General features: G+C 38.3%; 105 protein-coding genes, 4 tRNA genes and 4 pseudogenes (2 of these 113 only partly in view). 38 read left to right on the forward strand and 75 right to left on the reverse strand.

Annotation, left to right across the window (positions count from 1 at the left end; translation table 11 throughout):
* A protein-coding gene (gene amrB / locus JO40_RS02015; RefSeq protein ID WP_044977671.1) for an AmmeMemoRadiSam system protein B crosses the window boundary here: on the reverse strand, positions 1–473 show its 5' portion. 400 nt of this gene lie to the left of the window's left edge; the window shows 473 of its 873 coding nt (coding positions 1–473); the start codon lies at positions 471–473; the stop codon falls past the left edge of the window.
* A 37-nt stretch (positions 474–510) separates the two neighbouring features.
* Positions 511–3,270 carry a DUF3160 domain-containing protein gene (locus JO40_RS02020; RefSeq protein ID WP_044977673.1) on the reverse strand — a complete coding sequence of 920 codons (2,760 nt, stop codon included), beginning with the start codon at positions 3,268–3,270 and terminating at the stop codon, positions 511–513.
* Positions 3,271–3,417: 147 nt separating this feature from the next.
* Here JO40_RS02020 and JO40_RS02025 point away from each other — a divergent pair, with 147 nt between their 5' ends.
* Complete coding sequence (locus tag JO40_RS02025) at positions 3,418–4,479, forward strand: SAM-dependent methyltransferase (RefSeq protein ID WP_044977675.1); 1,062 nt, start codon at positions 3,418–3,420, stop codon at positions 4,477–4,479.
* A gap of 279 nt (positions 4,480–4,758) precedes the next feature.
* Here JO40_RS02025 and JO40_RS02030 read toward each other — a convergent pair.
* From JO40_RS02030 to lysS, 6 genes and pseudogenes are all read right to left on the reverse strand, one after another.
* Positions 4,759–6,184, reverse strand: a pseudogene (locus JO40_RS02030) (hypothetical protein).
* A 329-nt stretch (positions 6,185–6,513) separates the two neighbouring features.
* Positions 6,514–7,158: a hypothetical protein gene (locus tag JO40_RS02035; RefSeq protein WP_044977676.1), complete on the reverse strand. Its 645-nt coding sequence runs from the start codon at positions 7,156–7,158 to the stop codon at positions 6,514–6,516.
* A gap of 65 nt (positions 7,159–7,223) precedes the next feature.
* Positions 7,224–8,108: a YitT family protein gene (locus tag JO40_RS02040; protein WP_044977677.1), complete on the reverse strand. Its 885-nt coding sequence runs from the start codon at positions 8,106–8,108 to the stop codon at positions 7,224–7,226.
* 210 nt (positions 8,109–8,318) lie between these two features.
* Positions 8,319–9,014, reverse strand: coding sequence for a YgjP family zinc-dependent metalloprotease (locus tag JO40_RS02045; protein ID WP_044977678.1), 696 nt, complete (start codon positions 9,012–9,014; stop codon positions 8,319–8,321).
* A 19-nt stretch (positions 9,015–9,033) separates the two neighbouring features.
* Positions 9,034–10,104 (reverse strand): DUF2804 domain-containing protein, encoded by a 1,071-nt coding sequence (locus JO40_RS02050; protein WP_044979674.1) that lies wholly within the window; start codon positions 10,102–10,104, stop codon positions 9,034–9,036.
* Positions 10,105–10,151: 47 nt separating this feature from the next.
* Positions 10,152–11,739: pseudogene (gene lysS / locus JO40_RS02055) on the reverse strand (lysine--tRNA ligase).
* A 123-nt stretch (positions 11,740–11,862) separates the two neighbouring features.
* Here lysS and JO40_RS02060 point away from each other — a divergent pair.
* From JO40_RS02060 to JO40_RS02075, 4 genes are read left to right on the forward strand one after another with little or no spacing between them, the layout of a single operon-like run.
* Positions 11,863–12,792, forward strand: coding sequence for an Hsp33 family molecular chaperone HslO (locus JO40_RS02060; RefSeq protein ID WP_044979676.1), 930 nt, complete (start codon positions 11,863–11,865; stop codon positions 12,790–12,792).
* Complete coding sequence (locus tag JO40_RS02065) at positions 12,782–13,405, forward strand: precorrin-8X methylmutase (protein ID WP_044977679.1); 624 nt, start codon at positions 12,782–12,784, stop codon at positions 13,403–13,405. The genes JO40_RS02060 and JO40_RS02065 overlap by 11 nt, the downstream gene beginning before the upstream one ends.
* Before the next feature lie 24 nt (positions 13,406–13,429).
* Positions 13,430–14,056 (forward strand): class I SAM-dependent methyltransferase, encoded by a 627-nt coding sequence (locus tag JO40_RS02070; protein ID WP_044977680.1) that lies wholly within the window; start codon positions 13,430–13,432, stop codon positions 14,054–14,056.
* 2 nt (positions 14,057–14,058) lie between these two features.
* Positions 14,059–14,493: a GNAT family N-acetyltransferase gene (locus JO40_RS02075; RefSeq protein ID WP_044977681.1), complete on the forward strand. Its 435-nt coding sequence runs from the start codon at positions 14,059–14,061 to the stop codon at positions 14,491–14,493.
* A gap of 14 nt (positions 14,494–14,507) precedes the next feature.
* Here JO40_RS02075 and JO40_RS02080 read toward each other — a convergent pair whose 3' ends face one another.
* The gene (locus tag JO40_RS02080) at positions 14,508–15,287 is read right to left on the reverse strand and encodes a glycerophosphodiester phosphodiesterase (RefSeq protein ID WP_044977682.1); all 780 of its coding nucleotides are present in this window, start codon (positions 15,285–15,287) and stop codon (positions 14,508–14,510) included.
* A 101-nt stretch (positions 15,288–15,388) separates the two neighbouring features.
* On the opposite strand from JO40_RS02080, the gene JO40_RS02085 reads away from it, so the two are divergent.
* Entirely contained in the window at positions 15,389–16,714 is a 1,326-nt protein-coding gene (locus tag JO40_RS02085; RefSeq protein WP_044977683.1) for an MFS transporter, read from the forward strand.
* Positions 16,715–16,750: 36 nt separating this feature from the next.
* On the opposite strand, the gene JO40_RS02090 is transcribed toward JO40_RS02085, so the two are convergent.
* Positions 16,751–17,035, reverse strand: a complete 285-nt coding sequence (locus tag JO40_RS02090) for an acylphosphatase (RefSeq protein WP_044977684.1) — start codon at positions 17,033–17,035, stop codon at positions 16,751–16,753.
* Complete coding sequence (locus JO40_RS02095; RefSeq protein WP_044977685.1) at positions 17,028–17,837, reverse strand: PHP domain-containing protein; 810 nt, start codon at positions 17,835–17,837, stop codon at positions 17,028–17,030. The genes JO40_RS02090 and JO40_RS02095 overlap by 8 nt, the downstream gene beginning before the upstream one ends.
* Positions 17,838–17,968: 131 nt before the next feature.
* Between JO40_RS02095 and JO40_RS02100 the strand changes: the two genes are divergently transcribed.
* Both JO40_RS02100 and JO40_RS02105 read left to right on the forward strand, forming a co-directional pair.
* Complete coding sequence (locus tag JO40_RS02100; RefSeq protein ID WP_044977686.1) at positions 17,969–18,355, forward strand: YbgA family protein; 387 nt, start codon at positions 17,969–17,971, stop codon at positions 18,353–18,355.
* Position 18,356: 1 nt separating this feature from the next.
* Positions 18,357–18,719, forward strand: a complete 363-nt coding sequence (locus tag JO40_RS02105; protein WP_044977687.1) for a TIGR02328 family protein — start codon at positions 18,357–18,359, stop codon at positions 18,717–18,719.
* A 47-nt stretch (positions 18,720–18,766) separates the two neighbouring features.
* Here the strand turns inward: JO40_RS02105 and JO40_RS02110 are convergent, their stop codons facing one another.
* The 29 genes from JO40_RS02110 to tuf form a co-directional block, all read right to left on the reverse strand.
* Positions 18,767–18,982 (reverse strand): hypothetical protein, encoded by a 216-nt coding sequence (locus JO40_RS02110; protein WP_044977688.1) that lies wholly within the window; start codon positions 18,980–18,982, stop codon positions 18,767–18,769.
* A complete protein-coding gene (gene rplQ, locus JO40_RS02115; protein ID WP_044977689.1) occupies positions 18,966–19,505 on the reverse strand; it encodes a 50S ribosomal protein L17 in 540 nt (179 codons plus the stop codon). Before rplQ ends, JO40_RS02110 begins: the two co-directional genes overlap by 17 nt.
* Complete coding sequence (locus tag JO40_RS02120; RefSeq protein ID WP_044977690.1) at positions 19,495–20,550, reverse strand: DNA-directed RNA polymerase subunit alpha; 1,056 nt, start codon at positions 20,548–20,550, stop codon at positions 19,495–19,497. The genes rplQ and JO40_RS02120 overlap by 11 nt, the downstream gene beginning before the upstream one ends.
* A gap of 10 nt (positions 20,551–20,560) precedes the next feature.
* Positions 20,561–20,941 carry a 30S ribosomal protein S11 gene (gene rpsK / locus JO40_RS02125; protein WP_044977691.1) on the reverse strand — a complete coding sequence of 127 codons (381 nt, stop codon included), beginning with the start codon at positions 20,939–20,941 and terminating at the stop codon, positions 20,561–20,563.
* A gap of 23 nt (positions 20,942–20,964) precedes the next feature.
* Positions 20,965–21,330, reverse strand: a complete 366-nt coding sequence (rpsM, locus tag JO40_RS02130) for a 30S ribosomal protein S13 (protein WP_044977692.1) — start codon at positions 21,328–21,330, stop codon at positions 20,965–20,967.
* A gap of 16 nt (positions 21,331–21,346) precedes the next feature.
* Positions 21,347–21,460 (reverse strand): 50S ribosomal protein L36, encoded by a 114-nt coding sequence (gene rpmJ / locus JO40_RS13015; protein WP_002672206.1) that lies wholly within the window; start codon positions 21,458–21,460, stop codon positions 21,347–21,349.
* Between the two features lie 47 nt (positions 21,461–21,507).
* Positions 21,508–22,824, reverse strand: a complete 1,317-nt coding sequence (gene secY, locus JO40_RS02135; protein ID WP_044977693.1) for a preprotein translocase subunit SecY — start codon at positions 22,822–22,824, stop codon at positions 21,508–21,510.
* 12 nt (positions 22,825–22,836) lie between these two features.
* Positions 22,837–23,289 carry a 50S ribosomal protein L15 gene (gene rplO / locus JO40_RS02140; protein WP_044977694.1) on the reverse strand — a complete coding sequence of 151 codons (453 nt, stop codon included), beginning with the start codon at positions 23,287–23,289 and terminating at the stop codon, positions 22,837–22,839.
* Entirely contained in the window at positions 23,289–23,474 is a 186-nt protein-coding gene (rpmD, locus tag JO40_RS02145; RefSeq protein WP_044977695.1) for a 50S ribosomal protein L30, read from the reverse strand. The genes rplO and rpmD overlap by 1 nt, the downstream gene beginning before the upstream one ends.
* A gap of 5 nt (positions 23,475–23,479) precedes the next feature.
* Entirely contained in the window at positions 23,480–24,001 is a 522-nt protein-coding gene (gene rpsE, locus JO40_RS02150) for a 30S ribosomal protein S5 (RefSeq protein ID WP_044977696.1), read from the reverse strand.
* A gap of 8 nt (positions 24,002–24,009) precedes the next feature.
* On the reverse strand, positions 24,010–24,372 hold the full coding sequence (gene rplR / locus JO40_RS02155; protein ID WP_044977697.1) for a 50S ribosomal protein L18: 363 nt from the start codon (positions 24,370–24,372) through the stop codon (positions 24,010–24,012).
* A gap of 10 nt (positions 24,373–24,382) precedes the next feature.
* Positions 24,383–24,922: a 50S ribosomal protein L6 gene (rplF, locus tag JO40_RS02160; protein WP_044977698.1), complete on the reverse strand. Its 540-nt coding sequence runs from the start codon at positions 24,920–24,922 to the stop codon at positions 24,383–24,385.
* A gap of 10 nt (positions 24,923–24,932) precedes the next feature.
* The gene (gene rpsH, locus JO40_RS02165; protein WP_044977699.1) at positions 24,933–25,331 is read right to left on the reverse strand and encodes a 30S ribosomal protein S8; all 399 of its coding nucleotides are present in this window, start codon (positions 25,329–25,331) and stop codon (positions 24,933–24,935) included.
* 11 nt (positions 25,332–25,342) lie between these two features.
* Entirely contained in the window at positions 25,343–25,528 is a 186-nt protein-coding gene (locus JO40_RS13020) for a type Z 30S ribosomal protein S14 (RefSeq protein WP_002670020.1), read from the reverse strand.
* 11 nt (positions 25,529–25,539) lie between these two features.
* Positions 25,540–26,091 carry a 50S ribosomal protein L5 gene (gene rplE / locus JO40_RS02170; protein WP_044977700.1) on the reverse strand — a complete coding sequence of 184 codons (552 nt, stop codon included), beginning with the start codon at positions 26,089–26,091 and terminating at the stop codon, positions 25,540–25,542.
* Entirely contained in the window at positions 26,091–26,405 is a 315-nt protein-coding gene (gene rplX, locus JO40_RS02175; RefSeq protein WP_044977701.1) for a 50S ribosomal protein L24, read from the reverse strand. Before rplX ends, rplE begins: the two co-directional genes overlap by 1 nt.
* Before the next feature lie 9 nt (positions 26,406–26,414).
* The gene (rplN, locus tag JO40_RS02180; RefSeq protein ID WP_044977702.1) at positions 26,415–26,783 is read right to left on the reverse strand and encodes a 50S ribosomal protein L14; all 369 of its coding nucleotides are present in this window, start codon (positions 26,781–26,783) and stop codon (positions 26,415–26,417) included.
* An 18-nt stretch (positions 26,784–26,801) separates the two neighbouring features.
* The gene (gene rpsQ, locus JO40_RS02185) at positions 26,802–27,074 is read right to left on the reverse strand and encodes a 30S ribosomal protein S17 (protein WP_044977703.1); all 273 of its coding nucleotides are present in this window, start codon (positions 27,072–27,074) and stop codon (positions 26,802–26,804) included.
* 11 nt (positions 27,075–27,085) lie between these two features.
* Positions 27,086–27,295, reverse strand: coding sequence for a 50S ribosomal protein L29 (rpmC, locus tag JO40_RS02190; RefSeq protein WP_044977704.1), 210 nt, complete (start codon positions 27,293–27,295; stop codon positions 27,086–27,088).
* Positions 27,296–27,307: 12 nt separating this feature from the next.
* Positions 27,308–27,727, reverse strand: a complete 420-nt coding sequence (rplP, locus tag JO40_RS02195; protein ID WP_044977705.1) for a 50S ribosomal protein L16 — start codon at positions 27,725–27,727, stop codon at positions 27,308–27,310.
* Positions 27,728–27,729: 2 nt separating this feature from the next.
* Entirely contained in the window at positions 27,730–28,449 is a 720-nt protein-coding gene (rpsC, locus tag JO40_RS02200; RefSeq protein WP_044977706.1) for a 30S ribosomal protein S3, read from the reverse strand.
* Positions 28,450–28,451: 2 nt separating this feature from the next.
* Entirely contained in the window at positions 28,452–28,808 is a 357-nt protein-coding gene (rplV, locus tag JO40_RS02205; RefSeq protein ID WP_044977707.1) for a 50S ribosomal protein L22, read from the reverse strand.
* A gap of 10 nt (positions 28,809–28,818) precedes the next feature.
* Positions 28,819–29,097: a 30S ribosomal protein S19 gene (gene rpsS, locus JO40_RS02210; protein WP_044977708.1), complete on the reverse strand. Its 279-nt coding sequence runs from the start codon at positions 29,095–29,097 to the stop codon at positions 28,819–28,821.
* Positions 29,098–29,109: 12 nt separating this feature from the next.
* Positions 29,110–29,937, reverse strand: a complete 828-nt coding sequence (gene rplB / locus JO40_RS02215; protein ID WP_044977709.1) for a 50S ribosomal protein L2 — start codon at positions 29,935–29,937, stop codon at positions 29,110–29,112.
* A gap of 33 nt (positions 29,938–29,970) precedes the next feature.
* On the reverse strand, positions 29,971–30,255 hold the full coding sequence (locus JO40_RS02220; protein WP_002672216.1) for a 50S ribosomal protein L23: 285 nt from the start codon (positions 30,253–30,255) through the stop codon (positions 29,971–29,973).
* Between the two features lie 2 nt (positions 30,256–30,257).
* The gene (gene rplD, locus JO40_RS02225; RefSeq protein ID WP_044977710.1) at positions 30,258–30,893 is read right to left on the reverse strand and encodes a 50S ribosomal protein L4; all 636 of its coding nucleotides are present in this window, start codon (positions 30,891–30,893) and stop codon (positions 30,258–30,260) included.
* Positions 30,894–30,907: 14 nt separating this feature from the next.
* Positions 30,908–31,534, reverse strand: coding sequence for a 50S ribosomal protein L3 (gene rplC / locus JO40_RS02230; RefSeq protein WP_044977711.1), 627 nt, complete (start codon positions 31,532–31,534; stop codon positions 30,908–30,910).
* 58 nt (positions 31,535–31,592) lie between these two features.
* On the reverse strand, positions 31,593–31,901 hold the full coding sequence (rpsJ, locus tag JO40_RS02235; RefSeq protein WP_002669994.1) for a 30S ribosomal protein S10: 309 nt from the start codon (positions 31,899–31,901) through the stop codon (positions 31,593–31,595).
* Between the two features lie 63 nt (positions 31,902–31,964).
* Positions 31,965–33,152: an elongation factor Tu gene (gene tuf, locus JO40_RS02240; protein ID WP_044977712.1), complete on the reverse strand. Its 1,188-nt coding sequence runs from the start codon at positions 33,150–33,152 to the stop codon at positions 31,965–31,967.
* Positions 33,153–33,686: 534 nt separating this feature from the next.
* Here tuf and JO40_RS02245 point away from each other — a divergent pair.
* A tRNA-Leu gene (locus tag JO40_RS02245) sits at positions 33,687–33,769 on the forward strand.
* A gap of 37 nt (positions 33,770–33,806) precedes the next feature.
* Here JO40_RS02245 and JO40_RS02250 read toward each other — a convergent pair.
* Both JO40_RS02250 and recG read right to left on the reverse strand, forming a co-directional pair.
* Complete coding sequence (locus JO40_RS02250; RefSeq protein ID WP_044977713.1) at positions 33,807–34,826, reverse strand: endonuclease/exonuclease/phosphatase family protein; 1,020 nt, start codon at positions 34,824–34,826, stop codon at positions 33,807–33,809.
* 63 nt (positions 34,827–34,889) lie between these two features.
* Positions 34,890–36,920 carry an ATP-dependent DNA helicase RecG gene (recG, locus tag JO40_RS02255; RefSeq protein ID WP_044979677.1) on the reverse strand — a complete coding sequence of 677 codons (2,031 nt, stop codon included), beginning with the start codon at positions 36,918–36,920 and terminating at the stop codon, positions 34,890–34,892.
* Positions 36,921–37,116: 196 nt separating this feature from the next.
* On the opposite strand from recG, the gene JO40_RS14350 reads away from it, so the two are divergent.
* From JO40_RS14350 to JO40_RS15290, 3 genes and pseudogenes are all read left to right on the forward strand, one after another.
* On the forward strand, positions 37,117–39,789 hold the full coding sequence (locus tag JO40_RS14350) for an ATP-binding protein (protein WP_245608961.1): 2,673 nt from the start codon (positions 37,117–37,119) through the stop codon (positions 39,787–39,789).
* A gap of 22 nt (positions 39,790–39,811) precedes the next feature.
* Positions 39,812–42,436, forward strand: a complete 2,625-nt coding sequence (locus JO40_RS14355) for a GGDEF domain-containing protein (RefSeq protein WP_245608962.1) — start codon at positions 39,812–39,814, stop codon at positions 42,434–42,436.
* A 12-nt stretch (positions 42,437–42,448) separates the two neighbouring features.
* Positions 42,449–47,757 (forward strand): annotated as a pseudogene (locus JO40_RS15290) (tetratricopeptide repeat-containing diguanylate cyclase).
* 38 nt (positions 47,758–47,795) lie between these two features.
* Here JO40_RS15290 and JO40_RS02270 read toward each other — a convergent pair.
* Positions 47,796–47,867 (reverse strand) — tRNA-Pro (locus JO40_RS02270).
* Between the two features lie 55 nt (positions 47,868–47,922).
* Positions 47,923–47,997: transfer RNA gene (locus tag JO40_RS02275), tRNA-Asp, on the reverse strand.
* Positions 47,998–48,127: 130 nt separating this feature from the next.
* On the opposite strand from JO40_RS02275, the gene JO40_RS02280 reads away from it, so the two are divergent.
* Positions 48,128–49,579 (forward strand): C69 family dipeptidase, encoded by a 1,452-nt coding sequence (locus JO40_RS02280; protein ID WP_044977714.1) that lies wholly within the window; start codon positions 48,128–48,130, stop codon positions 49,577–49,579.
* Between the two features lie 51 nt (positions 49,580–49,630).
* Here JO40_RS02280 and JO40_RS02285 read toward each other — a convergent pair whose 3' ends face one another.
* The 7 genes from JO40_RS02285 to JO40_RS02315 form a co-directional block, all read right to left on the reverse strand.
* Complete coding sequence (locus JO40_RS02285; protein WP_044977715.1) at positions 49,631–51,967, reverse strand: methyl-accepting chemotaxis protein; 2,337 nt, start codon at positions 51,965–51,967, stop codon at positions 49,631–49,633.
* Positions 51,924–53,783 carry a DNA polymerase III subunit gamma/tau gene (gene dnaX / locus JO40_RS02290; RefSeq protein ID WP_044977716.1) on the reverse strand — a complete coding sequence of 620 codons (1,860 nt, stop codon included), beginning with the start codon at positions 53,781–53,783 and terminating at the stop codon, positions 51,924–51,926. The genes JO40_RS02285 and dnaX overlap by 44 nt, the downstream gene beginning before the upstream one ends.
* 71 nt (positions 53,784–53,854) lie before the next feature.
* Positions 53,855–54,592 carry an RluA family pseudouridine synthase gene (locus tag JO40_RS02295; RefSeq protein WP_044977717.1) on the reverse strand — a complete coding sequence of 246 codons (738 nt, stop codon included), beginning with the start codon at positions 54,590–54,592 and terminating at the stop codon, positions 53,855–53,857.
* A gap of 39 nt (positions 54,593–54,631) precedes the next feature.
* On the reverse strand, positions 54,632–55,234 hold the full coding sequence (locus JO40_RS02300) for a HutD family protein (protein WP_044977718.1): 603 nt from the start codon (positions 55,232–55,234) through the stop codon (positions 54,632–54,634).
* Positions 55,235–55,237: 3 nt separating this feature from the next.
* A complete protein-coding gene (gene yihA / locus JO40_RS02305; RefSeq protein WP_044977719.1) occupies positions 55,238–55,876 on the reverse strand; it encodes a ribosome biogenesis GTP-binding protein YihA/YsxC in 639 nt (212 codons plus the stop codon).
* Entirely contained in the window at positions 55,873–57,450 is a 1,578-nt protein-coding gene (locus JO40_RS02310) for a glucose-6-phosphate isomerase (protein ID WP_044979678.1), read from the reverse strand. The genes yihA and JO40_RS02310 overlap by 4 nt, the downstream gene beginning before the upstream one ends.
* 307 nt (positions 57,451–57,757) lie before the next feature.
* Positions 57,758–59,170 (reverse strand): aminopeptidase, encoded by a 1,413-nt coding sequence (locus tag JO40_RS02315; protein WP_044977720.1) that lies wholly within the window; start codon positions 59,168–59,170, stop codon positions 57,758–57,760.
* 191 nt (positions 59,171–59,361) lie between these two features.
* Between JO40_RS02315 and JO40_RS02320 the strand changes: the two genes are divergently transcribed.
* From JO40_RS02320 to JO40_RS02350, 7 genes are all read left to right on the forward strand, one after another.
* A complete protein-coding gene (locus tag JO40_RS02320) occupies positions 59,362–59,757 on the forward strand; it encodes a rhodanese-like domain-containing protein (protein ID WP_044977721.1) in 396 nt (131 codons plus the stop codon).
* Positions 59,758–59,855: 98 nt separating this feature from the next.
* Positions 59,856–60,494 (forward strand): DbpA RNA binding domain-containing protein, encoded by a 639-nt coding sequence (locus JO40_RS02325; protein ID WP_044977722.1) that lies wholly within the window; start codon positions 59,856–59,858, stop codon positions 60,492–60,494.
* 114 nt (positions 60,495–60,608) lie between these two features.
* A complete protein-coding gene (locus JO40_RS02330; RefSeq protein WP_084224556.1) occupies positions 60,609–62,507 on the forward strand; it encodes an MFS transporter in 1,899 nt (632 codons plus the stop codon).
* Positions 62,508–62,662: 155 nt separating this feature from the next.
* A complete protein-coding gene (locus JO40_RS02335) occupies positions 62,663–63,301 on the forward strand; it encodes a transposase (RefSeq protein ID WP_044977723.1) in 639 nt (212 codons plus the stop codon).
* 47 nt (positions 63,302–63,348) lie between these two features.
* Positions 63,349–66,045, forward strand: a complete 2,697-nt coding sequence (locus JO40_RS02340; protein ID WP_044977724.1) for an efflux RND transporter permease subunit — start codon at positions 63,349–63,351, stop codon at positions 66,043–66,045.
* Positions 66,038–66,823, forward strand: coding sequence for an outer membrane lipoprotein-sorting protein (locus JO40_RS02345; protein WP_044977725.1), 786 nt, complete (start codon positions 66,038–66,040; stop codon positions 66,821–66,823). The genes JO40_RS02340 and JO40_RS02345 overlap by 8 nt, the downstream gene beginning before the upstream one ends.
* Positions 66,824–66,849: 26 nt before the next feature.
* Positions 66,850–68,592: a DUF1302 family protein gene (locus tag JO40_RS02350; protein WP_044977726.1), complete on the forward strand. Its 1,743-nt coding sequence runs from the start codon at positions 66,850–66,852 to the stop codon at positions 68,590–68,592.
* Positions 68,593–68,688: 96 nt separating this feature from the next.
* On the opposite strand, the gene JO40_RS02355 is transcribed toward JO40_RS02350, so the two are convergent.
* From JO40_RS02355 to JO40_RS02365, 3 genes are read right to left on the reverse strand one after another with little or no spacing between them, the layout of a single operon-like run.
* On the reverse strand, positions 68,689–69,990 hold the full coding sequence (locus JO40_RS02355) for a 2-hydroxycarboxylate transporter family protein (RefSeq protein ID WP_044977727.1): 1,302 nt from the start codon (positions 69,988–69,990) through the stop codon (positions 68,689–68,691).
* Between the two features lie 15 nt (positions 69,991–70,005).
* Entirely contained in the window at positions 70,006–71,697 is a 1,692-nt protein-coding gene (locus JO40_RS02360) for a P83/100 family protein (protein WP_044977728.1), read from the reverse strand.
* Between the two features lie 20 nt (positions 71,698–71,717).
* The gene (locus JO40_RS02365) at positions 71,718–73,331 is read right to left on the reverse strand and encodes an outer membrane protein assembly factor BamB family protein (protein WP_044977729.1); all 1,614 of its coding nucleotides are present in this window, start codon (positions 73,329–73,331) and stop codon (positions 71,718–71,720) included.
* A 190-nt stretch (positions 73,332–73,521) separates the two neighbouring features.
* Between JO40_RS02365 and JO40_RS02370 the strand changes: the two genes are divergently transcribed.
* Positions 73,522–74,364 carry a CPBP family intramembrane glutamic endopeptidase gene (locus JO40_RS02370; RefSeq protein WP_044977730.1) on the forward strand — a complete coding sequence of 281 codons (843 nt, stop codon included), beginning with the start codon at positions 73,522–73,524 and terminating at the stop codon, positions 74,362–74,364.
* A 7-nt stretch (positions 74,365–74,371) separates the two neighbouring features.
* On the opposite strand, the gene JO40_RS02375 is transcribed toward JO40_RS02370, so the two are convergent.
* The gene (locus tag JO40_RS02375) at positions 74,372–75,145 is read right to left on the reverse strand and encodes a DUF1295 domain-containing protein (protein ID WP_044977731.1); all 774 of its coding nucleotides are present in this window, start codon (positions 75,143–75,145) and stop codon (positions 74,372–74,374) included.
* 154 nt (positions 75,146–75,299) lie between these two features.
* Between JO40_RS02375 and sufC the strand changes: the two genes are divergently transcribed.
* The 4 genes from sufC to JO40_RS02395 all read left to right on the forward strand — a co-directional run bounded on the left by sufC (position 75,300) and on the right by JO40_RS02395 (position 80,866).
* Positions 75,300–76,040 carry a Fe-S cluster assembly ATPase SufC gene (gene sufC, locus JO40_RS02380; RefSeq protein WP_044977732.1) on the forward strand — a complete coding sequence of 247 codons (741 nt, stop codon included), beginning with the start codon at positions 75,300–75,302 and terminating at the stop codon, positions 76,038–76,040.
* Entirely contained in the window at positions 76,037–77,503 is a 1,467-nt protein-coding gene (sufB, locus tag JO40_RS02385) for a Fe-S cluster assembly protein SufB (RefSeq protein ID WP_044977733.1), read from the forward strand. The genes sufC and sufB overlap by 4 nt, the downstream gene beginning before the upstream one ends.
* A 2-nt stretch (positions 77,504–77,505) precedes the next feature.
* Complete coding sequence (sufD, locus tag JO40_RS02390; protein ID WP_044977734.1) at positions 77,506–78,666, forward strand: Fe-S cluster assembly protein SufD; 1,161 nt, start codon at positions 77,506–77,508, stop codon at positions 78,664–78,666.
* Positions 78,667–78,793: 127 nt separating this feature from the next.
* Positions 78,794–80,866, forward strand: a complete 2,073-nt coding sequence (locus JO40_RS02395) for a sodium-translocating pyrophosphatase (protein WP_044977735.1) — start codon at positions 78,794–78,796, stop codon at positions 80,864–80,866.
* Positions 80,867–80,948: 82 nt separating this feature from the next.
* Here JO40_RS02395 and JO40_RS02400 read toward each other — a convergent pair whose 3' ends face one another.
* Together JO40_RS02400 and JO40_RS02405 are read right to left on the reverse strand one after the other, a co-directional pair.
* The gene (locus JO40_RS02400) at positions 80,949–81,983 is read right to left on the reverse strand and encodes a PTS sugar transporter subunit IIC (RefSeq protein WP_044977736.1); all 1,035 of its coding nucleotides are present in this window, start codon (positions 81,981–81,983) and stop codon (positions 80,949–80,951) included.
* A gap of 85 nt (positions 81,984–82,068) precedes the next feature.
* Positions 82,069–82,141, reverse strand: a tRNA-Ala gene (locus JO40_RS02405).
* 111 nt (positions 82,142–82,252) lie between these two features.
* Here JO40_RS02405 and JO40_RS02410 point away from each other — a divergent pair.
* Positions 82,253–82,762, forward strand: a complete 510-nt coding sequence (locus JO40_RS02410; RefSeq protein WP_044977737.1) for a hypothetical protein — start codon at positions 82,253–82,255, stop codon at positions 82,760–82,762.
* 139 nt (positions 82,763–82,901) lie between these two features.
* On the opposite strand, the gene JO40_RS02415 is transcribed toward JO40_RS02410, so the two are convergent.
* The gene (locus tag JO40_RS02415) at positions 82,902–84,020 is read right to left on the reverse strand and encodes a protein-glutamate methylesterase/protein-glutamine glutaminase (protein WP_044977738.1); all 1,119 of its coding nucleotides are present in this window, start codon (positions 84,018–84,020) and stop codon (positions 82,902–82,904) included.
* Positions 84,021–84,061: 41 nt separating this feature from the next.
* Entirely contained in the window at positions 84,062–84,877 is an 816-nt protein-coding gene (locus JO40_RS02420) for a CheR family methyltransferase (protein ID WP_044977739.1), read from the reverse strand.
* A gap of 128 nt (positions 84,878–85,005) precedes the next feature.
* On the opposite strand from JO40_RS02420, the gene JO40_RS02425 reads away from it, so the two are divergent.
* From JO40_RS02425 to JO40_RS02480, 12 genes are all read left to right on the forward strand, one after another.
* On the forward strand, positions 85,006–85,611 hold the full coding sequence (locus JO40_RS02425) for an LptA/OstA family protein (RefSeq protein ID WP_044977740.1): 606 nt from the start codon (positions 85,006–85,008) through the stop codon (positions 85,609–85,611).
* Positions 85,589–86,290, forward strand: coding sequence for an LPS ABC transporter substrate-binding protein LptA (locus JO40_RS02430; protein WP_044977741.1), 702 nt, complete (start codon positions 85,589–85,591; stop codon positions 86,288–86,290). The genes JO40_RS02425 and JO40_RS02430 overlap by 23 nt, the downstream gene beginning before the upstream one ends.
* A complete protein-coding gene (gene lptB / locus JO40_RS02435) occupies positions 86,283–87,020 on the forward strand; it encodes an LPS export ABC transporter ATP-binding protein (RefSeq protein ID WP_044977742.1) in 738 nt (245 codons plus the stop codon). The genes JO40_RS02430 and lptB overlap by 8 nt, the downstream gene beginning before the upstream one ends.
* An 11-nt stretch (positions 87,021–87,031) precedes the next feature.
* Positions 87,032–87,643 carry an aminoacyl-tRNA hydrolase gene (pth, locus tag JO40_RS02440; RefSeq protein ID WP_044977743.1) on the forward strand — a complete coding sequence of 204 codons (612 nt, stop codon included), beginning with the start codon at positions 87,032–87,034 and terminating at the stop codon, positions 87,641–87,643.
* A gap of 51 nt (positions 87,644–87,694) precedes the next feature.
* Entirely contained in the window at positions 87,695–88,390 is a 696-nt protein-coding gene (locus JO40_RS02445; RefSeq protein ID WP_044977744.1) for an early set domain-containing protein, read from the forward strand.
* 51 nt (positions 88,391–88,441) lie between these two features.
* A complete protein-coding gene (gene murA / locus JO40_RS02450) occupies positions 88,442–89,722 on the forward strand; it encodes a UDP-N-acetylglucosamine 1-carboxyvinyltransferase (protein WP_044977745.1) in 1,281 nt (426 codons plus the stop codon).
* 286 nt (positions 89,723–90,008) lie between these two features.
* Positions 90,009–92,243: a methyl-accepting chemotaxis protein gene (locus JO40_RS02455; RefSeq protein ID WP_044977746.1), complete on the forward strand. Its 2,235-nt coding sequence runs from the start codon at positions 90,009–90,011 to the stop codon at positions 92,241–92,243.
* An 81-nt stretch (positions 92,244–92,324) separates the two neighbouring features.
* Entirely contained in the window at positions 92,325–93,266 is a 942-nt protein-coding gene (locus tag JO40_RS02460) for an ABC transporter permease (RefSeq protein ID WP_044977747.1), read from the forward strand.
* 2 nt (positions 93,267–93,268) lie between these two features.
* Complete coding sequence (locus JO40_RS02465; RefSeq protein ID WP_044977748.1) at positions 93,269–94,234, forward strand: ABC transporter permease; 966 nt, start codon at positions 93,269–93,271, stop codon at positions 94,232–94,234.
* Positions 94,231–95,229, forward strand: coding sequence for an ABC transporter ATP-binding protein (locus JO40_RS02470; protein WP_044977749.1), 999 nt, complete (start codon positions 94,231–94,233; stop codon positions 95,227–95,229). Before JO40_RS02465 ends, JO40_RS02470 begins: the two co-directional genes overlap by 4 nt.
* Positions 95,222–96,184: an ABC transporter ATP-binding protein gene (locus JO40_RS02475; protein WP_044979680.1), complete on the forward strand. Its 963-nt coding sequence runs from the start codon at positions 95,222–95,224 to the stop codon at positions 96,182–96,184. The genes JO40_RS02470 and JO40_RS02475 overlap by 8 nt, the downstream gene beginning before the upstream one ends.
* A gap of 32 nt (positions 96,185–96,216) precedes the next feature.
* Positions 96,217–97,161, forward strand: coding sequence for a cation diffusion facilitator family transporter (locus JO40_RS02480; RefSeq protein ID WP_044977750.1), 945 nt, complete (start codon positions 96,217–96,219; stop codon positions 97,159–97,161).
* On the opposite strand, the gene JO40_RS02485 is transcribed toward JO40_RS02480, so the two are convergent.
* The 16 genes and pseudogenes from JO40_RS02485 to JO40_RS02560 form a co-directional block, all read right to left on the reverse strand.
* The gene (locus JO40_RS02485) at positions 97,158–97,955 is read right to left on the reverse strand and encodes a M15 family metallopeptidase (RefSeq protein ID WP_044977751.1); all 798 of its coding nucleotides are present in this window, start codon (positions 97,953–97,955) and stop codon (positions 97,158–97,160) included. The genes JO40_RS02480 and JO40_RS02485 overlap by 4 nt on opposite strands.
* Positions 97,956–97,979: 24 nt before the next feature.
* The gene (locus JO40_RS02490; protein WP_044977752.1) at positions 97,980–98,303 is read right to left on the reverse strand and encodes an STAS domain-containing protein; all 324 of its coding nucleotides are present in this window, start codon (positions 98,301–98,303) and stop codon (positions 97,980–97,982) included.
* A 10-nt stretch (positions 98,304–98,313) separates the two neighbouring features.
* The gene (locus JO40_RS02495; RefSeq protein ID WP_044977753.1) at positions 98,314–100,440 is read right to left on the reverse strand and encodes a PP2C family protein-serine/threonine phosphatase; all 2,127 of its coding nucleotides are present in this window, start codon (positions 100,438–100,440) and stop codon (positions 98,314–98,316) included.
* A gap of 3 nt (positions 100,441–100,443) precedes the next feature.
* Positions 100,444–101,895 carry a PP2C family protein-serine/threonine phosphatase gene (locus JO40_RS02500; protein ID WP_044977754.1) on the reverse strand — a complete coding sequence of 484 codons (1,452 nt, stop codon included), beginning with the start codon at positions 101,893–101,895 and terminating at the stop codon, positions 100,444–100,446.
* Positions 101,896–101,974: 79 nt separating this feature from the next.
* Positions 101,975–103,147, reverse strand: coding sequence for a molecular chaperone DnaJ (gene dnaJ / locus JO40_RS02505; RefSeq protein ID WP_044977755.1), 1,173 nt, complete (start codon positions 103,145–103,147; stop codon positions 101,975–101,977).
* Positions 103,148–103,206: 59 nt separating this feature from the next.
* Positions 103,207–105,150 (reverse strand): molecular chaperone DnaK, encoded by a 1,944-nt coding sequence (dnaK, locus tag JO40_RS02510; protein WP_044977756.1) that lies wholly within the window; start codon positions 105,148–105,150, stop codon positions 103,207–103,209.
* Positions 105,151–105,169: 19 nt separating this feature from the next.
* Positions 105,170–105,916 carry a nucleotide exchange factor GrpE gene (locus JO40_RS02515; RefSeq protein ID WP_044977757.1) on the reverse strand — a complete coding sequence of 249 codons (747 nt, stop codon included), beginning with the start codon at positions 105,914–105,916 and terminating at the stop codon, positions 105,170–105,172.
* Positions 105,917–106,029: 113 nt separating this feature from the next.
* A pseudogene (locus JO40_RS15295) lies at positions 106,030–106,236 on the reverse strand (hypothetical protein); the annotation flags it as partial.
* 204 nt (positions 106,237–106,440) lie between these two features.
* On the reverse strand, positions 106,441–107,553 hold the full coding sequence (locus JO40_RS02520; RefSeq protein WP_044977758.1) for a formylglycine-generating enzyme family protein: 1,113 nt from the start codon (positions 107,551–107,553) through the stop codon (positions 106,441–106,443).
* Between the two features lie 255 nt (positions 107,554–107,808).
* Positions 107,809–108,795, reverse strand: a complete 987-nt coding sequence (locus JO40_RS02530) for a formylglycine-generating enzyme family protein (protein ID WP_044977760.1) — start codon at positions 108,793–108,795, stop codon at positions 107,809–107,811.
* Between the two features lie 182 nt (positions 108,796–108,977).
* Entirely contained in the window at positions 108,978–110,099 is a 1,122-nt protein-coding gene (locus JO40_RS02535; RefSeq protein ID WP_049992332.1) for a formylglycine-generating enzyme family protein, read from the reverse strand.
* Between the two features lie 169 nt (positions 110,100–110,268).
* Entirely contained in the window at positions 110,269–110,979 is a 711-nt protein-coding gene (locus JO40_RS02540) for a DNA-binding domain-containing protein (protein ID WP_044977761.1), read from the reverse strand.
* 509 nt (positions 110,980–111,488) lie between these two features.
* Complete coding sequence (locus JO40_RS02545; protein WP_044977762.1) at positions 111,489–112,265, reverse strand: ABC transporter ATP-binding protein; 777 nt, start codon at positions 112,263–112,265, stop codon at positions 111,489–111,491.
* Positions 112,252–113,010: a precorrin-6A reductase gene (gene cobK, locus JO40_RS02550; protein ID WP_044977763.1), complete on the reverse strand. Its 759-nt coding sequence runs from the start codon at positions 113,008–113,010 to the stop codon at positions 112,252–112,254. Before cobK ends, JO40_RS02545 begins: the two co-directional genes overlap by 14 nt.
* A complete protein-coding gene (gene cobJ / locus JO40_RS02555; protein ID WP_044977764.1) occupies positions 113,007–113,729 on the reverse strand; it encodes a precorrin-3B C(17)-methyltransferase in 723 nt (240 codons plus the stop codon). The genes cobK and cobJ overlap by 4 nt, the downstream gene beginning before the upstream one ends.
* 26 nt (positions 113,730–113,755) lie before the next feature.
* Positions 113,756–115,343, reverse strand: partial view of an ATP-binding protein gene (locus tag JO40_RS02560; protein WP_044977765.1) — the 3' portion only. It continues 29 nt past the right edge of the window; only the last 1,588 of its 1,617 coding nucleotides appear in the window; its start codon lies beyond the right edge, outside the window — the gene reads right to left on this strand; the stop codon is at positions 113,756–113,758.

Below are 115,343 nucleotides of genomic sequence, written 5' to 3' on the forward strand. Positions count from 1 at the left end.
TAGTTTTTTATGTAGGGAATCAAGGTTGAAACACCGTGCTCGTAAACAAAGACGCTGTCATCAAAGGGCACATCAAAAAGGCGGGATAACTTTTCGGCCTTATCTTTTTCTGAATTAACAAGGCCATCATTAGTTTGCCATGATCCGCCTGTTAAAGAAAAATCATAAAGAGAAAGCCCCCAATGGGAGGGGCTTAAAATATAAAAAGTTTTTATCTTTCTTGCCTTGGCAAGTTCGGTAAACCAATCATTTATTAAGGCATCTGTTAGAAGATGGTGGCTCACCGTTCCGCCCCAAGGCCTTGCTCCCGTAGGCAAGGAAGACTCCTTGGGGATAAACCTCGTCACAGGAGGCCTTTCCCCATCGGAACTCCATGTTCTAAAAACTTTTTCAGAATCTTGAGTCCCGCCTTTTTTGCCGGTACAGGCTATTAAACAAAAACAAACAAAAAATATAGTGTTTATAAATTTCATATTATTTAAAATTCAAGTCCGGCAAAAAAAGTTTCTTTTAAAAAGAAATATTTTGAGCCCAAAAAGGCTTTAGCTCTTCCATGTCTTCATCAGCATAGACCCTTTCCTTCCATTGCTCGTTTGTCAGACGGTTAGAACTATCCTGCTCAAACTCGTAGTAGTTAAAACAATAACCGACAGCGATTCTCTTTCCGCCTTGAGCATCGTTTAATGGAACGTAGATTCTATACGGAATACCGACAGCCGTTTCAAGCACAAAGCCTTCTTCTCCGTTTGTAAACACATCAGCAACCAAGGCCATACGAAACTGCTCGGGATCGGCATGTGCATTTATTGAAGGCATAAGAATGCGGCCAAAGAATGCCGGTATCAAGGTTATCCATTTTAGATCTTTTTCAGGAACGGGCTTATCCGCAATTTCAAGTTTAACAATATCGGCAGCATGTAAGGCAGCATCTTTTAACATTTCAAGCTTTTGCAAATTCTTTTCATCTATAAGTTTATAGGGTCTTAATGCATTTATAAGAACATCCACAGAAGAAGCGGCATTTTCCCAAAATGCTAAGTTAGGCTCTATATAGTGAACCGGATCGGGAATCTTCTTTACCCTATAGGTAAGATCGGCACTAGGGCCGCCTCCAAGCTCTGCAAAAGACTGTTTTGTATATAAAATAGTATCATGCCTTAACTCTGCCCATGTTCCGTGAGCCGACAATAAAGACTTTACACTCCATGCAGGGCTTTCGGTAAAGTAAAAACCGGAACCTTGCTCAAAACGGGCTTGCAAGCCTATCTCGTTTAGGGTTTTACCGTAATATGTCTTTCCCAATATTTTATCGGGAGAAGAGACGGCTTCTTTTTCAATTGCATCAAGGATAGTCTTTAACTTAGGAAAATCAGCGTAATCTTTTTGCAGCAATAAGTCGGCAGAATTTGAGCCTAGTGCTTTCATAATATCCAACCCCTTAACATGTGCACGGCCATACAGTCTGGGAGAACTTACCAAGCTGTGAACATAAGAATCAAATATAAATCTCTGACCGAAAAGTCTCCAACCCATGGGAGGTTTTCTTTCTTCATCGGTACCTTTGGAAGCTGTGTAAAAAGCGGAAGAACCTGCTATGGCAGGAGGCCTTAGTTTTTCGTGAGCCGATTTCATAAATGCGAGCAAGTTGTTTTTGTCGCTTGCCCATTTTTCAAAGTCTTTTACATTATAGCTTTTCCAGATAGGCAAAACTTCTTTAAAAGATAGATCATCGGATAGGCCGATTAAATCGGTTATCGGATCAAAAAGGGCAGCCCACTTTTTATAAAGATCCTCATCATTTTTTACAAGCTCGGTAATTAAAAGAGCTATGGGTTCCATATTCAAAGTCAGGGAATAGGAATCGGAACCGGCCGTTCCGTCTTGTTCCAAAACCTCAGGCCCCTTATCGGCAATTAAAAAATGAGCATGTCCGAACCACATCATAGCCCTAAAATAAGCTGACAAGATGCCGTTTTTTGTGTAGTGACCTCTCGGCTTATATTGGGAATAATCTTCTTTTGTAGAAGCTCCGTCTTCAAATGTAAAAAGAGGAGAAGTTGCAAGGCCTTGGGCATTATCTATCAGCTCTATTTCTTCACTTACCGTTTTAGGGTATTTTGAAAGAACTTCATCTTTATCGGGTTCTTTATAAACAGTTTCAGTAGAGCCGTACTTATCTTTTTGAATTACAGATTCGGGAGCCAGCTCCAAGAGGGCACGGGCAACTTGGAAATAGATTTTAGCTTTTTCTAAGGTTTCAGATTTTGCCGCAGGAAAGCCTTTTTGATTTACATTACTTAAACCATCCTCAAAGGCCTTTACAAGCTCAAGAAGTCTAGGAACAAAAAACTTTTCTTCAATATTCTGTAAGGTTCTGTCAAAAAGAAGATGCTTTGTATGAGCCATCAAATCTGTGGTAATAAAAAGCGTAGTGCCGTCATTATGCATAAGGCTTGCATTATAATTATCTTCATATGATTCGTAATGATAACCATAATGATTTCTGTACAGGGCAATCATATCATCACCGGACATCATATGGAGGTAATATTCATCCGGTTTAACTTTTTCAAAGATCAACCTATCCCTCTCCAAAACAGCTTGGTGCTCCTTGCTTAAAAATTCATAACCGAATACCGAATAGAATTCTTTAGGAACACCGTTTGTTAAATAACGCATGGAAATCATTTGATTTTTTTTCAAATCATTATCCATACCTGTAAGATCAGCTCCAAAGACAAGCCCTTTTTCTCCCTTCCATGTTGTACGGTAAAAATAATTTTGATTTTCTTGGAACTTAAAAACACCGAAATCGAATTCATCTTCGGGATCGAAAGGAAGCCTTATCGGTTCTTGTTCAATGTTCAAAACCGTGCCGAACGGAATTGGAATTCCCTTAGGCAGTTTTGCTAAGTCTTCTTGAGATTTTAATTCTGCATTAGGATAGAATAAACAAAGATCGCTTCCGACCACTGCCGTCATACCTTCTTTCACTTCATTAAAAGGGAAATCTTTAAAAACAAGTTTATCGTTTAAATATTTTTGATGAGCAGAAGTTGCCTTAGACTTACTTTTAAATTCGGTATTCAATAGACTATTGTATGCTATTTTTTCAATATCTTTTTTTGAAGTCAGACCTTCTTCAGCTTTTGCAATATCCGATACTTCGGCGGCAGCCTCTGTTTCAGACACATTAGCATCTACCGATTCTTTTTTTTCTTTTGCATTGCAAGAAAAAAGCAATAAAACAGCCAAAGCCGGCACAAACATAAAAACATTCTTTTTAACTTAAACATTTTAAAATTCCTCCATAAAATAAATATTACATAATCGATTTTTACATAATAGCACAAATCTACCTAATTGACAAGCTAAAGGGAAAAAATGAAAATATTCTTTTTAAGAGAATATTAAATAATGCTGAATAAAAGTGCTCCCCGAATAAAAACGTTAAAAGGCAGGGCTTGGCTCACCGTTCCTCAGTTTGAAAATCATCTTCTTGATGAATTGGGAATTCCTCACACGGATATGCCTCTGGGGATTATCCAACTTCCAAAAGATGCATCCGTTTACGGCAATATTATCTACAGGGAAAATTTTCCGAAAGATATTTTTTGGAGCCGCCTTTGTATGGAGGAACCTTTTATAGCCGAGTTTTCAAGTATAAACGAGGCCGCCGATATTTTACGTTCAATCCAAAGAAACTGGGCATTTGTTCCCTTTAACTGTTTTAGGCGGGCGGAACTCATCGAAAAAAAACTTCCATTCATAAGCAAAAAAGAAAGGGCATTTCCCTATGACGTTCCGTCAGCCGAAATGGGAATCTGGACGCTTTTAAACGAAAATCAAATTTTTGCTTCGGCAAAGACTTCAAGCCCCTTCCCCCGCGGTGAAATTTTCTTTAAAGAAGATAAGATAAATCCGCCGAGCCGAGCCTACTTAAAAATGTGGGAAGCCTTAAGCCTCTTAAATTTTTACTTAAAAAAATATCAAGAAAAAAACGGCCTTGCTGAAAAACCCGAAGCTATGCCCGCAGTTTCTTCCGAAAAAAAGAATTCTCTGCCAGCAGCCGGTTCTATCTGCCTCGATGCCGGAGCCTGCCCGGGAGGCTGGAGCTGGGTGCTGGACAGCTTAGGCTGCAAGATTATCGCAATCGACAGAAGTCCCTTGAGACCCGATTTAATGGCAAAGAAAAATATAGAATTTATAAAACATGATGCCTTTACCTTAAAGCCGGAAGACATAGGAAAAATAGATTGGCTTTGCTCCGATGTAATTTGTTATCCTCCGAGGCTTTATGATTGGATTATAAAATGGATTGACTCGGGCCTTTGCGAAAAATTTATTTGCACAATAAAGATGCAGGGAGAACCCGATAACGAAACCGTTAAAAAGTTTGCAGCAATTCCAAACTCGAAGATTGTCCATCTTACGGCAAACAAGCACGAACTAACCTGGCTAAAAGCCCCGTTTATATAACGGTAAGTTGTTCGGCATCTAAACTTAGCAATTACCCATTTTTCACAGGAAGTGTGGTGGTTCTGTAAGTAAAACTCTACCACTTATATCACAACCGTCCATGGCGGGTAAAGGCCTAAAACTCGTGATTAAAAAATATACAAGGAGGTATATTTTTTAATCGAGCTTCAAGATAGTCTCGAATACTGTTTTGACGCACTGTCGAATTATGCTCCACGTCTGCCGTAGGTTAGCACTTCGGCCGGCGTAGGTTATAGCCTACGTCCGGCATAGATCAGGTTATCGCCACTCCCTATACCATTTGGCATCGGTGTTTTCGAATGTTAAAGTTCCCGAACGTGTGTCGAGTTTTGCAATGCGGTTTATGTTTGGGTATACAGTATAACCCTGGTACCCCTCTATCGAGCTGAATATTGCACCGTCGTCGGCGATATACAAGACGCCGTCTTCAAAGCCGATAATGCGCCGTGCCCCATAAAAACGGTCTTGAGGCTCACCCTCAAAACGATACACAGCAGTCCCACTGCCACCGGGATATTCTATATAGCTTTCTATACCGCCAAAGCCGTACCTGCCCGACTCGGTCATATGGCCGTCTTCGGTGTAGGTGTACTCAAGAACCCCGCCGTAAAAAATTTTGCTGCCTAAGCCGATGAGATACGGAGCGCCGATCGTAAAAACCATATACACTTTATTCCCGTACGCAAACATATCTTGGCATTGGCCGCTTTGGTGGGCAATGGCTGGATCACCTGTTATGGGTATAATATCTTTTAAAGGATCCGTTTGGTATATAGGACTTGGAATAACCCCTGAACCGTCAGCAATTAGTTTACGCATTCTAAGTCTCTTCACCACTCCATCAGTCTCATACGCGAACAAATACCCGTTATAGGCGGCAATAGCATGATACGAGCCGTCGCTGTCGGTAAGCAAAACTGCTTTTGGTGTATGGGGAGGAGCAGCATCATCTTTTATTTCGTAGATATTATGGCCTTCGGTAACGTACACCTTTCCCGTTTTTAAGTCGGTTGTAAGGCCTGTAACATCGACAGCAGGACTGATACTAGTAAGGTTGACCTGTTTATCAGTGCTGCCCTCGCTGGTATACCGCTGTATTTCAAAACCGTTGAAACCGTCGTGATATGCTGCATACAGCCGCCCCTTACCGTCCCTCGTACAAAAAAAACTATTACTGGGGGTGTTAGGACCCGGTTGTGTTATCTCAAGCGGAGTCCCGCTCATATTAAGTTTAAACGTGTATGGGTTGGTAGGGTCACTTTGTATTGCTGAAAAAAAGTACCGGCCGCATGGACGCTATTACCTTGTTCAGTTTGACGGCAGCCTCGTTATCGCCGCTTTCTACGGTTAGGCCGGTAAAGCCCGTCCACGTTGCCGACGGGGTTATAATAGAAACCTTTATGTGCACCGTTTCGCCGACCGGCAGGATTTGCGAAAAAACTTTCGGTTCGTCTTTTTCAAGTCGCTTTGTAATGGGCACGATAGAATTGCCTGTAATGTCGATTTGCATTGTGCTGTCCGAAAGGTTAGGAAGCCCGTTCGCCCCGATAGACCGCGCCGCACCATTTTCAAAGTCGAGTGTTAATACGCCGTATTCAGGGGCGGTAAGATTACAGGAAGTTTGCAGTATAAGCGCAGCGGTAAGCAGTGCTGCCGCAAACAGTAAAATAACATTTTTTTTCATAAGTTTCCTCCTCGTACCGTAAAAGGTATAACTGCCGGCTTTCCGTGCCGGTACATAAAGTTGAAAGCGAGCGGCGCCGTCTTAAGCCACAAGGTTCAACAACGATACTTATAGTATAAGGCAAAGTACCGATAAAATCAATAAGTTTATTCCCGGCGTTTTTGTAGGGGAAAAGAGATGCACTTGTCAGACGCAAGTTTGTTTTTTGTTTTTCAGTGTTCTAAAATTTTTAATACATGCCCCTCTCTCACATTTTTAGCAATGCTACACAGTAATCCGCATATTTTCTACAGGGCAAGACATTTGCAGGTGTATTCCAATCTTATTACTTACTTACCGAAAAAGCTGCGCTGCCCTGCTTTTACCCATCGGCCGGGACTTCGGGACAAGACCGGTGAAGCTATCTGATTGCATAACCAATCGGCAAAAACCTCATCTTCAAAACCTTCTAATTTTACCAAAAGCGTTTGCACACCGGGGAGCTCGGTCTTTCTTACGGCATCAACCGTTTCTTCTGCAATACGGGAAAAGGCGGCAGAGGCTGCCGAAATATTAGGATTACCGCAAGGAATATCCGCATCACGGTGAACAAAGATTAGCCGGCCTTGAGCTTTTTTAATATAGTAGTTCTTTAAAACAAGGGAAAGAGCTGCATTCGCAGAAACAAGATCGCTTATCGTCTTGTCTATAGAAAGGGCATCCGTCCCCGGATATATTTTGGAATAAGCAGGAGCATCAAAAATCAAAATTGATGTATCGGCCGCAATATTTATGTTTTTTAATTTAAGAGGAATAGCCTGAAGCGAAAAAAGAGATGAGCGGTTCCATTCTATTTCGGTAGTAACACCGCTTTCTTTATTATCTTCTTTATACTCCGAACTCAAACAAACCTTTAAGCCCTTATCTCTAAGTTTATTCGCAAGCTCTTGCGAAAACTTTAATCTATTATCCGTAATAAAAATTCCTGAATCCATAGCTTGAATATACCATAATTAACTATCTGCCGTCAATGACTGAATTCAATCCATAAAATAGCAGTTTACTTTATTTTTTGTTTAAAACCGAGACCGTAAACTTCCTGCATATCGCAGACCATAATAAAAGCCTTTTCGTCTATTTCGGTTATTATTTCTTTTGCTCTGACAAACTGGGCACGGCTTACGACACAGAGCAGCACAGGGCGATCCTGTCTTGAATACATGCCTTCTCCTTTGAGGAGGGTCACGCCTCTTTCCAGCTTGCTCATAAGAGCATCTCCGATTTCATCCGGCTTGGAACTTACAATAAAAAAGCCCTTAAAATAACCGAAGCCGTCAAGAATCATATCCGCTATCTTGGTGCAAAAGAAAAGAGCTATTAAAGAATACAGCGAAGTATTGGGGTTATTGTCTACAACGCCCGCAAAGATAACTATTACAAAATCGGCTATAGCCATTCCCTTTGCAATGCTTAATCCGGGAAAATGCTTGTTTACAATAGCACCGGCAAGGTCGGTTCCGCCTGTAGTGGCGCCGCGCTTAAATACAATCCCCAAGCCCAAACCTAAAAGAATTCCTCCGAAGGTCGCCTGTAAAAAAAGATCATCGGTAAACACAAAGTCTTGGGGCAAAATAGCCAGAACCCCCGACAGCACCAAAATAGACAAAAGGGTAAAAACAGCGGACTTTTTACCTAGAAGTTTTGCTCCAAAAATAAATAAAGGAACATTTATAATTAAATTCGATATGTAAACTCTTATACCTGTCAGTTTTTCGATTGCAACCGACAAGCCGCTGACACCGCCCGGTGCAATTGTTCCGGGTATAAGAAAAAACTGTAAAGCTGCGGCAGCTATTATACTTCCGACAGTAACCCAAAAAGTATCCAGCAACGCACCTATAACAAATTTTGTAGAAATATGTTTGGCAGGTAATATTTTATTCATAATATAATTCTCCAAATACGGAATTTTTATTACACATAATTGACACAAAACTTTCAATTAAAAAGGATAGTACATTATTTTTAAAAAAAAATCAACTGCACGAATGCCGGCTGGAAAGCAGGCTAGAAAGACGGCTTTCGATAAGCCGTCTATATTAAGCGGCTTAAAACTCCGATTCTAACGCAGGCGTATCAGACTAAACCTTACACCCTAATAATCGTCAGAATTTAATAGTTTAACTCTTTCTTTCCAATCGGGGAGGTATTTGGTCATATATCGCTTAAAACGGTCGTTGTGGAGCCTTTCCTTAAAATGAACAAGTTCGTGCACCAGCACCATTTCGGCACATTCGCAAGGAAGAGCTGCTAGTTTTGTGTTTAAGGTAACTATTCCCGTATAAGAATTGCAGGAACCCCATTTGCTTTTCATATCTCGGTATTTTATTTCAGAGGCGGATTCTTTTATCTTAGCTTCCCAAAAGGGCAAGATTTCTTCAACATAAAGCTCCAATTCTTTTTTATAAAGGCGGTTCAAAATTGAATGCCGCTTTTTAGGATCGGCTCCGGAAGGTTCTTTTAAATAGATAAAGTCATCATCGGCTGCAACGCTTGCATTTTTTTTAGCCCGTAGTATTTTAATTTTATATTCTGTACCCCATAAACTTACCGTTGATCCGTCCCTTAGAGAAGTTTTTAAATTCTTTTTAGCAATTTTTTCTTCAATACGGGTTTGATGTTTTTTTATCCACGCAATGTTTTCTTTTACAAAGTCCAAAGCCTTGATTTGAGAATAATTTTTTGGAACATGGATGCAGGGAACGGCCGTCTTAGGCGATATTGTAAGCCTCAGCTTCCGGCCCTTAGATTCTGTCCATTCAATTTCCGTTTCTTCTATTTTAATAAGCATTTTCCCAATCCTTAGAACATCAAATTCTGAGATTATATTTCTTTGTTATGCCAGGGAAGTTTTTTAGTCTTAACTCTTCTCCGTCAGCAGTCAGCAGGGTACCTTCAAAATGGCCGTAAACCGTATTGTATTCCGTCCTAAAAAGACCGGTATTTACCCTTTTGTAATTTTTTGAAATAGGATAGAACACAAGGTCTACCATACTTTCGGTGTCCTGTATTATCCATTTTCCCATTATACCGAAGGGGCGGGTTATTTTAACCGGAGGAAGAGGCGTACGCTTTCCGTCATATAGCATTATATTATCATTGTGTTTATTACTGTCCGGAGCAATAGAACTTGCAAGATAAAAGACCAACGGCTTGTCATCCAGTTTACCGAGTCCGTTTACGAGAGTGCGTTTTGAGCTAAAGCCTGTGTAAGACTTTCTAACATCAAAGACACCAACGGATGTTTCTTTTTTTAGCTGAATATCTTCGTTATAACCCAAACTTACCCAGCCCTTTACCGTTCCTGTCTGCATGTACATGGCCATACACCGCCGGCTTACGTAGTTGGGAATTACGCACGAAAAGTCCAAAGCTTCTTTATCCCGAATATCAAGATCCAGACGTCCCTCGCATGAAGGGCGGGAGTCATGGGCTGAAAAGTCGAAGTCGGCATGCAGCTTCCCGTGGGAAAGACGCGAAAAAATACGGGCATATCTATATGATTTACGGCAAGCCGTAACGCTATATTTTATGTGCATCGGAATATGAATAAAGCCGCCCGGCAAGTACTGCCGATAGGCATATTTTTGCTGAGTTTTACGAACCCAAAAAGTAGTTTCCATAAAGGAGAAAATATAGCACGAAAAAAAGATTATTTCTCCTATTACTTCGTCATCGCAAAATAGGAACCTCATTGTTCCCGAAATACGTCCGTTGGTAATTATTCTAGGAATGGGCAGATTACCGAAAACCCGATAAAGCCCTTTTATATCAAATTTTTTAAAGCAGCCTGAAAAAGTACCGAAATTCGGTTTTCCGTTTTGTACAGGTCTATCGGGAGCAGGCTCTATCTTGCGTGTGTACAAGTCATCATTAACCATGGGCATAATGTTAGCACAATTTTTAAAAAAATAAAAGCCTTTTTACCTTAATAATTTTTCAAAATACTTGCGAGTTTTTCTTTGCCGATGGTTTTCATAAAGCCTGCTAGACGAGGACCCTGATCCTTTGAAACAAGGGCTTGATAGACGGCAACAAACATTTGCTTGGGTTCTAAGCCGCATTCCTTTGCCGCATCGTAGAGGGCTGTCGAAAAAGTTTTTTTCATCCATCTCGTCCATTTTGGGTAAAAGGGAATCCCTTATCGTTTTAATAGCCTTTGTTTCTGCCTCGGAAAGTTCAGCCTTTGAGCCGTCAGCTCTTAAAACAAACTTAAACTCTTCGGGAGCACCCCCGTCCGTGATCCAGTTCCAAGCACATTCGGCACGGGATCTCAGCCTATCGGCTTGGGCAGGCTTTATATCGGGAAGCCCCTTTATTACGGCTTCAATATCGCCCGAATTTATCTGTAAAAGATTGCATAAATGCCTAAACGGAATTTGATAGGAAATACACTCAGGCATTCCGTCTATTTGAGAAAGCTCATAGATTCTATATTCTTTTTCGAAGGTCTCATCGTTTTTAGCCTTTTCGGTCTTCCAAGCAATGCGCTCGGTTTTATCATAGTCTTCGTAAATCTTAATTACATCAAGGTCAAAACTGATAACGAATTCGGTGTTTGGCCTTGTCCCCGCAAAAAGATAGCGGGCAACTTCGGGCTGGTAAACTTCAAGTACTTCGGCAAGGCTTACAACCTTTCCCTTAGAAGAAGCCATCTTTCCGGGCACTCCCTTTAAACCGATAAAATCATAGCGGAAACTTACAGGGGCAGGCCAGTTATAAATACGGTTAGAAACCAAGCTTGCCGTATCAAAGGAGCCGCCTTGCGAATGATGATCCTTTCCGGCCGGCTCAAAAACCGTTTTTTCAAAAGCCCAGCGCATGGGCCAGTCAACCCTCCACCCCAACTTTACGGATTTTGCCTTACGAAGATCCAAGGCTTCACAATGGCCGCATTCGCAAGAATATTTAAGCGTCCAGTCATTGTCCCATGATTCTATCTTCGTAGTGTCCTTATTACATGCCGTGCAAAAAACGGAGACCGGCCAGTATTCTTCGGTAATTTTATGCGACTCATCTCGATAAGTATTTAAAATGTCTTTAAGCTCTTCCCTGTTATCCAAGGCTTTTTTCATTCCTTCAGCATACATTCCCTTTTGATAGCGTTCAGCCTGATACAGATATTCAGGATAAATGCCGACTCGGGGCAAAACGGCTTCTACATCATGCTCGTGGTGGCGGGCATAGTTTTCATCCCTCTCAAAAGTATCGGGAACCATCGTAATCGGATAGCGGAGATATTTTTCCAAAACTTCGGGCTTGGGCATATTTGCAGGAACTTTTCGGAATACATCATAGTCATCCCAAGAATAGATAAAGCGTACATTTTTTCCGCGGGAGCGAAGGGCACGCACAACCAAATCGACGGAAATAATTTCGCGGAAATTTCCTACATGCACGGTTCCCGAAGGAGTTATACCTGAAGCACAGGTATAAACATCGAGGTCACCCCTCTCTCTTATTATTTTTTCGGCAGTCTGATCCGCCCAATGTAACAGTTTCTTTTCATTTGACATAATTTCTTCCTTAAAACGCTTAGATTCGCTTAGATTATAAAAAAATAAACAGGATATTTTATCCAAAAAAAGAGATGCTGTCAATCCTTGTATAAAGATGCAATCTTTGCTATAATCAGCCCTATGATAGATAAACCGATAACCGATCCCGTCTTAATCGAAAAATTTAAAACCATGCACCAAGACGGAATGACAATCTTTATGCTCGGCGATGGCCAAATACGCGGAGCTTTTTTTCATGGAACCCGCTTTGTAAATAAAATGAGGGTGCAGCATAATTTAGGTATTTTAGAAAGCCTTGCCCTCGGCCATGCCGCCCTTTGCGGAGCGCTCTTAATTCCAACAATGAAGGGAAGAGACAGAATAATATTCAGATGTGATACCCAAGGCCCCCTTGTAGGTTTTAGTATCGAGGCCTTTAGCGAAGGCTTTGTAAGGGGCTATCTATTGGAAGACCCCATAAGACCGGACATTCCTTTAGAAACATGGGATCTAAAGCCCCTTTTCGGGGAAGGGAAAATTTCGGTTATCCGCTTCCCTGAAGGAGCAAGGGAACCTCTAACCGGAATCGTCGAAATAAAGCACAAAAACATCGCCCTTGATCTATCGGAATATTTTTTACAATCCGAGCAGACGGTAACGGGTTTTAATACAGGCATCCAATTTGACAAAGAAGGAAGAATCATCGGAGCAGGCGGTATGTACATTCAGGTCATGCCGGGTGCCGAAGAATCCTTGATAGAAAAAGCAGAAAGAGCCTTTGCAGCTTGCCCCTCGATAGGCCGATGGTTTGCGGAAGGGGGAAACAGGGAGGATGTTATCTTCGGCCTTTTCCGTGACTGTAATCCTCAAGTTCTAATCGAAAGAAATATAGACTTTTATTGCCCCTGCTCAAAAGATAAATTCCGCGATAAACTTTTTACCTTACCTGAAAAGGAAATAAAGGATATGTATGAAAACGGCCCTGAACAAATAGAGCTTTATTGCCATAACTGCGGTTCAGTCTATAAATACCCCAAAAGCATCTTAAAGGAAAAAATAAATGTACATTAAAAAACCGATGGAAATAGAAAATAAGAGTATGGACATAATCGAAGAAAGTATGGCCGATGTTTCTTTTACGGAAGAAGAAAAAATTATAGCCAAAAGAATGATTCACACTACGGGAGATGTCGAATACCGGAAGATAATTATCTTTCAAAATAATTTTATAGGAACGGCTAAAAGGGCTCTTCAAAAGGGCATAACTATTTTTACCGATACCAAAATGGTGATGACCGGCATTAACAAGCCTGCCCTATCAAAAACCCAAAATAAACTTTTATGCCTGATTGATGATGATAGAGTTTTTAAGATGTCCAAGGAAAACGGAATTACGCGCTCTTCGGCTGCTGTCGACCTTGCAGTCCAAGATGGAGCTAAAGCCTTTGTCATAGGAAATGCCCCTACCGCTCTTTTCAGGCTTTTAGAGCTCTGCAAAGAAAAAAAACTTTCTCCTGAATTTATAATAGGAGTTCCCGTGGGCTTTGTAGGTGCAGCCGAATCAAAGGAAGCCCTTCGTTCAAGTTCTTTTCCCCAAATCTCTACCGTAGGCACTAAGGGCGGAAGCAATGTCGCCGCCTCCGTTATAAACGCTCTTCTTTATATGATGGTGGAAAGGGAATAAGATTCAATCTTAAAGAGGAACAAAATGCTGGACAGCAAAAGCTTTGACCTCTGGTCAGATAATTATGACAAACAAGTAGAAATATCAGATGAAGAAAACGTTTATCCCTTTGCCGGCTATAAAAAAGTTCTCGGAACGGTATACAAAAAGATTCGCAAGCAAAATCCTAAAGATATTTTGGACATAGGATTCGGCACAGCCATTTTAACAAAAAAACTTTATGACGACGGCTATAATATTTACGGAATAGATTTTTCAAATGAGATGATCAAAAAAGCAAAACAGAAAATGCCCAATGCCGAGCTTTTGCAATTTGATTTTACCGGCGGCCTTCCGAAGGAATTTGAGCAAAAACAATTCGATGTTATACTCAGCACCTATGCAATTCATCACATAGATGACGAAGCAAAAAAATTATATATTCTGAAGCTGTTAAAATCCTTAAAACCTAATGGTATTCTTATCTTCGGAGATGTTGCATTTAAAACAGAAGAAGATATGGAAGCTGCGAGAAAAAAAGACTATGGCGAATGGGATGATGAAGAATATTATTTAATTGCCGAAAGATTTAATTTATGGTTTCCTAATCTAAAAACGGATTTTATAAAAATATCTTATTGTTCCGGAGTGTTTACAATTTATAAGGAATAGAAATGCAGGACTGGATTAAATATCGAATACCAAAGAAACTTTTGGATAACAAAAATAAAAACATTAAAATCGAAGAATTTAATGAATCTAAACACAAAGATATTATTCCTCAAATATATGCCGATGCCTTTTGCGATAAGGCATGGGAAAGTGATTGGTATAAAATAGATCTTTTTAATCCCGCCTCTTGTTTTATTGCAAAATATAATGAAGAATATGCAGGTTTTATTATTTCTTTTATAAAAGAAAATTCGGCTTACATCAGTGTTATTGCGGTTCTAAAAAAATATCAAAAATGCGGAATCGGAATATCTCTTATAAATAGAGTTATAAACTATTTTAAAAATCAAGATTTGGAAATTTATCTTGATGTCGAATCAAAAAATAAAACGGCAATAAATTGGTACAACAAGCGCGGATTTATTCAAATTATTTAGTAAAAATGAGAATCTTAATCGTGGTTTAAATCCTGAGGGCGATTGGATATAATCCCCGTTACTCCTTTTTTGATAAGGCCCTCGGCTTTTTCTTTATCGTCAACAGTCCAACACCAAGATTCTTTATTTTTCTTTTTCGTAAAGCATTTATAAGAAGGCTTTAAAATATCAGGCCTACAAAATAAAAGCCCCCTACCCTTTTTTAAAAAAAAGAGATTATCGGGATGATTATCGTATATCAACGCCGTAGGAATATCCGAACATATCTTTGAAAAATATCTTATAGCAAAGGGATTAAAAGAAGAAACCAAAAACCTGTGAGGATTGTCGGGTAAAACTTTTAAAATATCCTTTAAAACCTGATAAGTTTTTTCTACAACGCCCTTATATTTTAGGTTATCTATTTTTATTTCTATATCGACATAGATATCGGAGCCTAGAAGTTTTAGGACATCATAAAGTAAAGGAATTTTTTCGCCTTCATATTCTTTTGAAAACCAAATACCGAAGTCATATTTTTGTAATTCTTCCCAAGATAAGTCTTCAACTTTTAGATCAGGAGCTTCAATAACCTTTCCGGTTTCATAAATTCTTCCTGTACGCTTAATTGAGGAATCATGAATAACCGCAAGTTCTCCGGTCTTGGTTAAATGCACATCCAGCTCCACTCCGGGAATTCCCAGTTCTACAGCTTTCTTAAATGAAGCAATTGTATTTTCAGGAGCTAAACTTGAAACTCCTCTATGACCAAAAAGAAGAGGTCTTTTTGCGTTAGGCAAAATTTCTTTACGCATATTTCGTTTCCTCATAAATTAAATAATCTTTATTTTTACTATAGCTATTATAGCAAATATAGTTTATACTGTTAAGGTATTAAATAAGCATGGGAGAAATTATGAAACAACAAGAAAGATTTAGAAAATACCTTCCGATAACTTTTTTAATCGGAGCAGGATTTTTTACGATGGGACTAATGGATCCATTGTATGACAGTTATGTAACGATTTTTTTAAGCCGTTATATTCCCTTTAAATGGCTTGTCGGAATATTGATGTCTCTCGATAATATTCTGGCAATATTACTAATACCCATCGTTTCGGCATGGTCGGACCGAACACGCACAAAAATAGGAAGACGAATGCCTTGGATCATAATTCTGCTTCCATTGTCTGCAATTACTTTTAGCTTTATTCCATATGCAGCAAAAAATTCTTTGGCGGCATTAATAATTGTTCTTGCCATGCTGAATTTATTTAAGCAATCGGTGCGGGGGCCGGTAATCGCTTTAATGCCGGACATTGTTCCCGCCGAGTTCCGCTCTCAAGGGAACGGAGTTATAAACACTATGGGAAATATTGCAGCAATAGTGGGAACCTTATTTTTAGCCCGTCTAATGGATGTAGATACTGTCCTTCCCATTATAGGGCATACAAAGGATGTTCTTTCATTTCCGGCAGCGGGTCTTTTGGTTATCCTTGCAACCCTAATGCTATTTTTCTTTGTAAAAGAAAAAAATGCTCCACCGCCCGATTCTTCTGAAAATGAAGAAGAAAAAGTGCCGTTTATACAGGCAATGAAAACCGTATTGGCAGGCAGAAAAATCGAAGACGAGGAAAAACCCGATAAGAGTGCCCTATTTGTTCTTGTTTCGCTTTTCTTATGGTTCCTAGGCTATCAAGGAATGTTACCTTATATCGCCGAGTACAGTATAAAACATTTCGGCGTATCGACAGGTCAGGGAGCCTTTGCAGCAGGAATGGTAGGTATAGCCTCAGCCTTATCAGCCATTCCGATGGGTTATGCAGCAAGCAAGTGGGGACGGAAAAGAATGATAAGAATCGCTTTAATTGTTGTAGCTGCCCTATGTTTAGCTCAATTTTTCTTAACTGAAATTGCGGGTGTCCTAGGTCTTGCCGGAGGACAAATCAAATACCTATTTTGGGGCTTAATGTTTGTGTTCGGTATTTTTTGGATTTGCATAATTGCAAACTCCTTCCCAATGCTTTGGCAGATGGCAGGCTTTTCACACATAGGCCTTTACACAGGTTTATATTATACCTTTTCTCAAGGAGCGGCAATACTAGCCCCCTTCCTTGCAGGTCTTATAATCGACTTTGCAGGGCACAGGGCTGTCTTTGTGTATTGTACATGTTTTTTCCTCCTCGCATGGCTTATGATGGGAAAGGTTACCCGCGGAGAAAAACACGATAAGGCAGAATAGATTTTTTAAGATGCTTTATAGACCGGTTTTTATTTACTACACTTCAATCCGGAAATCTGCATAACCTCTAACCCGCACTTCTTCCGAATTAAGACTTTCAACACGGGCATAAGGATGCTCGTGTTTGAGAGCATAAACGAATTCTCCTAGAGTTTCAGTATCGGCTTCGGCAAGGATTTCGACCGAGTAGTCAGGAAGGTTTCGAACCCTGCCCTTTACGTTGAGGCTCTTTGCAAGAGAACGGGTCCAATATCGAAAACCGACACCTTGAACCCTTCCCTTAACTATAATATGAAAGGCTCTTAAAGTCCCCTTATCCATTGATACTCCGGAAGCCTAGGGCTTCGGCAGTATCTTGAACCTTAATCCCCATACTCTCCGCAAAGGCCATTGCATTCCTGCATCCCAAAATAGTATGCTCAGGAAAATGAGCATCAGAATTACAGATAATCCTTGCCCCCATACCTGAAGCAAGTTCCCAAAATTGCCGAACAGGATAAATAAATTCATCGCGTCCGGCTCGTACAATTTTCCTTTTAAAGGTGCCGTAACCGTTTATTTCTATCGGCATATCGAGATCAAGAGCCGCCTGAATTAAAGCCTTTGAACAAGCCAGATGGTCAGAATCTATATTTGAAATATCAGCTAAAAAAAGATCGGGATGGGCTAAAAAATTATAAAGACCTGATGTCATTCCTTCAATCGTAAAATCAATATAACCGAAAAGTTCTTTTTTTGTAAGATTAGGAGCATATTCCAAGCGGCCGTCTACATCATACCAGTGAGAACCCAAAACCAAAAAATCCGACTTCAGTTCCTCCCTCAAAAAATCCTTATACCAGCTCTTATATCGCGGATGCCACTCGCACTCAAAACCGAAATATACGGGAAAAGGAGCATCAATGACAGCTTCCTCTACCATGCTCTTATAGAGATTTACCTCATATTCTCCCATACGGCAATAATCCCACGAAGAATCGGGATAGGGACAATGGTCCGAAAAACCTAGAGCCGAACAGCCGCCCTTAATTGCTTCTTTTACATAATCGATCGGCTTCCCTTCAGCATGTTTACACAAATAAGTATGGGTGTGAAAATTGCTTATCAAATTATTTTTTTTCATCGGCCTTAATTTTATTTATTATAGAAGCCTTTGTCAATCGGAGAAACTATATGCAAAATATGGAATTTTGTGAAAAAATGCTTGAAAAAAAATGAATCCCATGCTATAGTCAAGATTTAAAGATAAAATTAATGAATGATAATAAAAAAATCAGCCAAAAGCTCTGGGCGCAAAACAAGTATTTGGTTTTAAGCAAGTCTCAAAAAATTTATAAGGATATAAGAGAGCTTTTAAAAAAAGAAGACATAGTCCCTGATGAAGTGCAGCTCCTAATTGATCAAGCCATTAAACTTGAAGAAAACCCAAAAGAAGTAATCAATTCCCTTCAGCACATATGGGGCTATTTTAAAAATTGCGCAGAAAAAAACGCAAAAGAAAAATTTTTAAATATGATTGAGCTATATAAATATGGAAAAATAAATAAAAAAGAAATTTTAATCTATCTTTTAACCTTGCTAAAAAAATATCCTAATAAATATTTAGAAGATTCAAATATTTTTAAGGAAGAGGAAAATTAACATGAGACTATGGCATCAAAACCTGATAAGCAGACTACCCGCACAGCAGCTATTAGGGCCGCACAGAGAATGCTGTGCATTGCGAGGAAATGGCTGGGGCAAAAAGCATTCTGTTGTGGACTATGTATTTTTATACTCACCCTACAAACTTTTTCAATATCACGAACCGGTAATGGAAGAGATGAACAAACGAGGGTATAAGGTTTCGGAAGAATGGTTAGATAAAAACTATCGAGGCAAAAAATGTCCTCCATACGCCGACCTAAAGAAAAGCAAAAAGACAAGTCCTATTTACAAGGAGCATGATGAAAAATATATGCAGGAATGTATTACTAATCTCCGTGAAAAAAATATAGAGATATAAAAAAACGCCCGCATCCAAGCGGGCGTTGTACAAAAAGGCCTAAACTTTTATTCGGCCGATGCTTCAGCCGGTTTTTCTGCAGCTGATTCGGCAGCCTTTTTATTCTTAATGTTTGCTCTGCATATTTTGCAAATCTTTAACTTTGCACCGTTAATCTCTTGTTCGTATAAAACTTTGATTCCGGTTTTATTGCATACGGGGCATACCCCGCGTCCGCGATTCTGCTCTGCGCGGATTCCCTTACCTCTATGAGCCTTTGACACGGTTATACCTCCGATTTGATGAACTATCTACTACCTGATCGGTATTCTTTTTGTGTTCGGATTCACCCTTTGACGATTTAAATCCCGTTTCTTTTTTGGAAGTCTTATTGTCATCGGATTTTTTCGAATTATCTTTTTTCTTTGTATCCTTTTCCTTCTTTTCAAAGTCATAGTCTACAAGCTCCAAGATAGCAACATCAGCCGCATCCCCCTGACGGAAACCGATTTTTAAAATACGGGTATAACCGCCGTTTCTGTCCTTCATTCTAGGACCGATATCGCTGAATAATTTTTTTACAATATCATCATCCCAGATATACTTTGCGGCATGACGCCTGTTGTTGAACGTATCAACCTTTGAGCGGGTAATCAATTTTTCCGCAGTTCGGCGTACTTCCATCGCTTTTTGTTTTGTTGTCGTAATCCGCTCGTACTTAAATAGCGATGTAACCATATTTCGGTGCAAAGCACGGCGATGTGCAGTTGTACGCGAAAGCGGATTAAAGCCGTTCTTATGCTTCATCTGTTTCTTCCTTCTGTCTTGATACTTTTATCGTATTTTTTAGATGACTGTAATCAGTCATACCCAAGCGCAAATTGTATTCCGCCAGCTTAGCATGAATTTCATTTAAAGTCATTCTGCCGACATTGCGCATACTTTCGATCTCATCTTCAGTCTTTTGAGCCAGTTCGCCTAGAGTTTTAATACCGGCCGAATCCAAACAATTCTTAGCCCTGACGGAAAAATCGAGAGTATTTATTGAAGTAGCCAAGAGCTGTTTTATTGCCGCTTCTTCATCAATATCATCATCTTCACCAAGATAATCGCCCTCATTAAAATTAATAAAGATGGAAAAATGATCTTTTGCAATTTTTGCAGCTTCACCTAAAACATCTTCAGGCCGAACTGTGCTATCAGTCCAAATCTCGAGAATTAGCTTATCGTAATCGTTTCTTTGCCCTACCCTGCAAGGTTCAATAGCATAGCTTACCTTTAAAACAGGACCGTAGATTGCATCCATAGGAATAGTTCCGACGATTTCAATGTATTTTTCATTAACTTCTGCCGGTACATAGCCTCGGCCGAAATCTACCTGAACATCAAACGAAACATTAGCGCCCTTCATGAGTTCCATAACATGAAAAGGCTCACCTAGAATTTCAAGCTGCCCTTCAACGGCAAAATCCTTGCTGGTTATCGACGCCGGCCCCTTAAATTCAAAATGAAAGTCACCTTGTTCCGACTCATCCGATAAACGGAGACGGATCTGCTTTAGTTTATTTAAAATTTCCAGCGTATCTTCTGAAACGTTAGGAATATTTTCAAACTCACTTGAAATTGTATGAGGCACACCGTCAGCATCGTGCGATGTTATAAGCACTGCCGATATAGCATAACCTTGAATTGAAGACAATAAGATTCTCCTCAAACAGTTTCCGATTGTTGTTCCAAAACCTGTCTCAAAAGGGGAGGCCGTAAACTTACCATAGCTTTCGGTTGATTCTTGCTGAGCGAATTCCAAACCTTTCGGCTTTTTAAATCCTTTTAAAAGATTTTTTCGGGCCATTCAAGTCTCCTTATATTCGGCGCGTCTTTTTAGGACGGCAGCCGTTGTGCGGAATAGGAGTTACGTCGCTGATCGAGCGAACCTTTAATCCCATTGTTCCAAGCGTTCTAATAGCCGATTCACGGCCGACGCCGGGACCTTTTACAAAAACATGTACTTCATGCAAGCCGTAGGGCTGACATTTTTGAACTGCTGCTTCTGCAACGGTTTGAGCCGCAAAGGGTGTCGATTTTTTAGCACCGGCAAAGCCTAAACCGCCTGAAGATGCCCATGAAATAACATTTCCCTTTAAGTCGGTTATCGTAATAATTGTGTTATTAAAGGTTGCTTGAATATAAACATTGCCTTCATATATGCTTTTCTTTTCTTTTCTTTTCTTTACAGTAGCCATGTTTTAATTACCTCCAACCACGATTATTTTTTCTTGCCGGCAACGGTCTTTTTCTTACCCTTGCGTGTTCTGGCATTAGTCCTAGTTCTCTGACCGCGTACCGGCAGACCCTTTCTATGTCTTTGACCGCGGTAACAGCCGATATCCTGAAGACGCTTGATATTCAAAGCCACTTCGGTTCGAAGGCGGCCTTCTACCTTGTACTCTCTGTCAATTACTTCACGAATTGCAGATAACTCGGCTTCATCCAAATCATTCATTTTTTTCATCGGATCAACCTTTGTAGCTTCACAAATTTTGTTTGCCGATGAAGTCGAAATTCCATAAATGTATGTTAATGAAACATTAACATGTTTGTTAGGGAGGTCAACTCCCGCAATACGAGCCATTATTCATTGTCCTCCATTAACCTTGTCTCTGTTTATGCTTAGGGTTTGTACAGATAATCCGTACAATTCCGTTACGCTTAATAACCTTGCATTTATCACAAATAGGTTTTACACTTGTTCTAACCTTCATATCCACTCCTTCAAAGAATGTATTCTATATCATTTTTTTAAAAAATTCTATAGGTTCCTTGATCTAATCTTGCCTTTTTTCAGCAAGCCGTCATGATGGTGCATTTTAAGCAAAGCTTCAACTTGGCTCATTGTATCCAAGTCAACACCAACCAAAATCAACAATGAAGTTCCACCCATTAACATCGAAATATTTCTGGGGAAATTAAATGCCCATTGAATTACAGTAGGAAGCACTGCAATTGCGGCCAAGTAAAGCGAACCGGGCAATATTAACCTGTTTAAAATCTTCTGTAAATACTCTTCTGTTTTGTCGGTTCTGATTCCCGGTATCGATCCGCCGTTTTCCCTTATTTGTTTTGCTATTTCCGTTGGGTTAAGTGCAACCTGTGTATAAAAGTAAGCAAAGAAAACAATCAAAACAACATATAGAATGTTATACCCCCAGCCGTCTGCACGCAAAAATCTTGCAACAGCAGCCAACCAAGAAACATTCGATCCCCACATCTGCGAAAGCATAAGGGGAAAGGTTAAAAACGACGAAGCAAAAATGATGGGAATAACACCCGAGGGGTTAATCTTAAACGGAATATAAGTATTCTGTCCGCCATACATTTTTCGGCCGATAACGCGCTTTGCATAATGAACCGGTATTTTACGCTGTCCTTGTTGTTCGTAAACAACCAAGGCTATAATTCCGACAAACATCACAAAAGCAATAATTACGAAAACAAGGTTCAAACCGTCATTATTTACACGCTTGATCAATTCCCAAACAGCCTGAGGAAGGCGGGCAACAATACCTGCAAAAATCAACATTGAAATACCGTTTCCGATACCTCTTGCAGTAATCTGTTCACCCATCCAAACGGTAATCATAGTACCCGTCGTTACCGTAACCATTGTAATAAACAAGTGTAAAATCGGACTTGAAATTACAACAGCACCGGGAATAGCCCTGGCCCATGTACCTACAGCGGAAGATTGAAGAAGAGCGACAAAAACGGTAATAATTCTTGTCCAAACTTGAATCTTTTTGCGTCCTCCGTCTTCTTCCGCTATTTTTTTAAGGCGCGGGAAAATAATCATGGCAAGCTGCATCAATATCTGAGTCGAAATATAGGGCATTACACCTAGCATAAATACCGAAAAGTTTGAAAATGCACCTCCGACAAAAAAGTCCATGTGATCTGCAAAAGCATTTCCCTGACCTTGCCGAAAATACATCGTAAGGGCACTAGGGTCGATACCGGGGATGGTGAGTACCGAACCTAAGCGGAAAACTGCTAAAACTATGATCGTAAAGAAAATACGGCTTCGTAACTCCTTTACTTTGAACATATTTGCAACTACATTATTAGCCATTATTTACCGCCTTTATGTTTCAGACTGAACTATTGTTCCGCCTGCCTTTTCTATTTTTTCCTTAGCCGATGCCGAAATTCTATCGACCTCAACCGTCAATTTTTTTGTTATATCTCCTGTTCCCAAAATTTTAACATAAAGAGAACCTTTTCGGAGAAGACCTTTTTGCATTAAGGATTCTTTGTTTACGGTCTCGCCGTCGCTGTACTTTGTTTCAAGCATAGCAAGATTTACAACATAAACTTCCTTTTTAAAAGGATAGTTTGAAAATCCTTTTTTTGCAACACGGCGGTACAAGGGCATCTGTCCGCCTTCAAAGCCGGCATAAACCTTACCGCCTGAACGGGCTTGCTGCCCCTTGTGGCCTTTTCCGGAAGTTTTTCCCCAACCGGAAGAGGAACCGCGTCCTACAATCTTCTTTTTATGAGTTGCTCCTTGAGGAACAGTTAAATTAAATTCGGACATTAGTTTAACTCCTTAACTTCAACTACATGAGCAATAGATTTTACCATGCCTAAAATAGCAGGATTTCCCTCATGCTCAACCACCGAGTTGACCTTTTTTAATCCCAAAGAGCGTACGGTTGAGCGGACATGGTGTCTCTGCCCTATTGTGCTTTTTATCAATTTAATACTAATTCTCTTTGCCATTTATCTTACCCCCATACATCCAAAAGGGTTTTACCGCGGCTTTTAGCAATTTTTTTGCCGTCCATCAAGAGACCTGCGGCATCAAAGGTTGCCTTAACTACGTTTACTGCGGAACTTGATCCCAAAGACTTTGAAAGCAAATCTGTTGCGCCGGCAGCTTCCATAATGGCACGGATTGTACCGCCCGCGATAATTCCGGTACCGGAACAAGCCGGACGCAAAAGAACGGATGAACCTTTGAACTTGCCTTGAACTTCATGAGGAATCGTACCGTTTTTAAGCGGAAAGGTTACCATATTGGCTTTTGCCTTTTCGATACTCTTTCTGATTGCATCGCTTACATCATTTGCCTTACCGAAACCGTATCCTACCCGTCCTTTTTGATCACCGACAACAGTCAAGGCAGAAAAGGAGAACCTGCGTCCGCCCTTTACAACCTTTGCCGTTCGGTTCAATTTAACAAGTTTTTCAACGTATTCTTTTTCAGTATGCTGGTTATCCCGCTTTGATTCTTTTTGATGACTCATAACCTCTCCTAAAACTTAATTCCTGTTTTTCTTGCACCGTCGGCAACGGCCTTTACAACACCGTGGTAAAGATATCCGTTCCTGTCAAAAACAACAGTGTCAATATTTTTTTCCTTGAGGCGCTTGCCGATTTCTTCACCGACCTTTGCCCCAGATTCAACATTAACCTTAAGCGATCGAAGAGCTTCTTCCATTGTAGAAACGGCAGCCAATGTCTTGCCCTCTGCATCATCAATAACCTGAACCGAAATACGTTTATTGCTTCGGAACACGGTCATACGAGGGCGTTCTGCAGTACCGAAAATAGACTTTCGAATGTGCATCTTTCGCTTAAATCTTTTTCTATCTTTATCATTACGTTTTTTGTCCATAATACTACCCTTACTTTACACCGGACTTACCGACTTTTCGTTTGATGATTTCGTTTTCATAACGAATTCCCTTGCCTTTATAGGGTTCAGGACCTCTCAGTTTTCTTACCTGAGAAGCAAATTGTCCGACCGCTTCTTTGGAAGCTCCTGAAATTATAACTTTCAGCTGGTCAACCTTTACTTCAATTCCTTCAGGAATAAGAACGGAAAAGTCGTTTGAATAACCCAGTGCCATTACAAGGAGCTTACCTTGAACTTCAGCTCTGTAACCTACACCATTGATTACCAAGGTCTTTGTAAAGCCTGTGCTTACGCCTTTTACCATGTTGTTAAGAAGGCTTCGGTATAAACCGTGATAAGCCCTTGTCTGAAGCTCATCGTCTTTTCTTGTTACAAGAACATGATCGCTTTCAACCTTAAAATCAACAGCCTCAGTATGATAGCTTTGTGAAAGTTTCCCCTTGGGGCCTTCAACGGTAAAGGTACCGTTTGCAACATTCACTTTTACACCTGCAGGAATAGCAACAGGCATTTTTCCAACTCTTGACATATTGCTCCTCCTACCAAACCTTGCAAATGAGCTCACCGCCTACTTGGCTTTCGCCGGCAGCTTTTCCGGTTATGATACCTTTTGAAGTCGATACAATAAGGGTACCGTAACCGTTAAAAACTCTCGGTAAGCTCTTATAACCTAAATATACACGGCGGCCGGGTGTGGAAACTTTTTCGATTCCGTGGATAACCGAAGATTCTTTATCATCGTATTTTAAAAATACTCGGATGTTGTTAGCCCCTTCTTGGGTCATTTTTTTAAAGTTTTTAATATACCCTTCCGATTTAAGAATACTGATAATTTCCCACTTCATTTTTGAAGAAGGAACATCGACCGATTCGTGACCGGCGGAAGCAGCATTTCTAATTTTAGTGAGCATGTCTGCTATTGGATCTGAAACACTCATTATCGTTCCTCCTACCAACTTGACTTTGTAACGCCGGGGATTTGCCCTTCGCTTGCCAATTTTCTAAAACAAACACGGCACATCTTGAATTTTCGCAGATAACCTCTGGGGCGTCCGCAAACCTTACATCTATTATACTGCCGTGTCGGATACTTCGCTTTTCTGTTAGCTTGATTAATTTTTGCAACTGTAGCCATGAAATCCTCTCTTACTTCCTAAAGGGCATACCAAACTTTGCAAGAAGCGATCTTGCCTCTTGATCAGTCTCGGCAGAAGTTACCACGCTTACATTTAATCCCGAAATACGCTCAATTTTATCAAAGTCAATTTCGGGGAAGATGATTTGCTCGGTAATACCCACTGAATAGTTTCCGCGACCGTCAAAACCGTTCGGGTTAACTCCGCGGAAATCCTTAACACGCGGCAAAGCAACATTGATAAAGCGGTCTAAAAATTCATACATCCTAGCACCGCGCAAAGTTACCATTGCCCCAATCTCATTTCCCTCACGAAGTTTAAAGTTTGCTATACTCTTTCTTGCCTTTGTTTTCACAGCTTTTTGACCGGTGATTGTTTCAAGGTCAGTTACTGCAGCATCAAGTAGTTTCCTATTCGTGAGAGCTACACCAACACCCATGCTTACTACGACTTTTTTAAGCCGAGGAATTTGCATAACGGAACTGTAATTAAATTCCTTTTTAAGCTCGGGCATGATCTGTTCCGTATAGACTTTCTTAAGCCGAGGTACGTAATTACTCATTATAACGCTTCTCCACACTTACGGCAAATTCTTGTTCTTTTGCCGTCCTTTATTTCATATGCAACTCGGGTTTTGCCGCATTTTTTGCATATAATCATAACATTGGATGCAGATATCGGAGCTTCAATTTCTACAATTCCGCCCTGATCCTGCTGGCTTCTTTTGCGCATGGCTTTTTTTGTCATATTAAGACCGCCGACGATAACCTTATTATCTTCCTGCAAGACCTTTACGACTTCGCCCCGCTTGCCCCTTTCTTTGCCTGCAATAATTTCTACACTATCATTGCGGCGAATTTTCATCTTTCCTGCCATAAACTCTCCTTAAAGAACTTCCGGAGCAAGAGAAACTATTTTCATGTAATCATTATCACGAAGTTCTCTGGCTACAGGGCCGAAAATACGTTTTCCCTTGGGGTTTTTATTATCATCGATGATTACGCAAGCGTTATCATCAAAACGAATATAAGTTCCGTCGGGACGGCGGTATTCTTTTGAAACACGCACAATAACGGCTTTTTCTACCGTACCCTTTTTAATAACCGACGTAGGCAAGGCTTCTTTTACCGCCACAACGATTATATCCCCAATACCTGCATATCTGCGTTTTGATCCGCCGATAACCTTAATACATTCGACGAGTTTAGCGCCCGAGTTATCGGCAACGTTTAATCTTGTTTCAACCTGTATCATTTACCTTAACTCCTTGCCTTACTTAGCCCGCTCAATAACTTCAGTAAGCATCCAAGCCTTCTCTTTGCTGATAGGCTTATGCTCTACAATTCTTACAGTATCGCCGATGTGAGCCGTATTCTCTTCATCGTGAGCCTTGTACTTTTTACTGCTCGATACGTATTTTTTATACAGCTTATGAAGCTTTTTGGTTCGGACTTCAACAACGATGGTTTTATTCATCTTGTCGCTTGTTACAATTCCGACAAACTCGCGCTTCCCGATTTTTTTTGTATTTTCTGTTGTTTCCACGGGTTAAGCTCCTAATTTCCGCTTTCACCGGCCAATTCTTTTTGGCGGATGAAGGTATTTAGCATCGCTATTTCACGACGCATACTTCTCTTTTCAAGCGGGTTATCCAAATGACCTACCACAGCTTGAAATCTCAAATCCATGTATTTTTGTTTTAGATCATTGCGTTTTGAAACAAGTTCTTTATACGACATTTCTCTGTACTTTGACTTCTTTTTCATTTTAAACGCTCCTTAGTCGGCCTGAATCTGCTCGGCAAACCTTGTCTTAAACGGAAGTTTACTTCCTGCCAAGGCCATAGCTTGTTCGGCCAAATTCTTATCAACGCCGGCTAATTCAAAAATAATAGTTCCGGGTTTTACAACCGCTACCCAGTACTCGGGAGCGCCTTTTCCGCCGCCCATTCGAACCTCAGCGGGTTTTTTTGAATAGGGTTTATCCGGAAAAACTCGAATCCACAATTTTCCGCCTCGCTTAATCTTACGATTTAAAGCAACACGGGCAGCTTCAATTTGTCTGTTTGTAAGCAAAAAAGGCTCAAGAGAAACTAAGGCGTAATCGCCGAAATCGATGCTGTTGCATCGTGTAGCTTCGCCCTTGATTCTGCCTCGCTGAACCTTTCTATGTTTTACACGTTTGGGACTGAATGCCATAATTATTGCCTCCCTGCTTGAGCGGGTTTTTCAGAGCGGGGTCTTCTTTGCTTTTTGAGCAAGGCACCTGCATCTTCTTTTTGTTCTCCGCCAAACATCATTCCGCTGTAAAGCCATACCTTAACGCCTATTTTTCCATAGGTTGTATCCGCTTCAGCAAAACCGTAGTCTATATCCGCCCGAAGAGTGTGAAGAGGAACCCGTCCTTCTTTCATTTCTTCGGTTCGAGACATTTCAGCACCGCCTAAGCGTCCTGAAATTCTAATCTTTATACCTTGAGCACCGGATCTCATAGTATTAAAACAAGCCTGTTTTAATACCTTTCTAAAAGAAGCTCTTCCGGCAAGCTGGCGTGCGACGTTTTGGGCAACTAAAGAAGCCCTCAATTCGGCTCTCTTTACTTCCTTAATCTTGATCTGCACTTTTTTGCCGAGCTTTTTCTGTATAATGGCTCCGATATTTTCGATATTGGCACCTTTTACACCGATTATAACGCCGGGACGAGCCGTATGAATCATAATCGTAATCCTCTGGGGATGACGGATGATTTCAATTTCGGCAATGTCTGCATTTTTACATTCAGGGAGCTCCTGAATCATAGCTCGAATCTTTAAATCCTCAAGCAACAAGTCGGCATAATTTCGGGGGCCTGCATACCAGCGAGACGACCAAGTTTTGTTTATACCAAGTCTTAATCCTGTAGGGTTTACTTTCTGTCCCATATCTACTCTCCTGCTCTCTCGTCAACGACAACTGTGATATGACACATGCGCTTTAAGAGCATGTCTGCACGCCCCTTGCCGCGACACCAAATTCTTTTTAGCCTAGGCCCTTCGTCAATCATAATTTCCTTAACAAAGAGCATATCTTCATCAAGCTGTTTATTTTTGTAAAGAGCATTTGAGGCAGCCGATTTCATCGTCTGAGAAATTAAGACGGCTCCCTTTTGAGGCATATTTTCCAAAATAGCCATTGCTTCCGGATAAGGCTTGTTTTTTACGACATTCGCCACCGGCCTTACCTTAGTAGGTGATGCAATAAGAAATTTCGTTGTTGCTCGATATCCTGTTCTTTCAGTCATCTTCTTTCACCTATTTTACAACCTTCTTGTCGGAGTTTGCATGTTTGCGGAATGTGCGCGTAGGAGCAAACTCTCCAAGTTTATGTCCAACAAGATTCTCGGTTATATAAACCGGAATCCACGTCTTGCCGTTATGTACCGAAATAGTGTTACCTACCATTTCAGGTATAATTGTAGAACAGCGGGAATAAGTCTTAATCGGTTTCTTTTTACCCGATCTGTTCATCTCGTTTACATTCTTAAAAAGACTCTTTGCGATAAAAGGTCCCTTTTTAATTGATCTTGACACTTCTGCAACCCCCTACTTCTTCTTTCGTCTTGAGACAATGAAGCTATCCGAAGGATTGCGCTTCTTGCGGGTCTTATAACCCTTACAAGGCTGTCCCCAAGGAGTAACGGGATGTCTTCCCTTTCCTCGTCCTTCACCGCCGCCGAGGGGGTGATCAATCGGGTTCATAGCCATACCGCGAACGGAGGGTCTGATTCCAAGCCATCTTGATCGACCGGCTTTGCCAAGACTTGTATTCATATGATCTTCATTGCCGACTTCGCCTATTGTTGCATAACATTTTTTATTTACTAAGCGAGTTTCTCCGGAAGGCAATCTTATGGTAACATATTCGCCTTCTTTTGCAGCAACCAATGCGCCGGCACCTGCCGAACGCGCCATTTGTCCGCCTCTTCCGATTGTAAGCTCAATATTATGCACGGTAAAGCCGACGGGAATTGCTTCCAAAGGAAGAGCATTTGCAACATCCAATGTAGCCATTTCGCCGCTCATAATCTTTTGACCGATTCTTAAACCCTTAGGAGCGATGATATATCGCTTTTCGCCGTCAGCGTAAAAAATCAATGCAATATTTGCACTGCGGTTAGGATCATACTCGATTGTCCTTACAGTGCCCGGAATACCATATTTATTTCGCTTAAAATCGATTTGTCGGTATTTCTGTTTATGTCCGCCGCCTTGGCCTCGAACTGAAATGCGCCCTCTTGAATCGCGTCCTGCTCTGTTCTTTTTGCCTGTAGTCAAAGACTTTTCAGGCTTTTGAGCTGTAATTTCATCTTTTCGCAAATCAATTCGTCCGCGCAATCCTGGCGTCATCGGCTTATATTCTTTTAGAGCCATTTTGCTATCCCCTTAGCATAAGCACATTAAGGCTTACGCACCTTCAAAAATCTTAATTGTCTCACCCTTGGCAAGTTTTACGGTTGCCTTTTTCCAAGATGAAGTTTTACCTTCCTTGTAGCGGAGACGCTTAGTCTTTCCTCGAACATTAACAACAGTACAATCGGTAACTTTTACATTGAACAATCTTCGTACTGCTTCCTTTATCTGAATCTTGGTAGCCTTTGGCGCTACTTTGAAAACATATTTGCCCTGCTCGCGAAGTTCTGTGCTTTTTTCCGTAAGAACAGGCGCGATAAGTATATCATTGTATTCCATTATTATTCGGCCTCCTTACATCCGTAAAATTCAGAAAGATTTTTTGCGGCAGATTCAAGCATAATAACTTTTCGGCCATAGAATAAATCGTGGGCTCGAAGGCGGTTATATGCTAAGAATGAAATATGCGGAATATTGCGCCCTGCTCTTTTTACCAAAGAATCATCATCCTTTAGAATAATAACAGTGCGTTCACCCTTTGCAAAATTATTTAAAATCTTTACAAGGTCACGGGTTTTTCCGCTTTCTACCGTAAAATCTTCGACAACCACTAACCTGTCGTTTTGAGCTTTAAGGCTCAAAATTGACTTCATTGCCAATCTTTTTGCTTTTTTAGGCATAGAATAGCTGAAATCTCTAGGTTTAGGTCCAAAAACAGTTCCTCCTCCGACTAAAAGAGGGGATTTTTTATCGCCGCGCCGTGCACGTCCTGTACCCTTTTGACTGTAAGGCTTGGCATTTGAACCGTGAACCTCAGCTCTACCCTTTGTACAAGCCGTTCCGACCCGTTTATTGGCTAATTCATTATTGATGGCGTAGTAAATAACATCATCATTTACGGGAAGACCGAACACCTTGTCATCAAGATTGATTGTCCTCAATTCTTTACCATCGACTGAATAGACTTTCTTTTCCATGTCTTCTACCGTCCTTATTTAGCCCGCTTTACTGCGGATTTTAAGAATACAGTTGCATCCTTTTTACCCGGAACAGAACCGCGAACCATTATTACACCCAATTCAGGATCAATTTTTACGATTTGCAAATTTTGAACGGTAACCTTATCACAACCCATTCTTCCGGGCATTGTCGTATTTTTAAAAGAACGGCCCGGAGTTGTGCAGTGTCCCGTCGAACCTGCTTCACGGTGGAATTTAGAACCATGGCTTGCTCTACCGCCTCCATAGCCCCATCGCTTCATAACACCCTGAAAACCTTTTCCTTTTGAAATTGCCGTAATATCCAAATACGGAACCTTTTCAAAAACTTCTACACCCAGCTTGTCCCCGACTGCAACTTCTTTATCAAAGCCGCGGAATTCCTTTAAAAGTTTTAAAGGTTTAAGGCTTTCGCTAAACTGTCCTGCATAGGGTTTACTGGTGTGTTTTTCTTTGAGCTCACCCAAACCGAGCACTACTGAAGAGTATCCGAACTTGTCCTTGTCCTTTAGCGCAACAACGGTATTGGGTTCTACCTGAATAACCGTAACCGGCATAAGATGACCGACTTCATTAAAGATTTGGGTCATGCCGATTTTTTTTCCAATCAGTCCAATCATTTAAATTCTCCTAAGGTACGCACCCCTGATTAAAGGCCGTCTACCATTTGAATAAATCTTATTGTTTAATTTCTACATCAACACCGGCTGAAAGCTCCAATGCCAACAAAGCATTCATAACTTCTGCCGAAGGTTCGATAATATCGATTAACCTTTTGTGTGTCCTCATCTCAAACTGCTCACGCGATTTTTTATTTACGTGGGGCGAGCGAAGCACAGTAAACTTGTTAATCCGAGTAGGAAGCGGAATAGGACCGCAAACTTTTGCGCCGGCTTTTTGAACAGCCTGTACAATAGCCTTTGAACTCTGATCAACCAATTCTACATCGAATCCGCGAAGTTTTACGCGAATCTTTTCCTTTGTCATCATTTCCTCCGAAGAGATGCAAACGGCACCTACAAAATAGTAAGTACCGTTTTTTTGCATCATTTATTCGATAATTTGGGTTACCTGTCCCGAAGCGATAGTTCGTCCGCCTTCGCGAATAGCGAGTTTAAGACCTTGATCCATAGCTATAGGGTGAATAAGTTCACCGATAATCTTTGTATTATCGCCGGGCTTAACCATATCCGTTCCTTCAGGGAGATATACAGTTCCTGTAATGTCGGTTGTTCTAAAATAGAACTGAGGTCTGTAACCTGAGAAGAAAGGACTGTGGCGTCCGCCTTCTTCTTTTGAAAGAACATAAATTTGAGCTTCAAATTTTGTGTGGGGATGAATTGAACCGGGTTTAGCGAGAACCTGACCGCGTTCAACTTCTTTCTTTTCAATACCTCTCAAGAGAAGACCTACGTTATCTCCTGCTTCACCTTGATCAAGAAGCTTGTTAAACATTTCAATACCGGTAACAACGGTTTTCTTTGTGGGTTTAATACCTACAATTTCAACTTCTTCGTTCATCTTGATAATACCGCGCTCAATTCTTCCTGTAACAACGGTACCGCGTCCCTGAATTGTGAAGATGTCTTCAATAGGAAGAAGGAAAGGCTTGTCGGAATCACGTACAGGATCCTTAAAGTATTCATCCATTGTTTTAAGAAGCTCTTCGATGCAAGCCGTATCTTCTGCGGAAGCGCCGTCCTGTAAAGCCTTAAATGCAGAACCCTTAATAATAGGAGTATCTTCGGGGAATCCGTAAGATGCCAAAGTTTCGCGAACTTCTTCTTCTACCAACTCTACAAGCTCGGGGTCATCCACGAGGTCAACCTTATTAAGGAAGACGATAATTGAAGGCACACCTACCTGACGGGCAAGAAGCAAGTGCTCTTTTGTCTGAGGCATAACCGAGTCCGGAGCGGAAACTACAAGAATAGCACCGTCCATCTGGGCAGCACCGGTAATCATGTTTTTAACATAGTCGGCGTGTCCGGGGCAGTCGATATGGGCATAATGCCTCTTATCGGACTGATATTCCAAGTGGCGGGTATTGATAGTAATACCTCGCTCTTTTTCTTCCGGTGCATTGTCGATCTCGTCATATTTTAGAAGCTTATCACCGTACTTCTTTGCACAATACGTAGTGATCGCTGCCGAAAGAGTGGTCTTACCATGGTCAACGTGACCGATGGTACCAACATTCATGTGAACTTTCGTTCTGTTAAATTTTTCCTTTGCCATGAGATCCTCCTAAAAGACGTAGGCAAGTCTAATATTTCCCGCATTAAAAATGACGAGATTAAAAAGTTAACCGGTCTTTCGTAACCGAAAAACAAGCTTAACAAAGAAACAAATCGGAGAAACACAAAACAGTGATTAAAATCAGATAAGATTTGAGCATTTTCTTTAATTTAAAGAAAAACACTTTTATCCGCCGCCCATAGGTTTTCGGACAGCATTCGGACCCACCTGATCACCTTTAAACCGTAACTCCGATGACTGGTTTGGCATCCTGCGAAGTTTTAAAGATTTCTTCTCTCATTTGTATAAACGAGGGCGGCATCCGCCTGCCTATAAGGCTTTACGGCAATGCAAAACTTCTAAAGAATACCGATTTAAAGCCTTATAGGCTATAAATCATATTTTAAATATCAGCGCCCTTTATAGCATAAAGCAGAAAAAATGTCAATAGGAAAACAATTTATAATCTAAAAATTTAGTCTTAAAAAAGCCTTTACAAAGTTTTATTTTTATGATACAATAGGACTTTAATGAGCCGGCGTGGTGAAATGGTATACACGATAGACTCAAAATCTATTGGGGGTGACTCCGTAAGGGTTCAAGTCCCTTCGCCGGTATTTTTTTTCATCTTCCGTTTTAAGAACGGGAGATTTTTTATTGCCTTTTTAAAATAATGCCTATCGGTAAATGATCCGAATAGCCCTTTCCTGAATGGACGGAATATTTGTCGGGATTACCCGATTCGTCGGTAAGAGGCCTTGAGTTTACTACACAAAATAAGCTTATATCAAAATCTTTTCCATCGCTTAAATTTTCCGAATAGAAAAAATGGTCTATATCTTCCCATTTACCCTTATAAAAATAACTGCCTGAGGGCTGACTTCCGTCATTAACGGCATTTTGATAAGCATTGATATTCCAGCAATTATCGAATTCAGGCAAAAGAAGAAATTCTTCTAGGGGCTGGTTAAAATCGCCGCATATGATAAAAGGGGTTTGAGGCTCCGTATTTTTTAGCTCCACCATTCTTTTATATGCTTGTTCTTCTTGCATACGTCTAAGGGCTTCGCTGTCGGCAGTGCCTACTTTAGACTTCCAATGAACATTTAATAGGACTAATTCGTTTATTTCTTTAGAATCCTCGATACGGATTCTTGTTTCAACAAGCGGCCGTAAATGGTTTTTTCCTGAATATATATTGAAAACCTTTGTCTCGATAATAGGAAACTTTGAAAGTAATGCAGTACTGAATGCGCCTCCGTTTTTGGGCGGAATAAAGACGGCATATTTATACGAATTGTTTATGGGCAGTATTTTACAAAAGTCATCCAATACCGTTTGACTTTCGATTTCTTGCAAAACAAGAATATCAGGTATGTCCTTTTCTCCTAAGCCTAAACCCAGACAAGCAAGATTAAGAGCTTCCTTTAAGCGGAACAGCCTTTCGCCGTACCGTTCTTTTGACCATTTTGTTTTTGTTCCCTTAAACTCCTTGAATTCATTTCCGTCTTCAATTGCATCAAAAAAAGTTTGGGCATTATAGCTTACAATCGAAATTTCATCTTTTTTAATATTTTGCGAAAGAAAGATATTTGTACATCCGGCACAAGAAAGGAGAAGAAGACAAAAGCACATTAAAATGAATAAGACTAAAATATTTTTTACTTTTTTCATAAGTATAACCTCCATTATTATTTTACGTTTTTCTTAAATTATTAGTAAAATAATAAAAAAAATTTATTTTTTTTCAAGCATTTCAAAGGCGGCAGAGCGGGCTTCCTGCAAAATTTTAAAATCTCGTGCAGGATCGGCAATTGTAAAGCCTAAGTGATAACCGGACTGCTCAACCCCTCCTATATCGCCGGGGCCGCGTAGTTTTAAATCTTCTTCGGCAATTATAAAGCCGTCATTGGTTTCCTTCATTACGGTTAGCCGTGTCTTTCCGGCTTCGGTAATTTTTTTCCCGTAAATTAAAAAACAATAGGCTTGCAGGTCTCCCCGTCCGACCCTTCCGCGGAGCTGATGAAGAGCGGAAAGACCGAACCTGTCGGCATGTTCTATTACCATACAGGTAGCATTGGGAACATCCACGCCGACTTCCACAACGGAGGTAGCAACGAGAATATTAAGCTTTCCCGACCTGAATTCTTCCATAATCTTTTTTTGCTCCTCTTCTGCAACCTTGGAGTGAATCAGAGCCAAACTATGGTTTGGAAAACCCGTCTTTAATTCTTCAAACATCCTTTCGGCAGACTTTAAGGATAGGTCTTCATTTTCTTCTATTAGAGGATATACAAAATAAGCCTGCCTGCCTTTTAGAATCTCTTGTCCGATAAAATTGTAAACTCTTTCAGCCTTGTCCTCCCCCGCAACATAGGTAATAATAGGCTTTCTCCCTGCGGGCATGGTTTTAATGGTCGAAATATCCAAGTCTCCAAAGATAGAAAGGGCAAGAGTGCGGGGAATCGGGGTTGCACTCATCATCAAAATGTTAGGACTTTGTTTTTCCTCATTGCTTTCAATTCCTTTTTGGATTATAGCTGAACGCTGAAGGACACCGAAACGGTGCTGTTCGTCGATTACGGCAAGCCTCAAATTTTTATATTGAACTCCTTGAGAAAAAAGAGAATGGGTGCCGATTATCAAATCGATATTTCCCTTTTGCAATTCCTGTAAAAGCCTGCTCCTTCCTTTGGCCTTGGTATTTCCCGTTAAAAAGGCAAGGCGGACCCCCAGAGGTTCTAAGAGACGGGCAGCGTTTTCGGCATGTTGGCGGGCTAAAAGCTCTGTAGGAGCCAAAAAAGCCGTTTGCCCACCCTGTTCTATTACCTTTAAACAGGCTAAAAAGGCAACAAGGGTTTTCCCCGAACCTACATCACCTTGCATAAGACGAGCCATTGGATTTAGGCCTTCCAAGTCTTCATTTATTTCGGCACAGACCGAAAGCTGATCTTGGGTAAGTTTAAAGTTGAGCCTTTCCAAAAGAGAATTTTGGAGAGGCGTTAAAATAGGTTTTTTTTTGGCGGTTTTGCCTACATTTCTCTCATCTTCAAGGTTGGGAAGCCTCCCCCGCCTTTCAATAGAGCGCATCCCTATGGCATATTGGAACAAAAAAAACTCTTCAAAAATGACGGCATAGCGGCCTTTTTCCACATCGGCCATAGATTTTGGAGCATGGAGCATAAAAAGTACTTCTTGCTTAGACGGAAGCCCGTATTTTTTTAAAATAGACTCGGGAAGCTCGGAATCTATACCATTGGCGTAGAGTTTTAAGGCAGCAGCTATTATTTTCCTCAATTTTGCCTGCCCAAGCCCTGAAGTTAGAGGATAAACAGGAAGAATTTTAGCCTGCATGTTTTCAGGCCTTTCCAGATCAAATGAAGAGGATTGAAGCTCGCCGTATTTCCTGTAAAAAGCCCCATATACAAAAGCTTTTGTCCCCACGGGAAAGCTTTTTTCTAAAAAAGGACGGTTAAAACATATAAGAGAAGCGGTCATCCCGTTTTTGTCTGCAACTATCAGCTTTAGGGTCTTCATTTTTCCGAAACCGAACCATTCATGGCCTACAACGGTAATTTCTACGTGTATTTTTTGCAGCCTATCCCAATCTAAAAAAACATTTATCTTAGAGCGGTCTTCCCAATCTCTGGGAAAAAGACGCAAGAGCCCGCCTGCATTTTCTACCCCGAGCTTTTTAAGCTGGGAGGCTGCGGCAGAGCCTACGCCTGAGATATTTGTAAGGGGGGCTTGTATTTCGGAAATCAGCATAAGCCATTTTACCATAAGTTGATGAATATTAAAAGGGCTAGACATTTTTGATAAAGGATGGTAAAATAAAAGGTATGATTTCGGCAACAAAATAAGTTTACCTCCTTAACTGTCGAGTTTGCTTTAGCGAACATCGCAAGGTTGTGGGGAACAATGTGTGCCAGTATGTTTTTTATAGCGCATTGGACATGTTATTATGGAAATTATAAATAATCGGTACAAAGTTATCGGTAAAATAAACAATTCAATACCTCATGTACAGGAATTTTTAGCCGTAGATTTATGGTCGGAGGATGCTAAAATTAACTTAAAGGTTATATCGTCTTTAGACCTATCAAATGAAGAATTTTCTTTTTTTAAAGAGAATTTCATTATTATAAGCAACATTGACAATCATTTTTATCTTAAAAATTACGGCTTTTCCAGCCTATATCTGGCTTATCCTCCTTTACCGCCTTCAAACCCTGACGAAATTTTATATATTTTTACTACCGAGCATATTGAAAATGGAATACCTGTTTTGGAATTCGTAAAACAGTGCTCGATGGAAGATATTCTTAAAATAATAGTATCCGTTTGCCAATGCCTTGTTCATGCAAGTAATAAGGGGTTTGAATACGACATATTCGCTCATGATAATGTAATGATAGTCAAAAAAAAGGGCGGATTTCAAGTAAGAATAAAAGATATTGTATCGGCAAAACTTGAAAATAATTCATCGGTAAGGTTTAAAGAAGCTGAAGACTATACGGGAACCAACGAAAATATAGATACGGTAATTTCTTTTATAATTACACTTCTTGCAGGAAAAGAAATTAACATAAATTCATCATCGTCTATTGCAAAATTAAAATCGAGATATAAAAATTTAAATAAAAATGATGCCGATATTTTTAATATATTGTATAAGATAGTAAAAAAACAAATTCAGCATAAAAACAAAGATGAAAAAATTAAAATATATACCATCATTCAGGATATAAATAAGGGGCTCGGACGCAGCTACCCTGTAGATGTCATTCTTCCTCTTAACAGTATAACTTTTCGTCCTAAATTGGTAGGAATGCAAAATGAAATAAATATGTTGTCTCAAGCAAAAAACGAGATAAGTTCAGGGAAAGCAAAGAAAGCAGTTTTTCTTATTAAGGGTACTCAGGGAACAGGGAAAACGAGGTTTTTAAAAGAAGCCGAATACAGGTTATCCTTAGAAAGAACAAATATATATTCTAATTATAATTTTAAAAATTCCACCTCGGAAAATTTTTGGGATGATTTTTTAGAAAAAGTTTTTTTTGATTTTTATTTTATCCATGATATCGAGGAAAGAGAAAAAATCATAAAGAGCATAAAACAAATCAAAGATCAGCAGCTCGTTGGTAATGGGAAAAAAGAATCTGAAAATATAAAATTTAAAATTTTCAATGAAGCTAAGAATGTATTTTTTAAAACCGCCGGGCAAATTCCGGCTTTTATTATCTTAGATGATTTGGAATTTGCAGACAATTTTATGCTTGATACAATTTTATATTTAGTGACTGAAATTATAGAAACGGATCGTCTTGGCTTAATTATGTCCTATGACGAAACCGTTGCTCCTGTTTCAAATAAGTTTGAAAACTTTTTAAAAATATTAAATGCTCATGAAAAATGCCAAGTTTTTGAGCTTAAGTATTTTTCTGAAGAAGAAACTATAGAGATGCTGAAAAATATTTTAATATTAAAATATCCTCCTATATCCTTCGGCTCTATTCTGTATAAATACACTTCAGGGTGTCCATCTTTTATAGTAGAAATGATAAAAGAATTTGTAAATGCAGGAACAGTATACAGGGATGTAATAATAGGTTTGTGGTTCTTTGCTGATAAGCTATATACTGATGAACTCAAAAACACAATTCCAAAATCAATTGAAGAAACATTAACAAATCAGTTGAATGCTATTTCAGTGACCGAGAAAAAAGTATATTCTGAAACATCACTATTTCAAAATATATTTAAAATAGAATATCTGTACAAAATTTCATCCCTGCCTCAAAAACAAATAGATAAAATTATAAAAAAACTTATAAATAGGGGATTGATCACCATTATAAAATCGGGTGGTATGCAGAACTACACGATTACAAATAAAATTATGCGCAATATTTTATATGAGCGTTTGGAACCTAAATATAAAATGCTGCAGCATAAAAAAATAGCTGATATTCTAAAAAAAGAAGCGGATGCCGATATAAATGAACTTATTTGGCACTTGGAAGAATCCGGCAATAAAAAAGCGCTTTTGGCTTGTTATTTTGACATAATAGAGCATAATATGAAAACAAAAAACATAGATGCTGTATTAAAAATATATGAAAAAATTCCATCTATTATAACCGGTCAAAATGTTATAAATAGATTTACGATACTCTTAAAAATATTTGAACTGTATAATCAGATGGGCTTAAAAGACAAAGAAGCTGAAATAAAATTACTCCTTGAAGAAAATTTACCGAAAATAAAGAATACGGTTCTCTTATCTTATTATTACAATCTAATGGTAAGATATGAATATTTTTATTTAAATGACACTGAAATTTTTGTATATATAAAAAAATTGACCGGTCTTTATGAAAAATCATCCAGCGATATCATAAATCTCAGATTAGAAAATGCAAAATGTTTCTATTATCATATAAAACAACAGAATAATGATTTTAAAGAATCTGCATATAAAATACTTGAAATTACAAAAAGTAATCCGGAATATACGAATTATAAAGCTGAAGCTTATACATTCTTAGGTTATTTTTATTACAGAAAGCCAGATAAAAGAACAGCTTTAAAATATTTTAAAAAATCAAAAAAAATTGGCATCCTTATCCGATAACATTAGAACCCAAATTATTGCAATGCACAATATTTCATTAATATATTGGGAAACATACCCTGACATAGAAAAAAGCATAGCATACATAAAAAATGTTATAAGTTTAGCAAAAAAATACGGCTTTTTATCGATTGAAGTTATTTCAATGATTAATTATGCTAGAATGCTGGCTCAAATTCAAAATAATTATGAAGCTTATGAATACGCAAAAGATGCAGAAGATAAGATATTTACTTATGATATGGAAATATTCAAATTTGCATGCATAATAACACTTATGGAAATTACGCAAAACTTATATAGATATAAAGAATTTTGTAAATATAAAAAAATATATATAAAAGCACTTCATGAAAATAAAATAAAATATGTATATGAGGATAACTTTATATTTTATGCCTTAATTGCAAGAATGTATCAGGAATTCGGATACAACAATAAAGCAATCGCATATTTAAAAAAAAGCATAAAAATAAAAAAATACCAACCATACAGAAAAATATTTATGGTATATTTTATGGTTGAAGCCTTAAGAATTATTAAAAGAGACAAAAACGATATTACTAATTTGATAAAAATTTTTAATTCATATATAGATCCCCAAAAAAATATAGAATTAAGTAAAAGAAAATTGACTAAAAATTTATTTGATATCGTTATTACAATGATTATAAAACGTCCTGATCTTGATTTTACACCCCTAATAATACAGATAATCAAATTTGATATACCGGGATTATATGATTTTCAAATTTCAGCTATGAATTATTTAAAAACCTATTTTAACCAGGCTGAATTCGAAAAGGTCTTACAAGAAAACCTGCATCTTATAAAACCTAAAAATCTTATAAACATAACTTTATTTATCAATATGGCGTTAGCTGATTATTATTATGCAGCCGGAATTCAAAGCCTGGCTATCGTGAATTATTTGGAAATTCAGAATAAAATAGGAATCATAATAAAAAATACACCCGAAAAATATAGAATTAAACTATTTAATAATTGGGAATTAAGCAGACCATTCGATATAGTTTCCGATTTTATAAAAGGGAAGCCTATAACAAAAGAAAAAAAATATAACAGAAATATAGAAAGCCGCGAATTGGAGGAAATATTAAAGCTAAAACATATAAATATAATAAAAAAAGATAAAAAATTTAAAGAAAAATTGATAGAGGACTATCTCAAAAATGAAGGCTATGAACATACTACATCAGTTGAAATTATTAATAATTTTACTGACGATTATGAACAAAATATAGCTTGCGCTATGAGATTTTTAGCTTTAAATGTAATTGCCTCATCTTATGAGTTTTTAGATATAAGTAATCCGGATGAACCTCATTTTGTTTTAAATAATAAAAATGAAGGCGGTGATTTTCAGAAGATATTTGATATTATAACAAAATTCGGGTATCAGGATATAACTAGAATAGAAAAAATTCTACATAAACCGTGCATGATAATTCCCGTTCATAAAAGAAATTTCGGTGCTAATGATTATAAGGCTTTAGGTTTTATGATCTTTATATCCGAAAAAGTCATAAATAATTTTTCACATGAGGGAAGGATTTTTTGTAAAAAACATTCTAATATTTTAACAATGCTTGTAGAAAGAAAAAGTTTTCAACAAGCATCCGATTATGATGTCCTAACCGGTGCTTATACAAGAAAACACTTTGAAATTTTTTTTAAAAATATTATCAAAAAGTTATATAACTCCAATTCAAAATTTTCTCTTATTCTATATGACTTAGATAAATTTAAAAATATAAATGACACCTATGGACATCTTGTAGGAGATATAGTCCTTAAAAAAGTAACACAGACAATTTTAGATTCCTTAAATCATGGCCAGATATTGGGAAGATACGGCGGTGAAGAATTCACTGTGATATTGCCCGATGCCGACTCACAAAAAGCATTTAAAACAGCAGAATATTTTAGAAAGAAAATAGAAAAATTGATTTTTACCGAGTTTGACAAGGCCATAACAATAAGCCTTGGGATTGCCACATTTCCTGAACATGGAAAAACGATTCAGGAACTTCTTACAAATGCGGATCAAGCCTTATATCGCTCCAAAAATACAGGCAGGAACAAAAGTACAATCTGGAATTCCTCTATAATCAACACTAAAAGAGATAAAATAAGCCATACAGGTATTGTTATAGTGGATGAATCTTCTTTTAGTGAACACATAACCGCCACAATAGAACTGTATGATATATTAAAGCCGACTGTACCGAAAAATGAGCTATCAAAAATGTTACTGACAAAAATAGTTGAATTCTTTGAAGCTGATAGCGGAGCTATTATTCTTAGAACTGTAAGAAATAATACACCTGTTTTTAAGATTAATGCTAAAATAGGATTTGAAACCTATCCGATTAATGAAGAACTGGTTCATACGGTTGCCGAAGACGGTTTGGGTATTTTTCAAGTGGATTGGGACTCAATTGCAAACAGAAACAGCATAACCAATATGCCTGAATGGAATTCCGTGATGATCTCTCCTATGATAAAAAACGAAAAAATAATAGGTGCAATTTATTTGGCAGCTCCCGAAAAATATTCTAAATTTAATTTAAGTAAATTTAATTTTTTTAAATTTTTAACGGATATAATATCTGCGAATATATAAGGAGGGGACTAGATGAAAATATTAAATAACAGGTATAGAATTATTGAAGAGCTCCCTATGGAATTAAAAGATAATGTCCGTTTTATTGTTAAAGATTTAATTTCCGATAAGGGAGAACTGCTTGAACTAAGGTTAATATATGCTTCAAATCTGGATGAAGATTTTATGAAATTTATCAGAGAAAAATTTACTCTGATAAATCAATTAACGGAAACACTTCATATAAAAAATTATGATTTTACACGATTAGAAAGTATAGATGATAAAACAGTAAATGAAGATATATACTTATATACAATTGAATATATAGAAAAAAAGGAAGCTGCATTTGACTTCTTACTTGATGCTAAACCGGAAGAAATGATTGAAGTATTTGCCGCAATATTAAAGGAGTTAAACTATTTAATAACATACGGAATAGTGTATGATAACTTTGATTTAAATAATATATATGTGATAAGGGATAAAGGCCGAATTTTTATAAGAATAAAAGATATTGTTACCGAAAAAAATCTATATTCACGCCAAATAAGTTTTTTAAAAAATTCCGAGATTCATACATTTACTTATAATTATGATATGTTAAAAACAATCATTTTGTCTTTGCTTTTAAAAAGAAATATAATAAAAAATGATGAAAAATATTTTAGAGAATTGCAGCAGACAAAAATTCATCAATTAGATAACGAAAATGAAAAACATATTTATTCATGTTTTTTTAAGATATATGATGAAATTAATGCACGAAAAGCTAAAAAAGAAGCATACCCCCTTTATGAAATAATATCGGATATTAATGACAATATCAATGCCGATTATAATATTTCCACTCCAATAAGTATTGAAAAAAATTGTCAATTTCCTGCCAATAGGGAAAAAGAAAAAAAGAAATATTTTCCATATTATTTAAACAAAAAAAACTTCCAAAACTGAAAACAAAAATATATTTATAACAGGTGCATTCGGCGTTGGAAAGACATTTTTCTTATACGAGTTATATTTTTTACTGCTGCTTGAAAAAATTGATGTTTATTATATTCCGAGCCTTGGTGATATGAATGATATTAAATTTATTTCTTGTCTTATGAAAAACTTATTTTTAAAAAACTCATCAATTCAAAAAAATTATGAAAAAGAATTAAATACAATTTTTGACACTTTAAAATCTGAAACGGAAGCTAAAGAAGACATAACAAGGATAAGAGCTCTTAAATATAAACTTATAAACTTGATAACAAAACTAATAATAGAAAACACATCGTCTAAGTCAATAGTTTTTATTATTGACGATATACACTTGATAAATGAATTTATAACAAAATCAATATTATACATAACAATAGAAAATTCAGATAAAAAAAATATAATGCTGATACAATCGGTAAACGAAAGTTTAGTTAACAATAATTCTAATGCAAAAAAACTTATTAAAATACTATCAAATCAGTCGCCTATAAAAAAAATAAATCTTCAGAATTTATCTGAGGAAGAAACAGAAATATTGATACGAAACACAATAAATGTAAAAAATATTCCTGAAGTATTATTAAAAAAAATATATTTAAACACTTCAGGCAATCCTTTGTTTATTAATGAAACTTTAAAAGAACTTACCATATCCGGAGAATTAAAAAAAGATAATCTAACTGAATTATGTAAACTTTCTGCCAATTTATCTAATCCATCCATCCCTATACCTATATCTGCAAACATACAGCTAGCCGTAGGAAAGCAAATAAAAGAGCTGGATAAAACCGAATTAAATTTTTTAAAAGACTTATGTATCTTCAAATCCAGTTTTAAAATACAAACTTTGCCTGAAATTTTAAATGTAACAGCTTCAACAGTAAAAAAATATATACCTAAGTTCTTAGATCAAAATATCATAAAAAAAATCGCAAAACAGTATGTAGATGAATATGTAATTGTAAATAAAATTTTACAAAAAACTTTATATGATGAACTTGATTATTCATACCGAATGGAAATCCATAAAAAAATCATACAAAAAATGAAAAAAATAAAAGTTTTTGATATTTATGAATTTATCTGGCATGCAGAAAAAGCAGAATTATTTGAAGAAGCGGTAAATTATTGTATAAAATATAAGAATAAAATAAAAAAGCAATGTACTCACATAGCCTATATAGATATATTTGAAAAGATATATTTACTTGTTGCAAATGATGATAATGATAAAAAACTTGATATACTACTTACCCTTGCCGAATCATATCTTGAAAGTGATGATTTAATAGGATGTACAAAAAAACTGGAGCAAGCCGAAAACATAATAGCAAAATCAAATGTAAATAAAATATATGCAGCTAAAATCTACATAATAAAAGCAACTAAAGAAATTCAATTCAACTCAAGTCCCGAAAAAATTGCTAAATCGTTAGTTTTAGCCGAAAAATCCGCAGCTGAAGCAAATGATACTTATATAGAATTATCTTTTGATAAGGTCAGGATAGCATTCTTGCAATATAAACAAAACTATACAGGAGCCATCGAACAAGCAAAAAAAACTATATTAAAATGCGGCAATTTTAAAAAATTTAAGTTAATAAAAACAAAAGTGCTGTTGGATATGGCAAATAATCTTTTTTATTCGAGACAATATAAAGATGCTGAAAAAACCTATTTAAAAACTCTTAAAAAAGCAAAGAAAATAGGTGATACCAATATTCAAGATATAATTTTTAATAATTTAGCTATTATCCAAGAAGATATGTATAGAAACTTTGATGCGGCAATAGCATATTATACAAAAATTTTAGAAAATAATAATATATCAGGTAATGAAATTTCGGAAATAACGGCTTTACTTAATCTGGGTATTACCTATTTGCATTTTTTTTGATTATGATAATGCATATATTTTTTGTGATAAAGCAATAAAAAAAATAATACAAAATTCTTATAACGATAAAATATTTTTTGCTCAGATTTTTCTACATAGCATTTTGCTGTCTATGTGTATGTACGATAAAACGGCTGAACTTGAAATGCAAATAGAAAAAATGCTAAAGAATAAGAATATATCAAAAGCTCCTTCTCATATAGATGTTTTTAAACAAACAAGATTTGTTTTTTACTATGTAATTGGAAATTTTGAAGCAGCAAATGATGTTCAAGATAAAAATATAGATTTAAAAAATAAATTTAAAGATATTGAAGACGCTTTTTTATCATTATGTATCAATCTGAATAAAATTGCGCAAGGTAAAGTGAATTCAACGGAAGAGTTGGAAGATAATCTTAGAAAAATAATTTCGAATCCGTTTTTTTTAGATAATATATATCTTTTGTTTTATGAGCTTATTTATTGTTTAAGAAAAATTATTGTCTTCCGGTGTGACATTGATTTTAAAAATATAGTCAAAATGGTACTTGAAATAAAATGCAGCAGCGATTATCCTCTAATAAAAGCGCCCCTATTGTTTTTACAAGCATATCTGGATCCTGAAAATTCCGAAAAAAAGCTCCTAGAAGCACAGTCTTTAATTGAAAACAAATATATGCTGGATATAAATATAGATATAAACATAAAACTGGGATTGATCTATCTTAAAAAAAATAATATTAACATGGCAATGATTAATTTTGTTGAGGCGCAAAAACTAATAGATATTTTCCTAAAAAAAATACCTCCAAAATTCAGAAAAAACTATTTTAATACTCACCACTACGGACTGCCTTCATTAATAATATATGATTACATTAACAAAGATATGAAGCCTGATTATATAAAATTTATTGATGCATTATCATATGAACGGACAAAAAAACTTTTATTGAAAAATAGCATTGAAAAACTAAAAAATAATCCGGCATTTATTTTAAACATTATAACACAAACAAAACAAACCACCATATTTAAAAATAAATCGATTGACAATATAATAGAAAAATTTACAGACGATTTTTTACAAAACATAAAAATTCTTTTAAGTTTTACAGCTTTAAACCTCCTTGCAAATTCGGCTGATGTACTTATAACTGCAAATGAAGGTAAAATAAAATCTTTATTTAATTTCGGTCAAAATAAAACTATAGAAAAAATTGCACAGTTAATAGAGTCATCTACATACAAACCGGAAAATATCAAAACAGACGGCGAAATTTTATCGCACCTTGTTATTCCAATAAATTACCACAGTCATAAGCAAACAGAAAGTACCTTAACGGGTTATTTGGTTTTTATATCAAACAAAGAAATAAATAATTTTGGTAATTTTGGAGTCAGTTTTTGTCTTAGCATCGAAAACATATTTGCATTTTTAATAGAAAGTTATAAGGTCCAACAAGAAGCTGCTACAGATAAACTAACATCGGCAATAACCAGAAAATACACTGAAAATGCATTGAACAATCTTTTAGCGGTTTCCAAAATAAAGAATACCGGCCTTGCTATTCTAATGTACGATCTGGATAAATTTAAAAAAATAAACGACACTTTCGGCCATCAAACAGGCGATACGGTCTTAAAAGCTATAGCTAAAACCGTATTAAGCATATTAAAAAAAGGACAAATATTAGGGCGTGTGGGTGGAGAGGAATTTCTTGTTCTGCTGCCAGATACCGAAGAAGAACAAGCTTTGATAATTGCAGAAAAAATAAGAAAACAGGTAGAAGCATTGAATTTTGATGATCCGGCTGTTAGGATAACTGTCAGTATAGGTGTGGCCGTTTTTCCAAAACACGGCAGAACAAAAAAAGACCTATTATCAAAAGTAGATCAAGCATTATATGAAGCAAAAAATCGAGGCAGAAATCAAACTGCCGTATGGAAAGAAAGCCTTGTGCCCGGTAAAAAAAAGGTAGACAGACTTGCAGGGATATTAACCGGAAACTCTCTAAATGATACAAAAAACATTCTAAGTTTTATCGATACCGCTTCACTTATCCGGCGTTCTATACCAAAAACAAAAAAACTTGAGATCTGCCTTGAAAAGATAATTGATGCTGTGTGTGCCGACTCAGGAATTTTTGTCTATCCTGTTAAGAAAATGACGTCCAAAACTATCTTTAAATATAAGCCTGTTTCAAAGCCTAAATTCCCCATAAATAAGAATTTCATAGCTGAAGTTATATCCGAAAAAAAAGAACTGTGCAAAATCGACTGGGAAAATATTTCAGGAAAAAGTGAGATCACAGGAATTCCTAACTGGAATTCGACTATTCTTGTTCCGGTTATTTTAAAAGGAGAAATAAAAGCCGTTATTTATCTTGTAGTTGAAATCAGAAAAAGGGAATTCAGTACTGAAGACCTTAATTTGGTAAATATGTTTGCAAGCTTGATAGCCCCGTTTTTTTAGTAAGACAATTGATTAAGAATCGATTAATATCGGTAATATCGGGCAGGGGGGATTTGAACCCCCGACTTCTTGGTCCCGAACCAAGCGCGCTACCCCTGCGCTACTGCCCGTAAATAAAAGGAGATACAAAATAAAAAAGCTCACCACTAAGGCGGTGAGCTTTTTCGGGAGCGACGGGGCTCGAACCCGCGATCTCCGGCGTGACAGGCCAGCGCGATAAACCAGCTTCGCTACGCCCCCATAAGGTTCGGCTATTCTATCAAAAATAAAAAAAAATGTCAATACTTTTTAATAAAATCTTGCAAAAATATCTTTTTTAGGGTATAGTCTTATTTATAAAAAAGATAAACTTAGAATATGAGGAAAAAATATGAGTAATGTAAAATCTTTTTCAGCACACACTGACTGTACAACAGTGCTGGTAGGAAAAAAAGCCAGCATTGACGGCTCAATTCTTATTGCAAGAAATGAGGATTTTCACTTGGCGATAAGCCCAAAAATATTTGTTTTAGAAAATGCGGTAAATGAAGCTAAACGCATTTATAAATCTAAAAACACAGGCGTGGAGATTCCTCTCCCTGCAAAGGCACTCCGCTACACCTCCGTTCCGCAAGCCTATCCGAACGATAAGGAAAACCAAGGCGTCTACGGCGAAGCGGGAATCAACGAAAAAAACGTAGCCTTGAGCTCTACCGAAAGTGTCTACGGAAACGCTAGGGTGCTTGCTTATGACCCGCTGGTAAAAAACGGAATTGCAGAAGATGCAATCAACGACATCGTTCTCCCATTTATAAACTCTGCAAGGGAAGGCGTAAGCTATTTGGGAAAACTCATCGAAAAATACGGTTCTGCCGAGGGAAACGGTATTTTGTTTGCAGACCTTGATGAGGTTTGGTACATGGAAATTCCCTGCGGCCATCATTGGGTTGCCGTAAGAATTCCCGATGACTGCTATGCCGTAGCTCCAAATCAGGTTTCAATCGAAAAAATCGATTTTAAAAAGCCCGATTATTATCTATGGTCAAATGGCATCAAAGAATTTGTAAATGAACATAGCCTTAATCCTGACAGGGACGGTTTTAACTTTAGACACATTTTCGGGACATCGAGCGAAAAAGACAGAGTCTACAACACTCCCAGAGCTTGGTTTGCTCAAAAATATCTCAATCCCGAAATAGAACAATCTCCGGTATCCAACGATATTCCTTTTATTCAAAAAGCAAACCGCCTTATCTCGGTTGAAGATGTCGAATACATACTAAGCTCTCACTATAATGAAACGGAATTTGATCCTATCGGCATAGGCAATAGTGAGTTTAATAAAACACGCTTTAGAGGTATTTCGCTTTCACGTACAGCCGAATCCCATATTTTACAATTAAGACCTAAATCTCCAAAAGGTCTTGAAGGAATACAGTGGCTGGCCTTCGGAACAACAGCATTTGTTCCGTATATTCCGTTTTTTACAAATGTTTTGGATACTCCGACGGCCTATAAAAGAATGACCCGTATGGTTTCTACCGATAATGCTTACTGGTTATTTAAGCTAATCGGCCATTTTGTTGAAGCTCATTACTCCGCATTTAAGCATGATAACAATGCCTATCTTACCGAAATGCAAAGTTACGGAAGAGCCAGAGTAAAAGAAATTACTGACGCAGCAGCTAAAATACCTGCAAAATCTTTAAGCGAATTTTTAACTGAAGAAAACCGCAAAACGGCAGAACATGTATTAAAAAGAACAAAAGAATATCTTTCCGATTTGATGTTGGAATCTTTTAAGTATTCAAAACTTTCATTTACAATGGATAAAAACCTTTAAAGGATGACACGCCGTAAAATAAAGCCCCAAGTATTTTCTTGGGGCTTTTGTTTATTTTGACTTATTTTCTGTAATTAAAATATTTAACTTGGATATTGAAGAGCCGGTTTGAGACTCAACTTCTCTGGTTTTGATTATAGCCTGATCTAGGGTCTTAATACCGTTTAGCATTTCTGAAATTTCAGAATTAACTTGCTCAGTTGCATTTAAAAGATTTTTAAAACTGTTTGAAATATCCGAGCGTGTTTGACTGATATTATCCTTTTCCTTTTGCACATTGGTAAACTCTTCTAAAAGAGTGTTCATAATTGAATTCATTTTTTCCGTTTGAGCATGTACATCTGAAATAAAACCGGAAATATTAGCTAAAATATTTTGAAAGTCAAAAACTTTTTGATTTATATCATCAAAACTTTTTTGAAGTACACCGGAGGCCTCTGCCGACTGCCGAATGGCATTATTTATTTGGCTTAATATTTTGCCCGTAGAGCCTGCCTCCGATGCGGAACCTTCTGCAAGTTTTCGTATTTCATCCGCTACGACCGCAAAGCCTTTACCGGCATCCCCTGCATGAGCCGCTTCTATAGCTGCATTCATTGCTAAAAGGTTAGTTTGTTCCGCCAAGGCAGTGATAAGCTGGTTAGCTTCGAGAAGGACTTCCGAGCTTTGGTAAATGTTCCCTATAATTGCAGTAACTTGTGCTAAATTATCCTTGCCTGTTTTACTTGCATCTGAAAGCAAAGCAAAATCTTCATTTATTGTATTAAATTTATCGGATAAGTCATTCATTACTTTATTTAGTTCTTTTATTTGTAAAACCGTGTTTTCTGCAGCTCTGGATTGATTTTCGATTCCGTGCGAAATATTGTCCAAAAATAAATTAAGACTTTCCGTAGCGGTTTGGGTTCCTCTTAATTCTCCATCCTGCACAGTAATTTCCTGTCTTACCGACTCGGCATATTCGGAAAGTTTTTTCATCGTATCTTCAGCTATGTCCATATTTTCGGCTAAAGTATTTTCATGCCGCTTTAGTTCGGTGCTGGTATTTTCTATCTCATCAAATAACAAACCTTTTTGTTTATCCGAATCAAGAAGCATAGATCTGACTTCTTCAGCTCTTTTATTTTCAAGGTAATTTCTCCAAGCAAGACAAAAGGCTTGAGCAAACAAAAAGCCGGAAAATCCGAACGGTAATAAATTTCCAAAATTTGAAATCATCATACTGTATAAAACATCGTTTACCGCCGATGCAGCCAAAAACACAATACCTGCAACGATAGGAATACTTCCCGTTCTTTTATTTATTAAGATACGGATCACAAAGTATATGGCATACAAGACTTCACCAAGTAAGACTATTTGATTCACAAGAATAAATTTGCCGTATATGTAAGCCGGAGTTACTAAAATAAATAAAACATAAGCAATAGTTTCTATCGAAATTATTTTATAGATTAATTTATTTATGTCTTCTTTATATAGGACTCTAAAATATGTAAATATAAAAAATCCTACGGATGCAAATGTCAGATAATCCAGCTTTGTAATCAACTCCCACGAGGCTGAAGGAAAAATATATTTAAATACATACCCCATTACGGAAGTCCGCACAATAACCGTAAATGTAAAAAGCATAAAATACAAAAGACTTTTATTTTTAGGATGAAAAATAAAAAGAGCCAAGTGATAAAGGATTATTGCAATACCGAAACCGAAAACAAATATGTCTACAAAGCGTTTGGCTAAAATAGAATTTTCTATAGCTTCTTTTTTACCTATGTCTATAGGATGATAAATTCCTCCTCGTGCATGGGCAAAGTTTGAAACTTGAAGTGCAATATAAATTTCAGGACGGTCCTGCGGAATATCATAGATAATATCCTTTATACCTGTTTTTGAATGTTCTTTTGAAGAAGCAGGGCTACCGGCCCTCATAATTTCCTCTCCGTCAACGAACAATACCCACGCCGAAACGGGAGATGTAATTTTTAAGGTAAGCTTAGGAGCCTTTTGAGGTAACAAAATCTTCATAGTATAGGTTCCGCTTCCCAAATTTGAAAGCTTTGTTCCGTCTGAAAGAACTGCCTTGCCCCATTCCATAGGGAATTGAATAAATACTCCGGCTTTTTCGACATCTTCTTTTGAAAAAATAAACTTATTATTGTAAAAGCCCATCTCTCCGCTTAATGTTAAAACCTCTGAAGAGCTAAAATCGGTATTTCTTAGGTCTAAAATACCCCGTTTTATTTCTTCAGAAAAAACCGATAAACCTGCCGATAAAAAGCATATGGCTAAAAAAAATTTTATAGGCCGTTTTTCTTTATTTCTAAAATTTTCAATAATTTTATTCCTGCATTGCAGCAGGCTGTTGCTCATTTTGAACTTCATTTTCTTCTCCTTCTTCAGTTTCGGATACCAAATTTTTACATTCAACGACTTTCCCCATAAAAACATCAGTTATGGTTCGGATTTTTTCCGGTTCCTTAACCGGCTCTTCAACTTTATTTTCCGGTTGAGGCGGAATATACTCTTTTATAATTAACTTGAACCTCTTTCCTGTAATATCAAAAATAGATTCTACTATACTATCTTTTTGCTTTTGAATTAAAGAAAAATCAAAGGCACTGCGGGTAAACAAGGTTAGGCTGTCATCTTTTAAAACCCAGTCCTTACTTTGACCAACTGCTGAAGACAATATCCCGCTCTTTTCTAAAAGAGCTTCAATTAAAGGTTCTTTTAAATCTTCGACAGAATTAAAACTATTCTCTACACTGCGGGCAGCCTGAAGTACGGTTTCTTGTTCCTCATCTTTTTTTTTTAGAGGCACATTATCCGAAACCGGCTGCTTCTCATCTATTATTTTTTTTGAAGCCTCGTCCAATTTATTGTCCCGTTTTAAAACGGCTTTAAATTGTTCGGTCAAACTGCCCGCATTATTAAAAGACTGAATAGCCTCCTTCGGCATAGTCTCTTTCGACATGGTCTCTTTAGACATGGTCTCTTTAGACCGATTTTCTTCGCGGAGCGAAACGGGCCTTTCCGGTTCATCATTTATACGGCGGTTAGCCATAAGGTTTTGTGCCGCATCAAAAGCTGTTTTTAAATCGGCAGGCGATACATAATCGCTAAGCCAAGAAAGGCGCGAAACGGCAAGCTCCAATTCATAACGCTGATCAATAGAAAACCGCAGATCCTTAAAAAGCTGGAGCATTATACTTAAGGCTCTCTCAATTTGCACGGTTTCCCATCCCTGTAAAATATCCTGAGGAAAGCGGTCTGCCCTTTGACCTATGAGAGCTTCCTTTGTAATCCCGTGCTTTACAAGTAAAAGGCTTCTAAAATAATCTGCGCAGTCTGAAACTACCTGCTCGGCTGATATTCCTCCCTGCAAAATTCCGTCCAAGATAGAAAGAGCTTCCTGCCCCTTCTTTGCAACGCAGGCCGACACAAGTTTGTTGATTGAGTCGACACCTGTAAGCCCGAGCTTTTCGTGTATTTTTTCAAAGGTTATATGCCCGTCCGAAAAGGCTGCCACCTGATCGAAAAGGGTGTAAGCATCTCTTACGCTTCCGGTTGCTTCCCTAGCTATCCAATAAAGGGCTTCATCATCAGCCCTTATCCCCAGCTCTGCGGCTGCATCTGATAAGGCTTGCTTTAGTATTTCTATCGATACGAGCTTAAAATTAAACTGCTGGCATCGGCTTTTAATTGTCGCAGGAACCTTATGAATTTCGGTAGTGGCAAAAATAAACACAACGTAGGGAGGCGGCTCTTCGATTGTTTTTAAAAGAGCGTTGAATGCACTTGTCGACAACATGTGAACTTCGTCAATTATATAAATTTTATACCTGTTTGAATTCGGAGGAAATAAAATCTCATCTTTTATCTGCCTTACATCATTTACACTCGTATTTGAAGCACCGTCAATTTCGATTACGTCCAAACACGAACCGGCCGTAATTTCTTCGCAGGCTGTACAATGACCGCAAGGCGTGGGCTTCGGCCCTTCGGAGCAGTTGAGCACCTTTGCAAGTATCCTTGCCGAACTTGTTTTACCGCAGCCTCTCGGCCCCGAAAAAAGATAGGCATGTGCTATTTTTCCGGCCTCAATTGATTTTTGCAATGTTGCGGCTACAAATTCCTGACCCAGCAAGTCCTCAAAACGCTGAGGCCTTCTCCGTGTTGCTGTTACTTGATATTCCATTTTATCATTATATCACAAATTTATACAAAATTAAACTAGGCAAAACTCAAGTAAAGCTAAAGTTAAATATTCTACAATTTTGAAAGCTGGTTTATAAGACCCGCCATATCCTTGGGGCAGCTTGCACTTATTTCAATTTTTTCTTTGCTTATGGGATGAAAAAATTTTAAGGAATGGGCATGGAGGGCGAGGCGCGAGATTATAGGCCGCTCTTCATATTTGTCTCCCCTCCAATTCTTTTTTAAGGCCGATATGTAGACGGGCTCTCCGTTTCCGTAAAGATTATCGCAAAGGATGGGAAGCCCAAGGTGTTTTAGGTGAGCCCTTATCTGATGGGTTCTGCCCGTTATGGGGCGGGCTTCCAAAAGGCAAAAGCGGCCTAATTTTTTAAGGAGGGTAAATTCGGTTAAAGCATCTTTTCCTTTTTTTTCGTCTATTACAGTGCGGTGCAGCTTATCCCCGTCTATTCTAAGTTTTGCATCAGTCTTAAAATTTTCTTCTTGGGGAATGCCGGCCGATACTGCATGATAGATTTTTTCTATTTTGCGGTTTTGAAAATCATCGTTTAAAATTTTATGGGCTTCCGCATTTAGGGCATAGATGATGAGACCTGAAGTTTCCTTATCGAGCCTGTGGACCGGATAAATTTTTGATTCTTTTTCTTTTTTTAAAAAACTTTCTTCAAGTATTTTATCAAGACGTGGAGCTTCGCTGTCCCAGCGGTCGGCACCTACGAGGAGGCCGGCACTCTTATTTACAATGATAAGGTGTTCATCCTCATACACTACTTCGTAAAGATTTTTTTTCATTATAATTCCAAGTTTGTGATTTTTAGCCTTTCTTACCGTTTAAAAAGCTATGGGTACCTTTCCATAAAAAAGGCTTAAATTTTTATCGGCAGATACAAAAACTTCTTGCTCTTCAGTACCTTCCGGTTCAAAAACGATTAAGTCCATTTTTTCAATATTGAATTCTTTTTTTTCGTTGAGCGTTTCTGCAATAAGCATGGCCTTGGTATTGTACAAAAAAATCCAGCCGATCTCTCCGGTTAAAACCGAAAACTTTAAAACCGAATTTTCATTTAAGGCAAAGTTTTTTACTTCCGTTTCTACACCGTTTTTTACCATGAGGTTAAAATCCCTTACCCTTCCTATGCTGGCAGTTTTTGCTCCTCCATCAAAGGCGTAGACTTCATAGGGCTTAAGTTTGGTAAAGTTTTTTTCGTCATGGCTTATTTTTAGGTCTCCGTTTAAGGGAGAAATAAACCTGAAAAACCCCGGAAGAGGGGTAAAGTCGGATCTATCCAAATCGACGGTAGCTGAGCTTAATCGGAACAAAAAATCTCTTTTTTTATAATCGGCTTCACGCGGATAAATAAAAAGCTCCGTTGTGGTGCCTCCGCTCCAGTTTGAAGTTTTAAAATCTTTTTCTCTGTAATGTGTAATTTTCATAAGTTAAATCCTTTTTGCTATTAACGATAAAATATTATCCCGTCCCGTTTTTTTTGCAGCAGAGCTTATTATGATGTGTTCTTCGTCAAAGTTAAAGAAGGATGACCATTCGTTTTTTGCTTTTATTTGATCATTCTTGCCTATCTTATCAGCCTTGGTTCCGACTATTACAACCTCAATATTTAAGCCGTGAAAAAAGCCGATACTTTCTTTTTCGGTTTCGGTAGGTTCCCTCCTCATGTCCATTAAAAAAAAGATGGCCTTTAAGAGAGGACGGTTTATACAATATTCGTAGAGCATTTTGTCGATTTGCAAGGTCATGCCGCCTGAAAGTTTTGCATAGCCGTAGCCCGGGAGGTCTGTGAGTACGAACATATCTTTTGGGGCCGTCCCTGAAATTTTTTTAGTTTTAGGGTCAAGATTTATGGAGGCCGGACGGTTTACCAAAAAAAAATTTACTTCCCGAGTCATTCCGGGGCGGGAACCTGTCTTAACCAAGTTTTTTCGGTTGACAAGCATGTTTATAAGGCTCGACTTTCCTGCATTGGAGCGCCCGAAAAAAGCAAATTCCGAAACACCGATTTCAGGAAACTGTTCCGCCTTAACGGCTCCCTTTATAAATTCCGCATTTATAATTTTCATAAAAGAAATTCCGAAAAGGCTTTGAGGGCGGGCGGCATATCATTTGAAAGCACCTTCTTTGCAAGGGTTTTTCCGAGCTGAACGCCTTCTTGGTCAAAGCTGTTTAAGTTCCATATAAAACCTTGGAACATCACCTTGTTTTCATAATGAGCAAGGAGAGCCCCCAGATTTTCGGGAGTTAATTCTTCTCCATAGATTAAACTTGCGGGGCGGTTTCCTGCAAAGTCCTTGTTTTTGTTTGTATCGGTTTTTCCTGCTGCAAAGGCCATAATTTGGGCTGCCAAATTTGCATTCAGCTTTTGCATATTGGTTGAGCCCTCGCTTTCAATATCAAGGCCGATTTGGCTTTTTTTAAAACCGATAAACTGCAAGGGGATTATATCGCTTCCCTGATGAAGGAGCTGATAAAAAGAATGCTGTCCGTTTGTGCCTGGCTCCCCGAAAATTACGGGACCCGTTTTATAGGAAACTTTTTCGCCGAAGCGGTTTACCGTTTTTCCGTTCGATTCCATATCCAGCTGCTGGAGGTGGGCGGGAAAGCGGGAAAGAGCCTGACTGTATGGAAGAATGGCCGTTGCCGAGCAGCCTAAAATGTTTCTTTCATAGACACCGAGTAGAGCATCCAAAAGGCTTGCATTTTCTTTTATGTTTTTGTTTAAAGAAAGCCGATCTCCTTCTGCAGCTCCTTTTAAAAAGGCATCTACCATTTCCATGCCGAAGGCAAGGGCGAGTACTGCCGCTCCGCAAACCGAAGTTGAAGAATATCTTCCGCCTATAAAGTCATCCATATAAAAGGAAGTAAGATAGTCGGGGTTATTTGCGAGGGGGCTTGTTTCGCTTGTAACGGCAAGCATCTGTTTTTTGCAGTCAAGGCCGTTTTTTTCGAGAACGGATTTTACAAATCTTTCGTTTGCCAGAGTTTCTTGAGTTGTGCCGCTTTTTGAAACGAGGATAAAAAGGGTGCTTGCAAGATTTACGGAGCTTAAAACTTCGGCCGCATCGTCGGGGTCAACGTTAGAAATAAAATGAGCCCTCATCTTTGTCTTCGCCCAATTTTTTAAGGCTATGTACATAGCTCTGGGGCCTAAGTCCGAACCGCCTATACCGATCTGAACCACATCAGTAAAGATTTTTCCTTGAGAGGTTTTAATCTTACCGGAATGAACAGCTTCGCAAAAGCCTTTTATTTTTTTTAGCTCGTTGAGGTAAAAGCCCCTCATATTTACGCCCTTATAGACGACATCATCTTTTAATTGCCCGCGTGTCAGCTGATGGAGAACCATTCGGTTTTCACCCGTATTTATAAAATCACCATTGAGTAAGAGCTCATACTTTTCGATTAGCCTTTGCTCATCGGCGAGGGACTGCAGCACGTTAAGAATCTCAGCGTTTACGGGTTTTGCCGCATAATTGTATTTAAGATTTCCGCCCATTTTAACCGAATAGTTTTTTACCCTTTCAACCGAATTTTCAGTATTGAAAATATCTGCGAGGTTTAAATTTTCAGACTGTTCTTTATGAACTTTTTGTAATTGTGTAAAAGATGTACACTTATCTAAATTTTTCCATTCCATAAATTCTATTCTAACCCTTTTTGACAAAAAAAACAACTCATACGCTGCGACTATACGCCGCTACAGAAAAAATTTACACTTATTTGTTTAGACAGTGAGCTGCGGCAGAGCGCTGCAACAGCACCGCACTTTAAGTATTTTCAGATTTAAACGGCAAAAAGAAACTCGAAAAGCTAAAATTTTTTGAGATTTCCATAAAGCAAAAAAAAAGAGCCCGCTGACGCGGGCAATCTTAAACCCCGTACGAAGGAGGATTACGGGGTTTAAGTATAATTACTCAACAAATATGCTTACACTTGGTTACAAACTATTTATAAAAAGCACTGTAAGCTCTATAGGCCATATAAAGGTCAGCCTTGCTTAAAATTTCAAAGGGAGCATGCATTGAAAGCACGGGAACGCCGCAGTCTACAACTTCGGCACCGTATTTTGCAATAATATAGGCAATCGTTCCGCCTCCTCCCGCATCTATTTTACCGAGTTCGGCAGTCTGCCATACAACCTTGTTGTCATCAAATATTTTTCTTATCTTCTGCAAAAATTCCGCATTGGCATCGTTTGAGCCGCCCTTGCCGCCGGAGCCCGTATACTTATTGATACAGATACCGCTGCCGATATAGGCAGAATTCATCTTTTCAAAAACCGATGGGAAAGCCGGATCAAAGCCCGCAGAAACATCGGCCGAAAGCATATATGAATTGGCAAAAGCCCTTCTTACATCTATATCCCTATAGTTTTTATTTAAGGCGGCTATTTCTGCAACCATATTTTCAAAATAGAAGGCCTGCATACCCGTATTTCCTACAGAACCGATTTCTTCTTTATCGGCAAAAAGAGCTGCAGCAGTCCTTTTTGGGGATTCGACTTCCAAAATAGCTTTTAAGGTTGTATAAGCACAAACCCTGTCATCATGTCCGTGCCCGGCAATAAGAGAACTGTCAAAGCCCACATTTCGAGCCTTTCCGGCCGGCACAACTTCCAGCTCTGCAACCCTGAAATCTTCTTCCACTATGCCGTACTTTTCATTGAGAATCTTTAAGATATTTTCCTTTACAGGATCCTTTACCTCTTCTTTTTTATCAGCCTTATCTTTTTTTTCTTTTGAAACAGGCTTTTGATTTCCGACAAGAATATTAAGCTGCTCTCCGGTTATTCCTTCAGCCATAGTCTCCTGAAGCTGTTTTTTTGATAGGTGAATTAAAAGATCATTTATAAAAAGAACCGGGTCTTTTTCGTCTTCACCTATGCAAATATCAACTTTTTTACCTTCTTTTGTGAAGATAACGCCATGAATAGCCAGAGGAATTGTAGTCCACTGATACTTTTTTACACCGCCGTAATAGTGAGTCTTTAAAAAAGCCATATTTGACTCTTCAAATAGAGGCATCTGTTTTAAGTCGAGACGGGGGCTGTCTATGTGAGCGCCGATTATATTCATACCCTGAGTGATATCATCGCCTAAAACCATTAAAACAACGGATTTTTCTTTATTGTTCAAATAAACCTTTGTTCCTTTTTTTGCGGAACCGCTTTTTATAACTTCTTCAAGAGATTTAAAGCCGTGCTTCTTAGCCTGCTTTATAATCTCTATAGTACACTCTCTTTCGGTTTTTCCATTGTTTAAAAAATCCAAATAACTATCCGAAAGTTTACCCAATTCTGAGAGTTCTGCTTTCGTCAAATCCTCCCAAGCCGATTTCTGCTTATAAGATAAATCCATAATACACCTCTTTAATATTTACCGTAATTTACGGTTTTTTTACTTATTGAGTATATACCTTTTTTGAATTTTAGAAAAGCAGGCGAATTTTTATATAGGCGTATTTTGATGATACAAAATACATACAAAATAATAAACATTGACATATTATAAGAATTTATGTAGATTTATACAAATCAAGGAGAATTATGGTGAAAAAAACAAGTATATTTTTAATCCTTTTGTTTATGGGGATTTTTTCGCTCTCATGCAGCGCAAAATCTACAGAAAACATTACCCGAATGGACGGTTCCAGTCTGGAAGCCATTTTAAACGATGAAACGGAACGGGAAAACTATCTTATAATTGATGTCCGTGAAGACTATGAATATAAAGAAGGTCATGTGCCCCGTTCAATAAATATAAGCGTACAAGAAATCGAAAACCGAATTTCAGAGATTTCCGGCTGGAAAGAAAAAAATGTAATTGTAATATGCCGCAGCGGCAGAAGAAGCAGAACCGCAGCTGAAATTTTAGTCAAAAACGGATTTAAAAAAATATTTGATGCCGATGGCGTAAGCAAATACAATTATAAGTTAGAAAAATAAACCGCCGTATGTAATATGCCGATTTTATAAAAAACTCATGAAAAAGGGCTTGCTTAAAAAGCGATTATATGGCAATATAGCCTTTTAGGAGATATATCGTGTCAAACAAAATTAAAATTGAAGATGAAGAACAATTAATTTCTTCCTTAAAAGATGTTATCGAAGCGATCAAAACACAGGAAAATCCTGAAGAATTAAACTTATATCGCCGCATCTTTAAAAAAGCAGTCCCGTTGACCATGCGGTCTTATGTTGCCGCCTATTTTATTAAACAAACGGGAATCGGAGGTAATCGCATTTATAGAAGAGACAGCCGAAACGGTATAGGAAAAAGTCCTTTTAAACAAAACGTTGCAAGACCGGCAAGGCCCAAAGTTATATTGGCAGAAGATGAATCTACAAGCCTTTTTATCGGTGTAGGGCGTAAAAGAGGCATTTTTCCAAAAGATATCATAACCTTGTTAATTCAGGGAGCCGGTATTTCGCGTGAACATATCGGGGATATAAGAATTCTGGATAATTACTGTTTTGTTCAAGTTATGCAGGATGAAGCTGAAATTATTATCGAAAAACTAAATAACAGCTACTACCGAGGCAAAAATTTGACAGTCAGCCATTCAAGGAAACCCGAAGATGATGAGGATATCAGAGAAGAATCGGAAGTATATGACGATGAAATAAATGAAAATTATAGCGAGGCAGCTTCCAGCGATACTAAAGTTGAAGCTGAAATATAGACAGCTAGAAACTCTTTCATATAAGGCCGCCCTTTATAAAAGGGCGGCCTTTTTTATGTCTGTCAATACTTTTATGTCTTGCATTCCCTTAAAACCTATTGTATAATAATTTTTATGTTAAATAAGCAAAGAAAAATGACTTGGCGGACTTACCTCGCCTATGGGGCTGCCGATTTATACGGCGGAGGCTGTTTTTTTATCGTTACCACATTTGCAATGTACTATCTGGTAAACGTAATAGGACTTCATCCTGTTTTGGCAGGGCTCATACCTGCTATCGGAAAATTTTGGGATGCTATTTCGGATCCTATGATGGGCTACATTGCAGATAACACTCCCCAAAACCGATTCGGCAAAAGAAGAGTTTGGTTCTTGGTATCAATTGTTCCAATTGCTCTTTCCTTTATCATAATTTGGTTTCCTACCGGAATAGAAAGTCAGGCCGGAAAATTCATCTTTTACACGATAGCCTATATTATATTTTTTACAGTTTCGACTGTGTCCTATATTCCCTATGCAGCCCTCTCAGCCGAAATAACTAGGGACTTTTCCGAAAGAAATAAGCTCAACAGTTCACGCCTTATGTTTTCTTTTATAGCCACCCTTTTGGGCGGGCTTTTGGCACAGCCCATAATAGATGCTTTTCACGGCAGCATGATGGGTTACTTTGTAATGAGCATAGTCTTTGCCCTTATCTTTGCCCTTCCATGGATACCTCTTTATTTTGAAACATGGGAATTACCGGAAGAAAAGAGCCAAAAAAAATCGAACGCCAAATTTATAAAAAACTTTTTATCCCTTTTTAAAAGCAGATCATGCAGGGTTCATATTGCTATGTATGTCTGTTCTTACGGAGCTTTAGATATAGTTATGTCCCTTGTTTTGTTCTACATTGTAGATTATTTAAACCGCGGAAGTGTTTTTGTAATAGCTCAAGGAGCCCTTTTACTGACCATGATGGCTGCCCTGCCTATTCATAACAAAATAATAAACAAAAAAGGACATAAGCCCGTATATATTGCCGCCCTAATCATCTTTGCCGTTTCCATAGTTCTTATGTCTTTCCATACACCTCAAACAAATCCTGTATTTTTGATATTAAACATGGTACTTATGGGTGTCGGAATTTCGGCAAATAATTTAATCCCTCATCAGCTTCTTCCTTTTTTGGCCGACATAGACAAACTTATGAGCGGAGAAAATCGTGCCGGAACCTATTCTGCGGCTATGACTCTTACCCGAAAGCTTTTTTTAGGCTTAGTGATAATGACCACTCTCGGTTTTGTTTTAAGCGGTATAGGTTATAAAAATCCGGTACCTTCCGTACTGACCCAAAAGCAGTTTACAGAAGCTCAAAACTTGGCTGTAAAAAATAATGAAAACTTTGAAAATATAAATAAGTATTATTCTTTGCGGGAAGACGGAAATTTTCATTTAAAATACATGAGCCGAGACACTGACGAGATTATTAGCTCACTTTATAAAAAAGCAAAAAAGAATGAAAAAGCGCATCCTCTTTTTTCATACTTTGAAGGAAAAGATAACTTTGACGAAATTCCTCAAGATGTTTTTGAAAATTTACTTTCTTCTTTTGATAAAAAAGACTTTGAAAAGGCCGATGAAAAATTCTTACTGGAGTCTTCTTATCTGAAATCAGGAGAGGTTTATAAAAAAATTTCCCCCAAAGATTTTTATACAAAGGAAGACCTTTATAATTTGAAGGAGATTTTGGATAAGATTGATTTTAAATATTCCGGTATCGGGCAGGTTCAAAAACCGCAGCAAAAGGAGAGTACTTTGAAGGGTGTAAAGATTTCCTTTATAGTAATGCCCCTTTTTATGATTCTTTTTGGAATCTTCTTCGGCCTTAAATTCAACGTAAGCCCTGAAAATCATAAAATAATTCTTGATGAATTAAACAGGTTAAAAGAAGGGGGCAAAAAAGAAGATGCGGACGAAAAAACCAAGAAGGTTTGCGAGCTTTTGATAGGAGAGCCTTACGGCAGAACATAAGAGCGCATAGAAAAAAACCTCCTGAGTCCTTTAAGGATCAGGAGGTTTTTTTGTGTTTTTATAAAAAATTTTATTGACTTTTTACTAGATCTGATATATATTATAAATATACGACTTAGACTAGAATATGAAGGGGTACAGTTTTATAATTATATATGTATACTAGACTTACAACAACTAAACTTAATAGAATTTTTTTATGTTTCAGTGAAGATATTACAGCAGCGGCTACTGCAAAAATTACCGGAATCAATCGGAACACCGTAAACAGATATTTTGGAATCATTCGGGAAAAAATACTTAAATACAGCCTTTTTGAGCAGGCAAAAGAAATTTCGGCCAATACTCGTCATATTTCCTATTTTAAAAAAGCTAAAATTCGAAGAAAAAAGATACACGATTTTATTGCCGAGCGTCCGGTATTGGGGCTTTTAAAAAACGGTAAAAAAATATTTGTCAGCTTGGTGCATGATGATTCCCATGAAAGCCTCTTTTCAATAATAAAGGGCGATTTGGAGAAGCTTGTTTCCCATCAAAACAAAATTGAACCTTTTAACACTTCGTTGCTAAAGGATTGCGATCAATACAGGGTTTTTTATAATGAAAGTGAAATCAAAAATGAGCACACCGCGGGAATTGAAAATTTTTTAACTTTTGCAAAAAAACGTTTGGCAAAATTTAACGGCTTTTCATCAGGATCTTTTTTACTTCATCTAAAAGAATGTGAATTTAGATATAATCATCGTGATGAAGATTTATGTGTTTTGATCAAAAAAATTTTTAAAAAATTTTAAATTGTTATAAATACTAAAAAGTAATTATCTAAGGAGATTGGAACTTTATGAATAAAACAAAATTGAGCTTTATTATTTTAACAATTGTTTTAGGTGTAACTGTATTTTTTGCTTTTATGCTTCCGAATATAATTATGGATAATGAATTGCGTCATTTTTTTCCTGAAGAACATGATTCGTACAAACGCTTTAACCGATTAACTGAAGATTTCGGCGATCAATATATAATGGATGTTGTAATAGAAACAAAGGAAGAAACTATCCTTCATAAAGAAACTATTGGGATAATTGCACAAATTACCGAAGACTTGGAAAATCTTGACAATATTGTAAATGTAAAGTCGATAACAAATGTTGATTTTATTACCGATGACCAAGGAACTCTTTCAACAGGGGCCTTAATCCCCGAAGATTTTAACGGAACAAAGAGTGAAATAGATGATCTACAAAAAAGAATTTTAGAATGGCCTAAGGCATATATCGGTACCGTTCTGTCTTCAGATTTTAAAGGCGTACAAATAATTGCAACCTTAAACTCAGACTCAACTCCGCCTGAAGTAAGCCGTATTTACAATGAGACCTTAAACATAATTGAAACAAATTTGAGTAAGGATAAAAGTTTAAACTATAAAATTGCAGGAGATCCGGTATTAGGTGAATATGGAAAAATATTTATGTATGCAGATTTAAAAAATCTAATCCCTTTAATAACAGTTGTGGTTTTGCTTTGTCTTTTCTTCTCCTTTAAAAATATAGAAGGAACTATTCTCCCCCTATTGACGGTTTTAATAAGTACGATTTGGACGGCCGGCATTATGTCAATCATAGAAGAACCTCTTACGATAGTTTCAAGCTGTCTTCCCGTCTTGCTTATCGCTGTAGGTTCCGCTTATGGGATACACATAATAAATTATTATTACCAAAAATTGGAAAAGGAGCCTCTTATTACAAGTGTAAGCCGCCACCATGAACTTATAATGCAGACACTTAAAAGTGCCAGTCCGCCTGTTTTACTTGCAGGCATCACAACAATTGCAGGATTTGTTTCTACAATAACAAGTCCTATAAAGCCCTTGAAATCTTTTGCGATCTTTAGTGCGGTAGGTATTGTCATCGCTCTTTCCTTAGCTTTTTTATTTATACCCTCTGTTTTAATGCTAAAATCGGTCAAACAAATACAAAAGCAGCAAAAAAGAATGAGCCTCCTAAATGTTAAAAAGAATGCGCGCCTTGCAGCTCTGGGTGTAAATAAAAAAGGAGCTGTTCTCGATAGATTTTATTCCTATTTTAATAAAAGACAGGCTGTTTTCATTATAGGTCTCTTAGTCATAATAGGAATTTCAATTTGGGGAATTTTTAATCTTAATATTGAGTCGGCATTTTTGGAATATTTTCCTAAAAATTCAAAGATACGCAGTGATGTAGTTTCTATCGATAATAAGTATGTAGGAACTACAGGTTTTAGCTTGGTTGTAACAGGACGTGAAAAAGGAGATATGTGCAATCCTGAAATTTTAAAGAGCATGGATGATCTTGAAAATTTTTTAAAATCAAATCATCCCGAAATAGGCAGCATTGTTTCTTTTACAGAATTTATAAAACGCATGAATCAGGTTATGAATGCTCATCCTATAGAACCTCATACTTATAATGCAAATGAAGAAAGCTCCGATATCGTTGACAGTTTTTTCGATGATGAAGATACTCTTGAAAGTGATTCATACTCTGAAACCGATGCAATTGCTTCCGGTACAGCTTCGGTATTAAAAGATAACTTAAATCGAGAAGAAACTATAGAGCTATTCGTTTCAGCTTACGCTAAAGCTTATGCTTCTTCTAATTCAAGAGAACTCGGTGTATCCGAATTTATTGAAGCCTTAAAGCGTGAGATTAACTATAGAGGAGCGGCTTATTATGAAATACCCGACGATATCGAAAAATATTCTGTTTCACAAAAAGAAGAATTAAAAAATATTATTTCGCAGTATTTGCTTTTATATTCGGGGGCTCTTGATTCTCTTTTAGATGAAACTCTTGAACCTAAGAAAAGCAGAATGCAGATTATAATGCGGACTCATGATACGGGGAAAATTAAAAATGTTATTCAGGATGCAGAATATTTTGCAAGTACACATTTTCCTCAAGGCTATACTTTAGAAGCGGCCGGTTTGGGAGAGTTGGAAACAGCTATGACTTCTATGATAATTTCAAGTCAGGTATCAAGTTTGGTTTTGGCTGTTGGTATAGTGTTTTGTATTTTATCTCTCTTTTACCGATCTTTTATTGCAGGTCTAATCGGGGCTATTCCTCTCGGTATTTCCATATTACTTAATTTCGGCATTATGAGTTTAACGGGAATAAACCTTGATATGGTAACAAGTTTGGTTGCGGCTATTGCAATAGGAATCGGAATAGATTACACGGTTCACTTTATGAATAATTATCATAATGAAAGAATAATAAGTGAAGACTTAACACAGGTTACATTAAAAACTCTCCGCCATTCAGGAAAAGGAATTGCAGTAAACGCTTTTTCGGTCGGATGCGGTTTTTTGGTAATGTGTTTTTCTAAATTCGTAGTCCTCAGGTTTGTAGGTTTTTTGGTAGCGGTAGTAATGTTCACAAGCTCCGTTGCTGCATTGACCATATTACCTGTCGTATTAAATATTTTTAAACCATCATTTATGGCTAAACCGCATAAAAATATTTTTGCGCAAAAGCCGAAAGGAGAAACAAATGAATAAGTCATTGTTAAAAAAAGCGGTTATACTGTTTGCATTAACGGTATTATGTATCAGCTTTGCCTTTGCTGAAGACGGCAAAAGTATTGTTCAAAAATCACTCGATGTAAAACGGCCTAAGTTTACTCACTCTGCCTTAAAGATGACTCTTGTCGATTCTAAAGGAAATACTGAAGAACGGATGATAGAACAATGGGCAAAAGATCCCGGAGATAAAACAGGAGCTGCCGTTATCGTTTTTAAAAAACCTACTTTGATTAAAGATACAAGGTTTTTGCAAATAGTAAATAAAGATAGGGCTAACGATAAGTGGATTTATCTTCCGGCTCTTAGAACTGTCCGCCGTATTGCGGGAGCCGAAGGTTCAAAACCATTTATGGGAACTGATGCCGATTATGATGATCTTGAAACAAGAAAGATAGATGATGATACTCATACTCTGCTCGGAGAAGAAACAGTTGATTCTTACAATTGCTGGAAAGTCGAATCGGCAGCAGTAGATCCGAAAAGCAGCCGGTACTCAAAAAAAATTACCTACATCGATAAAGTAACTTGTATTCCGGTAATGGCCGAAATGTATGACAAAAAAGGTGCGTTGCTCAAAGTATTGAAGGTAGAAAAACTTGAACAAAAGAACGGATATTGGATTCCTATAAAAGGAAATTTAACGAATGTTCAAACCAAACATTCTACCCATCTTGAAATCCTAAATATAGAAATAGATAAACCGATTAATGATAAAATGTTCACGCAGAATTTTTTAAATACGGGAAGATTATAGGGTGTCTTTTTATGGGATGAGTGTGTATGAAAAAATATATATTTATTTGTATGATTTTTATTTTTCTAAATTCTGCTCAAGCTCAAGACTCATTTTTTGATGATTCCGATTTCGGTAATGAAAGTGCAAACTCGGAAACCGGACAAAGTTTATCGTCGAATTTTGAATTTTCAGGCTTTGCCGCTCTTGGAATAAGATTCTATCCTCACCCTGATTTAAAGCGGGCGGACGCTGTTCCTAATTTCGGCATAAATTTAAAACACTCTTCTTCAAAAACGGAAATTGACTCTCATTTTAGATTCAATATGAGGACTATTTTAGAATATCCTCTTGATTTTATTGATGAGTGTACAATGAGAGCCTATCTTGGAGATTTTGTACTATCAACAGGAAAGATGAAACTGGTTTGGGGAAAGGGTGATATGCTCCATGTTTTGGATGTATTTAATGCTAACGATTTTACGGATTTTACTATTCCTTCTTATATTGACCGAAGAATAGGAGAGCCGATGATTCATCTAGCTTACAATGCTCCTATATCCTTGCGGCTCGAAGCTGCATGGACACCTCTTATGACCCCCGACCGTGTTTCCTTAAAAGGGCCTTGGGTACCTTCGCAAATTGAGGAGGCAAAACAAAAACTCTCCAGTACCCTTTTTGACGGTACATTGCTAGATTTATTTCCATCACAAAAAATTGAAAATATAATGTATACAACCATAAAGGATACTTTAACTGCCATAACATCTCCTCCGGCTAATATAACGGTAAATTTTCCTGTATTGTCTGATGAGGAAATAGATCAAATTAGTTCACAATTTAATTCTCTTCAAAAACCTGTAATAAAAGCAATATTAAAATCTTTAAGCGGCAAGCCCATTACTATCGATATTTCAGGAACATTAACCGAAGATAAAATAAATGAAATTGCAGAAAAAGAATCAAAAAAATATGCAAAATTTATTATTGAGGAATGTAAAACTTCCTTACAAAAAGCCGGCACAATAATCCAAAACTTTGATTTAGATCCTTTTATAAAAATCGGAATGAACTCTTTTCTTCCCGATATGAATCAGATAAAATACGGGCAGTACGGCTTACGGCTTTCAGGTTCTTTGGGGCCGACCGATATGGCTTGCCAATATTATTTTGGGCATTATAAAACTCCGTCTATCGATGTTTCTGCAATGATTGAAAAAGCTATGAGCGGCGGGAATATAAGAGATTGTGTTTATTACGATCCTATTCACATTTTTGGTATGGATTTCGGAGCTGCAATTTTTATGTTTAATTTTAGATCGGAAGCTGCATATTATATGAGTTACGATTTTAAGGGTAATAATCCTGCCGTTCATAATAACAGTATTCAGTGGGTTTTAGGTTTTGATGTAGATATTCCGCTCAATAACATAAACCTAAATATTCAAAATATAGGTTCTTATATTTTAGGTTTTAAAAATGTAAAAGAAAATAATAAAAACGGTTTTATAGACATGGATTGGAATAAAGCACAAAAAGCTTCAAACAATAAGCTAGTTGTAAATATTTCGGACTCATGGCTCCACGAAAATTTAAGCGATTCTATAACAATAATTTGGGGAATAGAACACAATGATGCAGTTATTATGCCCAAAATAAAATATAGGATAAAAGACGAATTTTATGTGGAAGGAACGGGGGCTTATATTTATGCAAAAGATAAAAAAAGCGAATTTGCTTCATGGAAAAATAATCACTTTGTTCAATTAAGCTTTGAATATCATTTTTAATTAAACAAAAAATCTGGCAGAATAAACAAAGCCCCTCCAATCCTTAAAGGATTTGAAGGGGTTTTGCAAAATTATTTTATCACAAGATTGCTTCATTTAGCCGAAAAACAGCGGGACTAAGAACGAGGCAAGCAGGATTATAAATGCACCTCCCAAGCGGGATGAGATTTGAGCAAAGGGCATGAGCTCCATGCGCTTTGAGGCCGTAAGAACGGCAACATCTCCCGTTCCTCCCATGTTTGCCATACAAAGACCTGCAGTAATAGCAGCTTCAATCGGATAAAAGCCTACAAGTTTTCCTATAATTCCGGCACCGATAATTGCACCGATTACAACCAAGAGAACAAGTACAACATAAGAAATGCTGAATGCTCCGATAATATCGCCAAGGTTTGTATATGCAATACCTATACCGACCAAGAGGGCTGCGGTAAAGTTTTTTGCGACGAATTTATACCAAAGAGCGCAAGCATTTTCAAAGTTTTTGGGCAGGATATTTACAGCTTTTACAACAGCAACGCTTATAATCATCCAAGCATAGGTGTGGATATTTACCCCTATAAGTTTAAATATGTTAGATACTATATTTCCCCATGTAAAGAAGGCTGTTGCAATAACGATAGCAATTCCGAACTCCTGCAAAGAAAAATGCCTTTGAAGTTCTTCATCATTAGGAACTTCAAATGTTCCGCTTGCAAGAAGCTGTCCGTTTCCTGTCCAAGAGGGTTTAACCTTACCGAGTTTATCTAGTACACCTCCGGCAACTATTGCAAGAGCATTACCGAGAGCTACTGCCGGTACAAGCTTAGATAAGATTTGCTCTGTGGGAATTTTCAATGCGGATGAAAATACTTGGGAGATCGGAACGGCTCCGGCCCCCATACCTCCGCCCATGATTGGAATACCGACATAAGCTATAGCTTCCGTTGCCTTCATTCCAAAAATAGGAGCGCCTAGTGCAACCAAAACCAATGCTGCTGCAACAGAGCCTATGATGCACGGGAAGTAGCGTATAGCAGCCTTAATTAAAAGCTTTCTGTCCATTCCCAGGATAGAACCTGTGATAAGGGCTGCAATGTAAAAGTCTAAAAAACCTCCGCTTTTCATAAAGGTCGAAGTATTTTTTAAAATTCCTTCGGGCAAAATATTATAATAAGCAAGGGCGCTGGATGCAAAGATAATTACAATCGGCCCTCCCCCAAAGAATGTTTTTACTATAGGAGTATTGTCTCCGATAATGTTTAGTACTTCACCAAGTACCATCATCAAAAGAAGGGCTCCTATCATTCCGCCAGGCAGCTTATTCCACCATGTTGCAGCAATTACAACTGCCGAAATAATGCCGAAAAGTGTGAGCGGCATGCCCAAAATCTCATACTTTTTCTTTTCATTTACCATAAAATCTTCCTCCGTTTAAAGATCTTTTTTATCAAAAGGTTTTTCGTCTTTATCTTCCGAAATTACTATATTTGTCAAATCCGTTAGTCTTAATAAGCGTATAGAATTATTACTGTCCTGAATTAATAAGCCTCGATCGCTGATTGTTATTGGAGTATAGGGCAATACCTGCACTGCAGACTTAGCTTGAAGCTCAAGATTTTCATTATATCGGCCTATATAGTATTTACCGTTGCTGTCAATAACCGCATAATAATCATTTCCGTTTTTAACCAAAACACTTTCACCTGCAATATTCTCTTGACTTTGTTTAACAATCTCAAGGGATTTTGAATCTATCAGTACAAGGGCTATTACAGCATTACCGGACTGAGTACCGGCTATTGCCATCAGATTTTTTCCTACAATGTAGAGGTTCCTTCCTCTAATCGTATTGATTCCCGAAGTTCTAAGTTCTTCTTCCGTTTTTAGATCCAGAAGAACCAATTCAGAAAGCATCTTTGATTCATCTACAACCTTTAAACCATAGCCGGGAATTGACGAAGCAATAGCAGCATCGCCTTCGGCTTTTTTCTCAGCCTTTTTATCTTCTATGATTTTCTGTGTATCCGAAGCAATGTCCTTCCTATCAGTTTGAGCTTCTTCAGCCTTTTTTTCGGCCATCTTTTCTTCTTCTTTTATTTCTTGTTTGGCCTCATCCGCTTTTTTTTGCTCTTCTTCGGCAGTTTCTTTAGCTTTTTTAGCCTCTTCGGTCTTCTTTTCCGCTTCTTTTTGAGCTTCTACAGCTTCTTTTTGCTTTTCTTCAGCAGCTTTTTTATCTTCAGGCTTTCCTGTTTTTGCAGCTTTTTCTTCTGCTTTTTTAGCTTCTTGCTGTTTTTGTTCAGTCTGCTGTTTTTGTTTATCGGCTTCTTTTTGCTTTGCTTCGGCTTCTTTCTTTTGCTTATCAGCTTCTTTTTGTTTTGCTTCGGCTTCTTTCTTTGCAAGCTCTGCACGCTTAGCGGCTTCTTCGCTTTCTCTTTCTTTTAGGTCAACCATTTCTTTGCGTTTTTCAATGTCCTTATCTTCATCTTCACGCATTTTTTCGACAACCTTTTTATCGGAAATAGAAGTCGTATCTACTGAACTTATAGTACCGGCATATTTTTGGTCTGTTAGCGGAATGACTATTTGAGTTTGACCCGGCCATTCATCATAACGCAGGGCTAAACCGGCTTTTTCTTTTGTCAAATTCTTTGTAACAACCTGCTTGTACTTTTGATTAAAAAAATCCATCTGCCCGCGGTAAACGGCATTATAGATTGTAACAAAGTGTGCAAGAGTTGCCGCATCTCTGCCGGAATATCCGTAAGCGGACATTAAATATCCTGAGATAATAAGCCTTACATTATTTATATGATCAACACCGGCATCTTTTCCTATAATAAAGATATCCGCATCAAGGCCTTCTTTTGTTTCCGGGTCTACACAGTGAATAACTGCGTATCTGTTCATATCTCCTGCACGTCCGTTTTGTACTGCCCCTGCAAGATTAGAGCCTATACCTCGAATTGTGTCAACACTATCGACAACATCATGGGGGCCGTTGTAGTTAATAAATTCTATAGCCCTATTTCTTACAGAGTCAATTTCAGGTCTGTCAACCTCAATTGCAAAACCTGAAAAAATTAACATAAGTGTAAAAAACGAAAAAACCAATAGTTTTCTCATAAGCAAATCCTCCGTTCTTCCTATTGTACTATATTTTTTAGTTTTTGTCTTGCATAATTTTGAATAATATTTGAATAAGGCCCCTTAATTACATAAAAAAGGCTTGAAATAGCAGCCCGGGAAGTTTCTTGATCGCCGAAACGCATCAGTGCAGTTAAACAATCACAGACTGCAGCCATAAGGTTTATGTCATCATATTTGGCCTTTCCCATAACAAAACGTATACCTTCCATTGTCTTGCCGTCGGGATCATAGGCAAGATGCTCCAAGCCCCGCAAAATTCCGGCGAGCACATCAGGGTCATCTATTTTATAGATTCCGTTCAATAAAATATCCCTATATTCATAGGAGCCTAACCTTCCTAAAAGCTCTGCAGCCCTTGCTCTATCAAAGGCATTAAAATCTTGCGCAAAATATGAAGCCTTGCGCTTATTTTCCAATATGGTTTTTAACTGAAAAGCATAGCGAGGTTCCTTTTCGCCTACTGCGCCGTTTTCTATTTCTTTTTGTATAACATCTAAAAGTTCTGCCGTAGTAGCATATTCAACAAAAAACGGAAGGTCATCCTTACCCTTATCGTCTTTTTGCACTATAGAATAGAAACTATCAGGAGAACTTATTTTTGTTCCCTTTCGTAAGAGCTTTGTTTCGACTCTGTAAGCGTTTAAAATTTCATTTGTTATTCCGACTAAAAGCCCGTTTTCGGTTATAATAGGGAAAAAATCGGTTTCGGGTATCTTTTTTTCCCATTTGATGCGCCCTGAGTCTGTAATAAGACAGCCGAATCCTTTTGCGGTAATATTGAATTCGTTGCCGATTGCATAGCAATGCACCCCGCCCGAAAAATTACCCGAAGTTTTTTCTTCCCATATAAGTTCATTGGTCTTTAAATCTTTAAAAATCAGCTTACCGCTTTCAAACATATAAAGAACCTTTCCGCCCTTATTATAAAAAGCATTTCTGCATATTTCGGGCTCGGTAGTTTGCCAAAGAGCTTCGGAGCCTCCTCCCGTTTTGTAGTACGAAATTGAACCGTCCGTACAAGCAAGAATGTACCCTTCAGGAGCCTCCCCTATAGCCGAGACGGTCTTTTTAAGCCTGCGCTGCTCTACAACCGAACCGAAGATAGAAACACGCAAGAAATCCCCCGATTTTAAAATCAAAACTATATCTTTGGAACCGGTTTCAGAAGGCTGAAATATGGGTGCGGAAACTAGGGGAATTTCCCATTTTAGTTTTCCCGAAGAAGTAAGACAAATTATGTTATCTTCTTGGATTATAAAAATGCGCCCATCCCGTGCAGTATGTACGGGAAAAATCGGTTTTTTCTTTAAAGGATAAGTCCAAAGAGGCATCCCTTGAGAAGAAAAGGCTTCAATATTCCCCTTTGCAGTAACCATGTAAACCAGTCCTGCTTGAGAAACCGATAAAAAATTACTTGGGAATTCACTTGTATTTCTTCGCCATAAAAATGTGCCTTGAGAGGTAATACAGTTTAGGGCCTTATCGTCCCCTGCCGTATAAATATTTCCATTCCAAAAAACCGGAACCGTTATATTCTTGCCGGCAAACACTAATGTCCAATGAGCGTCAAGGGTTTGTGCGGGCAGCTTAAAAGAAAAAACAAAAAACAAAAAAATATACTAAAAAACGATTTTTTCATAATTTTATCCGGTAAAGGCAAACATATTAAATAGAATAAATGATTTTTAATGTTTTTTCAAGACAGCTGTTTTTAAAATCTTCCTTGACAAATAAGCAGACCTGCCCTATACTTATAAGTGAAGCCGTAACAGTGTCATCACTTATTAGGAGTGTAGTTTTATGCTGGGTAAAAAACGCATTTTAACCGTATTTTTGTGGTTTATATCGATTATAATTGAAGCTTTTACCGCATATTTTATTATTGAGATTATATATGTAGATGTGCTTATGTATAAAGAAAAATATTGGTATATACTCAAGACTCTTGTGTATACTGTATTGGGCATTGCAGTCATAACCTTTAAACGGTTTAAAGAAAACAAAAATATTTTACAATTTAAGTCTTTTAAATTTTCCACAGTTATAAAAATATTATTGGTTGATATCATTATAACTACACTTATAGCATGGGTTTTATTCAGCGGTTTTAATTATTTTAAGAACACTATACAAAATTCGGTTATTTATTTTTTAAATAGATTTACGGGAAAAGAGAGCTTTACTATCCGCACTATATTTAATACCTATTTTATATACAAGCCATTTGTTATTCAGAGGTTTATAATGACTCTTACCATAGTACCTATATATGAAGAGCTTATATTTAGGGGAGTAATCTATGATGATACAAAAAAATTATTTAATGTAAAAATCGCAGCTCTTGTCTCTGCGGTATTATTCGGATTGATACATTTACATGGGAGTTATATGCAGATTGTTGTAACAATGATGGGAGGTTTACTATCAGCCTATTGTTATGAAAAGACAAAATCTCTTTATGCATGTATCTTACTCCATTCTATACATAATTTGATGAGTAACGTTATATATAGATTATTAGACTGGCGCGCATATGTTATGCTTACTCTTATTTGTATGCTTGCCGGTGTAATTATGCTTATTGCCGAAGGGATTAGGTATTTCAGTAAAAGAAAGGCAGCGGCTGAAATAGGTATTAATTAAGTTTAATCTAAAATATAAAAGGAAACACCCTCTTAGGTTTTAAAGCTGCAAATTCTTCAGGAAATTCTTTCTTGTAGCTTTTATTTATAGTATAGGCCCTCGGAACAAGGTTGGCACATGTCCAGAAGGCAAACAAGAGACCTACAAAGCTCCAAGATAAAAGGGCAAAGCCGAACCATTCCAATATTTCTCCGAAATAATTGGCACTGGATACATACCTGTACATTCTTTTATGCGGAAAATAGTGTGCAGTATCCCCCGGTTTTCGTAATGAACGTATATACTTGTCCGAATCTATGTTTATAGCCATCCCAAGTAAAAAAATAAGAACTCCGATTATAAAACGGGGATCATATAGCCACGAGATAGGGTACATGGTCTTGGGGGAAAGGTAAAAAAGCCATGCACCTATTAAAAAGGCGTTTATCGTATTAAATGTAATTCCCATCAAAACGATGAGGAGGGGCATCTTACTTTTTCCTTTAAGTAAAAATGGAAATATAAGAACTCTTTGAGCGTAGTGCAATACAAAAAAAAGGCCGATTATAATTCTTACAAAATTTTCAGGCTTAGCCCATACGCACATTAGGACAATCATGGTAATAAGTGTAGGCACTTCCATCACAAACCAAGCGATTTTATTATTAAAGGAAAATCCCCATTTTTTATTTATCATTTTACCGTATCCGGCCGGTACAAAAAACAGTACTACAAAGCAAATCAGCCCGACACCGAATAGGACAATTTGTGCAACATTAAAAGTAAATATCAGTCTTTCCATAGGTATTGAGTATAAATTATCGATGTATCAGAGTCAATAGATAAAAATAGATGAGGCAAAAAGACTTCAAAATTTTTATCCTGTTTTCTTATTGAATATTACCTCTCAAATTGTTATATTATATGGGCAATTATGCAAAATTACGGGAGTTATAATGAAACTATTAGATATACAAGGACTTCAAATGTCGGTTGATGAGAAGCAGATTCTCAAAAATCTTAATTTGAGTATAAACAAGGGAGAGGTTCATGTGGTAATGGGCCCAAATGGAGCCGGAAAATCCACTTTGGCAGCGGCTATTGTGGGTAATCCTCAGTACAACATTGATAAAGGCAAAATCTTCTTTGAGGGCGAGCTTATAAATGACATTCCTGTTTATGAGCGGGCTCGAAAAGGTATATTCCTTTCTTTCCAAATACCTGAAGAGGTGCCGGGCTTAAAAATAGAAGAGTTTTTGCGTGCTTCAAAAGAAGCTGTAACAGGCGAAAAAACACCTGCGATAAAATTTCATAAACTTTTATCTGACACAATGAAGCAGCTTAAAATCAATCCTGCATACGCGAACCGCAGCTTAAATGTCGGCTTTTCGGGCGGAGAAAAAAAGAAAAACGAAATCTTACAGCTTGCTATTTTAAACCCGAAACTTGCAATCCTCGATGAGACGGATTCGGGGCTGGATATTGACGCTACAAAGACCGTCTTTGAAAGCGTTTCTAAAATACGCACATCCGATATGGGAATTTTGATTATTACCCATCATAATAGGGTTTTAGATTATATAAAGCCCGACTTTGTACACGTTCTTGTCGACGGCACCATTGTAAAAACAGGCAGCCTTGAACTGGTAGAATATATCGAAAAGAACGGGTACGAAAACATAAAAGAAAGCCTATGAGTAAAACCATAAACAAAAATGCGGATAAACAAACAGAGAAAACAACTCTCTTCCAAGAAAGAAAGAGAACCTTTGTTTCGGATATAGAACGCGGTGTCTATGATATAAAAGACAGCATCGACTATAAATACTCTACAGGACTCGGCCTAAACGAAGAAGTCGTAAAAAAAATATCTGCGCGCAAAAAAGAGCCCGATTGGATGCTGGAATTACGTCTTAAATCCCTAGCATACTTTAATAAGCGGCCCATGCCTGAATGGGGAGCCGATATTTCCGATTTGGATATTCAAGAGATAATCCACTACATTGTTTCCGATACAAAGCCCTTGGCCGAGACTTGGGATGATGTACCGGAAGAAATAAAAAAGACCTTTGACAGGCTGGGCATTCCCGAAGCCGAACGAAACTCCCTCGCAGGAGTTGGTGCCCAATATGACTCGGAAGTCGTTTATCACAGTCTAAAAGAAGAATTGGAAAAACAAGGTGTAGTCTACTTAGATATGGAAACGGCCGTTCATAAGTACGAAGATATAGTAAAAAAGCATTTTATGCAGCTTATAAAGCCGAATGATCATAAATTTGCAGCCCTTCACGGTGCAGTTTGGTCTGGCGGCTCCTTTGTGTATGTTCCAAAGGGAGTAAAAGTTGAACTCCCGCTTCAGTCCTATTTTAGGCTAAATGCTCAACAGTCGGGACAGTTTGAACACACCCTCATAATTGTCGAAGACGGAGCCTACCTCCACTTTATCGAAGGATGCAGTGCTCCCAAATACTATAAAAACGCCCTCCATGCAGGAGCTGTTGAGCTCTACATAGGAAAAAAAGCAACACTGCGTTATTCTACAATCGAAAACTGGTCTCGCAACCTATATAACTTAAACACCAAAAGGGCTATAGTCGAAGAAGACGGAGCTATTGAATGGGTTTCAGGCTCTTTCGGTTCCAGGGTTACCATGCTCTACCCCATGAGCATCTTAAAAGGAGACCGTTCCCGTTCCGAATTTACAGGTGTTACCTTCGCTTCGGAGGGGCAATGTCTTGACACGGGAACAAAAACCGTCCACATAGGAAAAAACACCGTCTCGGAAATGCACTCCCGCTCAATAGCCAAAAACGGCGGGGAATCAAACTACCGAGGCCTTTTATACATAGGAGCAAACGCAACGGGAACTAAGGCTGTTGCCGAATGTGAATCCCTAATGCTTGACGATAAATCCCGCTCCGATACGATTCCGATTATAGAATCCCATACCGATGATGTGGACATAGGCCATGAGGCTAAAATCGGAAGAATAAGTGAATCAATGGTATTCTACCTTATGCAAAGAGGCTTGGATGAGGCCGCCGCAAAATCCCTTATCATCAAGGGCTTTGTCGAACCTATCTCCAAAGAACTGCCTTTGGAATATGCCGTTGAATTGAACAACCTTATTACAATCGAATTGGAAGGAACTATAGGATAGATATGAGTGACAGAACTTATTTTAAACGGCTTGATTATACAAAAACGGATATCCCTACAAAGCCTTTTTGCAATTTAAACTGTAAGGTCGATGGCAGGGCCGGAGGCCAGGCCGATGGCCAGGCCGAAAATAAAAATATAGAACAAATGCCGATTGAGCAATTTTTAAAAACCTCCCTTTCGGAGAATTCGGAGAATATAGAAAAATTCTTTGATTTTACAAAGACAAAACGCGAAAAAAATTGCGGTCTCGGGGATAATTATGTACAAGAAGTAAAGGATAAAAGAAATTCCGGTATTTACTTAAAAGTAAAAAACTGCAAAGATAATACACAAGTTACGAATGTTCTAATCAATTTTACAATGGATCAGGCCAATAATGTTCTTTATGACCAAAACCTTATTGTAATTGAAGAAGGAGCTAGGGCTAAAATATTTTTTTACTATGATGTAAGAGAATATGATTGCTCAAAAACCGATATTTTTAGAAACGGCCTTTTAAGCATAGTTGCAGAAAAAAACTCGCAACTGGAATTTATAAAGGTGCAAAACCTTTCGCATTGCGGCATCAATTTTGAAACGGTAAAAATATCTGCAATGGAGAAGGCACAAGTTACCCTTTACGACATTCAGCTTGGGGCAAGGATAAACGGAAGCTCAACTTCAACCTATATGCCCGAAGAATGGGCCGAGGTTCAAATATATCCCCTCTACTTTGCAGATAAGACAAGGCACATTGACTTGGAACAAAATCTTATCATCAATGGAAAAAATTCTCTCGGCGTAATTACGGCAAAGGGAGCCTTAAAGAACAAGGCTCATAAGATGTTCCGGGGAAATATATTTTTAAACAGGGGCTGTTCAAAGTCTATTGCAAGGTTTTCGGATAACACTATTATGCTCGATAAAACCACTGTAGGGGCTACAATCCCCACAATATTTTGTGATGAAGACGACGTTATAGGTGAACACGCAGCGAGTTTTGAAGCCGTAAACAAGGCTAAGCTGTATTATCTTATGACACGGGGCTTTGACGAACTGAGTGCTAAAAAGCTCTTAATCGAGGCGTCCTTTAAACCCGTTTTTAACCGCATTGATGACGAGACGATAAGAGAAAAACTTTTAGACGAATTTAGGATAAACCTTGATGAGATAAGAGAATAGCCGCCTGTTGATATCAACTGTTTTTCCCCTACTTGCAAAACTCTTAAAAATATGGTAAATTTAAAGATATTATGACGGAAAAACCGTATAATCTATTCAAAGTTGTACAACACAACAGGAGGAAAAAATGAGCATTTCACTCGCATTGTATGCTGTGCTTGGAGGCGGAATTGCAGCCCTGGCTTATGCACTTGTAAGGACCTTATGGATTTATAAACAAAAGGTTTCGGACCAGGCTTTAAAAGAAATCGGAGGCCATATAGCCGATGGAGCTATGGCTTTTTTAAGAAGAGAATATTTAACTCTTATTCCCTTCATTGTCGTAGTTGCCGTTTTTTTGGCTATCGGAAATAATGGGGCTCTAAGGTTTCAGTCCCTTTCATTCTTACTTGGTGCTCTTGCTTCAATGTCGGCAGGTTATATAGGTATGCGTGTTGCAACACAGGCAAACTCACGCACAACACAGGCTGCCAAGGATCAAGGACTAAACGGAGCTTTAAAAATTGCTTTTTCAGGCGGAAGCGTTATGGGAATGAGCGTTGTAGGCCTTGCCTTTATAGGTCTTTTTATCGTTCTTATTCTTTCTACTTCAATATTGGGAACTACAGAAAATATCCTTAAAGATATTATTTTACCCTTGGCCACAGCTTTTTCACTGGGAGCTTCCTCCATTGCTCTTTTCTCCCGTGTAGGCGGCGGTATTTACACAAAGGCTGCCGACGTAGGTGCAGACCTTGTAGGAAAAGTTGAAGCGGGTATCCCCGAAGATGATCCCCGAAATCCTGCCACTATTGCCGATAACGTAGGCGACAACGTAGGAGACGTAGCAGGAATGGGTGCCGACCTTTTTGAGTCTTTTGTCGGCTCATTGGTAGGTGCTATGATTTTAGGTTTAATTGTAAATACTCCCGATTCTTCTTTAAAAATTAAGATGATGATTCTGCCATTGCTGATTTCGGTTGTAGGCCTTGCAGCTTCCTTAATCGGGACATTCTTTGTAAAAGCAAAACCCGGTTCAAACCCTCAAAAAGCGCTTAATATGGGAACTTTCGGAGCTGCAATCGTTGCAACCGTTTTTGTTTTCTTCTTGGTAAAATTCATCATTGGAGATGCAACATTTAACGGAACTCAAGGCTATTTACATATCTTTGCTTCTACAGTAATAGGTCTTGCTGCAGGCGTTTTAATCGGTATAATCACCGAATTCTACACAGGCACAGGAAAAAAACCGGTTAAAGGCATAGTAGATTCTTGCGAAACAGGAGCTGCAACTACCATTATTTCAGGTTTAGCCGTAGGTATGAGAAGTGCCTTTCCTGTTGTGATTTTAATCGGTGCTTCAATCTTTTCAAGCTTTATGTTGGCAGGCCTTTACGGTGTAGGTATAGCTGCTGTAGGTATGCTGGTAACCCTGGGAATCCAGCTGGCAGTTGATGCTTACGGCCCCATCGCCGATAATGCCGGAGGCCTTGCTGAAATGGCTAACTTCCCCAAGGATGTACGCAATATTACAGACAGTCTCGATGCCGTAGGAAATACAACAGCTGCTATCGGTAAGGGCTTTGCAATAGGTTCTGCAGCCTTAACAGCCATCATCCTCTTTACCTCTTTTAAAGAACAGGCCGGTGTTGCAAGCGTAGATATTACAAACATTAACGTTCTTGTCGGCATCTTATTGGGAGGTGTTTTCCCCTTCTTGTTCTCGGCTCTAACAATGTCGGCCGTAGGAAAGGCAGCTCATAAGATGATTGAAGAGGTTCGCCGCCAGTTTAAACAGCACCCCGGAATCTTGGAAAATACCGAAAAACCGGATTATAAGAGATGCGTAGATATCAGTACTCAAGCCGCATTAAAAGAAATGATTATCCCCGGCCTTGCAGCAATAATTACACCAATCATTGTCGGCTTCGCAGGAGGCCCTGCAATGTTAATCGGTCTTTTAACCGGAGTAACTGTATCGGGCGTTGTATTGGCTGTCTTTATGTCCAATGCAGGCGGTGCATGGGATAATGCAAAGAAGATGATTGAAGGCGGAATCGCAGGCGGAAAAGGCTCACCTTCTCACAAGGCCGCTGTTGTAGGCGACACCGTAGGAGACCCTTTCAAAGACACCTCCGGACCTTCCATAAATATCCTAATTAAGCTTATGTCAATGGTTTCGTTGGTTATAGCTCCTATGCTAAAGGCTTTTTGGGGCTAAATAAAAGAGCTTCTTAAATAAAAAAGACGGCGTAAGAATTACGCCGTCTTTTTTTATAACATAAATTTATTCTAAAAATGCTTTAAAGATCCAGCTTTAAGTCGCCGTCCTTAATCCAATTTATTTTTCGTAAAATATAGGTGAAAAACAGGCTTAAAACAGCCGGTAAAATAAAATGTAAAAGAAGAATAGCAAAATAAGTGCCGGCACCTCCTCTTCCGATAGATTCCATTGCTGTGATAGTTCCTATTTGGCCCACAAGTCCGCAGGTTCCCATTCCTGAACCTAGCGGGATATTTTCCATTTTAAAAATAATAGTAGCTATGGGGCCTAAGATAGCCGCCGTCAAGGTCGGAGGAATCCATATCTTAGGATTTTTGATAATATTGGGCATGTGGAGCATACTGGTACCTATACCGACTGCAAAACTTCCTCCAAACCCGTTGTCCCGATAGCTCATCACCGCAAAACCTATCATCTGAGCCGCACAGCCGACTGTTGCAGCTCCTCCTGCAAGCCCTGCAAGGGAAAGCATCATGCAGATGGCTGCACTGCTTATCGGAAGAGTAAGAATGACACCTACCAAAACAGAAACCGTAACTCCCATCCAAAAAGGCTGTAGAGCAGTAGCATCCATTATGATTTGTCCCAGCCATGTCATAAAAGAAGACATTCCGGGGCCTATCAAAGCTGCTATTATGGTTCCCGAAATAATAGTTACCATAGGGGTAACTATAAGATCAATCTTTGTTTCGCGGGAGACGGCCTTACCCAGCTCAGTACTGATTATTGTTGCGACAAAGGCTCCTACAGGCCCGCCGAGCTTGTTTCCTGCAAAGCCCACTATAGTTGCAGAAAAAAGCACAAAGGTATGAGCTTTTAAAGAATGAGCTATGGCTATGCCTATTGCCGCCCCCGTCATATCACGGCAAATAGGCCAGACGGTTTCGGTTAAAAAAGGAATATTGAGTTTAAGGCCGATACTGTTTAATATAGTGCCTACCAAAAGTGAAGAAAAAAGCCCCATGGCCATTGCACTCATGGCATCTATAAAATAACGCTTAGCCGATATTTCAATGTTCTTTTTAGCTAAAAAATTCTTAAAAGTGTGGTTCATCTAAAATGCTCCCGAAATAAAACGCTATATGTCATTCCTAAAAACTGAAGTTTTAGAAGTTTATATATTTTTGTAGAAAAGGTATTGGAGAATATGGGAATCGAACCCACGACCTATTGATTGCGAACCAATCGCTCTACCAACTGAGCTAATTCCCCAAAGCTGTAAATAAGGTTATTCCAACCGATGTGGGGCAATGTTACATCAAAAGCAAAAAAAAAGCAATAAGGTATCTTGTTTTTTTCAAACTTTTAAGTAGAATATAAAACATGAAAAGAAACTTTATTTTATTGTTTGCTATGATGAGCTTGGTTCTTATCGGCTCGTGTAAAACCCTAAAATCTGCACAAAAAGAAAATCAAATAGATAATCAGCTGAAAGAAGGATTTGTTTCAGTCCCTCTCGATGAATACATCACCGAAAGGGTTTGGAGACTGGCAGGCTGCTGCCTTGAAAACGGACAGTATATATTTCTAGATGCAAATATGAATACTTCCCGCATTAAGTTTTTAAAGGATGGAAAATTTGAAGCTGCCAGCGGAATAACAAACTATACCGGAATATGGAAGCAAAAAACAAAGACGAAGCAAACCGAATATTTTTTTAATTTTCAAATACATGAAAAAAAACATATCGATCCGTCAAATACTATAGGAATACCATTTGATAAGGCCTTTGAGCAAAATTTAAAAAACACGGCAATTCTTAAACTTACGGTAAATGAGATCAAACTTTATTCAAAAGACGGGGAGCTCTTATTGAATTTTATCAGGCTGTAAGAGAATCCCTAAAACACCGAAGCGTCTAGAGCTTCCTTAAATTTATTTTAAAACTTCCAATAATCAAGAAAAAAAAACCGTCCTGTAAAGGACGGTTTTTTTGCAGCCTTATAAAAATTAAAAGTCTTAAAAACTGCTTTTAAGCAAATTCCTTTCCATAGCGGTTTATAACTGAAGCCATATTATCAAGACTTACCTGCTCCATGACGCCTCCCATTTCCCATGCGACACGGGGCATACCGTATACAACTGAAGAAGCCTCATCTTGGCCAATAGTGCGGGAGCCTTCTGTATAAAGCCTTGTGATATTTTGAGCTCCATCTTTCCCCATACCCGTCATTATTATACCGAGAGCATGGTTTTGATACTCCTTTGCAACAGATTCAAATAGAACATCAACGCTGGGCTTATGACCGCTTTGGGGTTCAGTATCTATAACCTTTGCAACGGAAGCAAGAGAACGTTTTTCAACAACCAAGTGTTTTCCTCCGGGAGCGATAAGAATGCGGCCGGATTTTACAATATCTCCATCTTCGGCTTCCTTTACTTCAAGAGGACAGATTTTATCCAAACTTGCAGCAAATTCTTTTGTAAATCCAGGAGGCATATGCTGTACAACAACTATCGGCTGGGGTAAGTCCTTATCAATAGATGCAAATACTTGACGAAGAGCATTGGGGCCTCCGGTTGAAATACCGATAGCAATGATTTGAATATTTCCGGGTTCCCGCTGAGCCTGAGGCTTTTCTTTTTTTGGAGCTTCAGGTGCAGGATGCAGCTTTGGAAGCGGTGCCGGTTGATGGCTGATAATTGTTCTTTTTACCTCACCGCCTTTAGTACCCGTTTCGATTTGATGGCGGCGGCCATAGGCCAATAACATTTTTGAAAGAGTTTCTGAAACGGTGGCTAAATTAGCAGACTCCGAACCAGACGGCTTTGTAATAAAGTCGCAAGCTCCAAGCTCTAAACAATCCATAGTAATTTTTGCTCCCTCTTTTGCAATACTGGACAAAATTACTACCGGAATTTTTATATTTTGTTTTTTTAACTCTCTTAAGAATTCAATACCATTCATCTCAGGCATTTCTAAGTCCAAGACTATAACGTCCGGAGCTACACGATCAAGTTTTTGAAGGGCAAATCGGCCGTTCATCGCCTTATCTGCTATCTTTAACCCGGGTGTAGCATCAACAATCTTCCCTATCAGGTTCCTCATCAGTGCCGAGTCATCTACTATTAAAACACGAATGTCTTCCATAAAAAAAACTCCTTTATAAAAATTTTATAAAACTCTTAAAATCAAAAACCTTTTTGATAAAAACATGCCCAATCTGTTTTTACAAACTTAAATTGAGTTTCCATACCGAACAATGATTCGGAATGTCCTATAAATAAAAATGACTTTGGCGACATAGCCCTCCAAAACCTATCAATGACATCTTTTTGAGCAGGTTCATCAAAATAGATCAAAACATTACGGCAAAATACAAGATCAAAGTCGGTATGCTTTGAATCATGCTTTAAATTATGATAGTCAAAATTTACCATCTGCATTATATCTTTTTTTACCTGGTAGCCGTCATTCAGTTTATCAAAATACAATCTTAAGTAATCATCCGGAATTCCTGCAACCCTAGATTCCGGATAAAAGCCGGTTTTTCCAACAAGGAGACATTTTAGAGATAAATCGGATGCTGTAATTTCGGCTGAAAATCCTACGGGAAGATGTTTTTTCATAACCATAGCTATTGTATAAGGCTCTTCGCCGGTTGAGCAGCCTGCACTCCATATCTTTATTTTATTTTTACCTCCTGCTCTTTTTACTTTTACAAGTTCAGGAATAACATAATTTTCCAATGCATCAAAGTGAGGCTGATTTCTAAAAAATCTTGTAAGATTGGTCGTAACAGAGTCTAAGAGATTCTTTTGCTCTTCCGAGTTCTTTATGAGCATCTGATAATAATCGGAAACTTTTTCAAGCTGCTTTTCCCTAAGTTTTTCTTTTAGCCGGCTTTCCAAAATAGACCTGTTAGTATCGGAAAAAGTAATACCGCTTGCGGTATATATCAAATCGCTAAACATACGGAATTCTTGATCAGTTAAAAAGTCTGACATACTCTAGGCTCCTAGTTATCGTTAAATTTGTTTTTTAAATTTTTTCATAGTTTACGTCCTTTACCGAATTATGTCAATCATCAGGCAAAGGCTTTTGACTAAGATTAAAAAAGATAGTATAATAAACTATGAATTTTAAGAAAGCTCAAATTTTGATTACAGCCTCCATTTCAGCTATTATATCATTTTCTTGCAGTTTAAACTATAGCAAAGAGGTACAAAATTTTGAAAAAAAACCGAATTTTGTATTTAAAAATGCAAATTTGGACAAATATGAAGAAAATTCCTTAAATTTACGTGTAAATTTTACAGAATTAGAGGTTTACGATTCCGACAAAATATGGGCAGGAAAAAACTTACGCTTTTTTAAAATAGATAAACAATCAGTTGAAAAAGAAAAACTCGAAGCCGAACTCAAAGGGAGTGCCGGAATTATTAACATCGATGAAAAAAATAACAAGTATTTTTTAGGACAAAAGGTTTCTTTTCAAGATTTAAAAGAAGGCCTTATAATTTCGGGTGAAGCTTTTTTTTGGGATAAAAATGAAAATATTCTGTATGGAATAGAAGACGGATTTGTAACAGTAAAACAAGGCGATGAGCTTTATATAAGAGGTTCAGGCTTTGCGGCAAACACTCTATCAAAAGAATTCGAATTTTTACAATCAATTGAAGGAGATATTAAAACTGAAATTGAGGAAGAAAATAAAAATGATGAGTCACAAGAACAATAAAAGTTTTATAATATGTTTCCTTATATTTTTCTCATTATTGGATATTAACCCGCAAAAATCAACTATAAGTTTTAAAGCAGACAAGGTAACCGCTTCTGTAGCAGAAAATAAAAAATCCACAAATTTAATAGGAAATGCAGAAATTAAAGTAGACAGCTTAACCATATCGGCAGACCGTATCGAAATTTTCGGAAAAGACTATAGATATGTAAATGCAAGCGGTTCGGTAAAGGGAGTGGACGATGAAAAAGGATACAGCTTTAAGGCCGATATAATCAATTTTGACAGAAAAACGGATACGGTTACAATGTGCGGAAAACTGGAGCTTAAGGACACAAAAAATGATGTCAGTATTAATGCAGAAATTATTGAATATAAAAAGAAACAAGAAATAATTATTATGCGTTTTAATGTCAAAATAATAAATAAAGACATAACCTGTAACTCGATGTTTGCCCTATATGACAGAAAAGAATCAAAGGTAGAATTGACAGGAAGACCTGTTGTAAAAAAACGCAAGGACGAATTTAAGGCTGGAAAAATTTCCGTTAATCTTGAAACCGAAGATATAGCCCTTGACGGACGTGTTCGAGGCTATGTCGAACAGGAAAAAGAAACTCCTCCGGAAGCCGAAGATATTCAAAAATCTCAAAATCAAGAGGAAGAATCAAATGTTTGACACAAAAAGCGTCTTAAAAATTGAAGGCTTAAATAAATTTTTTAGAAAAAAACAAGCCGTAAAGGATGTCGGTTTTTCAATGAATCAAGGCGAAGTCGTCGGCCTTTTAGGCCCCAATGGAGCAGGAAAAACTACAACATTCTATATGATTGTAGGTTTTTACAAACCTAATTCCGGTGATATATATTTAGATGGGAAAAAAATAACCAGTTTGCCCATGTACAAGAGAGCCCATGCAGGGATTTCTTATTTACCTCAGGAAGCCTCTGTTTTTAGAAAACTTACGGTAGAACAAAACATTTATGCTATTTTAGAAACTCGAAAAGACCTCTCCATAGAACAAAAAAAAGAGAAACTGGAATTTCTTCTTGAAGAATTTGGAATTACGGCAAACAGAAAGCAGCAAGCCTATACCCTTTCGGGAGGAGAAAGGAGACGCACCGAAATAGCAAGAGCCTTAGCCATAGAACCGAAGTTTTTGCTTTTAGATGAACCCTTTGCAGGAATTGATCCGATTGCAGTTCATGACATAAAAAGCATTATACGCATTTTAGCCGATCAGGGCATAGGCATTTTAATAACAGACCACAACGTTAGAGACACCTTAGAGATAACAGATCGGGCCTACATAATAGGCAGCGGAGAAATAGTAGAACAAGGTTCACGGGATGAAATTCTAAACTCTAAAGTTGCGAGAAAAATATATTTAGGTGAAGAATTTAGAATGTAATTGGAGATGTGATGATTGAGTTAATCGTTTTTTTAGGAAATTACGGAAAAAAATACGAAAATACAAGACATAATGCAGCTTGGGTTTTATGTGATGCAATAGATATAGGCTTAAATGCAGTATGGCAGGGGAAATTTAAAGGGCAATATGCAAAGCTGCCTTCTTTTATGACCGGAGGCAGGGCTGTTCACCTTTTAAAACCCGAAACCTATATGAACCTATCGGGAGAAAGCGTAATAGCGGCTTCCTCGTTTTTTAGGCTAAAACCTGAAAATATTCTGATAGTACATGATGAGCTGGAATTAAAGCCCGGAATTCTCAGTTTTAAGTGGTCGGGAGGCCTCGGCGGACATAATGGACTTCGGTCTATAAAGTCGGTTTTAAATACGGCAGATTTTTTCCGCCTAAGAATAGGAATAGGCCGTCCCGATTTTTCTTCCCAAGGCGGAGATGCTTCGCCTGATATATCGGGCTATGTGCTTTCCCGTTTTAACACGCCGGAATTAGATGTTCTAAAAAGCCAGGTACCTCAAGCAAATTCTTTTTTTAAAGATTTACTTGAATCTGAAGACCCGCAGGCTTTGATAAAAAAATGGGCAAAAGTATTACCGCCAGAAGCCTAAACTCTTACTTAAGATTTTTTTTATTTTTCCGAAACTAAAATGAGGATGAGTATGAAAAAATCACTATTCTTATTAATTTTTATTAGTCTTTTTTTACCGGCAGCTTTTTCGGAAAAGAATATTGAACCTGAAGTTTATCAAAAACTCGTAGAGTCTATTGTCCGCATCGAAGCTCCTAAAATTAAAGACGGTTATATAATTTTTACTTCGACAGGCATACGTCATGTAGGCATAACTTTTTCTCATGAGGATTATAAACAGATTCATACATTAAAAAAACTAAGCCGAAGCGAATTCGAAAAGCCCATCTTCTTTTATATTTTTCCAATTCCTGATGAATTAACCGAAATACAGTACAGACTCGTAATAGACGGTCTTTGGTCTTCCGATCCTTTGAATCAAAACACAATATTTGATCACACTCACGCTATGAGCGTGTCCGGAATCGATATTCCATACAAAAAAGAATATAAGACCGAAATAAACAATAAAAATTCAGTAAAATTTATATATTTTGGTGAATCGAAAAAAAAGATTAGGCTTGCAGGCTCATTTAACAACTGGGATCCCTTTATGTATGACCTTATTGAAGTCGCTCCCGGAAGATATGAACTGGATTTAAACTTGCCTTCAGGAACATGGTTCTATGCTTATTTTTCGGGAAGTACTCAACTGCCTGATAATACAAATAAAAATCATGTGTACACGGCCGACGGGAGAATTGCTTCCGTCATAACCGTTCAGTAAACCGGTAAATGACCTTTTAGGCAAACGGCGCATTATTATAGGAGATTAAGTATGCACGAATATATCATACAAGGCGGGTTTCCCGTAAAGGGAACAATAAAAGCAAGCGGAAATAAAAATGCAGCCCTTCCCTGTATAGCCGCTGCTATTCTATCGGAAGAACCTATTATCCTCAAAAACATTCCCGAAATTGAAGACGTTTTTGTAATGCTTCAAGTTTTTGAAGCTCTGGGAGGCCATTACGAAAAACTTGAAAAAAATGTATTTAAACTCCAAATAGAAAAAATAAAAACAAGCAAGATACCGGATGATCTTGCGTCAAAGATAAGAGCATCTATTTTATTTGCAGGTCCGCTTTTGGCAAGGACAGGAAAAGCTGTACTTCCCCCTCCGGGAGGAGATGTTATAGGAAGACGGAGACTCGATACCCATTTTTTAGCCCTGACTGAATTGGGGGCAAGAGTTGAAACGGATCAAAATTTTTCTTTTATTGCACATAAACTGATGGGCGAAGATATATTCTTGGATGAAGCCTCCGTTACAGCGACCGAAAATGCTATTATGGCGGCAAGCCTCGCAGAAGGAACAACAATTATAACAAATGCGGCAAGCGAACCCCATGTTCAAGAACTGTGTAAAATGTTAAATAAGATGGGGGCAAAAATCAGCGGAGTAGGCTCCAATATTCTGACTATTGAAGGGGTCAAAAAATTATGCGGAACAGAACACCGCATAGGCCCTGACTATATGGAGGTAGGATCCTTTATAGGTCTTGCGGCCGTTACCCGCGGACAGCTTAAAATTACCGATATAGAGCCGAGAGATATGCGCCCGTTAAAAGTAGCCTTCGGTAAATTAGGTATAGGCTGGTCCCTCGAAGGGACAACCCTGACAGTTCCTGATAAGCAAAAGATGCAGGTCAACTGCGACTTAGGCGGAATGATTCCCAAAATAGATGATGCACCGTGGCCCGGTTTTCCGCCCGATTTGACAAGTATTATGACCGTAATCGCAACTCAGGTAGAAGGCACGGTTTTAATCCACGAAAAAATGTTTGAATCTCGAATGTTTTTTGTAGATAAGCTAATCGGAATGGGTGCCCGCATTACCCTGTGCGATCCTCACCGTGCGGTTATTTCGGGCCCAAGCTCCCTGCACGGAAGCGAATTGGTTTCACCGGATGTAAGAGCCGGTATGGCCATGGTAATAGCGGCCTGCTGTGCCCGCGGAGAAAGTATTATCCGAAATGTTTATCAAATAGAAAGAGGCTATGAACACTTAGTTGAAAGGCTTAAATCTATAGGTGTAAAAATAGAACTTAAAGAAAAATAAAAATAGTTTAAAGCAGCCTTTTAAATATTATTTTCTCTAAAATAAACAGGTCAAAATTTTTAAAATAAATTTTATAAAAAGCTATTGACCATTTTTATGTTTTTTTGTAAATTTCCCGACGACCGTATATCATTAATTGCAGAGTGCTGCCATTTTTTTGAACAACATTTTATTCTTTAGGTATAAAATAATTCTTCTTAAAGAATAAAATACTCTAGCCTGTATGCCCATAAGCACGTTTCAATTACTGAATTCTTTTTATATCATACTTTAGGAGAATAGAATTATGAATAAGACGACAGGGAAAACAAACCTCAGTCCTAAGGTGATACGAGGTACTGCAACTTTAACAATTAAGAAAAAAATAATAATTTCATTAATTTCAGTTTTGGCAGCTCTTCTGATTTTTATGGGTATCATTCTTGTAAAAAGGCTGGGAGAAACTTCAAGACGAAATGCCGTTACAAAATTATATGATTCCAGTCAAAATCTTGCATTCTTTGTAGAATCGGTTATAAAGAATGTATACGATACAAATAAAGCCCTTGTCAAAAGTTTTGAATCATTTTATATAATTCCTCCTGAGAACCGCAGAGATTATTTTAATAATATTCAAAAAACAATTTTAAAAGACTCTGAAAAATTTATAGATGTATGGACGGTTTGGGAACCTAATGCCCTTGACCAACTTGACGATAAATTTAAAAACATTGAAGGACATGATGATACGGGAAGGTTTATCCCATATTGGACAAAAATAAACGGAAAGATTTCAATGGTGCCATTAACCGACTATGTAAAGAGCTTTTGGTATGAAAAACCTAAATCTTCCCGCCATGGTATCTTGATTGAGCCCAATAATTATGAGATTCAAGGGAAGATGCTTTATGTTGCAGGAAGTGCAATTCCAATACGGGATACCACAGGGAAAGTTTTAGGAGTAGCAGGAATTGACTATTCCCTTGATTATATGCAGGAAGAACTTTCAAAACAAACTTTTTTTGAGTCCGGCTATGGAATTCTTATTTCCTCTAAAGGCACGGTTCTTGCACATAAAAATAAAAATATAATCTCAAAAATTCTTCCGGAATTTGAAAATAAAGAAACAGCCGATTTATTTTTTGATGCGAAAAGGTCTCTTTCCCCGTTTTTACTTGAGACATACGTAGATGGAAATAAGCACCTTGAGGTGTTCACTCCTATAAAGATCGGCCTCACAAATGAAATCTGGTTTGCAGGAACCTCAATTCCTGAAAATGAAATCTATGAAGAAAGCAAAAATATAATTCAACTTATTTCTATAATATTAGTAATAGGTTTTATTGCATCAATCATAATCTTAACACTTATAATAAACGGCATAACAAAAAGAATTTCAAATGTGGTTAAAGCCCTAAAAAACATTGCTCAAGGAGAGGGAGATTTAACAGTCCGCTTAACAGGGAAAGGGCAGGATGAAATTGCCGACCTATCCAATTCTTTTAATCAAACAATAGAAAAGATAGGCTTTGCAATAAGTAATGTTGCAAACAGCACTTTCGAGATGAAACAAACCGGAGAAACTTTAGCAGTCAATGTGTTTGAAACTGCAAGTTCAATAGGCCAAATAAGCAAGAATATTTTAAAAGTAAAAGAGCAAGCAGAATCTCAATCGGCAAGTGTCAGTGAAGCCACAGCAAATGTAGAACAGATTCTTCAAACAATAAGGCAGCTGGACGGACGAATTGATAATCAGGCGGCAAATGTTACACAATCATCTTCTGCAATAAAACAGATGGTTGCTAATATTTCTTCTGTTACCAAAACTTTGGATCAAAGTGATTCGGTAATTAAAGAATTGGCAGAATCAACTGTTTACGGCAAAGAGGCTCTTCATCTTTCTAATTCGATTACACAAAAAATCGCAGAAGAGTCAGGCAGCTTGATTGAAGCTTCCAATGTAATCCAACACATTGCAAGCCAAACAAACCTGTTGGCCATGAATGCTGCAATTGAAGCAGCCCATGCAGGAGAAGCCGGCAGAGGCTTTGCCGTTGTAGCGGATGAAATAAGAAAACTTGCCGAAGAATCAAGTCTGCAAGGTAAATCAATATCATCTGCGCTTAAGAAATTTTCGGAGGAAATTGAAACATTGGCAAATTCTTCAAAAATCGTAGAAGAAAAATTCAATGCAATTTTTGATCTTGCTGAGAATGTCAAATCAATGAGCAGCGGCATTATGAAAGCAATGAGGGAGCAAGAAGGCTCCAGCAAAGAGGTTCTGTCGGCAATTCAGGATATAAATAATATCACAGTAGAAGTTCAATCAGGCTCAGGAGAAATGCTAAAAGCCGGAGAAGATGCCGTTAAAGAGATGAATAGACTTGAAGACCTGACCCAAGTAATCAATAGCAGCATACAAGAAATGTCGGCAGGAACAAGTCAAATACAAAATTCTTGCTCCGAAGTAAAGGGAATTTCACAAAAAAATAAAATGAATATTGAAGCCATGGTAGAAGAAGTCGGCAAATTCAAAATATAACCGGAGACTTAACCTCTTCCTATTATATAAAATTTATGGTATTCTGAGCCTTAAGTTTAATAAAAAGGCTCAGTTTACAATATGCTTAACTTTATTTTTAAGAGAATTTTATACGGTATTCTTACAATGTTCATCGTTGCAAGTATTACCTTTTTTCTAGTGCATATTATTCCGGGAAATCCCATTGAAACCATAGCTGAAAATTTACCTGAAGAAAGACGGAACGAGCTTTATTCTCAATATGGATATGACAAATCTCTTTTTACTCAATATATAGTTTTTTGGAAAAATCTTTTGGTTAAGGGCGATTTGGGTACGTCTCTTTATTACAGAGGGAGACTTGTTACCGATGTAATAAAAACCCATGCTCCTATTTCGGCAAGGCTGGGACTTCAAGCCTTATTTTTCGGAGTTTCCGTAGGTTTGGCGTTAGGGATTTTAGCAGCTGCGAACCGCGGAAAAAAAATCGAATACAGTGTTATATTAATTGCAGTAATAGGAATATCCGTTCCTAATTTTGTTCTAGGTCAAATGCTGCAATACTTTTTAGGTATCAAATATAATCTTCTTCCGATTACAGGCTGGGGAGGTTTTAAATATACCGTCCTGCCTTCTTTAGCCTTGGCGATAGGCCCTATTGCAAAATACTCCCGCTACATGCGTTCCAATTATTTGGATATTATAAACCAAGATTACATTTTAACTGCAAGAGCCAAAGGAGCTTCAAAGCTAAGAATTATAAAAAGTCATATTCTACGGAACGCTTTTTTACCGATCATAACGATGCTGGGCCCTCAAATAGCCTTTACATTCACGGGCACTTTTATAATAGAAAATATTTTTTCGGTTCCCGGTCTAGGTTCCTATTTTGTGCGTTCAATTTCAGAAAGAGATTATACAATGGTAATGGGGCAAACTATTTTTATTTCTTTTTTATATGTAGCATCTCTCATTATAGTAGATATAGCTTATAACCTGCTCGACCCGAGAATTAAGGTGCAAGCAAAAAATGAGGTTCTTTAAATATGGATGAAAAAAAAATAACTCAAAACTATGATAGTCCCGCTATAGAGCCTGATTTAAATCCATCGGATTTTGAACCGGTTATAAGAACAAAAAAAACACTTCAAACAACAAGAGTCAGTATAGGCTTTTGGGAGGATGTAAGACGGAGGTTTAAAAAAAGTAAAAGAGCTCTTTTCTCATGTGTAGTTTTAGGCTTAATTATTTTGATATGTTTATTCGGCCCGATTTTAAGCGGCCGATCAGCTGATGACGGAAACTTAAAAGAAAAAAATTTAGGGCCCTCTTTTTCTTATCTTTTCGGAACCGATGAATTGGGGCGGGATATATTTACAAGGGTCTGCAAAGGCGGGAGGGCATCTCTTATAATCGCAATTATAGGAGCCGCAATCGACATGAGCATAGGCTTAATTTATGGAGGCATTTCGGCATATTCAGGCGGAAGGACAGACACAATTATGATGCGTATAGTCGAAATACTTTCAAGTATTCCCTATTTAATTACGGCTATTTTAATTTCTCTTATTTTCGGCAAGGGGATTTTTTCGATTATCATCGCAATGACCATTACAGGCTGGTGCTTTACGGCACGGCTTGTACGAGGCCAAGTCTTGCAGATAAAAAATCAGGATTTTATTTTGGCGGCGCAGGCCTTAGGCACAAGTTCATTTAAAATTATAATAAAGCATTTACTTCCCAACACTGTGAGCATTATGATAATCGCCTTAACTTTTGATATACCTTCATTTATTTTCGGGGAAGCCTTTTTATCGTATATCGGCTTAGGAATTCAACCTCCATATACAAGCTGGGGAGTTTTGGCATCGGAAGCCCAAAAGACAATGCTCTTTTATCCTTACCAATTATTTTTTCCTGCCCTATTTATAAGCCTGACAATTTTATCCTTGCAAATTATCGGCGATGCTTTACGGGATGCAATGGACCCTCATTTAAGGAAGTACAAATGAAACCTATTTTACAAGTTAAAGATTTATCGGTTACCTTCAAAAATTACGGCGGAACAATTTATGCGGTAAACGGTATCTCTTTTAATCTATACGAGGATGAAACTCTTGTACTTGTCGGCGAGTCCGGATGCGGCAAAAGCGTTACGGCTCATTCAATCTTAAAATTATTACCCGGAAAAAAAACACGTATACATGAAAAGTCTCAAATTATTTTTGAAGATAAAAATATCTTGGAATATACTGAAGAACAGATGCAGAATATAAGGGGAAATGAAATATCCATGATATTCCAAGACCCTATGACTTATTTAAACCCTACAATGCCCATAGGCAAGCAGGTTATGGAAAGCATTTTAATTCATCAACGGATAAGCAAAAAAGAAGCCTTAGAGCAAACCGTAAAAATTTTAGAGCTGGCTCAAATTCCTGATCCCGAAAAAAGGCTCAAGCAATACCCTCATGAATTTTCGGGCGGAATGAGGCAGAGAGTTTTAATATCGATAGCCCTTGCAAGCAATCCTAAAATCCTAATTGCAGACGAACCTACAACGGCACTGGATGTTACAATTCAAGCCGAAATTTTAGGGCTGATAAAAAAAATTCAAAAAGAAACAAATACGGCAATAATGCTAATCACACATGATTTAGGAGTTGCAGCCGAAGTTGCAGACCGCATTCAAGTTATGTATGCCGGAAAAATAATCGAACGCGGAAGAGCTAAACATATTTTTAAAAATCCCAAACATCCGTACACAAAAGCTCTGCTTGCTGCAGTTCCTTCAATAGACCAATTAAAAGAAAGCAAACTTTATGCACCCGAGGGCAATCATCCCGATATGCTTTCTATTTCAGCAGGCTGTGCCTTTGCCGACAGATGTGAAAAATGTATGAAAGTCTGTCTTACGCATAAACCTCCCGAAATGAAGGTTGATGATGAACACTTTACGTCCTGCTGGCTTCAACATGAATTTGCAAAAGGAAAAAACAATGACTGATGTTCTTTTAGAAGTTTGCAATTTAAAAAAATATTTTACTCTGGGCCGTAAAGAAATTTTACATGCAGTAGATGATGTAAGCTTCACAGTAAACCGAGGAGAAACGGTAGGCATTGTAGGCGAATCGGGCTGCGGAAAAACGACTTTAGGCAGAACAGTACTCGGTCTTTACCGTCCTAATGCCGGAAAAATAATTTTTGACGGAACTGAAATCGGCTCTGCATCAAAAAAAGAACTGCATTCATTTAAAAAGAAAGCTCAAATAATTTTACAAGACCCTTTTGCTTCTTTTAATCCCCGCATGACAATTTCGCAAATTATTTCGGAGGGCATGGAAGCTCATAATTTATATAAAACAAAAAAAGAAATGGAAGAGGCCGTATACGGTCTTCTTGAAACCGTAGGTCTTGTTCCCGAACATGCCAATAGGTTTCCTCATGAATTTTCAGGGGGCCAAAGGCAAAGAATAGGAATCGCAAGGGCCTTGGCAGTGGAACCAGATTTTATAGTTTGTGATGAACCTATTTCTTCCCTCGATGTTTCAATCCAAGCCCAGATAATAAATTTATTGATAAGGCTTCAAAAAGAATTTAAAATGACTTATCTGTTTATTGCCCATGATTTATCCATAGTAAAATATATTTCCGACAAGGTAGGCGTTATGTATTCGGGAAAACTTGTAGAATTCGCAAAAAGTGCCGACCTATATAAAAATCCGCTTCATCCTTATTCTCAAGCCTTAATTTCTGCAATCCCAAGCACCGATATAGACTCCCCCATGTCGGCACGGCGTATTCATATTAAAGGAGAAATAAGCAGTGCAATCAATCCCCCTCAAGGCTGCCGATTTTATAAACGCTGCTCAAAAGCCTTTGAAAAGTGTAAATTAATTTCACCGGAATTAATCGAAACTGAAAAAGGGCATTTTACAGCCTGCCATTTAATCAAACATTGATTTTATTATTTTATTTTGATATAATAAGATTGATGGATAGTGATAAAAGAATAAAGCTTGTGAGAATTGCATCTCTTACAGCCCTCATAGGAAACATAATAATCTGTATTGCAAAACTTGTTATAGGAATTTATGCACAAAGTCTTTCGGTACTTGGTGACGGATTAGATTCGGCAACCGACGTTATAATATCGGTTATTACACTTGCGGTAAGTTTTATAATAAACAGGCCTTCAGATAAAGAACATCCTTGGGGTCATCAACGGGCTGAAACAATGGCCGCTCTAATTCTATCTTTTATAATTATGACAGCAGGCTTTCAGCTCTTTCTTACGGCAGCAGGAAAACTGATAAATGTTTATAAAGGAACCGTAATTATTATAATGCCTCACATACTTGCCGCTATTGTTACGGTATCTTCAATTATAGTAAAACTTCTTTTAGCCTTAAACCAGTATATTATGGGTAAAAAAGCCGGCAGTATGATGATTCAAGCCAATGCAAAAAATATGACAAATGATGTTATCCTTTCTTCTTCGGTTTTAACGGGTCTTGCAATCTCTTATTTTTTTAATGCACCGATTTTTGATGCAATTACGGCTCTTTTGGTAAGTGCTTGGATTATAAAATCAGGCCTAGGACTTTTTATAGAATTAAATGTTGAGTTAATGGACGGAAATACTAACGAGCTTTTGTACAAGCTGCTATTTGAAGCCGCCAATTCCGTTGAAGGAGCTCATAATCCTCACCGAGCAAGAATCAGACGAATGGCCAATCTTCTGGATATAGATTTGGATATTGAAGTTGATCCGTCAATCACGATTTGCGAAGGCCATAACATTGCAGAAAAAGTTACTTCAGCAATTAAAGAAAAAATGGAAAATGTTTATGACGTAATGGTACATATCGAACCTTATGGGATTCACACTCATGAAGAAGAGGGATTCGGTTTATCGGAAAAAGACATAAAAGTTTAATTAAGTTTTTCTTTTTTCCAAAGGTCGATAAATTCCAACATATATTGTTGGATATCACCGAACCATTCTTTTTGAAACTTGCAAGCCTCAACTCCCAAATACCTATAATGCCAGCACTCCCATTTATAGCCGGTAATATGCTCCATATTTTTAGGATAAGATAAAGACCAGCCGTACTTCCACGCATTATTAAGCATCCATTTACCTTCAGGCGTATCGGCATAAGAATCATCAATAGTGGCGAAATCAATGACAGTACCCAGTTGATGCTGACTTGCTCCGGGAGGAGCCGAAAAAGACAGAGCATTTTTTTTACCATACTCCTTTTCATATTTTGAAAAAAGCTTAGTTTGGTAGCTATAAGACCGATAACCTGAACTTACCATTATTTCTAGTCCAGTCTTTTTTGCATCTTCTGCCATTTTTTGTAAGGGACGTTCCGCAATTTTTGCAAGATAGATATTGGTACGATCAAGAACATATTTTCTGTCTTTTATATTTACCAATAATATAATATTTTTGGGTTTATAATTTTCATCAAGACGGTTAAGTTTATCCACCAAAATCAATTCATCTTCTTTTTCATTTTTCAGAACAATATTTAAATCCTTAAAAAATTCTCTCCGATTATTGTTTATTTTATTAAAAATTTGTTTAGGAAAGCGTCTTGAAATATATGTATAAACTTTTTTATATATATCTTCATCGTCACTTGATTTGTCTTCCGTATACCCGACAATTAATAAAACAAAAAATAAAATAATAAATATATTTCTTTTTAGATTAAAATACATATTTAATCCTTGAGAAAAAATTATTTATATTTCGTCAATTGAATGAATAATTCTAAACACATCGGAAAAACCCGTCGAATCCAAAGCCATCTTGACATCCTTGGCAGGGTTTAACATATACATCTTATGACCATTTTCTTCGCTTTCGTTATGAGCCGTCATTAAAACACCTATTCCCGATGACGAAAGAGCTTGTACCTTAGACAAGTCTAAGATAACATCATTGTCCTTAATTGCAGTATATACTTTTTTTTCAAAATCACCTGATGTATATAGATTAACGGTTCCTTCAATAGCCAATAATAAACACCCCGATACTTTCGATTCAGTAATAATCAAATTTTCCATAGCACGTCCTTTATATATGTTTGAATGTCATAATAGTGATATCATCTTCAATTTCATGAGCAATATAATCCAAGAAAGTTTTATATATAGCATTCGAAATTTCACTTGCCGACTTTGTCTTATTTGCAGCAATCAAACGGCTTACTCTATCATTTCCGAATTTATCTCCTTTTAAGTTTTTAGAATCCAATAAACCGTCAGTAACAAAAACAATAATATCATTACGGTTCATTGTTATTTTTCTTACCTTTAAAAACGGCCTTATATTTTTTACAAAACCTAATACCCTTCCCTCTCCTTGAATTTCAATAACATTTTTATAAGAATCAATGTACATCGACATAAGAGGAATACCGCAGTTAAGATAATATATTGTAGATTCTTTAAAATCGATAATTCCAAAAAGTCCTGCAAGAAAAGTTCCTTTCGGAAGATTATCTTTAATAAAAGAATTTATTTTTACAACCAGCTCTTTAAAATCAGGAGTTTCCGAAAGGTAAGTATGAATAACAGATTTTAAAATTACCATAGACATACTTGCGCTCAATCCCTTACCGGAAACATCCCCTATCAAAAATAAATACCGATTTTCAGATAATCTAATAAAATCGGTAAAATCTCCGCCCAATTGGTGAGCAGAAAAAGCTACAGAGTCCACTTCTATTGATTTTTTTTCAACAATATCTATATTCTTTTGAATTGAGCCGATAATTTGATCCGACATTTCTATTTCTCTGTCAAGAATGAGAACTATATCCTGCTTCGCTATATTTCTTAAATAATAAACAACCAAAAAGAAGTAAGAATAAAGATTCTTTAATACATCAAAATCATATGAAGTGTAGGCCTCTTTTCGTTTTTTTGCAGACACGGAAATGACACCTATCAATTTTTGTCCCTCACGAACACAAATCAATATTTCAGCATATGTACTGTTCATAAAACCGATCAAGTCACTTCTCACGTCCGCAAAATCAGGGTTTGTCAAAACTTGGGACCGCATTATAACCTGAATATTTTCATTTAATAAAAATTCAAAAACAGGTTTGTTAGTATTAAAAGTAGACGTTACATTTAATGTAGAATAAACAGGTTCCAATATCTCATTTTCGCCGGCAATTAAAATACTAAGAGAACTGGTATGTAAGTGTTCCAATAAAATATTTGAAAAGTTCTCCATGACTTTTTCACGGCCTTCAGTATAATCAATGTGCTGTAATTTTTCTTCTATAACTTTTGCGTATTCGGAAGTATCGCCCAAAAGCCATTTAAATTTTTGTGATACAAAATTTCTAATAACAAAAAAAACAGCAGCACCTATCATCAGCAAAACAATCTGAATATAAAAACTACGAATAGAGGTTAAAACTAACGAAGCCCAAAACCCTGTAATTGCAGCAAAAATTAAAATAAAGATCAGGAACCGCAATAAGGCAAAAGCTATTTGTTTTCTGTCGTAAACCATTGAGGTAGAAAAACCTGATGAGGTAAAAAAAACTAAAAGCAAATATCCCAAGGGCGTTATAGCTATTGCCCATGAAAAAATAGTAGAAAGATAATATACAAAGCCCCAAAGAATTGCGCTAAAAAAAAGTGCTGCAAAATATATTATCATCTGCTGCCTATAAATTCCGCTTTTTTCTTTAAAAATTTTATAAATTGAAATCAGCATGGCAAAAAAAGGCATAGCCAAAAGGATTGTCATCAAAAAAATATCTGCAACAGGAATTCCTGCAATCATCTCTGAATTGAATTTAAAACCTGATAGAGCATTCCAAAAAAAGCCTCTTATAAATAAAACTGCAAGAACAGCAATCCCTAAATGTAAAATAGAGTTAAACACCGTAAACGGAATATTTTTTTTACGCTCAAAATAAGGCATTTTTACGGTAAATTGCAAGGTGAAAAATGAGACAAAAACCATTCCAACTATAAATATTTTAGAAAGAATAACAATTACGCTCGAAAAGTTAAAATACAGGGCTAATATTAAAAGCAAAAATAGCAAAGTTGTTATGACTATAGTACCTGCGATCATAAAAAGGTCTTTTGCATAAGGGGCCTTTTTGTAAACTAGGTTTATCGCCAATATAGCTAAAACTACAAGAAAAAAGAATACAAAAACAATCAGTCCCATAACTTACCCCTTAATCTTAGCGCACATTATTGTAATGTCATCCCTCATAGGCTGATCACCGGTATGAGCATAGGCCATATTTACAATATTTTCTACAATATCTTTTGCACTACCTTGAGCAAAAGATTTTATAGAGTCTATATATGTCTCCGTTTCACTTAATTCAACACCGGCATGATTCATAGCTTCAGGAATACCATCTGTCATCATCAAAATTACATCACCTCGATAAAGAGGCCTTTCTTTAACTTCTATTTTATCAAAATCAATAATCCCGACAATACTGCACGTAGACTCAAGTATCTTTACCTTGTATCCGTCGGGTGCTTCCGTAAGAATCATTGGGTCTTCCATTGAAGCATTAACATATTTTATCGTCATTTTTTCAGTGTCAATCAAGCCTAAAAATAAAACCGTATATTTATCCAAAAGTCCCATTCTTTTTATTGCACTATCGACTGCAAGAACAAGGCCGGAAAGGTCTTCTTTATTTTTTGCTATCTTAATTGTATTTACCACGACACCCATAACCAATGCAGCTGAAAGTCCCTTACCGGAAACATCTCCTACAATTAAAAGGGTCTTATGCTCATCAACTTTTATAGCATCATAATAGTCACCTGAAACATTTACAAGAGGTTTAAAATAAGAAGCAATTTCAAGCATAGGCATATCAGGCAGTTGCTGAGGCAAGAAAGCCCTCTGCGTACTAGCAACCATGTCCCATTCTTGGCTTAACTCCGAAAAATATAAAAGTTGTTCAAGAGTAGAAACCCTGTTTTGATAACTCACAAATTCCGAAAACATTGTATTAAAAATTTCGGGTTCTACTTCATTAAAGTATCCGCAAATAACAAAAAAATGAATATCTTTTAAAATTACGGCAGCGATGCGGGCTTTTTTAATTTTGCATTTTTGCATATCGGCATTAAAAAAATAAACCCCGGGTTTATACTCTGCCGTGATTTCATGGAGGGAAGTAAATGTTTCGGGGGAAGAAACAAACCTTGAGCTGCTGTTATATAAAACAATATTTTCTTTGGGATCTATGAGCATTACAGAGCAATCACCGGAATACTCAAGTTCATTTTGTGCGGCTTCTATCAGGTTTTCGAGAGTATAGCAGAATCTCATCTTCTCCAAAAAACCGTCAAATATTTTATTTTTAGGTCTATCGTATTCTTTATTTTCTACTGTTTTATAAAAACTTCGCAAAAGATAATCCGTAAAGATTGCAACAATTACAAAAACCAAAGCTCCTATAATAAAACGGTGCACTTGAGTTATTTCAGGAATCCTTGCTAATCGGCTTAAAGCCAAAGTCATATCATTCGCCGAGTAAAATTTACCTAAAAACAAAAACCTTGGGCTTACAAATATCATAAAAAGAGCAAAAACGCTGCCCATTGCAAAGCTTATCAGAATATTTGAAAGCAATTTTCGTAATTTAATCATTATGACCTCTCAGCTTAGGAGATATTATACCATAAAACAAAATAAAGATAAAGCCTAAATTAAAAAAGCCTATCAAATTTTAGGGTAAATCTTTTAAAGGGATAAGGTTAGGATTTTCATTTTCGCCTTCCAGTGCCGAAATTTCCTGCAAAAGTTTTTTTGAATTTGATGACAATTTTGAAGGAATTTGCACTTGAATTTGAATGTATAAGTCTCCCTTTCGGCCTATCCCTGTAGGAACGCCTTCACCTCGAATCCTTAACAGTTTTCCATTCTGTGTCCCGGCCGGGATTTTAAGTTTTAAGGTTTTATCGTCGAGAGATTTGATGTTTATTTCTCCTCCTAAAGCCGCTTGAGTCATTGAGATGGGAACAGCACAGTAGAGGTCTATTCCGTTCCGTTCAAAATAAGGATGAGCTTGAACAAAGATAAAGACAAAGAGATCTCCATAGTCTCCTCCGGCTTGGCCTGCATTTCCTTGACTGGGAATAGTAATCCGTTTTCCGTTTTCTACACCGGCGGGAATGGTAACTATTATGCGCTGCTTTTTGCGTTCCAGGCCGCTTCCTCCGCATTTTTTACACGGCTTTTCGATTATGGAGCCTTCGCCGCCGCAGGTAGGACATGGTCTCGATATAGAAAAGAAACCTGTACTTTGACGCACTTGTCCGGTACCCTTACAGTCGGGGCACATTTTTTTTGAACTTCCGCTTTCGCTTCCGGTTCCGTGACATTCGGAACATTTTTCATTACGGGTATAGCTTAACTCGGCCTTTTTACCATAAACGGCATCAACAAAAGATATTTGAAGATCATAACGAAGGTTGGAACCGCGGATCGGCCCTGCATGACGGCCTGAAAAACCTGATGAATGAGCAAAGCCTCCTCCAAAAAGATTTTCAAAAATATCCGAAAAATTACCTCCGAAGATATCTTCAAAGCCTTGGAAGGCCGAAGGATCAAAGCCTCCCCCTCCGGACATTCCATCTACACCGGCATGTCCGTACTGGTCATACATGCTGCGTTTTTTTTCGTCGATAAGAATTTCATAAGCTTCCGTAGCTTCTTTAAACTTTTCTTCAGCAACCTTGTCCCCTTGGTTTTTATCGGGATGATATTTGATTGCTAATTTTCGATATGCTTTTTTTATGTCATCGTTTGAGGCTTTTTTATCTACGCCCAAAACCTCATAATAATCTCTTTTAGATGCCGGCACTAAAAACTCCCAATATAAAAATGGCGAGTTTTTCATAAGCCTTTACAGAAAAACGGCTTATGAAAAACATCGCAAATAAGATTAAGTCTTAAAATTTATTTATCATTATCATCATTTACGACTTCATAGTCAACATCATCGGCTGTTCCGGTTTTATGACCTGAAGTACCGTAATTGGTTCCTCCCTGCTGGGCTCCTTGAAAACTGCCGGCGTTAGGATCGGCACCAGCTTGAGCTCCCTGCTGCTTGTACATTTCTTCTGCAATTTTATAAGCGGCTTGTTGGAGACTTTCGGTCTTTGCCTTGATGTCCGCAGTATTATCTGAATTAAGGGACTGTCTCAAGTCCGCTATTGCAGCTTCAATTTTTTGCTTATCGGCAGCTCCTATTTTGTCTCCCATTTCTTTGAGGGTCTTTTCGGTTTGATAAATAAGAGAGTCGGCATTATTTTTTACTTCAACCTTTTCTCTTTCCAGTTTATCATTTTCTGCATTGGCTTCAGCTTCTTTTACCATTCTGTCGATTTCGCTCTCGCTTAAGCCGCTTGAGCTTTCGATGCGGATGTGCTGTTCTTTTCCGGTTCCGAGGTCTTTTGCCGAAACGTGCACAATACCGTTTGCGTCAATATCAAACGTAACTTCAATCTGCGGAACTCCGCGCGGTGCCGGAGGAATGCCTACGAGGTCAAAATTGCCGAGGGTTCTGTTTTGGCTGGCCATACCCCGTTCTCCCTGCAATACATGGATAGAAACGGCAGTTTGTCCGTCAGCGGCTGTAGAGAATACCTGACTCTTTCTTGTCGGGATCGTAGTATTTCGGTTGATAAGAGGTGTAAATACGCCTCCCATAGTTTCAATACCTAAAGAAAGAGGAGTAACGTCCAAGAGAAGAACGTCCTTAACATCTCCGCCCAAAATACCGCCCTGAATAGCGGCACCCATTGCTACGGCTTCATCGGGGTTTACGCTCTTAGAGCCTTCTTTTCCGAAAATTTCCTTTATAATCTGCAAAATTTTAGGCATTCGAGTTGAACCGCCGACCAAAAGAATTTCATCGATTTTATCGGGGGTGATACCCGCATCTTTTAAGGCCTTTCTGCAAGGCTCCTTTGTTCTTTCAAATAGGTCTTCAGTCATTTGCTCAAACTTAGCCCTGGATAAGCTCTTTTGTAAGTGCTTAGGTCCGTTTGCATCGGCTGTAATAAAAGGAAGATTTATATCTGTGTTTGCAACCGAAGAAAGCTCAATCTTTGCCTTTTCAGCGGCTTCACGCAAGCGCTGTAAGGCCATTCTGTCTTTAGACAGGTCAATTCCGGTATCTTTTTTAAACTCATCAACCAGCCAGTTTACTATTCTGTTATCAAAGTCGTCACCGCCAAGGTGAGTATCTCCGTTTGTTGATTTTACTTCAAAAACTCCGTCACCCAATTCTAGGATAGAAATATCGAAGGTTCCTCCTCCAAGGTCATATACGGCGATTGTTTTTTCTTTTTTAGAATCCTTGTTAAAACCGAAGGCCAAGGAAGCGGCTGTCGGCTCGTTTATGATTCGCTTTACTTCCAAGCCGGCAATCTTTCCGGCATCCTTTGTTGCCTGTCTTTGAGCATCATTAAAATAAGCCGGAACGGTTATAACGGCTTCGGTTACACTTTCGCCCAGATAGTCCTCGGCTGTTTTTTTCATTTTTTGTAGAATAAAGGCGGAAATTTCCTGTGTGGAATAAAGTTTTCCGTCAATGTCGATTCTTACATCTTCCCCCTGAGGTACGATTTTGTAAGGAACACGCTTTAACTCGTCTGTAAGCTCGCTGTATCGGTGACCGATAAAGCGCTTTACCGAATAAACGGTTCTTTCAGGGTTGGTAATCATTTGGTTTTTTGCAGGCTGGCCTACAACCCTTTCATCTTTTGAGGTAAAGCCTACAATGGACGGAGTCGTTCTTCCGCCTTCAGAGTTCGGTATAACGACGGGCTCGCCGCCTTCCATTACCGATACACAAGAGTTTGTTGTTCCTAAGTCAATTCCAATAATTTTTCCCATTTTCAATATCTCCTATAAGCTAATTTTCGTTTTTTTTATCGGCGGCTTCGCTTTCTTCCGCCTTTTTTTCATCCTGCTTTTCGGCAGGCATTAGTACCATTACCTTGGAGTGACGAATCACTCTTTCTTTTAGTTTGTAGCCTTTTTGAAGCTCTTCTCCTACAACAGCCTCTTTTACATCCGGAGACTGAATCATTGAAACGGCTTCGTGAAGGTTGGGGTCGAAGGCTTCTCCCTTTGCGGGATAATAGCTAAGCCCGTACTTTGAGCTCAGCATAGAAACCATTTGATTTTTTATCATTACAACGCCTTCAACAAAGGCATTGTTTGAGGCCTCTCCGCCTTGAGTTTTGCCGGCATCAATAGCCCTGTCAAAATCATCGAGCACCTGTACGAGATCCAAAAGCAGATTGCTGTTTGCGTAGTCTATAGCTTCCTGCTTTTCCCTAATCATACGCTTGCGGTAGTTTTCAAAATCCGCAGCCTTGCGCAAATACTGATCCTGCCAGTCCCTGCATTTAGCTTCCAGTTCTTCAATTTTTTTTGTACATTCCAAAGCGGCATCATCTTTTTCTTTGTTTTTGTTATCAGTAGAATTGTTATGCTCTGCTTTGTCTTCTTGCGGGGTTTCTTTTGGCGCTTCGCAACCGCATCCGGCTCCTTGTTCATCTTTCACCGCAGACTCATCTTTCGGCTGAAGGTCCTTTTCAAGTTCCTCCTTAGCAGCCTCTTTTTTGTCGGCATGTTTTTCATGATTCTTCTTCATTTGAACTCCAACTATAACTTTATCTTATAAGAAGATACTAATATAAAAAAAAAGGGTCAAGAGTTTTTGAAAAATCGTGATAGAAAATTTACAAAATATTGCGGTATTGGAGGTTACCATATATAAAAAACGCCGGTTATTCCCGCATAAGAATAACCGGCATTAAAAAGTTTAAGGATGTACATTTTTAAGAGGCTCAAGGGCAGACAAGCCAGGCGGAAGCCAAGATTGTTGTTCCTGTTGTCAGGACTGTTGTTGTTCCGTTTGCCTACAGTGCAGTTGTTCGCGTTGTTGTTCCAGCTGCCGCCGCGTTTAACACGGTTAGTACCCGACGCACCACCTTATAAAGTCCATACCGTTTTTTACTCAAAAATTTTCGAGCCGCTAAAGCGGCTGACACAGTGCAGTTTTATTTTCAAAAATACACTGCACCACAAAACACATTTTGCCTATTCGGTTTCACTGCTTCGGGCGGCTTACGCTGCGCCCTCAGCTGCTCAACCTCTCCGGCAAAATGTGTGAACTTAGGGCAGACAAGCCAGGCGGAAGCCAAGATTGTCGTCCCCGTTGCCAGGACTGTAGTAGTCCCGCCTGCCTACAGTGCAGAAGCTCGCGCTGAGGCTCCAGCTGCCGCCGCGTTTAACACGGTCAGTACCCGACGCACCACCCTGAGGATCGGTAACAATACCGCCTTGCATATAAGCAGCATCGTTTGATGCAGGGTCATCCTTATACCAATCAAAACACCATTCCCAGACATTACCGCTCATATCGTGTAAGCCAAGTGCATTCGCTCTCTTTTTTCCTACAGGATGAGTTTTTCCTCCTGAATTACCACTATACCACGCAACCTCTCCTGTTTCCGCAGCATCATTCCAGTCAGCTTTCGCTCCGCTTGCACTGTTTAATTTGATAAGGTATACATCGCCGTATTGTGCCGCATTTGTTTTATCGCTTCCCTGCCAACGGGCTGCATATTCCCACTCAGCTTCAGTAGGAAGTCTAAAGCCTTTTTTACTCATATCGGCATAAGCGGCATCGCAAGAAGCTGTATCAGTCGCATTTTTTAATACCGCAATATCGATTTTGCTTTTGCGGTATACGCATTCTCCCTCGCCCATCGTCTTTGCTGTATACGCATTACACCACACAATGCAGTCCCGCCAGCTTATAGTCGTTACAGGCTCTTTTTTTCCTGCTTCTGTGGGAGCGGCTCCTTCGGTTCCGTTATTGCCTTCTTTTCCCTTATTAGCAAAGGTGTAGCCATTACTTTCTGCCCATGTCAGTACCTCGTGCCATAACTCGTACGTTACCTCTGTTTTGCCCAGCTTGTAGGGGCTTAATTTCACCTTCCGGTCTTTAATAAATACGCCTTTCCTCCAAGCTTGATTTCCGGGTAAGGTGTAGTTAGGGTCAACGCCTGCAATGGTTGCCTCGGGAATTGCTACAAACTCGTATACAATTTCAGGGGGTGCAGGCGGCGTGGCACTGCCCGAACCGCTTCCGCCCGCATTATTCGGGCAGCCTGTAAAGACCAGTGCCAATATTGCGGCTAAGATGAGCGCCGCGGCTCTTTTCAGTGCACAGAGCCTGCCGCTTGAAGCGGCTGAGCTCTTGTTCAAATTTAATTTTATCATATATTTTCTCCTAAAAAATGATATGCTGTTTCAAGTCCGTCAGAACTGATATCGACCATACCCTTCAAATTATCATCATAACTAAATGATCTAGTCATTTTTTCTCCTTCCGCATTATGCGAAGTGTACACGGAGGTACAACTGCTCAACAGCCTTCCCGCTGCCGGCGCATTTTTTCGTCCCATAGGCTGCTTGCGGGCGGCTTACGCTGCGCCCGCTTCACCGCCTTGCGTACGAAAAAATGCTGTGTAAACTCTAGGGACGCGAGACCAGCCGCAAGCCAAGATTGTGGAAGCGGTCGCCGGGGTCGTCGTCGCGCCGATACGCACGAGCAGCGTAACCCGCACCATCGTTCCAGCCGCCGCCGCGCCCAACACGGTAAGTACCCGACGCACCACCCGCCGGATCTTGACCGCCTGTAGGCGTACTGTCACTATACCGGTCCCAGCACCATTCCCATACGTTCCCGCTCATGTCGTATAACCCGTAGCCGTTCGCCGATTTCAGCTTTACTTGGTGTGTTTTGCCGTTCGCATCGCCTCCGTCATCATTTTTGTACCACGCATAGTTTTTCAGCTCGCTTTTGGTATCCGTTCCCGCCCATTTGTCGTTTGTGCCGCCCTGTGCCGCCCATTCCCATTCAGCCTCCGTCGGTAAGCGAAACCCGTTTTTATTCCGGTCGCATACGGCATTATTCCAGTTTGTATTATTCGATGTCGGTATATTGCTAAAGTTCAGTGTATCGAAGTCTACGCCGGTAACCGTGTAACACGGATCAAGATTGCACGCCTTACTCAGCTTATTGCAAAATGCTATACACTGATACCAATTTACCTTCTCTACCGGACGCTTTTCCTGCACTTCGCCGCTTTCAGGCGGGTTGGAACTTCCCTGAAAAATACTCGGATTAGTGCTCATCACCGCTTGCCACAGCTCCTGCGTTACTTCGGTTTCACCTATCAAGTACGCGGTAAGGCTTACCGTGTGCGGTGCATTGTTGCTCACGTCGCTGTACCCTACGGTTCCGTTCGTTACGGCGGCGATGCCTTTCATTGTAAATTGTACGCCGCTTACCGTGTAGGTTTTGTCGGCAGGGGGCGTGCCGCCTGTACTACCGGCTCCTCCACTTGAGCCCGAACCGCCGGCACTGTTGGGGCAGCCGGTACACAGCAGTACCGCTGCCAATATTGCGGCTGTGATGAGCGCCGCGGCTCCTCTTTTCTTGTTGTTGATTGTTTTCATCTTGAAAATCTCCTTAATTAAAGTTTTATCAATTTGTAATTATATAGTTCGGCTACACCGCTTTACCGCCATGGACGGCGGTGGTTCCAGCATTACGATGTTTTGCCGTGAGGCAAAACTCGAAACTCAAAATCGGACACGGATGTCCGATTTTGAGTACCTCTCCGGCAAAATGTGTAAACTCAAGGCCGGCAAGCCAGGCGGAAGCCAAGATAGTAGTTCCTGAAGTCAGGACCGATGAAGTTCCGTCTGCCTACAGTGCAGAAGTCCGCGTAGTCGTCCCAGCTGCCGCCGCGCCAAACACGGTAAGAACCCGACGCACCACCCTGAGGATCGGTAACAATACTGCCTTGCATATAAGCAGTATCGTTTGATGCAGGGTCATCCTTATACCAATCAAAACACCATTCCCAGACATTACCGCTCATATCGTGTAAGCCAAGTGCATTCGCTCTCTTTTTTCCTACAGGATGAGTTTTTCCTCCTGAATTACCACTATACCACGCAACCTCTCCTGTTTCCGCCGTATTCCAGTCAGCTTTCGCTCCGCTTGCACTGTTTAATTTGGTAAGGTATACCTCACTACCACCTTCGCCGTAGTTTACCGCATTTTCGTTGTTGTTTTGCCGGCGGGCCGCATATTCCCATTCCGCTTCAGTCGGAAGTCTAAAGCCTTTTTTACTCATATCAGCATAGGCTTTATCGCAAATATATTCTTCCCCATCTTTCGCCTTCGCATTTTTTAATACGGTAGAATCGCTATCGCTTTTGCGGTATACGCATTCTTCCTCGCCCAACGTCTTTTCCGTATACGCATTACACCATACTATGCAGTCCCGCCAGCTTATATTTGTTACCGGCTCTTTTTTTCCTTCATCTGTGGGAGCTGCTCCATCAGTACCATGACTGCCTTCTCTTCCCTGATTGACAAAGACGTATCCCTTACCATTATCAGTATTCCATTTGAGTACACTATACCACAGCTCATAGGTTACCTCCGTCTTGCCTAGCTTGTAGGGGCTTAATTTCACCTTCCGGTCTTTAATAAATACGCCTTTCCTCCAAGCTTGATTTCCGGGTAAGGTGTAGTCAGGGTCAACGCCCGTAATGGTTGCCCCTTGAATGTCTACAAACTCGTATACGATTTCAGGGGGTGCAGGCGGCGTGGCACTGCCCGAACCGCTTCCGCCCGCATTATTCGGGCAGCCTGTAAAGACCAGTGCCAATATTGCGGCTATGATGAGCGCCGCAGCTCCCTTCGTTTTCAAAGCAACTGCTTTGTTGTTTGAATTACTTGTTTTCATCTTGAAAACCTCCTTGTTTTAATTTGTAATTGGTAATGGGTAATTATCAATTATCCATATTGTCTATCATTACACCGGTAGATTGGCTACCATTACTGTGGTAGACTGGCTACCATTATGCCGGTAGGGTGCCTACCATTACGTTTGTAGACAGTCTACCGGCTCCGTTTTATGCGGCGCACGTGAGCGGTTTGTTGAACCGGCCGGTTTTGTGCGTTTTCAGTTTTTTACCACCCATATCGATTTTTGTCCGCACTTCGATGTAGTAGGTACCGGCCGCCAAATCGGCAGGGATTATTGCCATAAGACGCGCGGGTTTGTTTTCGGCGATGACGGCGGCACGGACGGCCTCTCCGGTTTCGGGTACAAAGAAGATGCCCTGTGCTTCGTCTTTAGCATCGAACTTGAGCCGGCTTCCGACCAGTTGTACCACCCCGCCTTTAGTCAGGGTTGTGTTTACCGCTCCCGTTACGATGTCGGTAACTTCGGTGATGTAGGGGTCGGTACTTACGCCTTCGGTTTTTTCGCACTTGACTTTGGTAACCGCATCGCGAAGGAGCGTGCCGGCGGTTATGTTCAAGTTTACCGTGTGCCGCTTTTTATCGAAGCTGTCGTTTGCTCCGTCAAATACGCCGGATATGCTCATCGAGGTGTTCATAAGCGGTGTGTTAACGGCCGAGCCGTCTTTGATAATGGCACTTACTACCTCTCCGTAGACTTGCAAGGTTGCCGCCACATCCGCACGCGTGAGCGTGGTACCTTTTTCCATCATCAGGTCTATAATCTCGTCAAGAGTGTACGAGCGCACATCAGTTGCCTGTGCCATGTAGTCGTCCGGCGCAGGGGTGAGTAAGTTTTCGCGCAAACAATACTTTAATATCTTGTTCTCCTTATATTTTTTAATTTAACCGCGGAGCACGCCAAGGACGCAAGGTGTTTTAAGAAGGCTTTGTAAGGCATTCTTTTATAATCCTTTGCGAAGTTGAGCGAAGCTCAAGGCTTGGCGTTCGTTGCGGTTTTTTACACGGTGTATGAAAAAAGCCCAAGGGCAGACAGTCAGTCTTTGACGGACTGCCGATCTTTGGACATGGTTTGAGTAATTGATATTTAAATTTATTTGGGCACAGCTTACCCTCAGCTGTGAAGCTGTGAAGCTGTGAAGCTGTGAAGCTGTGAATTTTGCTCGATACGATGTTTTATGTCAAGCGCTTTTGCAAAACTTTTTACACTTTTTTTGTGAGAATGTTTATAACTGCCGGCGGTGCGTTTCCATATCATTGGTATTTAGTATACACGGTTTTGCTGCATATTGCAAGGTCGTTTTGGACTTTTTTAACAGTAGAGATACAAAGTGCGCAAAGGTAAGAATCTTAATAATGACGGAGCGGCCTACAATCGCTTTTCAGGTATAACAACCGGATAGCCCGCAGCGTTAAAGAGTTTAGCTTCAATATTGTAAATGCTCAAAATATTTTGAGGATTCAGCACCTCTTCGGGACTGCCTTGGGCAAAAATTTTACCCTCTTTCATTGCAAAAAGGTAGTTGCCGTAACGGGCAGCTTGATTTAAGTCGTGAAGAACCAAAACTACCGTAACCCCCGTTTCCTTGTTTAGACGGTTTACAAGCTCCAAGAATTCTATTTGATGAGCCAGATCCAAATAGGTGGTCGGCTCATCAAACAAAAGGATATCCGGCTCTTGGGCAAGGGCCATGGCGATCCAAGCTCTTTGTCTTTCGCCGCCGGACAGGGTTTCCAAGGTTTTGTCCCGCAAGGCAAAGGTATTTGTAAGCTTCATAACTTCTTCTATTATCTTTTGGTCGGAAGCTTCAAAGCCCTCAAACCATTTTTTATGGGGATAACGGCCGAAATAGACCAATTCTTCGATGCTCATATCATCCGGGTTTTTATTTTGCTGTAATAGGATAGAAACTTTTTGGGCGAGTTTTTTGGAATCCATTTTTGAGATGTCTTTTTCTTCGATAAAGATTTTACCGGAAACGGGTTTTATAATTCCTGCGATGCTTTTTAAAATGCTGGACTTCCCCGAAGCGTTAGGCCCGATTATCGAAACCACCTGCCCCTTTTTTACCCTTAGGTTTAAATTTTGAACAACAGGTTTGTCTCCGTAGGAAAGGCTTAAATCCTCTATCCTAAGCATGTCCATATTTTAAAACCTCTTTTTTAAATTCTTCAAATTCGATAATACCCTCTTCTTTTCCTCGTCCGAGAATTAAGGCTATTATATTTAGAGCTTCACAGGCGGCGAGTTTTTCCCTTGTGCCTCCGGCATCCCCGCTGTCCTTCATCACAATATAGGAGGCTCCGTATTCTTTAAACATAGCTTCATTTAAATTTTGAGAAAAGGGGCCTGTCATGGCAATTATGTCCTGAGTCGCAACTCCTGCATTTTTACATTTTTCGATACTGTCCGCCGTAGGTAAAATTCTATATACAAAGCGGTTTGAGGAACGGAAGGCTTCAAAGTCCGAAACGGTTTTGGAACCTGTCGTAAAAAAAACCGTAGAAGATTTTAATTCTTTTAAAAATGAGCAAAGGCCTTCCATATCCTCAAAAGTGTAAAAGCTATTTTGCTCCAAGTCCGTTGAAGATTGCGAAGTTCCGCGGGTAAAGCGTAAATATTTTATGTTTAAGTTTTGTGCGGTTTTTTTTGCATTTTGAGAAACGATTAGGGCATAAGGATGGCTTAAATCGGCAATGAGGCTTATTTTTTCTTCAATACAAAATTGTTCCATTTGAAGAGCATCCATTCTGCCGATTTTAAGTTTATGATTTTTAAAAAAGTCCTTGCTTTCTTCTGTTGCAACGCTCATTATATAGGGCTCATTTTTTGCTTTTAAAAAATCTGCAAGGCTTCCGGCTTCGGTTGTTCCGCCTATAATCCAGATCATTTAATCTTATATCCTCGCGGGGTAATTATTTTTCCGTTTTGAATGTAGGTGTTGCTGTTGCCTATTATTATCAGGCTGAACATATCGATTTCATCGTAATTTATTTTTTGAAGCTCGGTAACGATAATTTTTTCGTTATTACGGCAGGCATTTTTTACTATGCCTACGGGCGTTTTGGGAGCCCTGAATTTTAAGATTATATTTACGGCTTCTTCGATATAATCGGAACGGGTTTTAGATTTTGGATTGTAGAGAGCAATTACAAAGTCGCCCTCCGCCGCTAAGCCGACTCTTTTTTTTATAACCTCGTAATCGGTGAGCCTGTCGGAAAGGCTGATAAGGGCCGTATCGTGCATTAAGGGGGCACCCAGTCTTGAAGCTGCGGCAAAGGCGGCGGAAATACCCGGAATTATTTCGACATTTAAATCGGGAGCAAGCTCCAAGATTGGGCCTGCCATTCCGTAAAGACCGGCATCTCCCGTGCTTATAATGCTTACGGTTTTTCCTTCCTTTACCTTTGAAACTGCATACTTACATCTTTCAATTTCGCCGGTCATTCCCGTTTGAAAAACTTCTTTACCTTCGATAAAGGGTTTTATATATTCAATGTAGCCTGAATAGCCTACAATTATCTCGGATTGCTTTAAGGCCTCGGCCGCCTGAGCCGACATATATTCCGCCCCGCCGGGGCCTATACCTACAACAAATAATTTACTCAATTTTATTTCCTCGCTTCTAACTCATTTTATAAAAGAGTTTCGGTTTTCCAGTCTTTTATGGTGCGTTCTTTTTCATCAAAGGATGAACCGATTAAGACAATCTTTTTACCGCTTGATTTAAAAGGAACTGCATAGCCTTTTTCTTTTATCTGTGCTATTGCATCTGCCGAGCTTCCGTTTCCGTCAAGTTTAAATTCAAAGATATAAACCGCATCTGCCGTGTGAACAATACAGTCTGCTCTTCCGGCTGCACAGTGTATTTCGGTTTCGACAAACTGTCCCATCAGCTTAAAAATCAAATAAACGGCCGTCTGATAGTTTTGCTCCCTAAGCTTTAATTTTTCTTTGGGAAGATTATCGTAAGGAATTCCGGCAATTATGGACTTCATTCTTTCCATAAAACCGTCCACATTTCCTGCCTTTACATCTTCAACAAAACGCCAAACGGAAGAAGCCGTTTGATCAGCACGCAAAGAAGTATAGTCCGGCAAAAGATTTTTTAGAAACCCGTAGCGGACCTCATCATTAGGAAAACCTAACCTGTAAAGGGCTGCTTCTCTTATATATTCTTTTATTGTTAAATATCCTGCCTGAAATAAAATCGGAAGAGGGTTCTTTGTGTCGGCTCGGTAATCGGATAAGCCGGCCTCATCAAGCTCAATATTCCCGTCTAAGTCGGGAATATTATAGTGAGCATCTTTTAGATAGTTTACCAAAAAGGTCGGAGTTCCTGTTGCAAACCAATAACTGCCGGCATTGTTTGCCGAAAAAACATTTAAAATACTGAATGGGTTATAGACGCTTTCCCCTGCGCCGGCAAACAAGTAGCCGTCATATCGCTTCTTTAAAAGCTCTACACAGGATTCATAGCTTATCTTTTCTTTTTCTGCCAAGGCCTCAATTTCAGGCTTAAAAGTAAGGTGCAATTCTTTTTCGGTAATACCGCAAATTGAAGAGTAAGATTCGTGTAAACTTATATCCTGCAAATTATTTAAATCGCTAAAAATACTTATCTTACTGAATTTTGTTACGCCCGTTAAAAACGAAAAGCGGATATATTGGTCGCAAGTTTTTAAAACAGAATAAAAAGATTTAAGCGTGCTTCGGAATTCTTCGTTTAGGGCTTCATTTACATACATTGTCTGTAAAAGAGGCTTGTCATACTCGTCTACGAGGATAACGACCTTTTTTCCGGTTTTTTCATAAGCTGTTTGTATTAAAAAGGCAAAGCGTTTACCAAAAGACAATCTACTTGTCTTCAATCCAAGACGTTTTTCTTCATTTTGCAAAAAGAATTCAAGACTTTCGTTCAATGAATCAGGTAAATCATAACGCCCCATATTAAAATCCAAGTATAGGACAGGGTATTCAATCCAAGGCTCTGAGCCTTCCGACTTAGCCCTTTCTTCTTCAGCCTTTTCAATATATAAGCCTTTAAAAAGGTCTTTCTTTCCCAAAAAATAGGCTGCAAGCGTAGAAAGGAAAAGGCTTTTTCCAAATCGGCGCGGGCGGCTTAAAAAATAGGGAGACGAGGTTAAAATCAGCCTAAAAAGATGCTCTGTTTTATCAACATAAAGATATTTATCTGTTCTAAGTTTTTCAAAACTTTGAATG

Origin of the sequence: Treponema putidum (assembly GCF_000755145.1) — a bacterium.
Taxonomy (GTDB): Bacteria; Spirochaetota; Spirochaetia; order Treponematales; family Treponemataceae; genus Treponema_B; species Treponema_B putidum.

Bases quoted from the DNA above. Each gene is read 5' to 3' on its own strand.
- JO40_RS02495 (WP_044977753.1), bottom strand. From the start codon at position 100,440: ATGGGACTGATTGTTTTTGTATTCTTTTTTCTTGTAGTTTTAGCTATA.
- JO40_RS02355 (WP_044977727.1), bottom strand. From the start codon at position 69,990: ATGGTAAATGAAAAGAAAAAGTATGAGATTTTGGGCATGCCGCTCACA.
- rplX (WP_044977701.1), bottom strand. From the start codon at position 26,405: ATGGCAGGAAAGATGAAAATTCGCCGCAATGATAGTGTAGAAATTATT.
- JO40_RS02040 (WP_044977677.1), bottom strand. From the start codon at position 8,108: ATGAATAAAATATTACCTGCCAAACATATTTCTACAAAATTTGTTATA.
- JO40_RS02535 (WP_049992332.1), bottom strand. From the start codon at position 110,099: ATGAAAACAAGTAATTCAAACAACAAAGCAGTTGCTTTGAAAACGAAG.
- JO40_RS02515 (WP_044977757.1), bottom strand. From the start codon at position 105,916: ATGAAGAAGAATCATGAAAAACATGCCGACAAAAAAGAGGCTGCTAAG.
- rplR (WP_044977697.1), bottom strand. From the start codon at position 24,372: ATGGACAAAAAACGTAATGATAAAGATAGAAAAAGATTTAAGCGAAAG.
- JO40_RS02300 (WP_044977718.1), bottom strand. From the start codon at position 55,234: ATGAAAATTACACATTACAGAGAAAAAGATTTTAAAACTTCAAACTGG.
- sufD (WP_044977734.1), top strand. From the start codon at position 77,506: ATGAGTGACAGAACTTATTTTAAACGGCTTGATTATACAAAAACGGAT.
- JO40_RS02310 (WP_044979678.1), bottom strand. From the start codon at position 57,450: ATGGAATGGAAAAATTTAGATAAGTGTACATCTTTTACACAATTACAA.
- JO40_RS02395 (WP_044977735.1), top strand. From the start codon at position 78,794: ATGAGCATTTCACTCGCATTGTATGCTGTGCTTGGAGGCGGAATTGCA.
- recG (WP_044979677.1), bottom strand. From the start codon at position 36,920: ATGCTGATTTCCGAAATACAAGCCCCCCTTACAAATATCTCAGGCGTA.
- JO40_RS02285 (WP_044977715.1), bottom strand. From the start codon at position 51,967: ATGAAGTTCAAAATGAGCAACAGCCTGCTGCAATGCAGGAATAAAATT.
- rplC (WP_044977711.1), bottom strand. From the start codon at position 31,534: ATGATTGGACTGATTGGAAAAAAAATCGGCATGACCCAAATCTTTAAT.
- JO40_RS02280 (WP_044977714.1), top strand. From the start codon at position 48,128: ATGAGTAATGTAAAATCTTTTTCAGCACACACTGACTGTACAACAGTG.
- JO40_RS02315 (WP_044977720.1), bottom strand. From the start codon at position 59,170: ATGGATTTATCTTATAAGCAGAAATCGGCTTGGGAGGATTTGACGAAA.
- JO40_RS02520 (WP_044977758.1), bottom strand. From the start codon at position 107,553: ATGATAAAATTAAATTTGAACAAGAGCTCAGCCGCTTCAAGCGGCAGG.
- JO40_RS02070 (WP_044977680.1), top strand. From the start codon at position 13,430: ATGCTGGACAGCAAAAGCTTTGACCTCTGGTCAGATAATTATGACAAA.
- JO40_RS02090 (WP_044977684.1), bottom strand. From the start codon at position 17,035: ATGGATAAGGGGACTTTAAGAGCCTTTCATATTATAGTTAAGGGAAGG.
- JO40_RS02420 (WP_044977739.1), bottom strand. From the start codon at position 84,877: ATGTCAGACTTTTTAACTGATCAAGAATTCCGTATGTTTAGCGATTTG.
- JO40_RS02360 (WP_044977728.1), bottom strand. From the start codon at position 71,697: ATGAGAAAACTATTGGTTTTTTCGTTTTTTACACTTATGTTAATTTTT.
- cobK (WP_044977763.1), bottom strand. From the start codon at position 113,010: ATGATCTGGATTATAGGCGGAACAACCGAAGCCGGAAGCCTTGCAGAT.
- JO40_RS02530 (WP_044977760.1), bottom strand. From the start codon at position 108,795: ATGAAAACAATCAACAACAAGAAAAGAGGAGCCGCGGCGCTCATCACA.
- JO40_RS02430 (WP_044977741.1), top strand. From the start codon at position 85,589: ATGATGAGTCACAAGAACAATAAAAGTTTTATAATATGTTTCCTTATA.
- rplP (WP_044977705.1), bottom strand. From the start codon at position 27,727: ATGGCATTCAGTCCCAAACGTGTAAAACATAGAAAGGTTCAGCGAGGC.
- rplD (WP_044977710.1), bottom strand. From the start codon at position 30,893: ATGGAAAAGAAAGTCTATTCAGTCGATGGTAAAGAATTGAGGACAATC.
- pth (WP_044977743.1), top strand. From the start codon at position 87,032: ATGATTGAGTTAATCGTTTTTTTAGGAAATTACGGAAAAAAATACGAA.
- tuf (WP_044977712.1), bottom strand. From the start codon at position 33,152: ATGGCAAAGGAAAAATTTAACAGAACGAAAGTTCACATGAATGTTGGT.
- yihA (WP_044977719.1), bottom strand. From the start codon at position 55,876: ATGAAAATTATAAATGCGGAATTTATAAAGGGAGCCGTTAAGGCGGAA.
- JO40_RS02345 (WP_044977725.1), top strand. From the start codon at position 66,038: ATGAATAAGTCATTGTTAAAAAAAGCGGTTATACTGTTTGCATTAACG.
- JO40_RS02410 (WP_044977737.1), top strand. From the start codon at position 82,253: ATGAAAAGAAACTTTATTTTATTGTTTGCTATGATGAGCTTGGTTCTT.
- JO40_RS02460 (WP_044977747.1), top strand. From the start codon at position 92,325: ATGCTTAACTTTATTTTTAAGAGAATTTTATACGGTATTCTTACAATG.
- JO40_RS02480 (WP_044977750.1), top strand. From the start codon at position 96,217: ATGGATAGTGATAAAAGAATAAAGCTTGTGAGAATTGCATCTCTTACA.
- rpmJ (WP_002672206.1), bottom strand. From the start codon at position 21,460: ATGAAGGTTAGAACAAGTGTAAAACCTATTTGTGATAAATGCAAGGTT.
- rplV (WP_044977707.1), bottom strand. From the start codon at position 28,808: ATGACTGAAAGAACAGGATATCGAGCAACAACGAAATTTCTTATTGCA.
- JO40_RS02075 (WP_044977681.1), top strand. From the start codon at position 14,059: ATGCAGGACTGGATTAAATATCGAATACCAAAGAAACTTTTGGATAAC.
- JO40_RS02500 (WP_044977754.1), bottom strand. From the start codon at position 101,895: ATGATTAAATTACGAAAATTGCTTTCAAATATTCTGATAAGCTTTGCA.
- JO40_RS02400 (WP_044977736.1), bottom strand. From the start codon at position 81,983: ATGAACCACACTTTTAAGAATTTTTTAGCTAAAAAGAACATTGAAATA.
- JO40_RS02350 (WP_044977726.1), top strand. From the start codon at position 66,850: ATGAAAAAATATATATTTATTTGTATGATTTTTATTTTTCTAAATTCT.
- JO40_RS02025 (WP_044977675.1), top strand. From the start codon at position 3,418: ATGCTGAATAAAAGTGCTCCCCGAATAAAAACGTTAAAAGGCAGGGCT.
- JO40_RS02455 (WP_044977746.1), top strand. From the start codon at position 90,009: ATGAATAAGACGACAGGGAAAACAAACCTCAGTCCTAAGGTGATACGA.
- JO40_RS02120 (WP_044977690.1), bottom strand. From the start codon at position 20,550: ATGGCCCGAAAAAATCTTTTAAAAGGATTTAAAAAGCCGAAAGGTTTG.
- rpsJ (WP_002669994.1), bottom strand. From the start codon at position 31,901: ATGACAAAGGAAAAGATTCGCGTAAAACTTCGCGGATTCGATGTAGAA.
- JO40_RS02370 (WP_044977730.1), top strand. From the start codon at position 73,522: ATGCTGGGTAAAAAACGCATTTTAACCGTATTTTTGTGGTTTATATCG.
- JO40_RS14355 (WP_245608962.1), top strand. From the start codon at position 39,812: ATGCACAATATTTCATTAATATATTGGGAAACATACCCTGACATAGAA.
- JO40_RS02020 (WP_044977673.1), bottom strand. From the start codon at position 3,270: ATGTTTGTGCCGGCTTTGGCTGTTTTATTGCTTTTTTCTTGCAATGCA.
- JO40_RS02335 (WP_044977723.1), top strand. From the start codon at position 62,663: ATGTATACTAGACTTACAACAACTAAACTTAATAGAATTTTTTTATGT.
- JO40_RS02445 (WP_044977744.1), top strand. From the start codon at position 87,695: ATGAAAAAATCACTATTCTTATTAATTTTTATTAGTCTTTTTTTACCG.
- dnaJ (WP_044977755.1), bottom strand. From the start codon at position 103,147: ATGAAAAACTCGCCATTTTTATATTGGGAGTTTTTAGTGCCGGCATCT.
- JO40_RS02080 (WP_044977682.1), bottom strand. From the start codon at position 15,287: ATGCGTAAAGAAATTTTGCCTAACGCAAAAAGACCTCTTCTTTTTGGT.
- JO40_RS02465 (WP_044977748.1), top strand. From the start codon at position 93,269: ATGGATGAAAAAAAAATAACTCAAAACTATGATAGTCCCGCTATAGAG.
- JO40_RS02545 (WP_044977762.1), bottom strand. From the start codon at position 112,265: ATGGACATGCTTAGGATAGAGGATTTAAGCCTTTCCTACGGAGACAAA.
- JO40_RS02100 (WP_044977686.1), top strand. From the start codon at position 17,969: ATGAATGATAATAAAAAAATCAGCCAAAAGCTCTGGGCGCAAAACAAG.
- rplE (WP_044977700.1), bottom strand. From the start codon at position 26,091: ATGAGTAATTACGTACCTCGGCTTAAGAAAGTCTATACGGAACAGATC.
- rplF (WP_044977698.1), bottom strand. From the start codon at position 24,922: ATGTCAAGAGTTGGAAAAATGCCTGTTGCTATTCCTGCAGGTGTAAAA.
- JO40_RS02095 (WP_044977685.1), bottom strand. From the start codon at position 17,837: ATGAAAAAAAATAATTTGATAAGCAATTTTCACACCCATACTTATTTG.
- rpsK (WP_044977691.1), bottom strand. From the start codon at position 20,941: ATGGCTACTGTAAAGAAAAGAAAAGAAAAGAAAAGCATATATGAAGGC.
- dnaK (WP_044977756.1), bottom strand. From the start codon at position 105,150: ATGGGAAAAATTATTGGAATTGACTTAGGAACAACAAACTCTTGTGTA.
- JO40_RS02085 (WP_044977683.1), top strand. From the start codon at position 15,389: ATGAAACAACAAGAAAGATTTAGAAAATACCTTCCGATAACTTTTTTA.
- JO40_RS02250 (WP_044977713.1), bottom strand. From the start codon at position 34,826: ATGAAAAAAGTAAAAAATATTTTAGTCTTATTCATTTTAATGTGCTTT.
- JO40_RS02375 (WP_044977731.1), bottom strand. From the start codon at position 75,145: ATGGAAAGACTGATATTTACTTTTAATGTTGCACAAATTGTCCTATTC.
- JO40_RS02045 (WP_044977678.1), bottom strand. From the start codon at position 9,014: ATGCTTATTAAAATAGAAGAAACGGAAATTGAATGGACAGAATCTAAG.
- JO40_RS02050 (WP_044979674.1), bottom strand. From the start codon at position 10,104: ATGGTTAATGATGACTTGTACACACGCAAGATAGAGCCTGCTCCCGAT.
- rpmC (WP_044977704.1), bottom strand. From the start codon at position 27,295: ATGAAAAAGAAGTCAAAGTACAGAGAAATGTCGTATAAAGAACTTGTT.
- JO40_RS02220 (WP_002672216.1), bottom strand. From the start codon at position 30,255: ATGGAATACAATGATATACTTATCGCGCCTGTTCTTACGGAAAAAAGC.
- JO40_RS02295 (WP_044977717.1), bottom strand. From the start codon at position 54,592: ATGAAAAAAAATCTTTACGAAGTAGTGTATGAGGATGAACACCTTATC.
- rplQ (WP_044977689.1), bottom strand. From the start codon at position 19,505: ATGAAGCATAAGAACGGCTTTAATCCGCTTTCGCGTACAACTGCACAT.
- murA (WP_044977745.1), top strand. From the start codon at position 88,442: ATGCACGAATATATCATACAAGGCGGGTTTCCCGTAAAGGGAACAATA.
- rplO (WP_044977694.1), bottom strand. From the start codon at position 23,289: ATGTCCGAATTTAATTTAACTGTTCCTCAAGGAGCAACTCATAAAAAG.
- JO40_RS02105 (WP_044977687.1), top strand. From the start codon at position 18,357: ATGAGACTATGGCATCAAAACCTGATAAGCAGACTACCCGCACAGCAG.
- rpsC (WP_044977706.1), bottom strand. From the start codon at position 28,449: ATGGGACAGAAAGTAAACCCTACAGGATTAAGACTTGGTATAAACAAA.
- JO40_RS02035 (WP_044977676.1), bottom strand. From the start codon at position 7,158: ATGGATTCAGGAATTTTTATTACGGATAATAGATTAAAGTTTTCGCAA.
- rpsH (WP_044977699.1), bottom strand. From the start codon at position 25,331: ATGAGTGTTTCAGATCCAATAGCAGACATGCTCACTAAAATTAGAAAT.
- JO40_RS02330 (WP_084224556.1), top strand. From the start codon at position 60,609: ATGTTAAATAAGCAAAGAAAAATGACTTGGCGGACTTACCTCGCCTAT.
- JO40_RS02490 (WP_044977752.1), bottom strand. From the start codon at position 98,303: ATGGAAAATTTGATTATTACTGAATCGAAAGTATCGGGGTGTTTATTA.
- JO40_RS02485 (WP_044977751.1), bottom strand. From the start codon at position 97,955: ATGTATTTTAATCTAAAAAGAAATATATTTATTATTTTATTTTTTGTT.
- rplB (WP_044977709.1), bottom strand. From the start codon at position 29,937: ATGGCTCTAAAAGAATATAAGCCGATGACGCCAGGATTGCGCGGACGA.
- sufB (WP_044977733.1), top strand. From the start codon at position 76,037: ATGAGTAAAACCATAAACAAAAATGCGGATAAACAAACAGAGAAAACA.
- secY (WP_044977693.1), bottom strand. From the start codon at position 22,824: ATGGCTAATAATGTAGTTGCAAATATGTTCAAAGTAAAGGAGTTACGA.
- JO40_RS13020 (WP_002670020.1), bottom strand. From the start codon at position 25,528: ATGGCTACAGTTGCAAAAATTAATCAAGCTAACAGAAAAGCGAAGTAT.
- sufC (WP_044977732.1), top strand. From the start codon at position 75,300: ATGAAACTATTAGATATACAAGGACTTCAAATGTCGGTTGATGAGAAG.
- JO40_RS02060 (WP_044979676.1), top strand. From the start codon at position 11,863: ATGATAGATAAACCGATAACCGATCCCGTCTTAATCGAAAAATTTAAA.
- JO40_RS02340 (WP_044977724.1), top strand. From the start codon at position 63,349: ATGAATAAAACAAAATTGAGCTTTATTATTTTAACAATTGTTTTAGGT.
- JO40_RS02065 (WP_044977679.1), top strand. From the start codon at position 12,782: ATGTACATTAAAAAACCGATGGAAATAGAAAATAAGAGTATGGACATA.
- JO40_RS14350 (WP_245608961.1), top strand. From the start codon at position 37,117: ATGGAAATTATAAATAATCGGTACAAAGTTATCGGTAAAATAAACAAT.
- rpsE (WP_044977696.1), bottom strand. From the start codon at position 24,001: ATGAGTCATCAAAAAGAATCAAAGCGGGATAACCAGCATACTGAAAAA.
- rpmD (WP_044977695.1), bottom strand. From the start codon at position 23,474: ATGGCAAAGAGAATTAGTATTAAATTGATAAAAAGCACAATAGGGCAG.
- JO40_RS02415 (WP_044977738.1), bottom strand. From the start codon at position 84,020: ATGGAAGACATTCGTGTTTTAATAGTAGATGACTCGGCACTGATGAGG.
- rpsM (WP_044977692.1), bottom strand. From the start codon at position 21,330: ATGGCTCGTATTGCGGGAGTTGACCTCCCTAACAAACATGTTAATGTT.
- JO40_RS02475 (WP_044979680.1), top strand. From the start codon at position 95,222: ATGACTGATGTTCTTTTAGAAGTTTGCAATTTAAAAAAATATTTTACT.
- dnaX (WP_044977716.1), bottom strand. From the start codon at position 53,783: ATGGAATATCAAGTAACAGCAACACGGAGAAGGCCTCAGCGTTTTGAG.
- JO40_RS02425 (WP_044977740.1), top strand. From the start codon at position 85,006: ATGAATTTTAAGAAAGCTCAAATTTTGATTACAGCCTCCATTTCAGCT.
- lptB (WP_044977742.1), top strand. From the start codon at position 86,283: ATGTTTGACACAAAAAGCGTCTTAAAAATTGAAGGCTTAAATAAATTT.
- JO40_RS02470 (WP_044977749.1), top strand. From the start codon at position 94,231: ATGAAACCTATTTTACAAGTTAAAGATTTATCGGTTACCTTCAAAAAT.
- rplN (WP_044977702.1), bottom strand. From the start codon at position 26,783: ATGATACAGGTTGAAACAAGATTAAACGTTGCCGATAACTCGGGCGCT.